Below are 115,343 nucleotides of genomic sequence, written 5' to 3'. Positions count from 1 at the left end.
TCTGAGCGGTTCGTCGTTTGTCATGGGTTATAGATACAGGTCGTGCAATGTCCGCTTCTGGCCGATAACGGAAGCACTACGCGGCTCTCCAAGTTGATTCGAACTCTTGATGGGAGATCGCACTGTACCCTGGCTCCGTTAAATCGAGAGGCTTTTCTGAGATCCCGCCAAATTCGTCGCTCTCATGCTCGGTACTATAGCAAAGCAGCGGACCAGAATCGTACTGTTCAATTTGTCGGGTAACCCAGCCTGCACCATCGACTTCAAAGTACCACCAGGACGTGCCCCATGCATCGTACCTGTCGCCTCTAGTCTCGTCCCAGTGTCTTTTTACGTAACTTTGCATACTTAGATTGAGTGATGAAAGGTAAGTCAGTCGTCCGCTTCTGGCCGCTTGCCGCCCTTGGCTGGTTCTGCCCTGAAGCGTATTGACTCGCTATCGAGCGAAGTGAGGTTTGAACTTAATTCTTTTTTGATGGCCAGATAAAAGCTATTGTTGCGCAAAATATACCGACATAGGCAGCATGCCCCCAATCGAACTCATGAGCCTCACCAAGGAAGCGAGTGTAAAGCAAGGTTCCAGTAGTAACTCCCAAACCAACGCTGATGAACTGTGGAAATGTTTTTTTCATATGTACCCTAAATGAAGCGATCTGAATCGCCACTATTTCAATACACACTGCTGCCGCAGGTGTACTACTCCAAGTGCAAGAATTTGGCAACGACCTCGTTTGGCCGGTAGTGGCTGACTGCGGCAATGAGCATAACGAATTAGTGAGCGAGAAAAGTCACGCATTGTCACGTCAACGCGAGTGGCTGCTCTTGGCCAACAGCTGCCATGCGCAAGCGAATTACCCGGCGACAAAAGTCATGACTCATCACGCTCGGCATCGCGCTCGCGGCAGCTCAGGGACGCATAGTGCGCCTTGGGCACCTTGTTCTTGATCGCCACTTCGCGCAGGTTATGTGCAAAATCAATATGATCGGTCAGTTTGCAGCGGTTGGCGCGGGCGAACTGTTGCAGATTCTTGATGCTGCCATGGACTTTCAGCGTGATCCCGACGCCGGGGCTGGCGCAGCAGCCTATGTATTTGCTGCGGTATTCTTCTTCGATCAGCACCAGTTCGTGGCCCATGAAGGGCACTGGCTTGTCCAGCAGATAGTAATCGGTGTAGTCGAAGCGCTGGCGGGGCGTCTTGCTGACCAGACCGGCGTGCTGGTAGGCGCGGATGGCCCGGCCGGATGTGCCCGTGCGCTCGGTCGTGCCCTTTTTGAGCTGCATGGCATGCAGCAAGCCGCTTTCAAGTGACACGGTATCGGCGGCGAACGCCATGGCGGAGCAGGCGGCAAGCAGCGTGAAGGCGATGGCGCGTTTCATTTCGCCTCCATTGCCAGCATCTGTTTGATCACCGGCAAGATCATCCGCCATGCATTCGACGTGGCCGCGATCTCGTCGTAATGGCTGGCGCCGGGCAAGATCAGCACTTCCGCATGGTCGCCGGCCAGCTTGGCTTTGGCCGCATAGTCGTGCGCGACGCGGGGCGGGGAGATGGTGTCGAGCTCGCCCGTGGCCAGCACGGTGCGGCTGCCGTTGGGCATCAGGTCGGCCGCGTTGGTGTCGCTGTAGATGTCGGGGCGCTCATTGCTGGCGCTGCCTGCCAGTTGCGCGATGTCGCGCTCGCAGCTGCTCTTGATCAAGTCTCGTTCGTGGCGCAGGTCGGCCAGGCCGCCCAGGCTGAGGATATTCTTGATCGGCAGATACTGTTCGCGGTACAGGGGGCTGCTCTTCGGCAGTTTTTCCCGGCCGGCGATCCATTGCACCAGCTGGCCACCGGCGGAGTGGCCGATGGCGACGATGCGCTTCACGTCAAGCTGGTACTGGGGCGCGTGCTGCTGCAGGCTGTCCAGTGCCGCGTGCATGTCTGCATACGTGCCGGGATAGCCGCCGCCCGGCTCGTCGACCCGGCGGTACTCGACATTCCACACGGCAATCCCTTGCGCCACGAGGGCGCCGGCCACGTTGCGCATCTGCTTGATGCCGCCGAAGGCCACCGTCCAGCAGCCGCCATGCACCAGCACGACGACGGGAAACGGTCCGCTGCCTTCGGGCCGGAACAGCTGCGCGTACTGAGACGGCGCAGAGCCGTACGCGAGCTGCGCCGTGGGGGCGGGGCCGCTCAGGGCCAGGTAGTCGTCCAGGTTCATGGGGGCGGCGACGGCGCCGTGGACGCAGGCGAGCAGGGCGGTGGCGAGCAGGGAGGATGGCAGGGACGTGGGCATCGTTGCTTTCGCTTGAGAATAGAACAACACTGTAGCATAGGCTTACTCTGCAGAAAACAGCCCGCTGCCCCAGGCGCGCGCCATGTCCGCCACGATCTGCCGCGTATCGGCATGGCGGGCTTGCGCGTCGCGTTGGCGGCATGCGGCTGCATCCAGGTGTAACAGCGATTGCGCCATCGTTCTCGCCTGTAAGGTGATCTGCCGCGTCTTCGGTTGGCGCCTTGCCGTGTACGCCTGCAGGCGTTCTTCCAGCGGCACATCCATTTGCAGGCACTGCGCCAGCTGCCAGGCGTCTTCCAGCGCCTGGCATGCGCCCTGGCCGGAAGTAGGCAGGGCGGCATGGGCGGCGTCGCCCACCAGCAAGACGTTGCCGCGCTGCCACTGTTCCACGGGATCATGGTCGTGGATGGCGATTTGCCGCAGTGCCTGCGGTTCGCTGTGCCCGATGACGCGGCGCACGGCTTCCGGCCAGCCGTCGAATAGCCGGGCCAGGTGGTCCTGCAAGCCAGCCCGCCGGCTTGACGGCGGCGTGGCCGCCGTTTGCGCGCCCGCCCAATAGCAGGTGTGCGGGGAAACAGGCACGATGCCGAAGCGCAAGCCACAGCCCCAGTAGTCGTGGATGGCCGGCGCATCGAAGAGCGGCGCTTCACCGGGCGGCAACTGCGTGATGCCCACCCAGTTGATAAAACCCTGATAGCGGGGCGTGTTGTCGCCTGTCACGTACTGCCTCGCGGCCAAGCGCATGCGCCCTTCGGCACCCAGGATCAGGTCCGCCTGCAGCACGCGGCCATCGGCCAGGTGCACCCGCCCTTGCTGCTGCGCATCGCCGGACAGCGACATGACCGGTTGTGCGTATTGCACCTGCACGCCCAGTTCCTGCAGCCGGCCCCGCAAGATGGCTTGCAAGTCGCGCCGCAGGATGGCATGGCTGGCGTGGCCCATGGCGGCGTCCAGCTGGCCGATGTCCAGCGCACTCAATAGCTCGCCGTGCTGGTCCAGGCGGCGCATTGCCACGGGCGTGCCGGCGCGGGCCGCCACGGCACCCAGCAGGCCCAGCTGGTCCAGCACGTGGCTGGCGTTCGGCCACAGCACGACGCCGCCGCCCATGGTGTCGGGCGACGGCTGGCGTTCCACGAGGGTGAGGCGATGGCCGTGGCGCTGCAGGGCCAGCGCGCAGGCGGCGCCCGCGATACCGGCGCCCAGGATCAAGATATGCATGGTGGTTCCTTGATGAAAGGCATCCATGCTAGATCATCATCCCGGCTGGTGGAATGGGGCATAATCGGCATGCATCATTGCAAAATAGGGATAATCATGACGAGCAGTATCGATCTGAATCACTTGCGCTACTTTCTTGCCGTCGTCGAGGCGGGCAGTTTTGCGGGCGCGGCACGCAAGCTTGGCTTGCCGACCTCGAATGTCAGCCGGCATATCGCCCAACTGGAGGCACAACTGGGGTCGCGGCTGCTGGAGCGGACGACGCGGCACTTGCGCATGACGGGGCAGGGGCGCCTGCTGCAGGCGCGGGCGCGGCCCCTGATGGACGATTTGCTGCTGCTGGAGGCAGAATTGCAGGACCAGCACGCCACCTTGCGCGGCGTCTTGAAACTGAGCTTGCCGGCCGAATTCGGCGCGCAGCTGCTGGGGCCGATCATCGCGCAATTTGCGGCCCGGCATGGGGCGCTGGACATCGAATGCCAGACCAGCATGGCCGGCGGCGAACCGCTGCGCGACGACGTGGACCTGGCCATCGTCTTCCAGCGCGGCGTGCCGCCCGACAGTTCCATGATCCAGCAGACTTTGCTGTCTCTGCCCAGCATCGTGGTGGCCGCGCCCGCCTTGCTGGCCCGCACGGGGACGCCGCAGACGGTGGCGCAACTGGCGCAGCTGCCCTGCATCGCCACGCGGGCCGCCCTGCATGGCAAGGCCTGGCAATTTGTCGGGGCGGACGGGCGGGCGCAACCCGTGGCCGTGCAGGCGCGTTACCGGGCCGACAGCGGCGAGATGGCGCGCAGTGCGGCCCTGGCCGGCGTCGGTTTTGCGCTGCTGGCGCGTGCCGCCTGCGCGACGCATCTGGCACGGGGGGATCTCGTGCATATCGAACTGGACCTGCAAGCGGTGCCGCTCGATGTGGTGGCGTGCTATCCCAGCCATCGCCACCTGGCCGCCAAGACGCGCGCCTTGCTGGCGCTGCTGCAACAGACGCTGGCACAGGCATAAAACACTGTTCTGTTTTCCTCCTGCAAGAGGGTTGCCCCATGGTATATTTCGGGCATCAGTTTTCCCCATATCGACACGGTGCACGCAAACAACATTCTTTCCTTGCTGGACGCCGAGCATAGTGCGCTGGGCAGTATCGCGGCAGGCGCCGACCTGGCCCATGCATTGGAGCATTTGTTGCTGGCGTTGCAAGACCTGGCCGATGGCGGCGCGCATGCCTGTCTGCTGCTCATCGACGAGGCCGACCGCTTTTGCGGCTTGTCCGCGCCCAGCCTGCCACAAGACCTGTGCCTGGCCTTGCGGCACGGCGGTGAGCAGCCTTCGCCGTTCGGCACGGCGGCTTTTTCCGGCGCGCCCGTGTATTGCGGCGACATCACGCGCGACGTGCACTGGAGCGCGGGCCGCAAGGAAGCCATGCTGCACGGCTACCGCGCCTGCTGGGTCGCCCCCGTGTTCGGCGCCAAAGGGCATATCCTGGGCGTGCTGGGCCTGTTTTTCCCCGCGTCATGCCATCCCACGCAACCCGAAATCGAACTGCTGGCGCTGGCTGCGCGCGTGGCCGCGCATGTCATCGAGCGGGGCCAGCTGGAAAGAGCGCTGCACGACAGCCGCGAACACTTTCATTACGCCATTGAACTGAACACGCAAGTGCTGTGGACGGCCGACATCGACGGCAAGCTCGACTATGTGGCGCAGCGCTGGCGCGAATGGACGGGCGGCAATGGCCTGGGCACCAGCTGGATGGACGCCATCCACCCCGACGATGTGCCCCATTCCCTGGCGGCCTGGAGCGCAGCGATGAGCAGCGGCCAGCCCCTGGACCAGGAAATGCGCGTGCGCCGCCAGGACGGCCGCTACCGCTGGGTGCACTCGCGCGCGTATTGCCGGCTCGACGAGCGGGGCCAGCCCGTGAAATGGTATGGTTCCTGCGAGGATATCGACGAACACTGGCAGGCGCGCAATGCCTTGCTCGACAGCGAGGCACAGTTCCGTTCGCTCGCCTCGACCATGCCCAACCAGGCCTGGCTGGCGCATGGCAGCGGCGCCACCTACTGGGTCAATGAGCAGGTGTGCGAGTACACGGGGCAATCGATGAAGTCGCTGGTCACCAGCGGCTTTCGCCACTGCGTGCATCCGGACGACGTGCAAGCCACGCAGAAGAGCTGGGAGCGGGCTGTCGCCACGGCCAGCGCCTACGAACACGAGTTCCGCATGCGCCGCGCCAGCGACGGCGCCTACCGCTGGTTCCTGGCGCGCGCCTTGCCCCTGTTCGACGAGACAGGCAAGGTGCTGCGCTGGGTGGGCACGAATACGGACGTGCAGGAACATAAAAACGTGCTGGAAAAGATGGCCTATCTGAATTCCTCGCTGGAAGTGGAAATGGCCAACCGCACGGCCGACCGCGACCGCATGTGGCGGCTGTCGACCGACATCATGCTGGTGGCGGACCTGGCCGGCATGATCATCGCCGTCAATCCCGCCTGGAGCAAGATCCTGGACCGCCCTGAAATCGAATCGCTGGGCATGGATTTCATCAGTCTCGTGCATCCTGACGACCGCATGGCGGCCTTGCAGGATTTGTCGCGCCTGGCCCATGGCGCACCCACCTTGCGCATGGAAAACCGCTACCGGCGCCGCGATGGCGGCTACCGCTGGATTTCCTGGACGGCCGTGCCGGCGCAAAAGCTGATCCACGCCATCGGCCGCGACGTCACCGATGAAAAAGAGGCGCGGCTGGCGCTGGTGCGCAGCGAGCAAGCGTTATTGCAGGCGCAAAAGCTGGAATCGATCGGCAAGCTGACGGGCGGCGTGGCCCACGATTTCAATAACGTGCTGCAAATCATTTCCGGCAATTTGCAATTGCTGAAACTGACGGTGGCCGATAATCCGCAGGCGGCCAGACGCCTCGATTCGGCCGCCTCGGCCGTCGAGCGGGGCGCCAAGCTGTCGTCGCAACTGCTGGCCTTTGCGCGGCGTCAACCGTTGAAGCCGCTGGTGACGGACCTGGGCCGCCTGCTGCGCCGCATGCATGAGCTGATCCGCCGCGCCCTGGGCGAGGCGGTCACCGAGGAAACCTTCATCAGCGACGGCTTGTGGCATACCCTAGTCGATCCGAACCAGATGGAAAACGTGCTGCTAAACATGGCCATCAATGCGCGCGACGCGATGGACAAGGGCGGTCGCCTGACGTTCACCTTGAGCAATGTCACGCTAGATGCCGCCTACGCCAGCCTGCATGCCGATGTGCTGGAGGGGCAATATGTGCTGCTGACCATCACCGACACGGGCCATGGCATGGAGCGCGAGGTGATCGACCAGATTTTCGAACCGTTCTTCACCACCAAGCGCGAAGGCGAAGGTACTGGCCTGGGCCTGTCCATGGCCTACGGCTTCATCCGCCAGAGCGCGGGCCACATCAAGGTGCACAGCGCGCCCGGTGCCGGCACGACGTTTAAAATTTACCTGCCCCGTTCGCTGGAAAAGCTGGCCGAACCGCCAGCGGGGCTGACGGGCCCCGTGCTGGGCGGCGGCGAGACCATCCTCGTGGTGGAAGACGATGCGCCCGTGCAGCACACGGTGGTCGACATGCTGCGCGGCCTGGGCTATGACGTGCTGCATGCGGACGATGGCGCCTCGGCGCTGGCCCTGCTGGGCACGGGTGTGGCCATCGACCTGCTGTTTACGGACGTGGTCATGCCTGGCCCCGTCAGCAGCAAGGAGCTGGCGCAGCAAGCCCGGCGGCTGCTGCCGGAGCTGGCCGTGCTGTTTACCTCGGGCTACACGCACAACGCCATCATGCAGGGCGGGCGGCTGGACCCTGGCGTGGAACTGTTGAGCAAACCCTACCAGCGTGAAGACCTGGCGCGGCGCATCCGCCACTTGCTGGCCGACCGCCGCCTGGTGGGTGCGCCCGACCCGTCCGGGCGGCGCATTCTGCTGGTGGAAGACAATGACGATGCGCGCGAAATGACGACGGAAATGCTGAATATGCTGGGACATACCGTGCATGGCGTGGCCAGTGCCGAGGCAGCCTTGCCCTTGCTGGCCATGCCGGGCCTGGACGTGCTGGTGACGGACATCAGCCTGCCCACCATGTCCGGCCTGGAACTGGCGCGCCATGCGCGCGCCCACTGGCCGCAATTGGAGGTGGTGTTTGCTTCCGGACATGACTGGGGCGCCAGCCTGATGCAGGACACCAGCGCGCGCTTCCTGCGCAAACCGTTTGGCCTGGAAGAACTGGCCGGCGCACTGAAGGCGAGCCGGCTCGACGTTTACTAAGCTCTAAGCCGGCGGCAGCAAGGCGTGCTGCAATTGCTCGACGGTAAATGGTTTGACGAGGAAGCGTGCGGCCGGGTCCAGCACGCCGGAATTGGCCGGCGCATGGCCCGTGGAAAACACCACTTCCAGCTGTGGATAGTCGCGCGCCGCCAGTTCGGCCAGCTCGACGCCTGACATCTGCGGCAGGCTGATATCGGTCAGCAGCAGTTCCAGTCCCGGTGTGCCCAGCAGGGGCAAGGCTTCCTCGGCCGTGCCCACGGTCTGCACCGTGTGTCCCAGCATGGCCAGCAGTTCGCTCGTCATGGCGCGCGCATCGGCATTGTCTTCCACCAGGAGGATATGGCGTCCTGCCGGCAGTGCCGGCGCAGGTTGCGGCGCCAGCTGCGCGCGGTACTGCTGCAGGGCCGTCACGTGGCGGCCGTTGGCCAGCAAGTGGCGGATGCGCCGCGCCAGGTCTTCGCGCCGGTAGGGCTTGCTCAACAACTCGACGCCCGGCTCCAGGCGGCCGCCCTGCATGATGGCGTCCTGCGTGTAGCCCGAGGTAAACAGGACGGCCAGATGCGGCAGCAGCAGCCGTGCCTGGCGCGCCAGTTCCGTGCTGGCGACCTTGCCCGGCATCACCACATCCGTAAACAGCAGGTCGATGGGGACGCCGCTGCCGACGATGGCCAGCGCGCTTTCGCCATCGCTGGCGCGCAGCACGCCATAGCCGAGGCCGCGCAGCATGTCCACCACCGTCGTTTGCACCTGCACGTCGTCTTCCACGACGAGAATGGTTTCCTTGCCGCCCAGCACGGGGCCGCCCAATTGCAGCGGCAATTCCGTTTCCGCTTCGAGCGAGCGCGGCAGGTAGATGCGGAAGGTGCTGCCATGGCCGGGCACGCTGTCCACCGTCAGGTGGCCGCCGCTCTGGCGCAGGAAGCCGTACGCCATGGACAGGCCCAGGCCCGTGCCTTCGCCTTCCTTCTTCGTCGTGAAGAATGGTTCGAAAATCTTGTCCAGCAAATCGGCGGGAATGCCCGTGCCTGTATCCGAGACGGTCAGCTGTACGTAATCGCCGGGCGCCACGTCCGCATGGCGCGCCGCATAGTCGCTGTCCAGCACACTGTTGCCCAGTTCGATGGTCAGCTGGCCCTGGCCATCCATCGCGTCGCGCGCGTTGATGGCCAGGTTGAGGATGACGTTTTCCAGCTGGTGCGGGTCGACCAGGGCGCGCCAGCAATCGTCGGCCAGCAGCAAACGCGTCTCGATGCTTTCGCCCGTGGCGCGCCGCAGCAGTTCTTCCGTCGAACGCAGCAGTTGCGCCAGATCCGTCACCAGCGGTTTCAATGGTTGACGCCGCGCAAAAGCCAGCAGCTGGGCCGACAGCTTGGCGCCCCGTTCCACGGCGGCCGAGGCGCTGGCGATGCGCTTGGCGGCCAGCGGGTCGTCGTCCAGGGTCATTTGCAGCAGTTGCAGATTGCCGGAGATAATTTGCAGCACGTTGTTGAAATCATGGGCCACGCCGCCCGTCAGCTTGCCCAGCGCTTCGAGTTTTTGCGATTGCAGCAAGGCCATCTCGCTGTGGCGCAACGATTCCTGCATGCTGCGCAAGGTGCTTTGCGCTTCCTTTTCCAGGGTGACATGGCGTCCGGTGGCAAACACCAGGTCGCCTTCCGGCGCGGCTACCCACGACAGCCAGCGGTGGCCGCCATCGCGGTGCCGGTAGCGGTTTTCAAAGCTGGGCATGGCTTCTTGCGACACGTGCGCCAGCGCCAGGCGCGTGGCGGCGGCATCCTCGGGCAGCACGAAGTCAAACAGGCTGCGGCCCAGCATTTCTTCGGGCAGCCAGCCCAGGATGGCGGACGAGGCCGGGTTGACGGCGGCAAAGCAGCCGTCGGCATCGATGGCCACCATCAGGTCTTGCGCGCTGCGCCACAGCCGCTCGCGCTCGCTGTTGCGCGCGGCCAGGTCCGCTTCCAGCTTCTTTTCCACGGTGATGTCACGCGCGCTGCAATACACCTTCTCGCCCTCGGGCACGGCCACCCACGACAGCCAGTGCCAGCCACCCAGCTTGTGGCGGTAGCGGTTTTCAAAGCGCAGCGCCGGTTGGCCCTGGTTGGCCGCCTCCCAGGCTGCATGGGTGCGCGGCAAATCGTCCGGGTGGACCAGTTCCAGAAAGCGCGTCGTGCGGATTTCTTCCACCGACCAGCCCAGCGTGGCTTGCCAGGCGGGGTTCGAGTGCTCGAAATAGCCATCGAGGTTGAGCACGCCCAGCAAATCGGGGCTGACGTTCCAGGTGCGGCCGAATTCGCGCGTGCGCTCGGCCACCTGCGTTTCCATGCTGGCACTGAGGGCGCGCAAGCGCGATTCCGCCTGGGCCCGCAAGATGGTCGACCACACCCGTTCCGACACTTGCACCGCCAGTTCGATCTCGTCCGCATGCCACAGGCGCGCCGTGCGACTGTGCACGACGAACAGGGCGCCCAGCCGGCCCTCCTTGGCAATGGGAATGTTCAGGAAGGCACGAATGCCCAGGCGTGCAAACGTGGCCAGCGCGGCCGGCGTGGCCGTGCGCGGGTCGCTGGCCACATCGCTGACGGCCAGCGCCTGGCCCGCTGCCAGCGCATCGGCCAGGCGGGCGGCATAATCGCCGAGGAAATATTCGCCGGCGGCACCGGGCGCCAGGCCATCGCTCCACGCATGCTGCAGGGTGGGGCATTGCAGGGTCTGGTCGATATCGAAACAGGCCACTTGCTGGGCACCCAGGCGCTGGCCCAGCAGCTGCGCCGACAGGGAAAGGATCTCGCCCGTGTCTTGCAGCAGGCGCAGCCGGCGTTCCAGTTGCAGCAAAAAGGCCACGCCGCTGGTGCCGGCCTGGCTGCGGGGGGCAGGTGTGCTGCTCATGCCGGCCTCAGCTGCCGGCCAGGGGCAGGGTGACGCTGAACAGGGCGCCATTGCCGGGCTGGCTTTGCAGGGTGATGGCGCCACCATGCGCATCGACCAATTGCTTGGTGATGAACAGGCCCAGACCCAGCCCGCCTGTGCGGTCCTGGTGCATGACGCGCTCGAAAGCGTCGAAGATGCGTTCCTGGTCGCGCGCATTGATGCCGATGCCATGGTCGCGCACTTCGATGACGGCGCTGTTCTGCGTGTGCGCCAGGCTGATTTCCACGGGCTGGCCCTGGCCGTAGCGCACGGCATTGCTGATCAGGTTGACAACGATCTGCTCGATGCGGAAGGCATCCCAGAACCCCTGGATCGGCTCGAAGGCCATCACTTCCAGCACGCTGCCCGTCGTGGCCGCATACGGTGCCAGGTCGTCCGCCACCCGGCGCACCAGGCTGGTCAGGTCGACGGCTTCGCGGCGGATCGACAACTTGCCGCTGGTGATGCGCGACACGTCGAGCATGTCATCGATCAGGCGCACCATGCTGCGGATTTGCCGCCCGTCGCGCGCCACCATCTTGTTCAGCTTGTCCGGCTCGAAGGCGGCCAGGTTGCCCCGTTCGAGGTTGACGGTGCGCATCTGCGTTTCCAGGAACAGCGTGTTCAGGGGCGTGCGCAGTTCGTGCGCCACCATGGACATGAATTCGTCGCGCATGCGCAGCGAGCGCTGCAGCTCAGCCTGCGTGGCACGTAATTCTTTCAATAAGGCTTCCTGCTGCTGGCGGCTGTGTTCCAGCGCCTGCACCTGGCGCCGCGTCTCGCTGCGCTGCTGGTGCAGGGCCACGAAGACGTTGACCTTGCTTTGCACGGCATTGATATCGAGCGGCTTGTGCAGGAAGTCGACGGCGCCGCTTTCATAGCCCTGGAAGGCGAAATTCATTTCCTTGCCGGCCGCCGTGACGAAGACGATGGGGATGTGACGCGTCTTTTCCGTGCCGCGCATCAATTGCGCCAGCTCAAAACCATCCATTTCCGGCATTTGCACGTCGAGGATGGCCAGCGCGAAATCGTGTTCCAGCAGCAGGGCCAGCGCTTCTTCGCCCGAGGAGGCCTGGTAGACGCTGCGGTCGCTCTCGCGGATCAGCGCATTGAGCGCGCGCAAGTTTTCCGGCAAATCGTCGACGATCAGCAGTTTGGTACTTGTTTCATTCATCATGTTTCATTCCTGGCATGACCATGCCGTCCAGCGTAGTGGGAAGCGGCGTGTGACGGCGCACGCTTGCGGTAGAGCTTTTCGGGACCCGGCAATGGCTCGAAGTCGGCGGCAAAGCGGGTGAAGTGCGTGCTTTCCTTGCTGCCCAGGCCCAGGAAACCCCGGTGGCACAGCGAGTCGTGGAACAGGCCCAGGGCCCGTTCCTGCAAGGTTTTATTGAAGTAAATCAGTACGTTACGGCACAAAATCAATTGCGTTTCAATAAAGACGCTGTCCGTGGACAGGCTGTGATCGGTAAAGTTGATCCGGTCGAGCAGGCGCTGCTGGAAATGCGCGGTGGCATGTTCGACCGTGTAGTACTCGGCCAGCTGGCCCAGGCCGCCTGCGGCCAGGTAGTTGTCGCCGTAGTCGGCAATGCGGTGCAGCGGATATACGCCGCGCGCGGCCGTGGCCAGCGCTTGCGGGTTGATGTCGGTGGCGTAAATCGTGCTGCGCTCGAGCAAGCCTTCCTCGTGCAGCACGATGGCCAGCGACAGCGCCTCTTCGCCCGTGCAGCAGCCGGCCACCCATAGCGTCGGCGACGGGTAGGTTTTCAGCACGGGCACCACCTGTTCGCGCAAGGCGCGGAAAAACGCCGGGTCGCGGAACATTTGCGTGACCGGTACAGTCAAAATCTGCAGCAGCTTGCCAAAGGCGGCCGGGTCGTCCAGCACCAGTTGCTGCAAGGCGGGCAAGTCGGCGCAGTGGAAGCGCTCGAGCGCCTGATGCAGGCGGCGGCGCTGCGAGGGCAGGGAGTAGTCGCGAAAATCATAGCTGTAGCGCTGACAGATCGCCTCCATCAGCGCATGCAGCTGCGCGTCCGTGTAGCGCAGGGACATCACATGCGTTCCATCTTCGGCATCCACACGCGCAGCAGCGAATACAAACGGTCCAGGTCGATCGGCTTGGCCAGGTAATCGGACGCACCCGCCTGCAGGCATTCTTCCTGGTCATTTTTCATGGCCTTGGCGGTAATGGCGATGATGGGCAGCTTGTTGTAGCGGCCATCGGCGCGGATCAAGCGCGTCGCTTCCAGGCCATCCATGCCAGGCATCATGACGTCCATCAAGACCAGGTCGATATCGTCCACGCTGTTGAGCTTGCTGATGGCTTCGAAGCCGTTGCGGCCGATTTCCACCACCACGCCTTTCTGTTCCAGCGCATTCGTCAGCGCAAAGATATTGCGCACGTCGTCGTCCACCAGCAAAATCTTGCGGCCTTCAAACACGCGTTCGCGGCTGCGCACCTGCTGCAGCATGCCCTGGCGCTCGCTCGACAGTTCCGACTCCACCTTGTGCAGGAACAAGGTCACTTCGTCGAGCAGGCGCTCGGGCGAGCGGGCGCCCTTGATGATGATGGAGCGCGAATACTTCATCAGGTCCGCTTCTTCCTCGCGGCTCAGGTTGCGACCTGTGTAGACGATGACGGGCGGGAACGAGCACAGTTCTTCATGTTCCATGCGTTCGAGCAATTCGTTGCCCTGGATATCGGGCAGCTTCAAGTCGATGATCATGCAGTCGAAAATCTGCGTCTTCAGCAATTCCAGCGCCTGCTCGCCCAGCGCCACGGCCGTGATTTCCACGTCGTCGTCGCTGATCAGGTGCACCACGCTTTCGCGCTGGCGTTCGTCATCTTCAACCAGCAGGATGCGCTTCATCTTTTGCGTGAATTTCGATTCGAGCTTGCGGAACACTTCTTTCAGCTGCTCGCGCGTGCGCGGCTTGGTGGCATAGCCGATGGCGCCCAGCTGCATGGCTTCCTGCATCTGGTCATTGCCGGAGACGATGTGCACGGGAATGTGGCGCGTCAGCGGGTTTTCCTTCAATTGCTGCAAGACCAGCAAGCCCGGGCGGTCCGGCAAGCCCATGTCGAGCAGGATGGCGTCGGGCAGGAACTCTTGCGCCAGGCGCAAGCCTTCGTCGGCGCCGTGCGCCACCAGGCAGCGGTATTGCATTTCATGCGCGAGGTCGAACAGGATGCCGGCAAACGAGGGCTCATCCTCGATCACCAGCACGGAACGCTGGCCCGTCTTGCCTGGGGGCGCGCTGTTCCGGTCATCCTGGAAGGTGGGTAGCGGCACGGGCTTGGCGACGGGCGTCGCCTTGGGCGCGATGGCGATTTTTGCGGGCGCTTGTGGCGCCGCTGCCGGCACTGTCGCCGTTTCCACGGCGCGTTCCGGCATGACGGCCGGCAGCACCAATGTAAACGTGCTGCCCTGGCCTGGCGTGCTGGCCAGCTCGATGCTACCGCCCAGCAAGGCGGCCAGATCGCGCGAAATCGACAGGCCCAGGCCCGTGCCGCCATAGCGGCGGCTGGTGGTGCCGTCGGCCTGATGGAAGGCGTCGAACACCTTCTGTTGCTGCTCGTCGGCGATGCCGATGCCGGTATCTTGCACCTCGAAGCGCACCTGGCCCGCCGCATCGGTGCTTACGTGCAGGGACACGGTGCCCGTATCGGTGAATTTGATGGCGTTCGACAGCAGATTTTTCAGGATTTGCTCCAGGCGCTGGCGGTCGCTGACGAGCGACGGCGGCGCGTCCGGCGCCACGCTGATATTCAACGCCAGTTTCTTTTGCTGCGCCTGGGCGCCGAACAGCATCTTCATGCCGCTGAGCAGTTCGTCAAAGGGCACGGCTTCCGGCGTCAATTCCAGCTTGCCCGCCTCGACCTTGGAAATGTCGAGGATATCGTTAATGAGGGTCAACAAATCATTGCCGGCCGAATAAATGGTTTGCGCAAACGTCACTTGCTCCGGCGTCAGGTTGCCGCTGCTATTGTCCGACAGCAGCTTGGACAGGATCAGCGAGCTGTTCAGCGGCGTGCGCAGCTCGTGCGACATGTTCGCCAGGAATTCGGATTTGTAGCGGCTGGCCCGCTGCAGTTCTTCCGCGCGGGCTTCCAGCTGGGCGTGCGCCTGGCCGATGGCCATGTTCTTCTGGTCCAGCGCCAACGCCTGCACGGCCAGCCGTTCGTTCGACTGCTCCAGCGCCGCTTTTTGCTCTTCCAGGTGCGCTTGCGACTGTTCCAGCACGCGCGACTGCTCGCCCAGCTCTTCATTGGCCGTGCGCAATTCTTCCTGCTGCACTTCCAGTTCTTCATTCAGTTGCTGGGTTTCTTCCAGCACATTTTGCAGGCGCTGGCGGTACAGGGCCGCTTCCAGCGACGTGCCGACATTCGCCGCAATCAGGTTCAGCCATTCCTTGGTGCGGGCGCTGACGGGATGCGTAAAGCCCAGTTCGATGACGCCGTTGACGACGCCTTCATTGTTGACGGGCGCCAGGACCAGTTCCAGCGGCGCGCCGTGGCCCAGGCTCGAGGTCACGGTCAGATAATTGTCGGGTACTTGCCGCACATGCTTGAGCTTTTTCTCGCGCGCGGTCTCGCCTACCAGGCCTTCGCCCAGCTTGAAGACCTGTTTTTCCTTCACGCCCTGTTCATTGAAGCCGTACACGGCCGTGCGGCGCAGGCTGCCATCCTCGTCGACGACGTACAGGGTGGCGACGGCCACTTCCAGCCGGTGGGCGAGGAAATCGAGCACGTGCCGTCCCAGCTGCGGCAGGCCCAGCTGGCCACTCGTATGGGCCGCCAGCTCCGTCTGCCCCGTGCGCAGCCAGGCTTGCTCCTGCAGCACCTCGTTATCCTTGCCGCGCTGTTCGAGCGCATCGTTGTAGATGTCGGACAGGCGCAGCAGTTCGCGCCGGCCCAGGTAGGCCAGCAAGCCGGACGATCCCAGGCTGAGGATCAGGAACACCACCACGGCCAGCATGGTGCGGCTCTCGGCCGTATCGGCCCGTTCCTGGCGCAGTCGTTGTTCCATGGACAGGAAGGCGAGGAATTCGCGACGGATTTCATCGAATTCCAGCTTGCCTTCACCCTGGCGCACGCGCGCGAGGAATTCCTGGTTGCTGCGGCGCTGCGCGATCACGCCTTCCGCATACTCCATCCACTGGTTTTGCAGCGCGCGGATGCGGCGCAGGCGGTCCGTCTGGATGGGGCTGTCGGACACGAGGTCCAGCAGGGTGGTCATTTCGACGGCGATCTTTGCCTTGCCCGATTTATACGGCGCCAAAAACGTTTCGTCGCCCGTCAGCAGGTAGCCGCGCATGCCCGTTTCCAGATCGACCGACAGCTTCATGACTTCATTCGCATTGCCGATCACCCGTTCTGAATGCTCGACCGAGCGCAGGGCCGAGAGCAGGTAGGCGATCAGGCCGACAAACACGAGGGCGGTGACGACCCCGATGACCAGCGGTAAGGTCACGTTGCGGGCGAGGATGCGGCGAAAGCTGAAGGAATCGATCGGGGTCTTGGTATTCATCATGTCCGTGGTAGGCTGTCGCGAAAAAACAATTTTAATTGAAATGCAAGTTTTCTGGAGCTCAAGCAAAGCGTGCGCTAGCATAACAGCCTTGCGCTCAATTGCCGACTTGCAAGACGCTGCAAAGCGCGATAGCACACAGATAAAATTTAAGGAAAATCAAGCTTTTTACGATTGAGACAGATCAAAGAGATTGGCTGTTCGCATCCTAAGATGCAGGTGGTGGTGGCGTCCTGTAAACGTCGCCATGTGCAAGGCAGCCCATGCAGGAGGGCAAGCAGAATGGCGTGCTGCTGCTGGACTTGCCGAAGAAGGAGGGCACGCGCGGGCGGAAACTGGCGATACAGTGAGTCGGGCCAGGCGTAGGTCAGATTAGCGCAGCGTAATCTGACAATCTTCGTGGCGGCGCCTGTCGGCTTACGCCCTGCGGGCTAAGCCGGCCTACGAAAAAACGCCGGACGGTGCCGGCGTTTTTTCAATGCTGCGCGCGCTGCGCTGTATATATATGTCAGTCGCGGATTTCCAGCGCCCGGTTCAGGCTCAGGGCAGCCAGCGAGGCGACGGCGCCAGACAGCAGGTAGAAGCTGACATAGGCGAGGCCGAAGTTGGCCGACAGGCCCAGCGCCACCAGCGGAGCGAAGCCTGCGCCCACCAGCCAGGCCAGGTCGGACGTCAGGGCCGCGCCCGTGTAGCGGAAGCGGGCAGGGAAGTTGGCCGTCACGGCGCCAGCTGCCTGGCCGTAGGACAGGCCCAGCAGGCTGAAGCCCACGAGGATGAACACGTCCTGGCCCGCATTGCCGCCGCCCATCAAGGTCGGCACGAAGGCGCTGAAGATGGCGATCAGCACGGCCAGCACGCCCAGGGTGGTGCGGCGACCCACTTTATCGGCCAGCAAGCCGGAAATCACCACGCCGACGGCAGCCAGCACGGCGCCCAGCATCTGCACTTGCAGGAAGTCCGAAGCGGAACGCGTCTGGTAGACGGAAATCCAGGACAGCGGGAACACGGTGACCAGGTGGAACAGGGCGTAGCTGGCCAGCGCGGCGAGGGCGCCGATCAGCACGTTGCGACCCTGGCCGCGGCCCATTTCAAATACGCTGACCGGTTGCAGCTCGCGTTCGTCCAGCAGGCGCGCATATTCATTCGTCGACACCAGGCGCAAGCGGGCAAACAGGGCCACCACGTTGATGGCGAAGGCGACATAGAAAGGATAGCGCCAGCCCCAGTCGAGGAACTCTTCATCCGTCAGGCTGGTCAGCATGTACCAGAACAGGCCGGCGGCAAGCAGGAAGCCGAAGGGCGCGCCCAGTTGGCCCAGCATGGCGTACCAGCCGCGCTTGTTTTCCGGCGCGTTCAGGGCCAGCAGCGATGGCAAGCCATCCCACGAACCGCCCAGGGCCACGCCCTGGCCGATGCGCAGCACGGACAGCCAGATGATGGCGGCAAAGCCCAGGTGCGCGTAGGTCGGCAGGAAGGCGATGCCGGCCGTCGACACGCCCAGCAGGAAGAGGGCGATCGTCAGCTTGGCGCTGCGCCCCATGCGGCGCTGGATCTCCATGAAGATCACGGTGCCGAACGGGCGGGCGATGAAGGCAAACGAGAAAATCAGGAAGGCATACAATGTGCCCTCCAGGCGTTCTTCGAACGGGAAGAAGACGCGTGGAAACACCAGCACCGAGGCGATGGCGTAGACAAAGAAGTCAAAGTATTCGGAAGCGCGGCCGATGATCACGCCGACGGCGATCTCACCGGGGTCGATATGCGATTCGACCGTGCCGGCCCCGCTTGCGTCGCGCAGGGAATGGGGGGAAAAGTCGGCGGGTACATCCCCGCTGTGTGTGCGCGTGCTGGACATGATGATCGTCTCCAATATAGTTTCGAGTTCGGCCAACGCGTAACATACTCCGGGTGTCTCACGCCCGGAGTAGGACTATTCATCAGGTAGTCGTAGGAAAACTCCGCGCCTACGCAGTGAAAGTCCGAGCAAGGGGTAGGACAAAACGTCCAATTGCCAACGCGCTCCAGTGAGAATACAGTACCATATCTTCATCCCCTGTACTGGACTTTCCTGTATGTTTTCATTAAAAGTTCGTCGCGGACTGCTACTCTTACCTCTCGCATTGTTGGCTGGTTGCAATACGGTTGTACTGAATGCGTCTGGTGACATCGCAGTTCAGCAAGGCAATCTGATTGTCATCTCGACATTGCTGATGCTGTTGATTATCGTTCCGGTAATCGCCCTGACCCTGCTGTTTGCATGGCGCTATAGAAAAAACAATACCGCGGCCAAATACGAGCCGGACTGGGACCACTCGACTCGCCTCGAGCTGATTATCTGGGGCGCGCCCCTGCTGATCATCATCGTGCTGGGCCTGCTGACCTGGATCAGCACCCACACCCTCGATCCATACCGCCCATTGAGCCGTATCGACGCCAACCGCCCGATTCCTGCCAGCCACAAGCCGATGATCGTCGAAGTCGTGGCGCTGGACTGGAAATGGCTGTTCATCTACCCGGAGCAAGGCATCGCTTCCGTGAATGAACTGTACGCGCCCGTCGATCGTCCGATCCGCTTCAAGATCACCGCCTCGTCCGTCATGAACTCGTTCTTCATCCCCGCACTGGCAGGTCAGATCTACGCCATGCCGGGCATGGAAACGCAGTTGAATGCCGTCATCAACAAGCCTGGTGTCTACAAGGGCTTCTCCGCGAACTACAGCGGTGCCGGTTTCTCGGGCATGCGCTTCAAGTTCCACGGCGTCAATGATGCGGACTTCGACAAATGGGTGGAATCGGCACGTGCCGGTGGCGGCGCGCTGAACCGCGACGACTACCTGTCGCTGGCCCAGCCTAGCGAACGCGACCCGGTGCGCCGCTACAGCGCCGTACCTAGCGATCTGTACAAGGCAATTCTGAACCGCACCATCGTTTCCGACGCCCTGTGCGTGACGCCGGTCGAGCCATACAAATTGACGATGGCAAAAAGCCCGGTAGCGGCCGTAACGGCAGTAGTCGCTAGCGATGCAGTGGTTGAAAAGGGCGTTCAAGCCAAGTAACAACTGCATGAATCCCGCAGCGCATTGCGCTGCAGATACTGGCGCCGCTTGCCTGGCGCCTCCCTTTTTTCTCTGAGAGTAACAATGCTAGACCATATTGATCTGACGAAGCTTATCTTCGGCCGTCTGACTTGGGATGCAATTCCATTTCACGAACCTATCCTGCTGGCGACCTTTGCGATGGTTGCCCTGGGCGGTATCGCACTCGTTGCGGCACTGACGTATTTCCGCGTCTGGGGTACCCTGTGGCGCGACTGGATCACCAGTATCGACCATAAAAAAATCGGTATCATGTACATGATCCTGGGCCTGGTCATGCTGCTGCGCGGCTTTGCCGACGCGCTGATGATGCGTACCCAGCAGGCGATCGCCTTTGGCGACAATGCAGGCTTCCTGCCACCGCATCACTACGACCAGATCTTCACCGCCCACGGCGTGATCATGATCTTCTTCGTCGCGATGCCTTTCGTGACGGGTCTGATGAACTACGTGGTGCCGCTGCAAATCGGCGCGCGCGACGTGGCGTTCCCTTTCCTCAACAACTTCAGCTTCTGGATGACCACCATGGGCGCCGCCCTGGTCATGGCTTCGCTGTTCGTCGGCGAATTCGCCCGCACGGGCTGGCTGGCCTATCCACCGCTGTCGGGCATCGTCGGCAGTCCGGACGTGGGGGTAGACTATTACATCTGGTCCTTGCAGATTGCCGGGGTCGGGACGCTATTGTCCGGTGTCAACCTGATCGCCACCATCGTCAAGATGCGCGCGCCAGGCATGACCTGGATGAAAATGCCCGTCTTCACCTGGACCGCACTGTGCACCAACATCCTGATCGTCGCCGCCTTCCCGGTACTGACGGCTGTGCTGGCCATGCTGTCGCTAGACCGCGTTGCTGGCTTTAACTTCTTCACGACGGAACTGGGCGGCAACGCCATGATGTACGTCAACCTGATCTGGATCTGGGGTCACCCAGAGGTGTACATTCTGATTCTGCCACTGTTCGGCGTGTTCTCGGAAGTCGTCGCCACGTTCAGCAGCAAGCGCCTGTTCGGCTACGCCTCGATGGTGTACGCCACCTGCGTCATCATGATCCTGTCGTACCTGGTATGGCTGCATCACTTCTTCACCATGGGTTCGGGCGCCAGCGTCAACTCTTTCTTCGGCATCACGACGATGATCATCTCGATCCCGACGGGCGCGAAGATCTTCAACTGGCTGTTTACGATGTACCGCGGCCGTATCCGCTTTGAACTGCCCATGCTGTGGACGATCGGCTTCATGGTCACCTTCACCATCGGCGGCATGACCGGCGTGCTGCTGGCCGTACCACCAGCTGACTTCGTGCTGCACAACAGCCTGTTCCTGATTGCCCACTTCCATAACGTGATTATCGGCGGCGTGGTCTTCGGTGTGTTTGCTGCAATCAACTACTGGTACCCGAAAGCCTTCGGCTACAAGCTCGACGCGTTCTGGGGCAAATGCTCGTTCTGGTTCTGGTTCGTCGGCTTCTACCTGGCCTTCATGCCGCTGTACGTGCTGGGCCTGATGGGCGTGACCCGTCGTGTCAACCACTTTGAAGATCCATCCTTGCAAATCTGGACCATCATCGCCTGGTTTGGCGCCGTCTCGATCGCTTTGGGTATCGCTTCCATGCTGATCCAGTTCGTCGTCAGCTACCGCAACCGTCACGCCCTGCGCGACGTCACCGGTGACCCATGGGGTGGCCGTACGCTGGAATGGTCGACGTCGTCGCCTCCGCCAGACTATAATTTCGCCTTCACGCCACAAGTGCACGAACTCGATGCATGGACTGACATGAAGAAACACGGTTACCAGCGTCCGACGTCCGGTTTCACGAAGATCCACATGCCGAAGAACACCTGGGCTGGTTTCGTGATCGCTGCACTGTCCGCACTGGTTGGTTTTGGCCTGATCTGGCAAATGTGGCTCGTCGCCAGCATCGGCTTCGTGATCATGATGATTGCGATCATCGTCCATACCTTTAACTACAAGCGCGATTACTACATTCCTGTGGAAGAAGTGGTCCGTACCGAAGACGCTTACACTAAATTGCTGAGCAGCCATGTCTGATACCATCGCCCATAACACCGGCGCCGCTGGCGCCGCACCAAGCACGCGCAGCTATTTTGTGCGCGAGCACCACCCGGAAAACGGCAGCTTGCTGGGTTTCTGGCTCTACCTGATGAGCGATTGCCTGATCTTCGCCTGTCTGTTCGCCACGTACGCCGTGGTGGGCCGCAACTACGCGGACGGCCCGACGGGCGCCGCGCTGTTCGACCTGCCGCTGGTGGCCGTCAACACGGCCATGCTGCTGCTGTCGTCGATCACCTACGGCTTCGCCATGCTGGCCATGCAGCGCAAGCAATTGCGCAGCACCCTGGTCTGGCTGGGCATCACGGGCCTGTTCGGCCTGGCCTTCCTGTCGCTGGAAATGTATGAATTCATTCATCTGATCCACGAAGGCGCCGGTCCGCAGCGTAGCGCGTTCCTGTCGTCGTTCTTCGCCCTGGTCGGCACCCACGGCTTGCACGTGACGTTCGGCGTGATCTGGCTCGTGACCTTGATGTTCCAGTTGAACAAGCATGGCCTGACCCCGGAAAACGGCCGTCGCATGATGTGCCTGTCGCTGTTCTGGCACTTCCTGGACGTCATCTGGATCGGCGTCTTCACCTTTGTCTACCTGATGGGAGTGCTGCCATGAGCGACCACCACACACACGGCGATAGCCACCACCATGACCAACACGATCATGGCAGCCTGAAAAGCTACACGATCGGCTTCATCCTGTCGGTGATCCTGACGGCCATTCCTTTCTGGCTGGTGATGGCGAAAGTCATCACCAATTCGGGCACCATGGGCCTGGTCCTGCTGGCGTTCGCGGCGGTTCAAGTAGTAGTGCACATGGTGTACTTCCTGCACATGAACACCAAGTCCGAAGGCGGCTGGAACATGATGGCACTGATCTTCACGATCATGATCGTGGGCATTGCCATGGCCGGTTCCCTGTGGGTCATGTACCACATGAACCACAACATGATGCCGGATCTGATGCCTGAGTACATGCATACGAAAACGGCTCCATGATGAGTCAACCGCGCCCAAGCAACACCGGGCGCGCCCCTGGCGCCGCATCGCAAGATGCTGCGCCAGGCCCACGCGGCATGGCTGTGCGTTATGCTCTAGCCATACTCGCGGGGATCGTTTTTGCCGGTTTCTGTGCCTTGGGCACCTGGCAAGTCAAGCGCCTGTTCTGGAAGCTTGACCTGATCGAGCGCGTCGAACAACGCGTACATGCGCCCGCAACGGACGCACCTGGACCCGCAGCCTGGGCCAGCATTACGCCACAAACGGATGAATACCGCCACGTGCGACTCTCCGGTACGTATCTCCCCATTTTCAATACCCTGGTGCAGGCAACGACGGCACTGGGCAGCGGTTACTGGCTGGTGACGCCATTGCGCCTGGCCGATGGCAGTACCGTGCTGGTCAACCGCGGCTTCGTGCCGAAACGCGCCAGCATCGCCGCCAGCACGCCGGCCGGCATCGTCAACGTCGACGGCTTGCTGCGCATCAGCGAGACGGGCGGCGGATTCCTGCGCGAAAACAGTCCTGCCACCCAGCACTGGTATTCGCGCGACGTGGCCGCCATCGGCGCCTCGCACATGCTCACCAATGTGGCGCCATACTTTGTCGATGCGAAGGCCAAATCGGAAACGGCCGTGGATGCACCCGTCGGCGGCCTGACCGTGATCTCGTTCCCCAACAACCACCTGGTGTACGCCTTGACGTGGTTTGCGCTGGCCCTGATGGTGGCCGGCATCAGCTGGTGGATCGTGCGCGAAGACAAGCGCCGCCGCGCCCGTGGCGCCCAGCGCCAGGAAAGCGACCATGCCGGGCAGGATTGAGATCCTGCCCAACCGCGAAGTCTTAGAGCGCGGTGCGGTGGCGGCCGAGATGGAACATCCGGCCGGCCACCAGAACATGAAGCTGCTGATCCAGCTGCGCTGGCTGGCCGTGATCGGCCAGATCAGCACCATCTTCGGCGTGGGCGTGGGACTGGGCATCGCCTTGCCCGTGCCCTACATGCTCGAAGTGCTGTCCTGCCTCATCGCTTTCAACCTGGCCAGCCTGCTGCGCTGGCACGAACGCCAGCCCGTGTCCAACACGGCCCTGTTCCTAGCCTTGCTGGTCGACGTCACCGTGCTGACGGCCCAGCTCTACCTGAGCGGCGGCATCAGCAACCCGTTTGCCTTCCTGTACTTATTGCAAGTCATCCTCAGCGCCGTGCTGCTGGAAGTGTGGTCGACCTGGATCATGGTGGCCATTACCAGCCTGTGCCTGGCGGGCCTGGCCTTGCTGCCCGGCCCCTTGATCCTGCCGATCGACCCCGAGCGGGGCTTTGCCAGCCTGTACGTGCAAGGCTTGCTGATCTGTTTTATCCTGAACGCCGCCTTGCTGGTTGTGTTCATCACGCGCATCAACCGCAACCAGCGCGCCGGCGACGCCAAGGTGGCGGACTTGCGCCAGCGCGCGGCGGAAGAAGAGCACATCATCCGCATGGGCTTGCTGGCCTCGGGCGCGGCGCACGAGCTGGGCACGCCGCTGGCAACGCTGTCCGTCATCCTCGGCGACTGGCGCCGCATGCCGGAATTGAGCAAGAACAGCGAATTGCTGGAAGAAATCACGGAAATGCAGGCGCAGTTGCGGCGCTGCAAGAGCATCGTCAGCGGCATTTTGTTGTCGGCGGGCGAGGCGCGCGGCGAATCGTCCGTGAAGACGACGATCAACACCTTCCTCAACGACCTGGTCGATGAGTGGCGCAGCAGCCGCCCGATCCAGAGTTTCGAGTACGATAACCGCATCGAGCATGACGTGCCCGTCGTCTTCGATTCGACCCTGAAACAAACCATTTGCAATGTGCTCGACAATGCGCTGGAAGCGTCGCCCGACTGGCTGCGCTTCGAAGCCACGCGCGAGGCGGATGCCTTGCACCTGGTGATTACCGATGCCGGGCCCGGTTTCGAGCCGTCGATGCTGACGCACCTGGGCAAACCGTATCAAAGCAGCAAGGGTAAGCCTGGTGGTGGCCTGGGTCTGTTCCTGGTGGTGAATGTTGCGCGGACCCTGGGCGGTACGGTGACTGCGCGCAACCGGGTGCAGGGCGGGGCGGTGGTGCATCTGGCCCTGCCGCTGGCGGCCATCAAACTGGAAAGAGAAAGCGACCACCATGCAGGATGACCGTCTGTTACTGATCATCGAAGACGACGCCGCGTTTGCCCGCACGCTGGGCCGCTCGTTCGAGCGGCGCGGCTACCAGGTCATCCTGGCCACCAATTTCGATGAAGCGAGCGCCTTGCTGGAACAGCATTGCCCCGACTACGCCGTCGTCGATTTGAAACTCAATGGCAATACCTCGGGCCTGGCCTGCGTGCAGATGCTGCACCAGCACGACCCGGAGATGCTGATCGTCGTACTGACGGGCTACGCCAGCATCGGCACGGCCGTCGAAGCGATCAAACTGGGCGCTTGCCAGTACCTGGCGAAACCGTCCAACACCGATGACATCGAAGCGGCCTTCGGCCACGTGGCCGGCAGCGCCGACATCGAACTGAGCAACCGCGCCACCAACATCAAGACCCTGGAATGGGAACGCATCCATGAAATGCTGGCCGAGACGGATTTCAATATTTCGGAAACGGCGAGAAGGCTGGGCATGCACCGGCGCACCCTGGCGAGGAAGCTGGAGAAGCAGCGGGTGAAGTGATAAAGCTTTAACTTTTTGTGCTGACACTTATTAAAGCACCCGCCACTCCATCTTCTGCACCTGGATATGCGGATGGCTTTCCAGCGCTCCCATTCCGGCAAAAAGACAAAGCCCTGCTTAGCCCGCTTCCCGCAAAGTCTTCTGTGCCTGCAGGCAGTTGCTCATGTACGCGCTATCGGCGCCGCGCTTGTTGCCTGCGGCCTTGGTGGCACGCACCACGGCTTCGAGCTCGTCCAGCGACGTGGTAGCGCGCATTTCCTCGATGCTCGGCCCCAAAGCGCAGGCGCAGAGGTTTTTCATCTTGGGCACGATGCTCTGGGTCCATTCCGGCATCTTTTCCAGATGCGCGAGCGTTTGCGCATGATCGGTGAAATTGGCGCCCTGGGTATTGGCCTTGTCCATGTATATCTGGATCGCCGGTTCCGTTTGGGAACGCATGCAACTGTTCATGACCGTTTCGATAAGGCCGGCCCGGAACTCATTAAATGGCAGTGGCTCCTTGGCGGCCACGCCGTGCAATGGCAAGGTGAGCAGTGAAGCGATGGCGATCAAGTGCTTTGGTATCAAACGCATGACTTTATTTCTTTGCATGAAAACCTGCATGATAAGCCACATTTCCTATTGGCAACAGGGGGCAGTTCTGCCATTTGTACAAGACCTCCGCCTTGGCGCGTCTTATGCACAGCAAGTTGCATTTTATAAAATGCATATACAGTTCGACTGACAGTTCTATTGCACTGCATGACCTGAAACTGAAGATTTTTCGTTGCTCTTTCGGTTGCAATAGCCCGTATCACCACTGTTAAGTCTATGTCTTCGAAATAAATAACGTCACGGTATTCAATCGTTTTCCCTGTAGGAACTTCGATTTTCTTAAAGAGCTTATCCAATTGTGCACCGACGGGGCGTTTGAGCATTCGCTCATGGACTTCATCGAAAATTTTCTTCGCGAAGCACGTACCGATGAAGCACATCACCGTACGCGCGACCTCCAGCCCTCCAAGCGCATTTGGCTGAGTGTGTCGATGTCGTGCTGGGATCGACTGGAGAATGCCAGCGCCTGGGCATCGTTTTTCAGGTAGGCGTCCAGAAAGCGGCGCACATACAGCGTGCCGCTGCGGTGGGCCAGCATGACATCGGCGCGCTGGTAGTCGCCAAATGCATCGTCAGCGGAAAAGCGCAGGTGCCACGCGCTGAAGTGCGGATGCGTCATCGGCTGCATGGTGCCGATGTAGACGTCGGAATACTTCATGCTGTTGAGATAGCTGATGCCCAGCTTGTCGTTGAGCTCCAGCTCCTCGGCCGACGGGGCACGGGCGCCCAATGACAGCATGGGCACGGGCGTGCGCGCCGACCGCACATAAGTGGCGGCGCCCCATATCTTTGGGTGAAAGCGCATCGAACCGTCGAGGCTGACCGGGGCCTTGATGCGGCTCGAACGCGCCGCGGCAAAGACCTTGGCCATGCCGCCTCAGCTGAAACCGGCCGCTGCAACCTTGCTGATGTCGGCCTGCGGCAGCGTTTGCGCATAGTTGGCAAGGAAGGCAATATCGGCGGCCTGCGCCTCGACGCCTTCGACGTCCTCCTTCATGACGACATGCGGCTGGCGATGACCACATAGCCGTGGCTGGCCAGGTATTCGCACAAGTCCAGTTTTTCGTGTGCGGGGGCTGCGAAGCTTGGCGCGTAGATCGCCACCGGGTAGATCCCTCCGGAGGGCGGGGCGTCGCGTACGGCGAGGGTGGCACTGCCGTATTGGGCTTTTTGCGGTCCGGATATTCAGGCAGCGCGCTACCTGGCCGCCTCGGCGCCGGAGAATGCGAAGTCCACGTCGGACAGGCTGGCCTCGCGATACTCGGCTACCTGCATGCGGGACCGGCCACCTTCCTGGCCGGATACCAGACGAGCGTCTGGATCGCGCGTCCGCGACTGACGGGGAGGGGCTTGCCAAAGGCATCGAGCTGCACGTCCATCGCGCGGCTGTAGTCATACTGCTGCAAGATGTGCAGGCCGACGGCGTGCGGGCCCGCCTCAGGGGCCAGCGAAAGGGGAGCGGCCGCGGTGTCCAGCGTAGCGGCCGTGCACAGGATCAGGAGGCGAAGTTTTTTCATGTCCGGGTAGCGTTGTGAAGTGAATAGGTCTGCGTGGCTAGTCGTTTTCGAACGTCAGTTCGAGCACGCTGTCGTCGCTCCAGTCCTGCTCCCGTAACGGCGGCGTGAACGACGCGCCACTGAAGGGCACGGGTGCGCTTTTGCCGTTGAAGCTGATTGTTGCATTGGCGATGCGCCGCGGTGCGGAAAAGCTGTAGGTGCCCTTTTGCGACACGAAATTGCACGGCCCTCCCATCGCGCTCATCGCCGTGCGCATGGCGAAATGCAAGGTGTCCTTGTCGATGGCCCAATGGACTTCGCAGGCCAGCCGCAGGTCGCCCAGACGGCGGATGGTGTCGCTGGTCGCCGCACTGCGGATGTAGGGAATCCACCTGACCGACCCCGCCTTGCGGTTCACCGTCAGCTCGGCTTTTTCATACAGAGCACCCAGTCCGACGGGCAAGCTGAAGATATTGCGCTCCCCCAGCGGTATCGCCATGCTCACCTCGTCACTTTCCAGTCTGAGCGCGATGGCGTGCATGTCGACGTCGGCACGGCGCGGCTCCAGGATGAAGCGCAATTCGGCGCCTGGCGCCAGTGCATGTTTTTCCTCGAAGCGTTTGACGCCCTTGAGCATGGCACTGTAGGGCTTCCAGTCCGGGTCCCGGATGCCCTTTACGCTGACCGATGCCGCCTCCTCCTGGCCCGCTTGCTCCGTGGTTTGATCCGTATCAGCGTAAGCCTGCACTGCTGCGCCGTATAAACACAGCAGAAGACCCGCTTTTTTGAGTGCACGCATACCCATCCTTCTATTCATGAATGAAAACGTGAGTGTAGAAAAAAACAGAGGTGGGAGCAGGTCTTTAAGACGGAACGTCAATTGGGATGAATGGAATGCTTGAAATCGCTGTCTTTCTACACTTTGCGCATCGGTCTTTACGTCAATGCCATCAGCAAGCCGGAAGCAATGACTACTGCCGCAAATAGCGCGACGGCAAAGCGATTGTGAGGCAGCCCCCTCGCAGGAGGGTAGTGGCCAAGAGTGAATAGTCGCAGCATTGCCCAGCCCGGCCAATAGAACAGCTTTTCAATGACTGTTCCTAACAGACCATACATCAACAGGCGAACGATCCAGACGATGGCGTCGAAAATCCAATCAAGCACAGGTCATCCTCGGGGGGCGCCAACTGATCGAACTCATGCCGCCGCCAGCCATTCCATCTTCTGCACCTGGATATGTGGATGGCTCTCCAGCGCTTCCCATTCCGGCAGGAATACAAAACCCTGCTTCTGGTAAAAGGCGACCGCGCGCGCATTCTCGGGCGCCACGTCGAGCACCAGCCGAGGATGGCCGTTGCCGACGGCGCATTGTTTCACGGCCTCGACCAGACCTTGCGCCACGGCCAGGCCACGATATTCGGGCTGTACCCACATGGCGATCAGGTGGCACTCGCCATTGCCGGCCACTACTTGCGCGGCGAGGCCGATGGGGTGTTCTCCGTCAAAGGCGAGGAAAAACGTGCGCTGCGGCGTGCTGACGGCGCGCTGCTGCCAGTCTGCATCGGAAAAACGGGCCGCGCTGGCGTGGCTGGCGCCAAAGGCCGTGGGAGCATCGAGCAGGGCAGCCAGGCGGGCGGATTTCAGCGCCGGCCAGTCGGCGGCGCTGGTGGGGCGGATAATAATGTTCTTCAAATCTGTGGGCGTCCTTAACTGGTCGGTGTGGCCGTGGAGGACGAAATCTTTTTGTACGCTTCTGCCAGCATCGTGACGGTCGCCACGTCGTTCACGCTGCGCGCCTCGATGACCGTCTCGCCCGCAGCGATGGTGACATCGCCGTTCGCATAGCTGGCGGGAAAGCGGCGCTCGGTGATCTTGTTGGTGAGCACATTGCGCGTATAGCGCAGCGCCACGAGCCGGTCGCCTTCGTGTTTGATCACGACATAATTGGGCACCGTGGTGCGTTCCAGTTTCCAGGTGCCGATAAAGTCTTCGACAGGGGCGGCGCTGGCGTGCAGGTTACAGCAGGCGGCGAGGGCGCCCAGCAGCAGTTTTTTCATGGTGTTGACAGCCTATGCAAGAGTGGCCTGCGGCGCAGGAAAATACGTCCGTCATGCTTGAATGACATGGCGCTTGTCCATGGGATAGCGCCAGCCATTGAAGTATTTGGCAATATTAACAGGATCACTGCCTTGTTTGTCACCGCTCCCAGCATTTTGCTCACCCCTTGTTGCGGGAACGGGGTGAGAGGGGGGGCGAGGGGCGGGAGAATCGGAAATTGCAGTGGCTCGCGCCGCCAGCCAAGGTTTGAGTTCTTTCCAAATGGATACCACGCGCTGCATAGGCGACGAAATCAAGTCCGCAAATGTTCGGCAAGATTTCCTTGTCGTCGTGGCGCTGCGCGAATTTGCAAAAACCGCATGCCCGGTAATTGATGCCGAATTCAAAGTTATCACCTGGCCCCGGCGCTACGAAATCGTAGATGAAATCTTCCGGAAACGCTATCTGATGGCTTTCTGTCGCGCTTAATATCGCCTGCTCGCGCAGCAAAGCCTGATTCTCCGGCGACATGAACTGGCGCCCCGCCTCGTGACGTTCCGCCTCGGGCATGGTGAGCAATTGCGCCTCGTAGCTTTCCCGCTCGATTTCGCCGATCACGGACACCGGCACCCCATGCCGCCGCAGCACCCGGCTGATGGCCATAAAGCCCATGAGACGCATGAAAAAATCACTCATGCGACTTGCCGCGCCGCCGACATAAGGCATTTGGGCAAGAACGAAGTCGAATTCGGCCATCACCTCCTGCCTGATCCTATCCGTATCGGCCAGAGGCGCGCGCTCGCATAACATCGTTTCAGCAAGGTCGAGGCGATGGAGCATGGCAGCCTCCATTGCAGCGCGATGCGACGCGTAAAAGGGATGGATGATATCAGCCATGCAACGCCTCCTTGATATACAGTCTATTGACAATCCAGCGCCGCCATACGTTGTCTGCCTGCGAAGCGACTCAGTTATACTTTAAATTGTTGCCAAAAAAATCGACCACCGTGATGTTGAAGGTTTGGTGAAACGCCTCCCGATTAAAGTCGGGTTCGCTTTTACAAATGACAGGGGCAATGTTCGCAAGTGCGATGCTGCAAGGTGCCAGGAAGTCAAAATGGCCAGCTTTGAGTGCCACGTGATAGTCGGGCTCTTTCGGAAGAGCCCGCAGAACTGCCTCAGTGTAACGGGGGTGCGGCAGGATGACATCGTTCTCTGCGCGCCAGAGTTGCACTGGTATCTTGACGTTTTTCAGTCCATCCGGCGAAAATGTGAACCCCAAAGCCGGGGCCGCCACAACCGCAGCCTTGATGCGATGATCCTGCGCCAGGCCAGAATCGGGCGGCTCGATACCAGCCGGCCCGGTCTTCGCTATCAACTGGCAAGCAAAATCTTTTGGATGTTCGCGGCACATCGGCTCGACCTTAGCGAAATCGGCGAGCCCACCGACGCTTACCAGCGTTGTAAAGCCGCCCGCAGAAAATCCGAACATCCCGATACGCGCTGAATCGATCGTGGCACGGCCATCCCAGCTTGACAACATATGGTCAATGACTCGGCTAATTTGTTTTGGACGATCCATGATGAATACGCTGCGGCTCTGGTCGGCATAGTTGTCGCCCATGTGAGTGACGGCCGCAACGACATAGCCCGCATCGGCCAAAGCAATGGCCGTATCGTAGTGCCCCAGGAAAGAGCCTCCTGTGCCGTGCGACATTACCACCAGCGGCAATGCGCGTCCGTCTATTGTAGCGTTGAATGCAACTGACATCGTTGTTGGTCCCATGGACATGGGCTTCGGTGTTGCCTGACTCGGATACCAGATACCAATCTCCAGCGGCTTGCCATTGGGATCGGAGGCAAATCCGTGCTGGAATCCAGCCGCATGTACGCAAGTGGTGGCAAGTGTCATGGCCAGCGTCGTCAAAGCGGAAAATACAGTCAATTTCAGGTTTTTCATAGATGGGCTGTAAGGGACGGTGTCTTTCTGATTCGATATTCGGACAGCGCTTTCGCAAGAATTACTCATGTTCTCGTTTCGCATTGCTGGAATCGTTAGTCCGCTTCTGGACGAATGGCGCAAGAGTCCTCTCATTTGATTGAATGGATGGACTGAACGCCGCGCAGCGCATGTCAGGCCGGCGTGGGACAGGCGTCGAGGCGTGCGCGCAATGCGGGCCAGGTTTCAAGAAGAAAGTCTCCCTGCTGCGCCATCTGCCCGTCGGCCTGCGCCTGTCGCAACAGGGCTTCGATGGCGGCCACATGCTGTGCCGTCTGCTGTTGCAGCGACAGGTCGAACAGGATCAGGGCCGCTTCGAAGTTGCCGGGCGGACGCTGATCGTCTGGTGGCGTGGCGGGGAAGGGCAGCGCCGCAAACGCCGCACCATGCCAGATGGCCAGGGTTTGCAGGATTTTCTTGCCCAGTTGCCGGGCGGCGCCATCGGCGCCCTCGCTGTACAGCTCGGCCAGGGGCAGGGCCACGTCGAGCGCGGGGCTATCGTCGCGGCGGCACAGGGACAGCAGCAAGGTACCGTTATGTGGCAGTGACACTTCGATCTTGGGCATGCTCATGACAAGCTTTATTTTTTGGTATCAAAAACAGCATACTATGCCCCATTGGCCTGCTTTGCAACGGCAGCGATAGATTATGCGTTAGGGGGGAATGGATATTGCCTTGGGCAAGTCCCATTGTTGTCGCGCATGTCCGGCCTTCCGAGGTTACAGCAAAAGGGGCGTGCAATCTAATTTCCACATGGAAACAATGTAAAAAAATTTCAAATGTGCACGGATACATCGAACTTTGGAAATGCCATTAATTACGATAGCGCTTGCGGACGTTTCTCCGTATTCTTGCTCCAGCACTGACGACCATACTCCCGTCGTTCAGCACTAAGTAATCCTCAGGAAATTATTGTGAATTTATGACGAACAGAACCGGATGCTATGTAAGGCGCCCACTGCGACGCAGTGCGAGCACTGCTAGCAGCGGGCAAGCCTCGTCGGCCACCTTGCAGAGCGCCGGTTATGGAAGTCAGAAATCACAATAATTTATTGGGGGTTACTTAGATCCGCATTGCCGTTCACGAAATTGCACGGTCTGCCATTTGGATTTTCACCGAATGCTGATCGACGCGATTCTCGCCTCACTCCTCGCACCGACTCCGTTTATATAACAAGTCAAATGGCTGTGTTATCTCATGATTTAAGGAAGTTGGCCGTATAGCGTAAAACCTTCTTTCTCGCATATTATTTATTAAAAAACAATGTGTGAAAAAGCGACTAAGTTGCATTTTAATTTCAATATCTCTTGTGTATAAGATTTCTACGCGTATTCTCAATGAATCCACGACAATTTTATAGTGGAAACCAAGCTCTACATTTAGCGGGAGGTCGCATGCGGAAATTCCTCTATTTAATGAAAACGCCCCTGTTTTCAAGTTTCCGAAAGAAAACTAAATAGCTCGCCTAAATCCCGCACGCCGCCATGATCGGCTGGCGGCACCTCACCACCCCTGTTGATGATTTTCATTGTCAAGGAAGTCACTCGCATCAGAAGGGATTCAATTCATGCTGCCACCTCGCTCGCCGCTGTACATCCTGTCAGTTTTGTCGATCTCCGTTTCATCCGCTTTCGCGCAAACCGTTCCGGACGCGGGTTCGCTATTGCAGCAAATTGAAAAAGGGCGATTGGCGCCGCCGGCAAGCAAGCCGGGGCCGCTTCTGGCGCCGCCGCCGCAGCCCATGAAGGAATTGTCGGGAATGTCGGTCACGGTGTCGCGTTTTCAATTCGCCGGCAGTACCTTGCTCACGCAAGCGCAACTGGCGCCTGCCGTAGCAAGTTTCGTGAATCGGCCACTCTCGTTCAATGACCTGCAAAACGCCGCCGCCGCAGTGGCCGAAACCTACCGCAAGGCCGGCTGGATCGTGCGCGTCTATCTGCCACTGCAGGAGATCAAGGACGGCGTCGTGACGCTGCAGGTCGTCGAAGCGGTGTTCGGACAAGTGCGCATGGAAGGCACGGCGCCGACCCGCGTGCCATTCGACAGGCTGGTGCCGATCGTGGGCGCCGCCCAGCCACATGGCGCCGCGCTGAAAGCGCAGGCGATGGACCGCGCCCTGCTGCTGCTCGATGACATGCCTGGCATCAGCACGGCCGGCAGCCTGGCGCCCGGGGAGCAGGCGAATGAAGTCGACCTGGTCTTGAAGATCGAGGATGAAAAACTCATCAACGGGCAGGTCGGCGTCGACAATGCCAGCGCCCGTTCCACCGGCAGCGCGCGCCTGACCGCAGACCTGTACATCAATAGTCCCCTGCGCCTTGGCGACCAGGCGGTCGTCAATCTGATGCATACGGAAGGCAGCGATTATGCCCGCCTGGCCTACACCGTGCCGCTGGGCGCGGCCGGCTGGCGCGTCGGCGCCAACGCGTCACATTTGCGCTACCGGCTGGTGGACGATGCGCTGGCCGCGCTCGACGCATCCGGAACGTCGACCACGAGCGGGGTCGAGGCGACCTACCCGCTGATCCGCGCCCGCCTGAAAAATCTTTACCTGGCCCTCAATTACGACAACAAGCGCTTCGACAATCGGGCGGCGGCCACCACCATCACCAATTACAAGATCGATACCTTCACCGTCGGCTTGAACGGCAATGTGCTGGATCAATACGCTGGCGGCGGCAGTACCAGCGCCAGTCTCGCGCTGGTGCACGGCAAGGTTGACCTGGACGGCTCGCCCAACGCCCGCGCCGATGCCCTGACCACGCGCACCGGCGGCAGTTTCACCAAACTGCGCTATGCCGCCAGCCGCCAGCAGGTACTCACCGAGGCGCTGGCCCTGTACGCCGCGTTCTCGGGTCAGACTGCAGGAAAGAACCTCGATTCGGCCGAGAAATTCTATCTCGGCGGCGCGTATGGCGTGCGCGCCTATCCATCCAATGAAGGTGGTGGTTCGGAAGGGCAGCTGTTCAACCTGGAACTGCGCGCGCGCCTGCCCAACAACGTGAACCTCACCGGCTTCTATGACTGGGGCCACGTGAAGGTCAACCACGACAATCATTTCCCCGGCGCGCCCGCGCTGGGCAGCTATAGCCTCAAGGGCGCGGGACTGTCCGTCGCCTGGCTGGCCAGCTTCGGCCTGAATCTCAAAGCGACCTGGGCCAGGCGCATTGGGAACAATCCGAACCCGACCCTGACGGGAACGGACCAGGATGGTTCCTTCAGAAAGAATCGCTTCTGGCTCCAGGCCAGCATGCCGTTCTAGCTTTCCAGATTTCGCCGTATGCCCCCATTTCGTTTTCCTCTGCTTTGAAGGAGTACCACCATGCACGCGTCCATGAACCGTATTTACCGCTTGATCTGGAGCGAGATTCTTGGCGCCTGGGTCGCCGTGGCGGAAAACGCCAGGGGCAAAGGCAAGCGCAGCGGCCGCACCTTGCTCGCTCCGGCATGCGCGGCGCTCGGTCTTGGCGCCAGCATGGCCGCCTTCGCGGCGCCGCCCGCACCGACCGAGTTGCCGGCCGGCGCGAAGGTCGTTGGCGGCCAGGTCGTGGTCACGCAGAATGGCGCGGCGATGAACATCCAGCAGAGCACGGCGCGCGGGGTGATCGACTGGCAGACGTTCAATCTCGGCGCCAAGGCCAGCGTCAATTTCGCCCAGCCTTCGGCCAGCGCCGTCACCTTGAACCGGGTACTCGATGCGCAACCGAGCCAGATTTTCGGCCGCATCACCTCGAACGGCCAGGTATTCCTGAGCAACCCGAATGGCGTCTATTTCAGCCCCTCCGCGTCGGTCGATGTGGGCGGACTGGTGGCCACTACCCACAATATGTCGAGCGCCGATTTCATGGCGGGCATGAACACGTTTTCACGCGCGGGTGCGACGGGCAGCGTCATCAATGAGGGGAGCTTGCACGCGACGCTGGGCGGCTATATCGCCTTGCTGGCGCCGGAAGTGCGCAACTATGGCCTGATCATGGCCCGCGCCGGTACCGTCGCGCTGGCATCGGGCGAACAGATCAAGCTGCAGTTCGGCGACAGCAATACCCTGGCCGGCGTGGTCGTCACGCCATCCGCGATCGCCGCCCTGATCGAGAACCGGCAGGCGGTGCTGGCTCCCGGCGGCACCATTATCATGTCGGCCCAGGCGGCCAATCGCCTGATGGGCGGCGTGATCAACAACAGCGGCGCGCTGGAGGCCAACGGCTTGACCAACGATGGCGGGCGCATCATGCTCGCTGCATCCGACCAGATCAGCGCCGGCGGCACCATCAGCGCCAACGCGGCGCCCGGCAGCACGGGGCGGGGCGGCACGGTGACCGTGATCGCGGACCTCGCCAATCCGGCCAGCCGCACCGATGTCAGCGGCAGCTTCAGTGCGCGCGGCGGCGACAGCGGCGGCGACGGCGGCTTCATCGAAACCTCCGCCAGCCACCTGACCATCCGCGACGCCACCCGCGTCGACGCGCGCGCCGCGCATGGCAAGTCGGGACAGTGGTTGCTCGATCCGGACGGCTTTACGATTGCCGCCAGCGGCGGTGATATCAGCGGCGCGACCCTGAGCAGCAACCTGGCGACCGCCGATGTCGCCATCGCCAGCACCAACGGCGGCGGCAGCGACGGCAATGTCACCGTCAATGATGTCGTCACCTGGAGCGCCAACAAGCTGACCCTGACGGCCACCAATGACGTCAATATCAATGCGGTGATGACGGCGAGCGGAACGGCCAGCCTCGATCTTGAGCCGACGGCAGGCAAGGTCAATACATCATTTGGCGCCGGCAACACCTTCAAAGGCAAAGTCAATTTCGCCGGCAGCGGTACCTTGACGATCAAGAATCAGGTGTATACGGTCATCAACAGCCTGGGCGCCGACCGCAACGATATGACGCCGGGCACCTTGCAGGGCGTGCAAGCAAGCCAGAACGCCTTCTACGCGCTGGGCAGCGACATCGACGCCACGTCGACCGCCGCCTGGAATGCCAGTGGCGCCATCGGCATGCAGCAGTTTTCCATCTCCTGGGGTGCATTCGATGGGCTCGGTCACGTCATCATCGCGCCTACGATCAACAACCAGTCATCCCTGTTCGCCAGCCTGTATGGCGACAATACGGTTCAGCTGCGCAATCTTGGCATCGTCGGCGGCACGGTCAACGGGGCGCAATACGCGTCTGGCATGGTAGGCCGGAGCTGGGGCAGCATCAGCAACAGTTTCTCGACCATGAACGTTACCGGATTCAATAACACGGGCGGCCTGGTCGGCGAGAGCCAGGCCGGGATCATTAGCAACAGCTATGCCGGCGGCACTATTTCGGGTACCACGAACGTGGGTGGACTGGTGGGGAGAATGTTTGGTGGGCGAACGACAAACAGCTACGCCAGCGGCAATGTCACGGGCACTACGGCGTTCATCGGCGGGCTGGCCGGCGTCAATTACTTCGGCACCATCAGCACCAGCTACGCCAGCGGCAACGTCACTGGCAGTCAGACCGTCGGTGGCCTGGTCGGCCTGAACCAGGCGGCGGGCGGCAGCGGCAGCAACATCATCAATACCTATGCCACGGGGGCGGTCAACGGCAACACCAATGTCGGCGGCCTGGTGGGCGAGAACGGTTCGAACATCAGCAACAGCTATGCCGTGGGCGCCGTGACTATCAACAATGGCAACACCAGTGTGGGTGGCCTGGTCGGCACGCTGTCGGTCGATGGCGAGAACTCGCCGTCGGTCATTAGCAACAGCTTCTGGGATACCCAGACCAGCGGCCAGGCGGCCAGCCGTGGCGGCACCGGCAAGACCAGCGCCGAAATGAAAGCCATGGGCACCTTCACCGGCGCCGGCTGGAATTTCTCTTCGGCGCCCGTGTGGCAGATCAAGGCCAGCGTCAACAACGGTTACCCCTGCCTGACGGCGTTCGCCAACTGCACGATTGCCAAGCAGCTGAGCGTGCATGTGAATAGCAGCCAGAGCAGCAACATCTACGGCGACCTCGTTGGTACATTTACCTATAGCCTGTTCAATGGCGCCACACTGCTGGACGCGAATGGCATGGCGGCCCTTGGGTTGGACGTCAGCGGCAGCGCCTTGTTTGGCGGCGCGCCCAGCGTCGGATCGAATGCGGGGCACTATCAGATTATCTACAACTCGGGTCTGCTCCTGGGCGGCGCCAACGCGGGCGATTACGTCTTCCTCGCCGATGCAGGGCTGAGCTACACGGTGTTCAAACGGCCGCTGGGCCTGGTCGCCACGCGTGTTTACAACAGCGGCAGCGTGATGGGCAATAACGTGATGCAGGCCACCAATCTGGTCGGTTCAGATTGCAGTGGCGGCCTGAGCGCATGCGGCTTGACGGGCAGCGCCTCGGTCGCGAGCAAGAATGTCAGTGCGGGAGCTCAGGCGCTTGGGCTGGGAGGGCTGACCCTGACCGGCAGCAGTGCGATCGATACCAACTACACGCTCACGGGCGCCAGCGGCACAGGCAGCATCACGCCGCGCTCCCTGGCCGTCTTTGCCAGCGGCACCAATCGTGTCTACAACGGCGGCACGGCCGATGTTGCCAACCTGACCCCGGACGACAGCGTCGTGTTCGGCGACGCGCTGACGTATTCGTATACGTCGGCCAACTTCCTCGACAAGAACGTGGGCAATGGCAAGACCGTCAATGTGGCCGGCATCAGCATCGGCGGCCTGGATGCCGGCAACTATGCGCTGGCGAGCGCGACTGCCACCACGAAAGCCAACATCACCCAGCGCGCGCTCGACGTGTTCGCCAGCGGGACCAACCGCGTGTACAACGGCGGCACCAGCGATGCCGTGACCTTGACGCCGGACGACAGCGTCGTGTCCGGCGACCAGCTGATTTATTCTTACGGCGCCGCCAACTTCCTGAATAAAAATGTCGGCACCGGCAAGACCGTCAACGTGACGGGAATCAGCCTGGGTGGCGCCGATGCGGGCAACTACGCCATCGGCAGCACGAGCGCAACGACGCAGGCGAATATCACGGCGCGGCCGCTGAGCGTGTTCGCCAATGCCGGCAACCGTGTTTACAACGGCGGCACCACCGCGCTGGCCACCCTGACGTCCGATGACAGCGTGGTCGGCGGCGATGTACTCAGCTATTCCTACGGCGCCGCCAATTTCCTCGACAAGAACGTTGGCAATGGCAAAATCGTCAACGTGAGCGGCATCAGTATCGGCGGCGCGGATGCGGGCAATTACAGTCTCGACAGCTCCACGGCGACGGCCCACGCCAACATCACGCCGCGCTCCCTGGCGGTGTTCGCCAACGGCAGCAATCGCGTGTATGACGGCAGTACCGTGGATGTGGCGCTCCTGACGCCCGACGACAGCGTCGTGTTCGGCGACGCGCTGACGTATTCGTATACGTCAGCCAACTTCCTCGACAAGAACGTGGGCAATGGCAAGACCGTCAATGTGACCGGCATCAGCATCGGCGGCCTGGATGCCGGCAACTATGCGCTGGCCAGCACGACTGCCACCACGAAAGCCAACATCACCCAGCGCGCGCTCGACGTGTTCGCCAGCGGGACCAACCGCGTGTATGACGGCGGCACCAGCGATGCCGTGACCTTGACGCCGGACGACAGCGTGGTTGCGGGGGACCAGCTCGCTTATGCCTACGCCAGCGCGAATTTCCTCGACAAGAACGTGGGCAGCAACAAGACGGTCAACGTCACCGGCATCGGCATCTCCGGCCTTGATGCGGGCAATTACAGTCTGGCCGGCACCACGGCGACCACGCATGCCAATATCACGGCGCGGCCGTTGTCCGTCTTCGCCAATGCCGGCAACCGTGTTTACAACGGCACCACTACCGCGCTGGCCACCTTGACGCCGGACGACAGCGTCGTGTTCGGCGACCAGCTGACTTATTCTTACAGCACCGCCAATTTCCTGAATAAAAATGTCGGCACCGGCAAAACCGTCAACGTGGGCGGCATCAGTATCGGCGGCGCGGATGCGGGCAATTACAGTCTCGACAGCTCCACGGCGACGACCCAGGCCAACATCACGCCGCGCTCCCTGGCGGTGTTCGCCAACGGGACCAATCGCGTCTACAACGGTGGCACGGCCGATATTGCCAACCTGACGCCCGACGACAGCGTCGTGTTCGGCGACGCGCTGACGTATTCATATACGTCGGCCAACTTCCTCGACAAGAACGTGGGCAATGGCAAGACCGTCAATGTCGCCGGCATCAGCATCGGTGGCCTGGATGCCGGCAACTATAGCCTGGCGAGCACGACTGCCGCCACGACCGCCAACATCACGCCGCGCCCACTGGCCGTCTTTGCCAGCGGGACCAATCGCGTCTACAACGGCGGCACGGTCGATATTGCCAACCTGACCCCGGACGACAGCGTCGTGTTCGGCGACGCGTTGACGTATTCGTATACGTCAGCCAACTTCCTCGACAAGAACGTGGGCACGGGCAAGACCGTCAACGTGACTGGAATCAGCCTGGGTGGTGCCGACGCGGGCAACTACGCCATCGGCAGCACGAGCGCAACGACGCAGGCGAATATCACGGCGCGGCCGTTGTCCGTCTTCGCCAATGCCGGCAACCGTGTTTACAACGGCACCACTACCGCGCTGGCCACCTTGACGCCGGACGACAGCATCGTGTTCGGCGACCAGCTGACTTATTCTTACAGCACCGCCAATTTCCTGAATAAAAATGTCGGCACCGGCAAGACCGTCAACGTGAGCGGCATCAGTATCGGCGGCGCCGATGCGGGCAATTACAGCCTCGACAGCTCCACGGTGACGACCCACGCCAACATCACGCCGCGCTCCCTGGCCGTCTTTGCCAGCGGGACCAATCGCGTGTATGACGGCAGTACCGTGGATGTGGCGCTGCTGACGCCGGACGACAGCGTCGTCACCGGTGACGTGCTGAGCTTTAGCTATGCATCGGCCAATTTCCTGGACAAGAATGTCGGCGTCGGCAAAACGGTCAATGTGAGCGGCATCAGCATGGGCGGTAGCGACGGCGGAAATTACTCTCTGGAAAATACCACGGCTCTTACGCATGCCGATATCACGCCGCGCATGCTCAAGGTCAGTGCCAGCGGCGCCAATCGCGTGTATGACGGCAGCCGCAATGCGACGGTCACCCTGGCCGATGACCGGCTTGCCGGCGATGTGCTGAGCGTCACCGACGAAGCGGCGATATTTTCCGACAAGAACGTCGGCACAGCAAAGGCCGTCAGCGTGACGGGCATCGAGGTCGCCGGCACCGACGCGGCCAACTATGCCTACAACACCTCGGCCACGACGACGGCCGACATCACGGCGCGGGCCTTGGCCGTCAGCGCAAGTGGCGTAAATCGTATCTACAACGGCGGCACGGACGGCAGCGCGATACTGGCGGACAACCGGGTGGCGGGGGATCTGTTGACGCTGACCGGCAATGCCAGTTTCGCGGACAAGAACGCTGGTGTGGGCAAGACTATGAGCGTCAGCAATATCGCGGCCAGCGGCGCCGATGCCGCCAACTATGTCCTGGGCAGCACGGGGCTCGCCACAACGGCCAATATCACGCCGCGCGCGCTCACCGTGGGCGCCACGGGGATCGACCGGCAGTTCGATGGAACCGTCGCCGCGATGGTCGTGCTGGCTGACAACCGCATTGCCGGCGATGCACTGACGCTGGCCGATGGCGGGGCCAGCTTCGCCAGTGCCGATGTGGGCAGCAATAAGCCCGTCACGGTCACGGGGATCAGTATCGCGGGGAGCGATGCCGCCAACTACAGCTTGCAAAACAGCGTCGCCAGCACCAGCGCCAGCATCCTGGCCGCAGGCGTCGAGCCGACCCTGGTGCCGCAACTGCCAGTCACCGTGCCTGTCGTTCCGGCGCCGACCACAGCGGCATCGCCGTTGACGCTGCAAGCGCCGGTGCCGGGTGGCCGGATCGCCGATGGTCAGCGCGATAGCGCTATCACGGTGTCGCTGGTGCGTCCGTTGTCGGATGGCCAGCCGGGCATGGTGAGCGTGTCGATTCCCAAAGAGATGGTGAGCAAGGGTGACGCTTTCAGCTTTGCTTTGCCGGCGCCATTGACGGCGGCCCTGTCAGACCCGCGCGCGTCGGTGCGCATCAGCAGGACCGATGATGCGCCTCTGCCGGCATGGTTGCGTTACGTTGCGCAGACGCACAGTTTTGATGTCTCGGCCGCACCTGCCGGCGCGCTGCCGTTCGAAGTGAAAATCATGATCAATGGGAAACGCTGGATCCTGGTCCTGGCGGAGGGCACGGATAAATAGCGCCTGAGCGCTGCCGGCCGACTCAGGTTTTCCGCTCAGGACTGGTCCCACACCTCGACCGTCAATACCTGCCCGGGTGTGCAAGCGGCGATGCGCTCCCGGTGCAGCGTGATGCTGCCGGGCCAGCCGGCGGGGCTGTCTTCCTGAAAAACGCCTTCCTGCGCCTCGGCGATGCCGCTGGCCAGGAGGGGCGTCAGGTCCGACGCCCGTACCGTGTAGCGGTTCGGAAAGCCGTTGCAGCTCAGCTGGGTCGCCTTGCCTTGTTCACACAGTTGCGTGATCCAGCCCAGGCCGCCCAAGCCCGCATCCCAGTTGGCCAGGATGGCGTCCTTGTTGACCTTGGCCAGGTCGGCCATCTGTTCCGGTGTTTCTGTCGAGATAATGGTCCACCAGCCTGACATGGGTATTCCTTGTAAAAAGTGAAAAATCAGCGGGTCATGGCACGGCGCAGCACATAGCTGAGGCCATCGACGGCGGCCACCATCAGCAGCATGGCGACGATGACGGTGGCGGCATTCTGCATCTGGAACAGCGACAGATGGTATTTCAGCATCTGCCCCAGGCCGCCCGCACCGACCACGCCGAGGATGGCGGCGGCGCGGATATTGTTTTCCCAGCGGTACAGCGTATACGACATCATCTGCGGCCCGCATTGCGGCAAGGTCGCGTACAAAAAGGCTACGGCCGGCCGGGCGCCGTTGATGCGCAAGGTGGCGGCGGGCAGGGGCAGGCAATTTTCAAACGCATCGGCAAACAGACGGCCCAGCACGCCTACCGTATGCAGGGCCAGCGCCAGGGTGCCCGCAAACGGGCCAAGGCCGGCGGCGATCAGCAAAATCGAGGCCCACACCAGCTCGGGGATCGAGCGCAGCACGTTCAGGATAGCGCGCGTGGCGTTGCGCGCCAGCTTGCCGAAACGGCCGCTGGCGGGCAGGGCCAGCAACGCACCCAGGAAAGCGGCGATCACCGTGCCGATGGCCGACATGGCCAAGGTTTCAAAGGTGGCGATGCCGACCTTGGTGAGAAACGCGGGCGCCAGTTCCGGCGGGGCAAAACCGTGCAGGAAATCGGCGCTGGTGCGCACGGCGTCGGCGCTGAAGAACTCGCCCCATTTCAAGGGCAGGGTGGCGAAGCTGGCGATGACCAGCAGCAGCAAGCTGGCCAGCAAGACCCAGGTGGACCAGCGCACGGGAGGGGAAACCGGCAGCATGGAGGTGTCGCCCTTCATGCCAGCCTCCGGCGCAGCATGGCCGAGACCGCATCGGCGCCCGCCACCAGCAGCACGAACACCATCAGCATGGTGGCCAGTTCATTGCCGGCCATCATCTTCATCGATTCATCCATGCGCTGGCCCAGGCCGCCCGCACCGACAAAACCCATGACGACGGAGCCACGGATTGCGCACTCCCAGCGGTAAATCGTATATGACACCAGCTCGGCAGCCGATTCGGGCAAGGCGCCGTACAGCAATGCTTTCAAGCGGCCGCTGCCATTATTCAATAAGGCGTTACAGGCGGACGCATCCGACGATTCGAGGATTTCCGCATACACCTTGCCCAGCATGCCGCAATAGGTCAGGGCGATGGCGATCACGCCGGCCGTCGGTCCCAGGCCGACTATGCGCACCAATAACAAGGCCCACACCAGTTCCGGCACGCTGCGCAGCAGCACCAGCAGCGCGCGCACGGCGTGGCGCACGGCGGCAGCCAGCGGCGACACCTGGCCAGAACCGATGCGCGAAATCGACAAACGCTCCGTCACCAATAAAGTCAGCGGTATGGCCCCCAGCATGGCCAGCGCCATGCCGGCCGTGGCCATGGCGATGGTTTCCCAGCTGGAAATGGCCACCAGTTGCAGAAATTCCAGCGAGTGGGCGGGCGGCACGAAGCTGGCAAGGAATTGCCAGGTGGCGGCCAGGCTTTGTGCATCGAATAAAATCCATGGCTTGAATTCGGCCTGCACCAGCATCGGCCACAGCACCAGCAGCACGATGGCAGCGCCGGTCAGGCGGCCGCGCCAGGCGGGGTCGCGCGGCAGGGCGGAGACCTTCAGCAACGGGGCCTCGCCGCGTTGAGATCGATGGCCACCGGCGCGAATTCTGGCGCCGGATCGGCCTTGTTGCGGTACAGCTGCTCTATCATGGCGTCGCTGACCTCGGCACCAGGCAAGTCGAAGACGATCTTGCCATCGCGCAAGGCGACGATGCGCGTAAAGCAGGCGCGCGCGATTTCCACCTGATGCAGGCTGCAGATCAGGGTGGCGTTGCGCGCCGTCGCTTCCGCTTGCAGCACATGGATCGTCTGCAAAGCGAGTGTGGGGTCGAGCGCGGACAGCGGTTCGTCGACGAGGAACGCTTGCGCATTCGATACCAGTGCGCGCGCCATGCCGCAGCGCTGGCGTTCGCCGCCGGACAGGCGGTCGACGCGCGCATACAGTTTGTCCTGCAGGTTGAATTTACCCAGGGCTTCCCACGCGGCGCGCGGGTCGACGGGTGCCAGCAGGGAACGCATCGCCGTCCACAAGCTCCATTGCGGCAAGCGGCCCGCCAGCACGGCGTTGACGACGCGCTGGCGAGGCGGCAGCGGCGGCGTTTGCGGCGCCAGGAACAGGCGCGCGCGCAAGGCGTGGCGTTCGGCGCTGCCGAGCTGCCACGGCGAAGTGCCGAGGACGCTGAATGTGCCCGATTCCGGGCGCAGGGCGCAGGCCAGCGTATGCAGCAGGCTGGTCTTGCCGGCGCCGGAAGGGCCGATCAGGGCGATCTGTTCACCTTGCGCCACGTCCAGGTCCAGTTCGCGCAGGGCCAGCGCATTGCCGGCGGCGCCCGCGTGGTGGACGCTGACCTTGTGAAGTTGGAATGTCATGCGATGTTTCGGTTTTTTTGGGGTGGTGTCGGATTACGCCATGCAAGGGCAACGTAGGTCGGATTAGGCCGGAGGCCGTAATCCGACAACATTGTTGGATACATTGGCTGTGTCGGATTACGCGGCTTTGCCGCTAATCCGACCTACGGTGAAGCGCGTCGGCGTAAATTACTTCAACAGCTTCGCATCGCGCGCAGCCGCTTCGATATCCTTGTAGTTCTCGGCCTTGGTCGGGATGAACTTCGTGGCGCGCTGCAGGTCGAGGATTTCCTTGCCTTCCGGTGTGGAAGGGTCCAGCGCCAGGAAGGCGTCCGTCAGCTTCTTGCGCACGACGGGGTTCATGTCGGCGCGCACGCTCCAGTTGTAATCATAGTAGCCAGGCGTCGTGTAGAACACGCGCACCTTGCTGGGATCGACCTTTTTCGCTTCCACCAGTTTTTCCCACACGGAGATATTCAAGGTGCCCGCATCGACCTTGCCGCCGGCCACTGCCGCCACGGTGGCGTCATGTGCGCCGGAAAACGCGATGCGCTTCATGTCCGTGTCAGGATTGATCTTGGCAGCCAGCAAGTAGTAGCGTGGCATCAAGTGGCCGGAGGTCGACGATTCCGAACCGAACGTGAAATTCTTGCCCTTCAGGTCGGACAATTGATTGATGTCCTTGCTGGTGGTGACGAACACGGAGCGGAACTTCGTGTCTTCCTCGCGCTGCACCAGCGGCACGATCTTGCCGCCGCTGCGCACATTGGCTTGCACGAAGGTAAAACCGCCGAACCAGACCATGTCGAGCTTGTTATTGATCAAGCCTTCCACGGACGCCGCGTAGTCGGTGACGGGCGTAAATTCCACCTTCATGCCCAGCTTCTTTTCCAGGTAACTGCCCAGCGGTTTGAATTTGCGCTGCAATTCCGTCGGCGCTTCGTCCGGGATGGCGGACACGCGCAACACTTGCTGTGCCTGCGCCAGGCCGCTGTGGATGGCCAGGGTGGCGGCGACGGTGGCCAGGATGGCGGGGAATTTGTTGGAGAACGTGATCATGGGAGTGCCTTTGAAAAAATTGTTCATTAATATACGGAAACCCCGGTACTGCCATCCTGCATCTCGCCGATGACGACGGCGTCGCCAAAGCCTTCGGCGCGGAAAATCGCCAGCACCTGCTCGACGGCTTCCGGCGCGCAGGCCACCAGCAGGGGGCCGGCCGTTTGCGGGTCCGTCAAAATCGCCTTGTCGATGGCGCTCAGGCTGTCTGCCAGCGCCACTTGCGCGCCATATCCCTGCCAGTTGCGGCCGGAAGCACCCGTGATGTTGCCGTTTTGCGCCAGTTGCTGCACTTGCGGCAGCAGCGGCACGTCAGCCATATTGATGCGCGCCTGCAACTTGGCGCCGCGCGCCAGTTCCAGGGTGTGGCCCAGCAAGCCGAAGCCCGTCACGTCCGTCAGCGCATGCACGCCATCGAGCAGGGCCAGTTTCTTGCCCGGGGTATTCAATTTGGTGGTGTTATCGATCAGGGACGCGTAGCCATCCGCGTCCAGTGCATTCTTTTTCAGCGCGGCCGACAGGATGCCCACGCCGATCGGTTTGCCCAATACCAATTTGTCGCCGGCGCGTGCGCCCGCGTTGCGTTTCACTTGCGAAGGGTGCACCAGGCCCAGCACCACCAGGCCATAGATCGGTTCGACGGAATCGATGGTGTGGCCGCCCGCGATGGGGATGCCGGCCTGGGCGCAAATGGTTTCGCCGCCTTTCAAGATGAGGCCGATGGTTTCCACCGGCAGCTTGTTGATCGGCATGCCCACCAGGGCCAGCGCCATGATGGGCGTGCCGCCCATGGCGTACACGTCGGAAATGGCGTTGGTGGCGGCGATGCGGCCAAAATCGAACGGGTCGTCGACGATGGGCATGAAGAAATCCGTGGTGGCGATCAGCGCCTGCTCGTCGTTGAGCTGGTAGACGGCCGCGTCATCCGAGGTTTCTATGCCGACCAGCAATTCTTTGGGCAAGGGAAAGCCGCCGCTGCCCTTTAAAATGTCGGCCAGCACGCCGGGCGCAATTTTGCAGCCGCAGCCGCCGCCATGGGCAAATTCGGTCAATCGGATGGGGGTATTTGGTGTTACTGCGCTATCTGACATGGGAGTTCCTGCTGATGTTGTGTACTGCTATGATCATTTTTACCCCAGACGCAAAATCTGGGGTCGGACCCTCAGGGTCCGACCCCGGTATTCTGTCTTTGGGTTCATTGCTTTCCGTCTCCGACGATAGCACATAATGCGCGCGCGGCTTGCTCAAAGGCATGTTCTGAAATATCGGGCAAGACCAGCGGCGTCGCCTGGGCGTAGCGGCTGAAGTTGCGGGCGATCGATTGCCGGTAGACGGGGTCGTAATGCTGCACCAGCAACTCTTCCACCAGCTCGGCCATGTGGCCCGAGGTCGCCAGTTGCTGCCAGTGGGCAATTTTCTCCTTGCCATGCAGCTGCGTCAACAGGGCCAGCTGCACGTTCAGGCGCGCCGGGTCGCCGACGAAATGCGCATAGTCTTGCATCAGCAATTGCACGCGCTCCCCAATGGCCAGCCGCACGTCCGTGCAGGCGGCCGCGCGCATCTTTTCCATCAGCGCGTCGGGCACGCGCAGCCGGCCCACTTTCTTGCTTTCGGACTCGATGAAGACGGGCAGTTGCGGGTCGAAATGGCGCAACTGCTGCCACAGCGCGCTTTCAAACGCCTTTTGCGAGGGCTGGTGCGCGTCCGGCAAGCCGCCCAGCACGGAGCCGCGGTGGGCCGCCAGGTCTTCCAGGTCGATCACTTGCGCGCCTTGGCGGTCCAGCACTTGCAGCAGGCGGCTCTTGCCGCTGCCCGTGGGGCCGCACAGCACGTTGATGAAGTCGAAGCGTTCGGGCAGGGTGGCCAGCTCGGCATTCACATGGCGCCGGTATTCCTTGTAGCCGCCATTGAGCTGCACTACAGGCCAGCCGATGCGCGCCAGGATGTGCACCATGGCGCCGCTGCGGTTGCCGCCGCGCCAGCAGTAAACGAGGGGCTTCCAATCGTGCGGGTGAGCGAGGAAACCCTCTTCGATATGCCGCGCGATATTTTTCGCGATCAGTGCCGCGCCCAGTTTTTTTGCCTCGAAGGCGCTGGTCTGCTTGTACAGGGTACCCACGCGCACGCGCTGCTCGTCGTCCAGCACGGGCAGGTTGATGGCGCCCGGCAAGTGGTCTTCCGCGAACTCGGACGGGCTGCGCACGTCGATGATGGCATCGAACTCGCTCAAGCGGGGCAGGATGTCGCTGAAAGGCAGGACTGCAGGGTATTTCATCGTGGCGCTGCTGCTTGAAATGGGGAAAGACGTATTATCCCCGATATACGCCGCCGGTGTGGCGGTTTAGCCCAGTAGATGCCCCAGCAGCGGCGCCAGCAGGACTGTCACGATGCCCGAAAAAATCATCGTCAGGCTGGCCACGGCGCCTTCTTCCGTGCCGACCCGGCGCGCCACGGACAAGCCGAAGCCGTGCGCGGCCGCGCCATACGGGGCGCCACGGGCGATGCGCATGCGCAAGGGCAGCAGTTTTAATAACGGTTTGCCCAGCATCAAGCCGAACAGGCCCGTCATCACCACAAAAATCCCCGTCAGCTGGGCCGAGCCGCCCATGTGGCGCGACGCTTCCAGCGCGAACGGCGTCGAGACGGACCGCGCCAGCAGGCTGCGCGCCATGTCGCCGTGCACGCCAAATACCCGGTCCAGCAGCAGGGTGGCGGCCACGGAGGCGACGATGCCGGCGCAGCTGCCCAGCGACAAGGCCAGCCAGTGCTTGCGGATCAGCTTGCGCTCCTGGAAGATGGGCAGCGCGAAGGCGATGGTGGCCGGCCCCAGCAGCCACGGCAGCCAGCGCGTTTCGCCGAAATACGTGGCGAACGGCGTCGAGGTGGCCTGCACGATGATGATCAATATCGCCGAGGTGCAGATGGCGGGCGTCAACAAAAAATGCGGATGGCGGCGGTGCAGCGCCTGGTTGGCATAGAACAGCACCAGGGTCAGCAGCAAAAACAGCAACGACAGGACCAGGGTGCTCATGCTTGCGCCCTGGCTGCGCGCTGGCGCAGCAGCTTATTCAGACGCAACTTGCGTTCATAACGGCACACCCATTCCACCGTCAACGCCGTGGCCAGCATCACGCTGGCAAAACCGAGGCCGATATTGACGAACAGCATCAGACCTTGCGATTTCAATAGTTGTGTAAATTGCACCACGGACACCACCAGCGGAATGAAGAACAGCAGCATGTTGGCCAGCAGCCAGTTCGCGCCCAATTCGATGGCGGCGGGACGCATCCAGCCCGACAGCAGCAGGGCCACCAGCACGAACAGGCCCACGACGCCGCCGGAAAACGGCAAGTGCAGGGCGGAAGCGGCCTCGTCGGCCAGCCACCAGGCGGCAATCAGGATGCCTACTTGCCATGCGGTCTGCGCGGGCTGGCGCCAGACGGGGATGGAGGGCAGGGCGGCGGTGGAACAGTGCAAGGCTTTCACGGCAGGCTTTCAAACGGCTGGGGGAAGGTTTCATTGTAGTGACCCCACATCAAAAGATAAAATGACTTAAACTCATGATTATCATTCGATATTGGAATGTATTATGGATATCCGCTCCCTGCGCTACTTCGTCGAAGTGGTCGAGCAAGCCAGCTTTACGCGCGCCGCCGCCAGGCTGCACGTGACGCAGCCCACCGTCAGCAAGATGATCCAGCAATTGGAACAGTCGCTGGACCTGGCCTTGCTGGACCGCGCCGGCAAGCGTTTTACTTTGACGGACGCGGGCAAGGTGGTGCTGTCGCGCGCGCATGAGCTGCTGGCCCTGCACGCGGAACTGAAGGTGGAGTTGCGCGACCTGCAACACCTTGAGCGGGGAGAACTGCGCGTCGGCGTGTCGCCGCAGACGCATTCCACGCTGGCGCCGTGGCTGGCCGAATACCACCAGCGCTATCCGGGTATCGAACTGAAAATGTATGAAAGCGGCACGCAGGCGATCGAACGGGACTTGCGCACCGGCACGGTGGAACTGGGCACCATGCTCGACTACCCGGGCAATGCGGCCACCTGGCAGGATTTCGAGGCCTTGCCCCTCGTGCGCTCTCCACTGTGCCTGCTGGCCGCGCCCGGCTCGCCATGGCAGGGGCGCGCTTCCGTGGCCCTGGCCGAGCTGGCCGACAGTCCCTTTATCTTCTATGGCGCCGCGTTTGCCCTCAACGACATTGTGCAGGATGCCTGCCAGCGGGCCGGTTTCGCGCCGCGCATCACAGGCCGCAGCGGCCAGTGGGATTTCATCGCCTCACTGGTGCGGCTGGGCGTGGGCATCTGCCTGCTGCCAAAGATGTATTGCGACACGCTGGATCAAGCGCAGTTTGCCGTGATTCCCCTCGATGGTCCTCCCGTGGAATGGAATCTGATGCTGGCCTGGCGCCGTGGCGGGCGGCTGTCGTTCGCTGCGCGCGCCTGGCTGGACCTCGTCAGGGCGCACATGGCGGACGCGGCACGTTTACAATAGGCGCTCGTCAACCACCGCCAAGCATATGAAGAACACAGGTAAAACCAGACTGAAACGCACCGCCGGCTCGCTGCTGCTGGGATTGCTATGCACCGTGGGCCTGATGAGCGAAATGGGCTATGCCCAGGCCGCCATTCCCGTGTATGGCTATTTCGTCAAGAATACCTATCCGCACGATCCCCAGGCTTTCACCCAGGGCTTGCTGTTCAAGGATGGCCACCTGTATGAAAGCACGGGCCAGAATGGCCAGTCCTCCTTGCGCAAGGTGGAATTGACGACGGGCAAGGTGCTGCAGAAAAGCATGCTCGACAAAAAAGTGTTCGGCGAAGGCATCACGGACGTGGGCGATGAGATCCTTGGCCTGACGTGGATGGCGCAGACCGGTTATGTGTTCGACCAGAAAACCTTCAAATTGAAACGCACCTTCAGTTACCAGGGTGAAGGCTGGGGCCTGGCCAGCGATGCTAAATTTGTCTACATGAGCGACGGCACTTCTGCCATCCGCGTGCTCAATCCGAAAACCCTGGCCGAGGTGCGCCGCTTCGAGGTGAAGGCGGAAGGCCGCCCCATCGACCGCCTGAATGAACTGGAAATGGTCAACGGCGAGCTGTTCGCCAATGTGTGGGGCGCGGACGCGATCGCCCGCATTGACCCGGCCAGCGGCAAGGTCGTGGGCTGGATCGACCTGACGGGCTTGCTGCCGCCGGAACAGCGGGGCACGGCCAATCCCGATGCCGTGCTCAACGGCATTGCATGGGATGCGCGGGGCAAGCGCTTGTTTGTCACGGGCAAGCTGTGGCCCAAGCTGTTCGAGATCGAACTGATCGAAATCCAGCGCCGTTGATGTTGGCTATCGGACAGTGTTGCTAGCGGGGAATCGTCTATGATATGCCTCCTTCGCACCTTGCGACCTTTACAGGATGCCATGCTGTCCCTATCTTTACGCCGCCTGGCGGCCGCCGCCAGCGTGTTTGCCGCCATCTGGCCTGCCGCGCAGGCGCAAACACCCTACGTGCCGGTGATGCAGCAATACGGCGACTTTGTCGTCACGCGTGACCGCCACGACCCGCTCGTTACCTTGACTTTTCGCAAGCATGGCTATTGGCCTGGCGGCGCGCGCGAAGTGGTGGAAGTGCGGCCCCTCAAAGCCACGCGCGAGGGCCAGCCCATGCTGCTGGCGTTTACCAAGGGCTATACGGGGCAGGGTACCATCCTCATCGGCGTGCAAAATGGCGAACCGCTGATGCGCCCCATCAGTCCCATGCAGCGCGACAGCATGGTGCGCACGGAACGCGACCCCGAATGGGGCGTGCCGCAGCCGGGCCGCAGTGAGGTGCTGCTGTTTCCCCGCGACGGCCGCGCGCTCGATACGGGCACGGGCGAGCTGCTGTGGTTTGACATGCCGGACACCGTCACGGGCGATTACGCGCCCGCCATGCTGGTCTCCGTCTCGCCCGACGGGCGGCGCGGCGCCTATCTCGCCAGGAAACTGACCAAGTTGCAGGTCATCGTCGCCACGCGCGACGACGGCGTGGCCGGGGTCCTGGCCTTGCCGCCCGATACCTATCAACGGTGGCTGAAACCGTTGTCGGAGGCCGCTTCCGAACAGGCGGGCGCCGCCATCAAGGCGCGCCAGGGCCGCACGGATTCGAACCGTATCCGGCGCGAGTTGGAACTGGCCTGGTTCGGCCAGCAATTTCAATGGAAACAAGGCAAGAATGGCTTGCAAGTGACGGGGCTGGGCCTCAGTTCAACGCCGCCAGAGGGAAAACAGCCATGACACTACCCAAACTCCTCGCCGGCTGCTGCGCCGCATCCCTGCTGGCCGGTTGCGTGCACGGCGAAATGTTCCCCAAGGATTATCTGGCACAGGATATCGACAAGCAACAAGCGTTGCTGGAACTGGATGTGGTCTTCGGGCAAGTGCCCGATGACAAGCTGACGTCGCGCGTGACGGCACGCAATACCGTGGAATACGCGGGCGCACCGCACATCGTCGTGCCGTTCTACCAGAAGGGCCTCGGTTTCGACCAGGGTTTTGCCGGCACCTACATGTTTGCCGTGGTGTATCCGGTCGCCAAGGTCGAGACGGCCACGGCCAGCAGCCGCGTCTTCGGCCAGAAACTTGAAGGCCAGCAGCCGGGCAACCCGCGCTACCGCTTCCGCGTGCCGGGCAAGGCGCAATGGAACAGCAATGAAACCTTCATGCTGAGCTTTGAGCGCAAGGGCCGCCGCGAAGAGATCACTTTCCGCTTCAGCAACGAGCAAAGCTGCCCGTCCGCCTTCCTGGCCAGTACGCCCAAATATGGCTTCCCCATCAAGGTCGTCGCCACCTTCAAGGATAACAAGGGCTGCCTGAAAGTGTGCGACAGCCGCGACCAGTGGCCCGGTTTTTGCGCCTACCAGCCGCCGCCGGCCGCTGGATCGGCAGGCTGAGCAATATCTGCAGACGTAAAAAAGGCCGATGAATATCGGCCTCGATGACAGCTGTAGGCGTTACTTAGCGGTAAAATGCCTCGACTTTGCCCTTCAGCTTGATCTGCAGCGGACGGCCGCGGCGATCCAGCGACTTGGTGGAAGCAACCTTGATCCAGCGTTCGCTGATGCAATATTCTTCCACGTCAAGGCGTTCCTTGTCGTTGAAGCGGATGCCGACGTCGTTCTCGAACACGGCTGCAACGTGGTAAGGGCTGCTAGGGTCGATCGACAGGCGATCGGGCAATGGGGGTAAGGTGGTGGTATCGTTCATGGGCGTAATTATCGCCCAGAATGCCGATCCAGACAACGGGGAGCGCATGCTTATCTGGCCGCCCGCGACATGGTGCCCCCCGTATCTCCTTTCCCTGCCGTCCTTCTTGCCTTACAGATGCCGCGTTTCCTGCGGCGGCGTGTCCCACGCGTCATGCCAGCCATCGACAAAGGTGACGGGCACCTGGGCCAGCTCGGCCACCGACGCATCGTCGAGGCAATTCACGCCGATGCCGACAAACGGCCCGCTGCGCGCAGAATCGCCGCGACCAAATGGGCGCACGCCGCAATGGCGGCAAAAATAATGGCGCTCGCGGCCGGCGCCGAAACGATACTCGCTCAAGTCCGTTTCACCGGCCAGCAGGCGGAAAGCCGTGGGCGGCACCAGGCTGGCCCAGCAGCGGATTTTCAGGCAATAGGAACAATTGCAGCGCAGGCTGGGCGCCGCCAGGTCGATCTCGGCCGCGAAGCGCACGGCGCCGCAGTGGCAACTGCCATGGTAGGTTTTTTTCATCGTGGCCCACTTTACAGGGTTGCCGTACTGTCATGCAACTGCCGGCATGGCGAGGCGCACTATAATGGCGCCTGTTCAAGAGAGAGGAGTCGCAGCATGGAAATGCGCATGACCGACAGCCTGCGGCAACAGGCCTATGCACAGGCGGCGGCCTTCGTGCACACGCTCGACCTGCGCGATCCGCTTGCGCTGCAACGCGACTGGTCGCTGTCGCCGGGCGTGGCCGACGAGATCATCGAAATGCTCGACAGCTATTTTGCGACGAACCAGGCGCTGTCCCTGGCGCCGCTGGCCGAGGCCTTTGTGGCGGGCAAGGGTGGCCGTCCCGCCGTCGATGTGTATGCCACCGATTGCGGGCCGCTGGGTCTGGAATGCCTGTTGCTGGCCGATGGCAAGCCGGGCGAAGCGATCTTGCACCTGGCAATGTCCGGCCACGATGGCGCGCTGCGCCTGCATTATCAATACATCGGATCCTGAGGACAGCATGACCGTACCGATCAGCAAAACACAGCAGCGCATCTGCGACAAATTTGGCTTGCCGGCGCAGGCGCCCGAGCCCATGGTGGCCCTGGCCATCGGCAGCCTGGACCAATCGCCCATCTACGGCACGCGCATCGTGCTGCCGGAAAATGGCAGCATCAGCTGGTTCATCCACTGCGGCGAACACGACGATGCCAGCGGCTTTTACCAACCACTGCATGCGGACCACCTGCATGACATGCTGCCGCAAGTGGTCGATTACCTGGCCTTGCCCAGCGGCGCCAAATTCATTCTCGACCGCGAAGGCTATGAAGACGTGTGGCTGGAAGAGTAATTTTCTAACCGGCAAGATTGTCATTGACGTTGATAAATAGGTATGGGATGCTGCGATTCCGTTTTCAACTGTTGAAAGCCGCATAGTGAATCCACGCCTTCCGTCCGTCCTGCTCGTCATGGCGCTAGCCGCCTTCCCGGCTGGTGTGATAGCCGCCACTGCCAGCCCATCGCAGGCATCGCGCGCGGCACAGGAGATTGCCGCCTTTGTGCGCAGTGAAATGCAGGAGCGCCAGATTCCGGGGCTACAACTGGCGGTGATCCAAGGGGGCAAGGTCGTGCTGAAGCGCAATTTCGGTCTGGCCAGCCTGCAATACCAGGTACCCGTGACGGACGCCAGCCTGTTTTCCATCAATTCGGCGACGAAAGCGTTTACAGGCGTGGCCGTGATGCAACTGGTGCAACAGGGCAAGATCGATCTGGCGACGCCCATCGGCCAGTACCTGGTGGGGCTGCCATCGGCATGGCAAGCCGTGACGGTGACGCAATTGCTCAACCATACCTCGGGCCTGCCCGATGTGCTGGACCAGCGCAGCGGCAAGCTGGTGGGGTCGCAGCCGGACGACGCCGATGCGGCGTGGACGGCCGTGCAGGCGCTGCCGGTGGAGGCAAAACTAGGTGAACGCTTCCGCTACAACCAGACCAATTACGTGTTGCTGGCGCAATTGATCGAACGGCAAAGTAGTCAGCCCTTTGTTTCCTTCATCCAGCGCCGGCAGTTTGACGTGGCCGGCATGCCGCACAGCGGCTTTGGCGACGCGAAGGACGTGGTCGCCAATAAGGCCAGTTCCTACGTGCTGGACCGGGGCGGCAACGGTTACCGCAACGTGATCGAAGACTTTCCCGTGTTCATGCGCGCGGGCGCCGGCATCAACAGCAATGCGGGTGAACTGGCGAACTGGCTCATCGCGCTGCAGTCGGGGCGCTTGCTGGCGCCCGCCAGCCTGGCACGGCTGTGGCAGCCGACCAGCTTGAATGACGGCAAGCCGGCACCGTGGGCGCTAGGCTGGCCCAGCATCGGCCGCGCTGGCCATCGCGCCGTGGCCGGCATCGGCGGCGCCCGCTCGGCCTTTTATGTGTATCCGGACGATGGCCTGGCCGTCATTATCCTCAGCAACCTGGCCGGCGGCCAACCGGAACAGCTGATCGATACCGTCGCCGGCTTCTACATTCCCGCCCTGCGCCAGCAGCGCGGCGGCGCGTATGCCGCGCACCTGCTGCGCCAGCAGGCGGCCAGCGCTGGTTTCGACGGGCTGGACAAGAAATTGGCGGCCATCCGGCGCCAGCACGGGCTGTCTGCGCCCACCGAAGACGACTTGAATGCCTGGGGCTACCGCCTGCTGGGCCGGCAGCAGCCGAAACAGGCGCTCGCCGTCTTCCAGCTAGGCGTGCAACTGTACCCGCAAGGGGCGAACGGCCACGACAGCCTGGCCGAAGCGTACGAGGCCGATGGCGCCACGGCGCTGGCCGTCACGCATTACCGCCGTTCGCTGGAGCTGGACCCGGGCAACACGCACGCCGTGGCGCGCTTGCGCGTGCTGGCCGCCGATTAGGCCGGCGGGGCCGGCAGGGCCAGCACGGCTTCGATCAGTTCGCGTTCATCATACGGGCTGTCCGGCAGCACGATGTCCGGTTGCAGCAAGTAGGGGCTGGCCGCGCCGGATGGGCGCTGGAAGAGCAGGCGCGGCACGCCCAGTTCCAGGCCACTGTTGGGCAGCACGAAACGCTGCGTGCCGCCACTCTGGCGCGTGCGTGCCTGGCCCGCCGCTCCCACCACCTTGCCAAAGCCAAAGTCCTGCATGACATTGCTCAGAAGTACAGAGGAAGAATACGTGCGGCCGCCCACCAGCAAATAGGTGGCGCCCGAGAAGTGCAGCGGATTGTCCAGTTGGGGCTGCTGCCAGGAAGTGATCTCCCCATCGATGACGTCGCCCAGCTTTTCACTCGCGCTCTCGCGTCCCTTGATGACTTTTTTGCGGTAGGTCGAGGCCCAGCGGTAAGGTTGGTCGGCGATATAGCGCAGCACGCCATCGATCCACATGTCGTCGTTGCCGCCGCCATTCTCCCGCACGTCGATCAGCAGCGTGCGCACGCCCGCCTCTTGCACCTGGCGGAAAGCGTCGGCCGTGAACGCCGTGAATTGCGCCTTGTCTGGCCAGGCAAAGGTATTGATGGTCAGCAATGCAGCCTTGCGGGGCAGCAATTCGAAACGGAATTGCTGTGCGAAACTACCATTGCCGGCCAGATAGGCGGGCAGGGCGCTGGATCCTGGTACGGTCAATTGCTGACCTTTTTCAAACTGTAAGGCATAGTTGTCCGGCGCGCCCAGTACTTTCCAGTACAGGAAAGGCCAGCGCAGCGACAGCAGGCTGGTGCGGAACGCGGCCGTTTCACCGTGGCAGCGGATCAGCAAGTCGGCAACGATCTGCTCAGCCGGCACGCCATTGATGCTGGTGATGCGCATGCCTTGCAGCGGCGACGGCGCACCGCCCAGCTGCGCGCGGATGCGCAGGGCGCCGCTGGCATCCAGGCTCACTTCATAGGGAAAGAACCTGCCGCCCGCGTCGAGGAAGGCCTGGCTTTGCGCCAGCGGTGTGGCCGGCGTGATGGCCAGGTGGCCGTCGGCGTAGAGGGGATTGAGCATGGCAAGCAGGCGCCAGGCCTGGTCCGGCGACATCGGCGCCTGCATTTGCTCTGCAATGTATTTGTAGGCTTGCTGCACGGCGGCGGGATCGGCGGAAAAGCTCGGCTGCGGGTGCGTGGCGGCGATCGACTGCTGGATGAAGCGCAGGTCGGCGCGCAACTGCTCCGGTGTCAACAGGGGTGAGGGCTGGGCCAGCGCCAGGGGCGTCCAGCACAACAGGACCAGGCAGGCTGGCAGGTATTTCAGGCGTCGCATCGCATCCTTCCGGGGGGGCAGATAAGGGATGCACTTTAATCAAGTTGAGCCGATTCTGCCACCCCTTTGCGACGGGCGGCAGAACTTGCGTGCCAAGGAGCGAGATCAGGCGACGGGAGGCTTGCCGTGCTCGGCCCCATGCATGGCCAGATAAGCCGTCAGGTTTTCATCGGCGATGCCCAGGGCGCGCAAGACTTCCTTTGTGAAGGTGACGGGCGCCGTGCCCGGTGCAGTGACGACGCGCTGGTCGGCCACGGCCCACGGCACGTCCTGGTACAGGGCCGCGCCCGCATAGCCCGTTTGCAACAGGTTGTCCGCACTGTTGGACGTATGGCGCACGGTGTCGAGCACGCCTGCCTGCGCCAGCACGCGGGTGCCGTCGCAAATTCCGGCCAGCACAATATTTTTGTCGCGGGCGGCGCGCAGCAAGGGCCCCAGGTCGGGCGCCTTGCCGCTTTGCCAGTGGCTGCCGCCGCACACCATCAGCAAATCGAGTTCATCGAGATTGACCTCTTCCAGCGCCAGTTGCGGCGTGACCAGCATGCCTCCGGACGAGGTGACGGGCAGGCCGCCCGGCGTGGCGAACTGCGTGTAAAAGCCGTAATACAGGCGCGCCGTGGAATTGATCAGGGCGGTTTCCCAATCGGCAAAGTTCTCGGTCAGTATGGTGATGGCACGTGTCATGAAAGGTCCTGTCGCAGGTGGAGATATCAATCTTAATACAGGCTGGCTGGCCTGCTGGTGCCGAAAGCATAATAGAAAGTACTGACAATTTCTGTCAGGAGCGCACATGAATTGATTGTGCAGGTGGCAAGGGACTACGCTACAATCGCTGGCCCGTTCGCGCGGGCTTGCCCCTGTTCAATACTTACTCCCTGTCGCCTCCATGCTGATTCTGTTTTGCCGTGTCCTGTTCAGCATTGCTGGCCTGCTGCTGTTCTTTCTCTTCGATCAGTTAAGTGCGAACGAATGCCTGAAATTGTGCGTCTTGCTGGCGGCCTTCCTGCTGGGTGTGGGCGGCGTGCTGCACGCGTGGCGTGGCAGTTCCAGCGCCAGCGCCAGCGCGGTCACCGTGCTGCTGCGCATCGTGGTGCCCGTGTTTTACCTCGACGCCGCCATCAAGGGCTTCTTGCGTGGCTATTTTGGCATGCGGCCCAATCCCAATGCCGTTTTGCAGGCTATGTTTGCGACAGATCAAGCGGAAACGGGCGAGTTTTTCCTGCACAACAGCGTCGCCCTGGCGCAAGCGGCGGGCTGGTTCGTTCTCGTGACGGCGGCGGTGTTGCTGGCCGACCGCCAGTTGCTGCGCCGGCAAGCGGCGCGCGCCAGTAGCGCACCGGGCCTGGCGCAAAAATGCTTTGCCGCCAGCATGGCCATCTTTCTCGTGCTGCTGCACGTCAATACCACCATGCGGCGTGAAAATCCGGCCCTGTTCTGGCCGCTGCGCTACCAGCAGTACAGCGCGCAGCTGGAAGCGATGAAATCCATGCAGCAGGCGCTGACGGCGGCCATGGCCGCGCCGGGCGACTGGCATGTGCGCTATGCGGGCGAGGATGCGCGCACCGTCATCCTGGTGATCGGCGAGAGCACCAATCGCGCCTCGATGTCGCTGTATGGCTACCCGCGCGCCACCACGCCCCGGCTCGATGCCATGCGTGCGAAGCTGCTGGTGTTCAATGATGTGATTTCGCCCGCGTCCAGCACGGTGGAATCGATGATGACGATGCTCACGCCGGCCGATATCGGCAGCCCCGATGCGTGGATGGCCAAGCCAAATTTGCTGATGCTGGCCGAGGCGGCCGGCTACAAGACGTTTTGGGTCTCTAACCAGACGCGCAACGACGGCTGGATCGGTCTGCTGGCGGGCCAGGCCGATGAAAGCGACTTCATCAACTACGGTACTGGCCGTGGCGAAAACAATTTTGATGGCAACCTGTTCCAGCCGTTCGCCCACGCACTGGCCGATAGCGCGCCGAAAAAGCTGATCGTGGTGCACTTGCTGGGCGCCCATCCCAGCTATGACATGCGCTATCCCAGCCACTTTGCGCATTTCGACCAGGCGCGGGACGCCGTCAGCGCGCAGATGGCCAGCCAGGGCAGATCCAGCTGGATACGCCACCAGCGCGATGAGTACGATAACGCCATCCGCTATGGCGATTATGTGCTGGGCACCCTGATCGGCATGGCCGACACAGCCAAGGCCGGGCGCGCCGCCTCGCTGCTGTTCGTCTCCGACCATGGACAGGAAGTGGGTTACAGCCGCAATCACGCGGGCCATTCCGCCTCCGACAAGAGCGGTTATGAAATTCCCATGTTGATCTGGAACAACCAGCAAGCGCCGCAATCGGGGGCCGCGCGCGCCGCGCTGGAAAGCCGGCCGTATCAGACGGACAAGCTCGATGCGACCGTGCTGGGCTTGCTGAAGATCGAGACGCGCTATTACGCGGCGCATGACGATATCCTCAGCGGCGCCTTTCAGCCCGTGCAGCGCTTCATGAATGGCTTGCAATACCAGCGCGGCACGCCGGCGCTGGTGCGCTGAGCCGCCAATGAAAAAGGCCCGGTCCCGCCGCAAGCTGCGGCGGGACCGGGCCCCTGGAGAACACGGTGGATTACTTCTCGGCGAACGCGCGCTCGACAACGAAGTCGCCAGGCGTCGAGGTATTGCCTTCCTTGAAGCCACGCGCTTCCAGCATTTCCTTCAGGTCACGCAGCATGTCCGAGCTGCCGCAGATCATGACGCGGTCTTCGGCCGGGTTCAGCGCCGGCAAGCCCAGGTCTTCGGCCAGTTTGCCGTTCTCGATCAGTGCCGTGATGCGGCCCATGTTGCGGAAATCTTCGCGCGTCACGGTCGGGTAATAGCGCAGCTTGTCGCTGACCATTTCGCCCAGGAATTCATGCTTCGGCAGGTGCTCTTCCAGCAGCTCGCGGTAGGCCAGTTCATCGACCTGGCGCACGCCGTGCACAAGGATCAGCTGGTCGAAGCGCTCGTAGATGTCCGGATCGCGCACGATGCTGAGGAAAGGCGCCAGGCCCGTGCCCGTCGACAGCATGTACAGGCGCTTGCCTGGCAGCAGGTAGTCGGACACCAGGGTGCCCGTCGGCTTGCGGCCGACGATGACGGTGTCGCCCACTTGCAAATGTTGCAAACGCGACGTCAATGGACCGCCCGGCACCTTGATGCTGAAAAATTCCAGGTGCTCTTCGTAATTGGCGCTGGCGATACTGTAGGCGCGCAGCAATGGCTTGCCATCGACGCGCAGGCCGATCATGGTGAAATGGCCATTCGAGAAACGCAGCGACGGGTCGCGCGTGGTGGTAAAGGAGAACAGGGTATCCGTCCAGTGGTGCACGCTTAAAACGCGCTCTTCATTCATCGAACTCATAGTGTTTGTTGGCTGGTCAAAAAAATGGTTAGTTGCTGGCAACTGCTGGCAAAAGTGAAACCCTGTGTAGGCCCAGACGCTATTGTACTGGCGTCCACACGAAATTGTTACCGTCTATCGCCGCCAATGCTGCCGCACACGGTGCCGACATTATAGTGCGAATGGCAAGGCGGGGCTGAAATTCGCCCGGAAACGGGCGGTGGGCATGCGCTCTCTTGACCTGGCTCACTTTTTCAAGGTGCCGCTCCAGGGCTGCCGCCCGCGCGTGCAGGCGCGGGCGCGGCGGCGCCCAGGAAGCGCCGGCGCAGGGCGGCATTCGCCGGATCGGACACATAGCGGGCCACGAGGGCGGCCGCCAGCGCCGTCGCGGCCAGGAACAGCGCCAGCCACGGCAGGCGCTCCGCGTAGCCCAGGCCCGCCTTGTCGACCACGTTACGCATGGCAGCGAGCACGATGATATGGAACAAGTACAGCTCGTAGCTGTGGCGTCCCAGCCATTGCAGCGGTCCGGGGCGGCCCTGGCTGGCCGCCTGGCCCGCCGTGGCGCCCACGATGAAGGCGGCGCTGGCCAGCGCGATCGCGCTGAAGCCGAAGGCTTCATGGCCGGCGATGCCGCGCACGTACACGGCCGCCAGGGCCAGGCCCGCCGCCCAGCGCAACAGTTGCCCAGCCCGCGCACCCGGCTGCCAGTGTTGCGTCAGCAGGGCCGTCAGGCAGCCGATGGCGATGGCGTCGAAACAGGCAAGGTAGCCGTACATGAAATAGATTTCGTTGTCCGCGTGCAAGCTGCGGTACACGGGGCCGGCCACGATGGCCGCGCTGCACAGCAGCATGATCGCATGGCGCCGGCGCAGCAGGCGGCACGACAGCGGCAACAGCAGGTAAAACATTTCCTCGACGGACAGCGACCAGTACACGTTCAGGCAGTAATTGAAATACCCGGCGCTTTGCATCAGCACGTTGTGCCAGAAGGTCAGCACGGAAGCGATGGCGATGACGAAATAGCTGGCTGGCAAATCCTTGCCGCCGTCGGAATTGGCAAAGAAGGGCACGTCCAGCACGCCCAGCAGCACGATCAGGGACAGGGCCAGCAGCAGAGACGGCAGCAGGCGGGCGATGCGGTAGGCATAAAACACGGCCAGGTCGATGCGCGCCAGGTCGCCCCAGCGGCGCAGCGAGGTCGAGGTGATCAAATAGCCGGAAATGACGAAGAACATGGTCACGCCGTAATTGCCCTGGTAGGCGGCTTTCAATAGCCAAGTCGGCAGAACGACGAGCGGGCTGTTCTTCAAGCCATAGGCCAGCGCGAAGTGCAGCAGCAGCACGCACAGGATGGCCGCGCCGCGCAGGGCGTCGATATGATGGTTGCGGGTATTATTCACTGTGGTTCCTTTTCATCATGTCTTGTGACTTATGGGAGCATGATGCGACATGTGTCGCTTGCCGGTCAACGATTATGCAGATAATCGGCGTCGAAAGCGGCAACGGGGCGAGGACAGGGAAGTCTTGCGTGTATGATATTGCCGAACAGAATTGTTGGGCATCTATCATCTTGCGGGCGCGGTTTTTCGTGCCTGCCAGCCCATGAATCTGCGTGCACGATTCCGGCCGCCAGGATGCCTGACCCACAGCGAAAGGTAATAAAGATGTATAAAACAGTGCGCGACATGTTCCTGCATTTCAAGGAAGCCGTCCCATTCCGCCTCGTCCCCGCCCTGATTTGCACGGCCTTGCTGGTGAGCATGCTATTGCTGCCGGCGCCCGACGGCTTGACGCCGAAGGCCTGGGGCCTGGTGGCGATCTTCCTCACCACGATTTTGGCGATCATATTAAAAGTCATGCCGATCGGCGTGATGGCCATGATGGCCATCGTCATCGTTTCCTTGTCGCAAGTGACGTCGACCTCGTCCAAGGGCGCCATCACGGATGCGCTCAGCAGTTTTTCAAATCCCTTGATCTGGCTGATCGTAGTGGCGATTTTGATATCGCGCGGCCTGAAAAAGACGGGGCTGGGCAGCCGCATCGGCCTGCTGTTCATCTCGCTGCTGGGCAAGCGCACCATGGGCATCGGCTATGGCCTGGCGATTTGCGAACTGGTGCTGGCGCCATTTACGCCGAGTAACACCGCGCGCGGTGGCGGCATCGTCCACCCCGTCATGAAATCGATTGCCAACGCCTTCGATTCGGACCCGGCCAAGGGCACGGAAGGTAAAGTGGGCACGTATCTGGCCCTCGTCAACTACCACGCCAACCCGATTACGTCGGCCATGTTCCTCACGGCCACGGCGCCCAATCCGCTGGTGGTCGATTTCGTGGCCAAGGCCAGCGGCCAGAGTTTCCACCTGACGTGGACCACCTGGGCCCTGTGCATGCTGCTGCCGGGCCTGGTCTGCCTGCTGGTGATGCCCCTGATTATCTACTGGCTGTCGCCGCCGGAACTGAAAGCCACGCCGGACGCCGTCACCTACGCCAAGGCGGAACTGAAAAGCATGGGCCCGCTGTCGCCGTCGGAAAAAGTCATGCTGGGCACCTTCGCCCTGCTGCTGTTACTGTGGGCCAACGTGCCCGCCATGCTGTTCGGCCCCGCGTTTTCGCTCGATGCGACGGTCGTCGCCTTCGTCGGCTTGTTCGTGCTGATCATTACCGGCACCATCGACTGGGACGACGTGTTGTCCGAGAAGAGTGCCTGGGATACCCTGGTGTGGTTCGGCGCGCTGGTCATGATGGCCGAGCAGTTGAACAAGACGGGCGTGATCGCCTGGTTCTCGGCCGGCATGAAGGCGGCCATCGTCGCCAGCGGCATGGACTGGCTGCCGATCGCCGGCGTCCTGGTGCTGGTGTTCGTCTTCTCGCATTATTTCTTTGCCAGCACGACGGCCCACATCAGCGCCATGCTGCTGGCCTTCCTGACGGTGGGCCTGCACCTGATTCCCGCCGAATACCATGTGCCGTTCATGCTGATGATGACGGCCGGCTCGGCCATCATGATGACCTTGACCCACTATGCGACAGGCACCTCGCCCATCATCTTCGGCAGCGGCTTCGTGACGATGGGTAACTGGTGGCGGGTCGGCTTCATCATGTGCGTGGTGGAACTGCTGATCTTTGCCGTCGTCGGCACGACGTGGTGGAAGGTGCTTGGTTACTGGTAAGGTGGTACGCCGAGCGGCCCCTCAAGGCAGCTCGCCGCGCACGACCTGCAGCAGATAGGCGCGCGCCGCGCCCCGGTCCATGCCTTTTTCTTGTAATAGCGGCAATAACTGCTCGAATAGCTGGCGCCGCTGCAGAGAGGCCTCGGACGTGTCGCGCCGGTTTGAAAAGAAATCCATCAGGGTCGAGCCGCACAGGCAATTGCGGTAGACCTCGACGATGGCGACGTTGTTGTCATCGAAACTCTGCTTCAGCCCGGAGACATTCTGGCGCATCGCTTGTGTCTGCTGTATGAACTCGTCGGCCGTGGCGAAGACGCGCCCACAGCAGGCGCAATGCTTGGGAAAGGCGGCTTCGGCCAGGGCGCGCAAGCCTTCGAAGAACAGTTGTTCCTGCATGATGGCTCCTGGTGGCGTGCCTAGGCGGCACGGTTGCGGATCTCGACGGTACGGGGACCCTGCGGCGGCCGCTGTATGCCCGATTCGAAGCGCAGGAAGGCTTCGCGCAAATGCTCTTTCAGCAAGGTTTCATCCCAGGGTTTGGTGATGAACTTGTACACCGAGCCTTCGTTGATGGCCGCCGTGACCGAATGCAATTCAGGATAGCCGGACAACATCACGCGCACGATCTCGGGATAGATGCCCTTGATGCGGCGCAAGAGTTCGTTGCCAGACATGCCAGGCATGCGTGCATCCGTGAGTATCACGCCCACGGCATGGGTGGCCACCAGTTCCAGCGCTTCCTGCGGCATGGTGGTGCTGAGTATCTGGTAGCCTTCCTTGCGCAGCGAGCGGCGCAGGGAGGACAGGATATGCTCCTCGTCGTCCACCAGCAGCAGCACGCGCTGCGGCGCGTCGGCATGGCAGTTGTCTGGCGGCAAATGGGTGCCGGCATGCAATAACTGGTCCATCTCGGCGCCGGGCAGTGGGCGGCTGAAGTAATAGCCTTGCATGGCGTCGCAGTGGTTGGTATTGAGAAACCCCAGCTGGCCTTCCGTTTCCACGCCCTCGGCCACCGTGGTCATGTGCAGCGACTTGGCCATGGCGATGATGGAGCGGGTCAGCGAAGCGCCATCCACGCTGTCGGTCACGTCGCGGATGAACGATTGATCGATCTTGACCACGTCGATGGGGAATTGCTTGAGATAGGACAAGCTGGAATAGCCGGTGCCGAAATCGTCCAACGACAAGGTGACGCCGATTTCCTTCAACTGTTCCAGTGCCCGCACCACCAGGTCCCGGTTCTGCATCAGCACGCTCTCCGTCAGCTCCAGTTCCAGGCAATCGGCCGGCACGCCACTTTCCGCCAGCACTTCGCGTACCAGTTCCGGCATGTCGACCTGGCGGAACTGGCGCGCCGACACGTTGACCGCCATCGTCAGGTGCGCAAAGCCGTAGGCATGCCAGACGCCCAGTTGCGCGCAGGCCGTGCGCAGCACCCATTCGCCGATGGGAATGATCATGCCCGTTTCCTCGGCCAGGGGAATGAAGCGGTCCGGCGGCACCAGGCCGATGCCGGGCCGGCGCCAGCGCAGCAGCGCTTCCATGCCATAGATTTTCCCGCTGCTGAGGTCGACCTTGGGCTGGTAGTGCAATTCCAGTTCGTCCAGCGCCAGCGCCTGATGCAGGGCATGTTCGATTTCAGCCCGCTCTTCTACCAGCACGCCCATCTTGTGGTTGTAAAACTGGAAACCGTTGCGGCCCTTGTCCTTGGCGCTGTAGAGGGCCGCATCGGCCGTCTTCAGCAGTATGTCGCCGCTGTCGCCGTCGGAGGGAAACACGCTGGCGCCGATACTGGTGCTGACGTGCAGGGTGTGTTCGCCCAGCAGGAAGGGCTCGGCGAACACCGCCAGCACTTTCTTCACGATCTGTTCAGTCGTCTCGAGGTCGGGCAGGTCCGTCAGCAGGATGACGAATTCGTCGCCGCCCTGGCGGGCCACGGTGTCGCCTTCGCGCACCGCCCCCTTCAGCCTGCGGGCCACTTCCCGCAGCAGCGCATCGCCCACCGGGTGGCCATAGCTGTCGTTGACGAACTTGAAACGATCGAGGTCCATCATCATGGTAGCCAGATGCAGTTTGGTGCGGCGGGCGTGGACGATGGCCTGGCCGATGCGGTCGTTCAGCAACTGACGGTTGGGCAAGTCCGTCAGCGCATCGTGGTTGGCCAGGTACTCGATGCGCAATTCCTGCTGCTTGCGTTCCGTGATGTCCTGCACGGTACCGCGCATCAGCAGCATTTCGCGGCCTTCGCGCACGGCCTCGGCCTGGTGGAAGACGATACGCTCGCCTCCGTCCGGCTGCAGCACCCGGTGTTCCAGGCTGTAGCCGGTGCCGCTGGCATGCAGTTCCATGAAGGCCTCGAGCAGCAGGGGCCGCTGATCCTCTGGCAGGCATTGCAACAGGCGCTCGAAGCTGGTGGGGCCGGAATCGGCGTCCAGGCCCAGGATGCGCAACAGTTCCGGCGACCAGTAGCCGTCGCCATCGGCAAGCCGGTATTCCCAGTTGCCCAGGCGGGCCAGCGCCTGCGCGTGGCTGAGGCTTGCCTGGATACGGCTCAACTCGGTTAGCGCGCTGCTGGCGCGCAGCAGGTAGCGCAGCCGGTGCGCCAGCAAACGCCATTGCATCGGCTTGGAGATGAAATCGCTGGCGCCCGCTTCCAGCGCCTGCTTGATGGAGTCATCGTCATCGTTGCCGGTGAGCACGACGATGGGCACGTGCGCGCCGCCGGGCAGCCGGCGCAGCTGTGCGCAGCATTCGAAGCCGCTCATGCCGGGCATGGCGACGTCGAGCAGGATCAGGTCGGGCACGCCGCGCTGGAAGGCGGCCAGCGCTTCCAGGCCGCTGGCCGCTTCCACGATGCGGAAGCCTTCCGGCTCCAGTGCTTCCGTCACCAGGAAGCGCGTCATGGTGTCGTCATCGACCACCAGGACCAGTGCTTGCGGGGGGAGTGCGGTATTCATATTGCTTCCTTTTCAATGGCCAGGGCGGCGAGGACACGGTCGAGTTCTTGCTGGATGCCGCGGATATGCTGCAGCGCGCTGCCGACGTCATTGCTGCGCGCGTATTGTTCGATTTCACGGCAGGTGGCCGACAAGCCCAGCGCGCCCACGTTGGCGCAGCTGGACTTGAGCGTATGCGCCGCCAGCTGCAGCGCCGCGGCGTCGCTGGCCCCGGCCGCCACTTCCAGCTGGCCCAGCAGGCGCGGGGCGTCGCTGTAGAACAGGTCGATGATGCGGCCCAGCACATCGGGACGGCCGGGACGGCGCATGGCGCGCAGGTTTTGCAGGGCGGCCGCGTCGAGGATGGCCGCCGGTTCGGCCGGCGCCTCCTGGACAGCCTGCGCCGTCACTGCCGGCGTCTGCGCTGCCTTTGGTGCGGTGGACGCCGGACGCCAGCGGGCCAGCACGGCCAGCAGGGCGGCGCGCGTATATGGTTTGGCGAGGTAATCGTCCATGCCCGCATCCAGGCACAGTTCGCGGTCGCCCAGGATGGCATTGGCCGTCAGGGCGATGATGGGCGTGCGGTCACGGCCCTGCTGGGCTTCCATGCGGCGCAGGCGCCGGGTCGCTTCGAAGCCGTCCATTTCCGGCATCTGGCAATCCATCAGGATCACATCGAACGGGTAGCGCTCCCACAGGGCCAGCGCGCGCCGCCCGTTGTCGGCCGGCGTGGCGTCGTAGCCGGTATCTTCCAGCATGGCCAGGGCGATTTCCTGGTTGATCGCATTGTCTTCCACCAGCAGCATGCGCAGCGGCGCCTGGCCCGGGTCTGCGTCAACGGTATCCGGTGCGGCGGGCAGGGCCGGCATGACAGGCACGGTTGGCGCCAGGGTGCCGAAGCCGCCCACGGCTTCGATGCAGTGACGCAATTCCAGCGCCCGCACGGGCTTGGTCAGGCAATATTCCACGCCCAGCGCCGTCACCTGGCGCAGCTCGGCCGAGGCGTCCAGTGAACTGAGCATGATGATTTTCAGCGCCGCCATGCCGGCGTCGGCCTTGATCTTCCGCACCAGTTCGGCGCCATCCATGACAGGCATCCGCATGTCGATGATGGCCAGGTCGAACGGACGCCCGCCGCGCAGCGCGCCTTGCAGCAGGCCCAGCGCCTCGGCGCCGTCGGCGGCGCTGGACGCGGCCATCTGCCACTCGATCGCGTGCTGCAGCAGGATATTGCGGTTGGTGGCATTGTCGTCCACGATCAGCACGTGCAAGGCGCCCAGCGACACGCGCGGCGCCGGCGCCGGTGGCGCATCCGCGGGCGCCACCTTGCCCACGACGACGGTCACGGCGAAGCTGGAACCCAGGCCTGCTACGGATTTGAGGGCAATGTTGCCGCCCATCATCTCCACCAACTGCTTGATGATGGCCAGGCCCAGTCCCGTGCCGCCGTATTTGCGTGAGGTGGTGCTGTCGGCCTGGCGGAACGGCTGGAAGACGGCCGCGGCCGCTTCCGGCGCCATGCCGATGCCCGTGTCGCTCACTTCCAGGCGCAGCTGGCCGGTGGCGGGGCAGCTGACATCGACGGAAATTTCGCCCCGTTCGGTGAATTTGGTGGCGTTATTGAGCAGGTTGGTGAGGATCTGACGCAGGCGCACGGGGTCGCCGCGCACATGCTGCGGCACGTCGGGAGCGATGCGGCAGGTAAATTCGATGGCCTTGCGCTGGATGCCGTTGGCAAACAGTGCCACCACGTCGTCGATCATCTGGCGCAGGTCGAAGGGGATGTGTTCGAGCACCAGTTTGCCCGCCTCGATCTTGGAAAAGTCGAGGATGTCGTCGATGATGCTCAGCAAGCTTTCGCCCGAGCGGTGCACCGTGTGCACGAAACGCTGCTGTTTGGGACTCAGTTCAGTGCGCTGCAGCAATTCCGTCATGCCCAGCACGCCATTCATCGGCGTGCGGATTTCGTGGCTCATCTTGGCCAGGAATTCCGATTTGGCGCGATTGGCGGCGTCGGCCTCGGCCTTGGCCTGCGTGAGCGCCAGGTCGCGCTGTTCCACGTGTTCGAGCATGCCGTTGAAGCCCGTGATCAGCTGCCCCAGCTCATCGCTGCCGTGCTGCGCCACGCGCACCGACAGCGCCTTGCCGTCGCGGATATGCGCAATCGCGTAGGACAGGCGCGCCAGCGGCCTGGCGATGGACGCGCTGATCAGGCCTGTGATGGCCACGCAGGCCAGCAGCAGCACCAGCGCGATGCCGAGGATCAGCGCGAAGGCATGCCGCACGCCATCGCGCACCTTGGCCACCGCATCCTGCTGCTGGTGCGTGATGTGCGCCACCTGCTGCGCGGAATAGGCGGCCTGTTCGCGCTCGAAGGCGCGCACATGGCTGATGACCTCGTCGAGCGCCGCCTGGCTGTCCAGTACGCTGCCTTTGGCTTGCACCAGCCGCTGTCCCGAACGTTCCACCGCGTCCAGATGGGTGTTGACGGCCCTGATTTCGGCCAGCAAGCCCAGCTGGCCTATGCTTTGCAGCAAAGTCTGCATGGTGGCCATGTCGCGGTGCAGGGCGCTGATGCGGCGGGCGATATCGTGGCCCAGGCGCGTGACGTCGCCGGCGGCCGTGGCCAGCATGACTTCGCCCACGTCGATGCTGATGGCGTCGACGGCAAGGTTGATTTCGCCGCTGGCATCCTCGATGCGGGCCGAGGTGTGCATGTAGCGGCTGGCCTGCTCCAGCCGGTCGCGCCCTATCGCCAGTTGCAATTCGATGGGATCGAGTTCCTCGGCCAGGCGCAGGTGGGCGCTGGCCAGGGCGGCGCTGATTTGTTCCTTGATAGTAAGATAGCCAGCCTGCTGCGCCGCGCTGGCGCCGCCCTCGGCCAGCAGTCCCGCGCGCAAAGCCAGCAAGCCGGCGGCAGGATCGAGCAGCTGGTGCGCCGTGGCCAGCAGTTTCGCCCGCAGGGCCAGCTGCGACGGGCTGATGTCGCGCTCGCTGGTGCCCGCCAGGTGCGCCACGGCCGCGGCCAGGCGCTCGCGCAAGGGGGCGATGCGGAAACGGCTCTTCACGGCCTCCGTTTCGGCCAGCGCAATCTGCATGTCGTGGATGCTCTGGCGCAAATCCGTCAGGTAGCGGGCGTTCTGGTTCAGGCGCTGACTTTGCAGCTGCACCTCGGCGGCCGTGGCCTGGGCCTGGCTGTCGACCAGGCGGATCTTGCTGCGCGCCCCCTTGGCTGCGGCCTTGATCTGCGCCAGCACTTGCCGCATCTCCGTTGCCTGCGCCTTGTAGTAGGCCTCGTTTTCCAGGCGTTTGCGCACGGCGAGGCGCATGCGCTGGAATTCCCGTTCGAAGGCCGCGTGGTAGCGGGGCGCCTGTAATTCGCCATGGCGCCGCAAATCGTCGCTGATGCTCTCGGCGGTCTGGATATTGGCGACGATCTTGTTCGACACCTGCTCCAGCTGCGCCAGGTCTTGCGCCTTGCCCAACTCGAAAAAGTCCGAGGCCATATCCTGCACGGTATAACGCAGGTGTAACACGTCCGTGTACAGCGGTACCGTCTCGTCGGTCAAATCGTGCACATGGGTTTCGATGCCCTTCACCAGCAGCAGGCCGGTCGCCGCCATGGCTGCCACGCCCGCCAGCAGGACGGTGCTACTGACGATCAGCTTGGTCCTGATTTTCATGCCAGGCTCCAGGAGAGGGGAACACGCATCACTTCGCGCCAGGCGCCGGGTCGGCCGGGACGATCCTGCCATCGGCGATGCGGGTCAGGAAAACGGCCGTTGATGCCTGGTGGTCGTCTGGTCGCAGCGTCACCTGCAAGCCGCCGAGATCGAGCCGCTCGAAGGTTTCGAAACTCCGGATCAGGCGTTCGCGCGTGAGGTCCGCGCCCGTGCGGCGCAGCGCCGCCACCATCAGCGTGGCCGAGATGCAGCCCTCGAAACTCACAAACGACAGCCTGGCCGCCGGCACATGCCGGGCCAGCAGGTCGGCGCATTCGGCGGCGATGGGCAGCGTGCGGTCCTCGGGCAGGGGCACCACCTGCGAGATCAGGATGTTGTTGCCTTCCGTGCCCAGCAGTTGCAGCAGGCTGTCCGTGCCGACAAAGGACACCGTGGCCAGGGCCGCCTTCAGCTTGGCCTGGCTTGCCTCGCGCACGAACGCTGCCACCGGGGTGTAGGGACCGGCCATGATGACCACTTGCAAGTCGTGACCGATCAGGGCCGCCAGTCCCGCCTTGACGGCCGTGGTGCCGCGCTGGAAGGCGCCCTTGGCGACGAGTTCCATGCCGCGCCGCTGCAGGGCGCGCACGGTGCCGTCGAGCACGGCATTGCCGAAGCCGTCGTCCTGGTACAGGACACCGAAGCGCTTGATGCCCCGGCTGACGAAATACTGCACCAGGGCATCGGACTCATCGTCATAACTGGCACGAAAGTTGATGATTTCATGCACCACGGGGCGGCGCAAGGTCATGGCGCCCGTAAACGCGCCCACCAGCGGCACCTTCATTTCCTGGACGATCGGTATGACGGCGTTGGTGGTGGGCGTCCCCACGTTGCCGAACAGGGCGAATACCTGCTTTTCCTCGACCAGCCTGAGCGTTTCGCTGATGGCCCGGTCCGGGTCGTAGCCATCGTCGGCGACTACCAGCTCGATGCTGCGGCCGTGGATGCCGCCGCGCTGGTTTGCTTCCTGGAAAACGGCCGTCGCCCCATCGAGCATGGCCCGTCCCAGCCCGGAGGCTGCCCCGGTCTGGGCATTGACCATGCCGAGCCGGATGTGCGTATCGGTCACGCCGGGTTCGGCGGCATGGACCATGCCGGCCGCGACGATGATAGCGAAGCAGCAACATTCCGGGAAAAAGCGCGGAAAAAAGCGCGGAAAAAAGCGCATGAGCTACCTTTATTGAGGTTGACCGGTATCAACAGGTACGGGCTTGACAACGAGTATGGAGGAAATTGCCAACGCAAAACTCACACATAGTCACAGTTCCAAAGGCGACTCAGGAAACGGGCATCCGCACCACCACCTTGCCCCGTGCGCGGCCCTGCGCCAGGTAGGCCAGCGCCTGTTTCGCCTCAAGAAAAGGAAACACCCGGTCGATGACGGGGCGGATGCTTCCCGCTTCGACCAAAGCGGCGATCTGCGCCAGCTGGCCGCCGTCGGGACGCACGAAATGGAAGGCATAGCTGGCGCCGCGCCGCCGCGCCAGGCCGATGATCTTGCGGCTGAGCAAACCGAACACCAGTTTCAGCACCACGTGCATGCCGCGTGCGCGGGCGAAGGCGAGGTCCGGCGGGCCGATCAGCGAGACGACGCGGCTGCCGGGCTTGACGATGCACAAGGCCTTTTCCAGACCGTCGCCGCGCAGCGTGCCCAGCACGGCGTCGTAGTCGCGCAGCACCTGCTCGAAGGGCTGCCGCTTGTAGTCGACCACTTCGTCGGCGCCCAGGCCGCGTACCAGTTCGACATTCGGCGTGCTGGTGGTGGTGCCCACGCGGGCGCCCAAGTGCTTGGCCAGCTGGATGGCAAACGTGCCGATACCGCCGGAACCGGCCGGGATGAACACTTTCTGGCCAGGCTGTAACTGCATGCGCTCATGCATGGCTTGCCACGCCGTCAAGCCCACCATGGGTATCGACGCCGCCTGCACGAAATCGAGGTTCGCCGGTTTCAGCGCGGCCGCCTGCTCGGGCACGACGGCAAACTCGGCCAGACTGCCGTATGGCGTGTCGAAAATACTCGCGTACACGGCGTCGCCCACCTTGAAACGCGTGACGGCGCTGCCGACTTCCACCACCACGCCGGCCAAGTCGCTGCCCAGGGTGGCCGGCAAGCGCAGTTTCAATATCGGCTTGAAGTCGCCCTTGGGAATCAGGTTGTCGATGGGATTGAGTCCCACGGCATGCACCCGCACCAGCAGTTCGCCGGGGCCGGGTGCGGGGCGGGGCAGTTCGGCAAACGCCACGTGATCGAGGCCACCGTATTGTTTGAGTTGCAATGCTTGCATGATGTTCTCTCTGGATGCTGGAAAAAGTGCTGGCGTTCAAGCCAGGCGCAGGTCCTTGCGCAAGCCGGCGTCCAGCAGCGCGGCGGGCAGAAAACGGCGCATCAGGCGCAAGCGTGCCGCCAGCGGCCCGGCCGTGTAGCGCAATTTCGGCTGGCGCGCCTGCGCCGCCGCCAATACCGTGTCGGCCACGATGGCCGGGTCTTCGGCGCTGGCCATCAGCGTTTGCAGCCGGCTTGTGACGGCCGCGCGCACTTGCCCGTAGGCGGACAGCGGGCTATCTGGCGCCAGCAGGTTGGCTTCGAACGTGGTTTTCGTATAGGCGGGCTCGATGACGCTGGCGCGGATGCCCCAGCCGCGCACTTCATGGTCGAGCGATTCAGTGTAGCCCTCGATGGCGTGCTTGGTGGCGCAATACAGCGCGCCATAAGGCATGGGCAAAAAGCCGACGACGGAACCGATATTGAGGATGCGCCCGCCGCCCTGGGCCCGCATGTGCGGCAGCACGGCCAGGGTCATGCGCAGCACGCCATAAAAATTCGTGTCGAAGATGGCGCGCGCCTGCGCCATGCTGCTTTCCTCGGCGCCCGCCGGGGCCACGCCGAAACCGGCGTTGTTCACCAGCAGGTCGATGCGGCCTTCGTGCTGCATCACCTCGGCCACGGCGGCAGCGACAGACGCATCGCTGGTGACGTCGAGGGCCAGCATCGCATAAGCGGGTGCGCCCGCCTGGCTACCGCGGCGGCTGGTGCCGTACACCGTGTAGCCCGCTTGCGCCAGGCGCTGGGCCGTGGCCGCGCCGATGCCGGACGAGGCGCCGGTGACCAGGGCAATCTTGTTGTTCTTCATGGCAGTCCTTCAGTGGTTGACAGTATAAAATATGACGGTCGTCATATTGTTGTTTGAAAAAAAACCCGGGACGGTTCAAGGCCTCGGGCGGTGCGGCTAGTTTGCGTCTTGAAACTGCGCCAAGGTGGCCGCACACAGGGCGTCCGACAGGGCCGGCTCGTCGACGGCGCGCGCCAGGATGGTGGCGCCGATCATGGCGCACACCGTCGCCATGGCTTGCGCGTGCGCTTCCGGCTGGCCCCAGTTGGGCATCTGGCGCGCGAACAGGTCGATCATTTCCTTGATGTGGATGGTGGCGGCGCGCCGCACCTCGGGCGCCTGGCGCGGCATTTCCGATCCCAGCGCCGAGACGGGGCAGCCCACCTCGATGGCGGCGATGTGGGCGGGCGCCAGGTAGGCCGCCAGCATGGCCTGCAGCGCCTGGCCCGGCGGGGCGGCAGCCGCCACCCTGGCCGCCAGCGCCACCGATTCGGCGCCCGCGCGGTCGCCCGCTTCGGCCAGCAGCGCGTCGCGCGAGGCGAAGTGCGCGTAGAAGCCGCCGTGCGTCAGGCCCGCTTCCTTCATGATGTCGGCCACGCCCGTGCCCGCATAGCCGCTGCGGCGGATGGCGCGCGTGGCCACCTCGATGATGCGTTCGTGGGTGGCTTCCTTGCGGCTTTGCGCCGATGGTTTCTTGGTAGATGTGTTGTTGGATGAGTTCTGCATGATGATCATCATATAGTATTTTCAAAAACCGCGCAGAACCTGTGCCGACGCGTTGTTCTCTTCCTGGAACGGCGCTACGATGCACTCTATCGACCATCGACCAGGAGCGAAAAATGGCCACTATTCCAGCGGCAGCGACAGAGCATCTGTTTTCCTATGGCACCTTGCAGCAGCCCGAGGTGCAACTGGCCACCTTCGGGCGCCTGCTCGACAGCCGGCCCGACCAGTTGCCCGGCTACCGCCTGGCACTGCTGGCCATCGACGATGCGCAGGTGGTGGCGACCAGCGGCAAGACGCACCATCCGATCGCCTCGTGCAGCGGCACGCCGACCGATTGCGTGCCGGGCGCCGTGCTGGCCGTCTCGGCGGATGAATTGCGGCAGGCTGACGGCTACGAGGTGGCCGCCTACCGGCGCGAGCGCGTCACCCTGGCGTCAGGCATGCAGGCCTGGGCGTACGTAGATGCGCGCGATGCGGCGCCGTGACCGCTGGTTTCGGCGTCGCTTGAATTGGAAAAAGAAGGCTCTGTCACCGGTAAGTAGGGTAAATGCCGGAATCTTCCGTTGACAGTGCTGTCTGACTCTGCATACTCACCTGACAGGGAGCAGATCATGCAGGCAGCCGAATGGATCAGCTTTATCGCCCAGTTTGCGCAGTTGAACCGACGCCAGCGGCAGGCTGGAATGGCCCTGCTGCGTGGCAAGGCCCCACACGACGCGACCGTCGCGCTGCTGGAAAGTGTGGCGCAGCCACGATTGGCCTGTCCCGCCTGCCACTCGCCTCAGCTGCACCGGCATGGCCATGCGCACGGCTTGCAACGCTACCGCTGCGGGCCGTGCGGGCGTACCTTCAATGCCTTGACGGGCACGCCGCTGGCACGCTTCCGCCACAAATCGCTATGGAGGAGCATTTCCACATCTGACGGTGACATAGCCAAAAAGAACGGCTAGTTTTTCAGGCTGCAGAAGGAAGTATAGTGGTCCTGCGTATAGTAGCGTTCCACCAACTTGCGTTTGCCAGCCGGCGTTTGCACAAGCAGTACCGCACGATGCGAACCTGCCCCGCCGTCGCCGCCAATACCCAAATAGTATTCATAATAAACTTCGTCCTTGCCGGCGGCGGGGAGGCGCTTTTCATTATTATTGAATACGACATTGCCCGGACCACCCGCCACCGCGCTCGTCTTTGCGTTGCGGTAGGCGTCATATTCGCTATTTTGCGGGGTAGGCAGGGTTTTGCTCGGTTCCCTTTTGCCGCAGTCGGGGATTTTCGCCGCATAGGCATGGGACGACAACAGGGCGCCTGCCACAATAAGACCCAGCGACCAGGTTGTTGCGCGTTGAGTTTTCATCAATCAGCTTTCGTTGGTGGTGCGTTCAATGGATAGGCTTCTTTTGATACGGCCGGTGTTCGGGCGACCGGAGTAATCTCTGCAATACTGAATATAGTTAAATATTTGAAAATATAACTATCCAATTGTCACCTTCCGATAAATAGTTTTATGTCTTCTTCAGAGAAATGGGAGGGAGTGACAAAATGGTCAATAAATAGATGGCGAAATGCTGCGGGAAATCAATGCAGAGAAAGGCGTTCAGCGTAGTCAGATAGTCATGCACATTAACGTGACAATGTTAGAGTTTTTTTGATTGGCAATTCGTTATGCTAAGTAATCCTCGGGAAATGAGCTTGAATTTATGACGAACAGAACCGGATGCTATGCAAGGCGCCCGCTGCAGAGCGCCGGGTATGGAAGTCAGAAATCACAATAATTTATTGGGGGTTACTTTGGTAGCAGTTATTGGAAACAAGCGAGCCAGTTTATGCATATCGCTTTCCCGATATTTTGTTGTTGAGCATATCAAACCCTGAATGATGAATGTATTCATCGTCAATCATTAACTTCTGATAGGAATCTGCATGAGCCATGACCATCTCGGTTGCGCCTGCTGCAACCTGCCTCATCTGCCTGCGCTGACTACCGGCCTGCTGACGGAAACCGCGCTTGGCGGTGAACTGGATGCGGCGTTTCAACAAGCCTATGCCCGGCACGCCCGGACACTGGGGCCGCAAGCCGTGATCTTCCATAGCGGTGTCATCCATACCCTGGCCGCCGGTGGCAGCGAGCGGGTGGAGGCACTGGGCATGGCCGGCGGCAGCATCATTGCCACGGGCACGCTGCACGAGGTGCGCCAGGCCATGCAAGCGCACCAGCCGGATGAGACGGACCTGCATGGCCGCACCTTGCTGCCCGGCTTCGTCGAACCCCATATGCACGTCCTGCCCAGTGCGCTGTACAAGAGCTGGCTGCCGCTCACGCCCTTCCAGCAGGCACCCCGGCAACAGGAGTTGAATCTGGAATACAGTTTCCAAAGCATCAGCCAACAGATTCGCACCGCGCTGGCGCAGCCGGACAAGCTGCCGAAAGACAAACAAGGCAACCCTTGGGTGCTGGGCTTCGGCGTCGATCCCTCGCTGATGCAGCCTTGGGAAGACATCACCGCCAGCCGGCTGGACCCGCTGAGCAGCACGGTGCCTATCCTGCTGATGAACTCTTCCGGCCACCTTGCCTATCTCAATACCGCTGCGCTGCAGGCGGCCAAGCTCGAGGACACGCCTTCCGGCGTGCTCACCGAGATCAGTATCGCCGAGGCGCTGAAGGTCGCGCCGCAGCCCAGGCTGCCGGAATTTGTCGCCTGCCTGAAGCAGGTGCTGGAGCATGCCTCCGCCATGGGCTTTACCAGCGTATTCGACGCCGGTCTCGGCGCCACCGAGCAGCCGCAGCTGGAAATCGGCTTGCTCAAACTGGCGGCGCACCTGGGACCCGTGCGCATCGGCGCGGCACTGTTCACCAAACCCGAAGAACCGGCGCTGGACAAGTGGCTGCAGCGCTACACGCCGGACCTGGACAGCCACGGCGACCAGCGTTTCAGCATCAGGGCGATCAAGCTGATCGCGGATGGCTCCAACCAGGGCTTGACGGGCTACCAGAGCGAGCCCTATGCCTGTTCGCATGAACACGCCGTCCCTGATGTGCCGGACACCGGCTTGAACAATTACCAGGACACGTCCGTGTTCACCCGCATGCTGGACAAGGCGGTGGGGCAGGGCTGGCCGGTGCTGGTGCACGCCAACGGCGACAAGGCGGTGGAATATGTGCTGGAGAGCTACGCGCGAGTACTTACGCCACGGCCAGGCATACTCAGCGAAGAGGAGGCGCTCAAGCGGCGTCAGCTGCGCCTGCGGGTCGAGCACGCATCGCTGCTGAATGACGATGCCATCGCTAACATGGCGGCACTGCAATTGAACCCCAGTTTCCTCATCGGCCACGTCGGCTATTGGGGGCACACGTTCCAGCGCACCATTTTTGGCCAGGAGCGGGCACAGTTGCTGGACCGCTGCCAGTCGGCACTGCAAGCGGGGATGCACGTCAGCTTGCACTCGGACCATTTCGTCTCGCCACTGGGCGCCTTGCGCATGATGGAACAGGCGGTATTTCGCAGCATGGAGGGTGCGCCAGACAATGAAGTGCTGAACCAGGACGAGTGCCTGAGCCGCATGGCGGCCTTGCGTGCCGTCACGCTCGATGCCGCCTGGCATTGCCACCTCGACCACCTGGTCGGCTCGCTGGAAGCTGGCAAACGGGCCGACCTGGTGATTCTTGCGCAAGACCCGCTGGACGAGAGCGTGCGCAAGCTGCGCGACATCGTGGTGGAGGAGACCTGGCTGGCGGGGGTTAAAGTGCACAGCCACAGCAAGTCGCCAGGCGACATGGCGCGCTGAGCCGCCGCAATGCAACAGCCCCCGATAGCTTTCTGCTGCTACCGGGGGCTGGCGGAAACGCCCGTGCTGGCGCGTTTCAAGGATGGCACTTCAAGCTCAAGCGGGCTTGTGCTTGCCTGCCGAGTAACGGTTCCAGCCATAGCCGGCGACGATGATGGCCAGGATGGCGGCCTGCGCCAGCAGGGTTTCCGCCGTCGGCAGGATGCCCAGCAGGTCGACACGCATGAAATCGACGGGGCTGACGCCGACCCAGCCCGCTTCCTGCAGCGCGGCCACGCCTTTGCCCATCAAAATCACGGCCAGCACGGCCACGAAGGCGGACGTCCACGAGAAGAACTTGCCAATCGGCATGCGGGCACTGGTGCGCAGCAAGGCCCAGGCGATCACGACCAGCAGCACGATGGCCACCAGGAAGCCGCCCAGCAGGGCGCCGCCATTACCGTCCGCCGCCAGGGCGGAATAGAACAGCACGGTTTCAAACACTTCGCGGTAGACGGCGATGAAGGCCAGGGCGAACAGGCCCCAGGCGGAGCGGCGCGTCATGGCCGCCGTGAGTTTCTCGTGCAGATATTCCTGCCAGCGCCCGGCGCTGCTCTTCTGGTGCATCCACAAGCCCACGCTGAGCAGGACCAGGGCCGCGAACACGGAACCGAGCCCTTCGCTCACTTCCCGGCTGGCGCCGCTGATGGTCACCAAATACGTTGCCGCCACCCATGTCAGGCCGCCCGCCACCAGCGCGCTGATCCAGCCGCCATGCACGTAGGGCATGACATCGTTGCGCTTGGCCTTGCGCAGGAAGGCGATGATGCCGATCACGATCAGCAGCGCTTCCACGCCTTCGCGCAGCAAGATCGTCAGGGCGCCGATAAAGGTCGTCATCGGCTCGGCCTTGGCGTCGCCCAGTTCCGCTTCCACGTGGGTAAATAGTTGCTGTAGCTTGTCGCCCGCCGCTTCGGCGTCGGCTACCGTGCCCTTGGCAACGGCGGAACGGTAGGCCAGCATGGCGTTTTCCACGGCCAGCAGCAGGGATTTGTTGCGCGCGCCGACCATCGGCTCGATCGGCTCGAAACCGTCCAGGTAGGCCGACAGGCCCAGGCGCGTGGCGGCCGCGCGGTCGCCCACGCGCACGGCGGCCAGGCTTTCTTCCAGGCGCAGGCGCGACAGGGCCAGGCCGGCAGGCTTGTGCGCCTCGGCCTTGCCAGGGGCGCTGCGCAAGTACGCCGTCAAGGCTTGCGCCTCGTCTGCGCCCAGCTTGGCGGCCGCCGCTTCCTGCGTCAAGGTCGTCACGGCGGCCAGGTCCGCGTACAGTGTCTTGGCCCGTGGATCGTCCTGCCACAGCTTTTCGCCGTGCGCGCGCGCCGCCGCATCGTGCGACATGCCGCCGACAAAAAAGGCCAGGTCCCAGCGCTCGTTTTCGGACAGCTGGCCGAAACTGGCCATCGAAGTGCCCGCCACGCCTTGCGAAATGACCTGGTACAGCGCCATCAGGCTGCGCGACTGTGCCCGTTCGCCATCCGTGAAGGCGATCGGTTTCGGTTCCAAACTGGCCGCCAGCGGACCGTCGCCACCACCGGCCACGCCGTGGCAAGAAGCGCACTGGGCCGCATACAGGGCCGCGCCGCGCATCAGGTTGGGCAGCACTTTCGGCGCCACGGGAATCGGATACGCGGCGATCAGCAAGCCGTTCGCGTGGTGTGCCAGGCGCTTGACTTCCACGCCGTCGGCCTTGGCCACGACGGCTTTGCGCAGGTCGGCGATGGCGGCGGCGATGGCTGCCTGCGAAGCGTGGGCGGGCAGGGCGGCGATCTGCGTCGTCGCGTTGTCGGTAAAATCGAGCATTTCCGCGTATTCCGCTTCGCTGACCACCTTGCCGTGCTCGACGGCGCCGCTGTAATCGACGGCCACATAATCAATCAATTGCCACAATTGCTTGGCGCCGGCGCCAGGATCGGCTACTTGCGCCTGCGCGCCACCGGCCAGTAACAGGCTGAGGCTGGCAGCGACGAGCGGATAGCAGACGAGCCATTTCTTGATAGAACTGAACATGATTCTCATTCTCATTTGTCGTTAACCCGGCGACTATAGGACAGACGGTGCAGGGTGTCAACGGCGCACAGGCATGCGCGAGCGCAAATAGCGGAGTATCTCAGCATGCAGTCTCGTTCTTCTTGAGAACGAGGGTTTTCGACAGGTGGCCTGCTCATCTAGTGCAACACGCGAAGTCAGGGCTCTCGACAATAGCTCTTGAGATGTCATTCTTGATTGCTTATCATATCAATGAGTTTTGAGAATATTGGAGCCTTATGTTCATTGTCCTTTTGCATTACGTTCAACCGCTGGCAGCTATCGAGGCTCACCTTGAGGAGCATCGGAGTTTTCTGGATCGCCACTATGCTGCGGGTCGTTTTTTAGCTTCCGGTGCCCAGATGCCGCGAACAGGAGGTGTCATCCTCGTGAAAAGCCTGAGCCGTGAGGAGTTGGATGGCGTGCTTGCAGAGGATCCCTTCTATCGGGAGCAGATCGCAACTTATCAAGTTATTCAATTTAATCCGAACAAGTTTGGTGTTGGTGTCGAGGCCATTCTTGGCTGAGCGACATCAAAATTGAGTCTGCAGCGTGTCTTGGTCGATATGCTGACCAAGTGCGGAGAGGCTGTAGAAAGGAACGGGGGAACCAGGGCTACTGCCCGGACGCCTGCTTCGCGTACAGGCCCCTGGCCAGGCTGCTGTCCGCATCGTCCACTTGCAGGCCGCCCTTGACGACGCGCAAGGCCAGCTTCTGGAATGCCTGGCCTCTCAGCCATTGCGGGTCGGTGACGGCGAAGGCGGCGAGGCGTTGCTGCGCTCGCTCGGGCGGCACGGCCAGCCATTGATAGTCGGCTTTCGAGCCCTGGCGGCGCAAGCCGGCGCGCACCCAGCGCTCCGACGCCGGCATGCGCACGATGGCGTCGCCGTTCGCCACGCTGACGGCCGTGGCCGACTTGCCGCTTTGCGCTTCGAATTTTACCTCCACGCCGGGCATCGGCCCCACTTGGGGAAAGCCGACGATGGCCACCCACACGCCCGCCTCGGCGGGTTTCTGGATGCGCATTTCCGTTTCCTCAAACACGCGAAACTGCGGCTCCTTGCCGCCGTTGCCCGCCACCAGGGTCACCGTGTCGCCGGCAACGCGCCACTCGCCGCTGGCTTGCTCGTCGGTATTGCCATAACTGAGCATCCATTCGAACGTGCCATCCTTTTTCAGCAGCAGTTCGGAGCCCGTTTCCATGACGCCTTGCAGGTAATAGTGCCCGGGCAAGGCGGACCCAGCCGGCTCGGCCGCGCTGGCGGGAGCGGAGCAGGCGAGGGCGGCGCATGCCAGCAAGCAAGCAAGAGAAATTTTCATCGGTGTGTCCTTTATGGTATGCAATTATGGCAACAAAAATGGAATTGCCGTCGCACGACACACCGGCGCAGTTGGCGCTCTGCTCAGCCGTAACTCAATTGCCGCTGAAATCGAGCACCACGCGCGAGGCCACCTTGCCATGCTCGAGGCGGCTGAAGATCTCATTGATGGCCGACAGCGGCTGCAATTCGATCCCGGCCTTGACCTTGCCGGTCGCGGCAAAGGCAAGCGCCTCGGCCATGTCCTGGCGCGTGCCCACAAAAGAACCGCGTATCGTCACGCAATTGGCGACGACGTCGAACAGCGGCGTCGGGAAGTCGCCCGGCGGCAAGCCCACCAGCACGCAGGTGCCGCGCTTGCGCGTCATCGCCACGCCTTGTTGAAAGGCATCGATCGAAGGCGCCGTGATCAGCACGCCGTGCGCACCGCCACCTGTCGCTTCACGCAGTGCCGCCACGGGGTCGCCCTGGCGCGCGTTGATGGTCACTTCGGCACCGAGGGCACGCGCGTGTTCCAGCTTGCCTTCATCGATGTCGACGGCCGCCACGCGCAAGCCCATGGCCACCGCATATTCGATGGCCAGGTGGCCCAGGCCGCCGATGCCGGACACTGCCAGCCACTGGCCCGGCCGCGCCCCCGTTTCCTTGATGCCCTTGTAGCTGGTCACGCCGGCGCAGATGATGGGTGCTGCCTGCACGGCGGAAAGACCCGTCGGAATATGCGCGACGTAGCGCGGGTCGGCCAGGATGTACTCGGCAAAGCCGCCATTTTTGGTGTAGCCGCCAAACTGCGCCTCGGCGCACACGGTTTCCCAGGCTGCCAGGCAATGTTCGCAATGACCGCAAGCCGAGTAGAGCCAGGGCACGCCGACCCGGTCGCCCAGCTGCACTTCGGTCACGCCCGTGCCCATGGCGACCACCAGGCCGATGCCTTCGTGGCCGGGAATGAACGGCGGTGTAGGCTTGACGGGCCAGTCGCCGCGCGCCGCATGCAAGTCCGTGTGGCACACGCCGCAAGCTTCCGTCTTGACGAGGATCTGGCCGGGACCGGGCACCGGCACGGGGACGTCGCGCAGCACCAGGGGCTGGCCCAGTTGTTCGACAACGGCGGCTTTCATGGTAGTGGGGATCATGTTATTCCTTATGAAGTTGGAGTGGCGTCAGTCACGCGCCCTGCCATGGGCTGGTCAACAGACACTTGCGAATGATCATATTCTGCTGCATGCGATTCGAAAATTGATTGATCTACATCAATGTGTGAGCGCACGGTGCCTAATACTTCAAGAGCGGTGACGTGCGTGCGAAAATCGCCAGCCAGACCGGTGTTGATATCCCGATCCGTAGCGTGCATGCATTCGGAGATGGCTTCGCAGGCGATATGGCAAGATAATATGGCAAGATACTATGGCAAGATACATGGACGAGCATGGACATCTGCCATGTCATCGAGCTACAGGCTGCCCGCCTACGCCACCTCGCTCACCACATAGCGGTACTTGCCCGACGCCTCGGCCGCGATCTCGTCGACTTCCTCGATGGCGATGTCTACTTGCGCGCCCAGCCTGGCCTGGAATCCGGTGACGATGGCGCTGCGCGTGGCGTCATCCAGGCGCGCCACGCAGACCAGCAGCACGCGCGTGCGCAGCAGGCTTTCCTGGATGATTTTAAAACTGCGCACTTGCGGCAGTTCGCGCACGATGTAGACGAGGGCCAGGCCGTGCATGACGGTGCCATCGACGGCCGTGAGGAAATCCGTGCTGCGCCCTTCGATCTTTTGCAGCAGGGGCAAACCGCGTCCGCAGGCGCAAGGCTGCGTGCCCAGCGCGCCCACGTCGCCCGTGGCGTAGCGGATGAACGGATAGTCCCGCGTGGCCAGGTGGGTGACGACGATTTCGCCCGTGGCCCCTGGCGGCAGCGGCTGGCCATTGCCATCCAGGATTTCCACGATGATGTCTTCGGCCGTGATGTGCATGCCGCCTTCCGGGCATTCGTGGGCGATGAAACCCGCGTCGCGCCCGCCGTAGCCATTGGCCACGGGGCAGCCGAAGGCGGCGGCGATCTGCGCGCGCTGCTCGTCGTACAGGCGCTCGGCCGTGACGAACGCCACTTTGACGCCCAGGCCGTCGAGCGGCAGGTCGCGCGCGCCGGCGTGGTTGGCGATGCGGCACAGGGCCGACGGGTAGCCGAACAGCATGCGTGGACGCCAGCGGCGCAATTGCTGCACGTAGCCATCGAGGCGCGCGGGCGACATGGCAAACGCGGGCAGCAGGGTGGTGCGCAGCAGCGCATCGCGCAGGCGGCGCAGGCGGTCTTGCGCCTGCAGCTCGATGGGCGAGCCCCACAACACGGCTTCGCGATCGCCGATATCGACGCCCCACCAGCGCGTGGCGCGCCACTTGGCGGCGATGTCGTGGCTGATCCTGCGCCGTCCGAGGAAAAACTGCAGCGGCTCGCCGCTGGAGCCGCCCGTGGCGAACGGGCGCAAGCCCACGGCGCGGGCGGACTTGAAGCTGTCGCGCGCGCCAGCGATATCAGCCTTGCGCAGCAGCGGCAGGCGCGCTAAATCGGCCAGTTGCCGCACCTGTTCCGGGTCGAAGCCGCAGCTGGAAAACAGCGCGCGGTAGTAGGGCACGTGCGCGCTCGCGTGGCGCAGCAGCGCGCGCAGGCGCGCCAGCTGCCACTCTTTCAGTTGCTGGGCGCTCCACCACTGCGAGCGTTCCAGGCGGCGCAGCAGGCGTACGCTGTGGTGGCCCTTGAGCCATTCATGCAGGGGAAACAGCCAGCGGGCCACACAGCGCGTGTAGGCGCCGGGGCGCGGCGCGGCGCGGATGCGGCGGTAATGCGCGGCCAGGCCGGGCGCGATGCCGGACCAGCCGAAAGTGGCGGCGTGCGCCAGGCCCGCGTCTGCCAGCGTTTGCGCGCGGCTCGGGTCGCGCAGCAGCGCCAGGATGGCCTGCGCCATGGCGGCCGGATCGCCGGGCGGTACCAGCAGCGCCGTCACGCCATCTTGCAGCAGGGCGGGGATGCCGCCCACGTTGGTGCTGACGACGGGCACGCCGCAGGCCAGCGCTTCGAGCACGGAAATGGGCATGTTGTCGGCCAGGCTCGGGTTGAGGACGATGTCGCTGGCCTGGTACAGGGCCGGCATGGCGGCATTGTCGACGGGGCCGGCGAAGCGCACGGAGGCAAGAACGCCGAGCGACCTGGCCAGGCGTGCCAGCGCCGCGCGCTGCTGTCCGCCACCGGCCAGCACCAGGCGCGCCGTTGGAAAGGCCAGCCGCACGAGGGCAAAGGCGCGCACGGCGCTGGTATTGTCGTACAGCGGTTCCAGGTGGCGCGCCACGAGGATGCACGGGCCAGCATCGCGTGGCGCACGCGGCGCAGCCCTTGTAAAACGCTGCAAGTCCACCACGTTCGGCACGATGTGGGCCGTATGGCCATATTGCTCGAAAATGCCGGCCAGGTAGGCCGAGGGCACGACGATGGCGCTGGCGCGCCGCAGGCTGAATGCCACCAGGCGCGGCGAACGGGCGAAAAAGGCGGCCGCTTCGCCGCCCCGGTAGTTGAGCAGGGCCGGTTTGCCTTTCAGGCTGGCGATCCACAATGCCGGCGCCGCGTGCAGATGCCAGGACCAGCCAGAATTGGCCATGATGTGGAACAGGTCCACCGTATTGGCCGTACGCCACAGGCGCCACAAGTGCACGGGCAGGCGCAGCGCAGCGCGCAGGTAGCGGATGCGCGCCAGCCAGGGCGGCAGCACGGGGCCGTTGACGGCCAGCAGCTGCACTTGCGCGCCGTCCTCGCGCAGCTTGCGCGCCAGTTGCGCCGTCTGGTTCGCCATGCCGCCGGCCGGCGGCGGCAGCGGGCCGACCAGGGCGATGCGCAAGCCCGAGAAGATCATGGCGCCACTCCCGCCACCCTGCGCGCCGCGGCCAGGCGCGCATACACGGGCGCATAGCGGCCCACGCTGGCGCTCCAGCTGCGCTCCGTCTCGACGAAGGTGCGCGCCTGGCGCCGCAGCGCCGGCCAGCTGGCGGGCGCCAGCAGCAGGTGCAATACCGCCTGCGCCAGCGCTTCGGCATCGCCGGCGCGAAACAGCATGCCCGTCTTGCCATGTTCGACCAGTTCGCGGTGGCCGCCCACGTCGGACGCCACCACAAGGCGGCCCTGCGCCATCGCCTCTAACGGTTTCAGGGGCGTCACCAGTTCCGTCAGACGCATCGGCAGGCGCGGATACACGCAGATGTCGACCAACTGATAATACGCGGGCACCTGCGCATGCGGCACTCTGCCCGCGAAGACCACGGCGTGCTCCAGGCCCAGCTGCGCCGCCAGCGCGCGCAGCGCCGCTTCCTGCGGCCCGCCGCCGGCCAGCAGCAGCCGCAATGCCGGCTGCGCCGCCAGCAGGCGCGGCATGGCGCGCAGCAGCAGGGCCAGACCTTCGTAGGCATAGAACGAGCCGATGAAGCCGATAACCAGGTGGCCATGCAGGCCCAGTTTATGCGCCAGCCAGTGGTCTTCGGGCGCGGTGGTGCTGAAGGCGAGCGCATCGACGGCGTTCGGAATGACGGTGATTTTATGCGCGGGCACGCCGCGCGCGCACAGCTCGCGCCGCAAACCGTCGCAGATGGTGGTGACGGCGTCGGCGCGGCGCAGCGCATAGGTTTCCAGCGCCCGCGTGAGCCGGTAGCGCAGGCCGCCGGGCCGGCTGCTGCCATGGTCGGCGGCCGCGTCTTCCCAGAAGGCGCGCACTTCATATACGACGGGGATGCCCAGCGCGCGGCCCGCGTTGAGGGCAGCGATGGCGTTCAGGGCGGGCGAATGCGCATGCAGGATGTCCGGCCTGGCTTGCCGCGCCAGCTGGCGCAGGCGCACGGCCAGGCCGATGATGACGGCCACTTGCCGCAGCACGGGCAGGCGCCCCCACCAGCGCGCATTCGGCGCCGTGCGGTAGAAATGCCAGCCGTCGACCAGCTGCTGCGCGCTGTCGGACGGCCCCTGCTTGGCACTGGTGAGCTGCATGGTGAACCAGCCCAGCGCGCGCTGCTGCCGCAGGATGGCCAGGGTGCGAAACGTGTAGCCGCTGTGCAGGGGCAGCGAGTGGTCGAGGATGTGCAGGATGCGCATGGATTTACTCCATTGCCATGGCTGGTGCGGGCACCGGCGCCTGGCGGCCGTCGACGGGCAGCACCTGGCGCAAAAAGGCCTCGAACATCAGCAGCGCCCACAGGGGCGCGCTGTAGTCGCGCCGGCCGCTCGCGTGCTGATCGAGCAGCAGGCGCACGTAGTCCATGTCGAACAGGCCGCATTGCGCCAGGGTGGGGCCCAGCAGGCGCTGTCGCAGGCGCTGGCGCAGCGGGCCGCGCAGCCAGTCGGCCAGCGGCACCGAAAAGCCCATCTTCTGGCGGTACAGCAGGGTGTCGGGCAGCAGCGGACGCAGGGCTTTTTTCAGCAGGTATTTGCCTTCGCCACGCCGCAGCTTGAATTGCGGTGGCAGGCCGGACATCCACGCCACCAGTTCATGGTCGAGCAGCGGCGAGCGCACTTCCAGCGCATGCGCCATGCTGGCCCGGTCCATCTTGGTCAGGATGTCGCCGGGCAGATAGGTTTTCAGGTCCAGGTACTGCACCTGCGACAGCGGATCTTGCGCGGGGCTGGCCAGCGCGTGGCGGCGCAGCACTTCGACGGCGCGGTAGCCTTGCAGGCTGCGCCGCAGTTCGGGGCTGAACAGGCGCGCGCGCATGGCGTCGCCCAGCAGGCTGACGCCGTGAAAATATGCATCCGTCGTGTCGCGCGCCAGGCCTTCGAAGGTGGTCTTGGCGCGCAGGAAGCGGGGCGCCCAGTCGGCCTTCGGGTACAGCCGCCCCAGGGTGCCGAACAGCGACTGGCGCAGGCCGGCCGGCAGCAACGGGTCCATCGCCTTGCGCACTCTTTCTTCGCGCGTGTGCAGGCGGTAGCGCCGGTAGCCGGCCAGGCTTTCATCGCCGCCGTCGCCCGACAGGGCCACTGTGACGCGCTGGCGCGCCAGCTGGCAGACTCTGTACGTGGGAATGGCGGAACTGTCGGCGAACGGTTCGTCGTACAGGTTCGCCAGCAGGTCGATCAGCTCGAAGTCGTCCTGCTCCACCTGGCGCGCGTGGTGCGCCGTGGCGTAGCGGCGCGCCACCAGGTCGGCGTAGCGCGCTTCGTTGTACGCGGGGTCGCCGAACGAGATGGAGCAGGTATTGACGGGCGTGGCGCTGGCGCCGGCCATCAGCGCCACGACGGCGCTGGAGTCGACGCCGCCCGACAAAAAGGCGCCCAGCGGCACTTCGGCCACCATGCGGATGCGCACCGCTTCGCGCAGGCGCGCCAGCAGTTCGTCGGCCGCCTGCGCTTCGCTGGCGGGCGGATTCGGCGTGAATGGAATATCCCAGTACGCTTGCGGCGCGGGCAGCGGCTGGCCGGCGCGAATCGACAAGGTATGCCCGGGCGGCAGCTTGCGCGCGTGCTGGAAGATGCTGCGCGGCTCGGGCACGTAGCCGTAGGCGAAATACTCTTCCACGGCCAGCGGGTCGAGCACGCGCGGCATGGCCGGATGCGCGAGCAGGGCTTTGAGTTCGGAGCCGAACAGCAGGGTGCCATCCTGCGCCTCGCCGTAGTACAGGGGTTTCACGCCCAGGCGGTCGCGCGCCAGGAACAGCAGGTGGCGCCGGCGGTCCCACAGGGCGAAGGCGAACATGCCGCGCAGGCGCTGCACGCATTGTTCTCCCCACTGTTCCCAGGCGTGGACGATGACTTCCGTGTCGCTGCTGGTGCGGAAGCGATGGCCGAACTGGCGCAGTTCGGCCATCAGGCTGCGGTAATTGTAGATTTCGCCATTGAAGACGATGGCGATGCTGCGGTCGGCGTTGAACAGCGGCTGCTGGCCGCTGGCCAGGTCGATCACGGACAGGCGCCGGTGCGCCAGGCCCAGTCCCGGCTCGCGGTGCAGTCCCCCTTCGTCCGGTCCCCGATGGCGCAGGCTGTTGTTCATGCGCGCCAGCAGCAGCACGTCGATGTCGCGCTGGCCCTGCAAATCAAAGATGCCGCTGATGCCGCACATGGGAGGCCTTTCAGGGATAAGTGGACAGGGGAGAGGGCTGGCGCGCGCCCGTCAGGCGGTCGTACACGGCCAGGTAGGCGCCGGCCATGGCGGGCAGGCTGTGCTCGGCCAGCACCTGGCGCCGCCCGCGCGCGCCGTGGCGCGGGCCCAGTTCGGGCATGCTGTAGTAGTCGAGCATGGCGTCGGCCAGCATGTCGGGAGAACCGGCTGGCACCAGGGTGCCGCTCCAGCCCGACTGCACCAGTTCCGCATTGCCGCCCACCTGCGTGGCGACGATGGGCAGCCCCGTCGCCATCGCTTCGAGGATGGTGTTCGAGCTGCCTTCGGCCAGCGAGGGCAGCACGAACAGGTCCATGGCGCGCAGCAGCTGTGCCACGTCGTCGCGCGCGCCGGGCAGCCAGGCCAGATGGGCCACGCCGGCCTGCTGCAGCAACTCCAGGCAGGCCTGGCGGCACGGCCCGTCACCCACGATGAGCAGGCGCAGGCGCGCGCGGGCACCCGGCTGCGCCAGCAACAGCAGAAACGCCTGCACCAGCGAGGCGTGATCCTTGACGGCGGCCATGCGGCCCACGCTGCCGATGACGAAGGCGCCGTTGCACAGGAAGCCGGGCGGCCCGACGGCGGCTGGCGGCCCCAGGCGCGGATGGAATTGCACGCTGTCGACGCCATTGCCGATGTGCGATACTTGTGCGGGCGCCGCGCCGATGCTGTCCACCAGCCATTGCCCCAGGTCGGCGCTGACGGCAATGAAGTGCTGCACCAGGGGCAGCATGCATTTGCGCAGTAGCCGGTATTTGCGGCGCGTGCCGTGCAAGTCGCTCATGTCGCGCCCGTGTTCGCCATGCACGCGCAGGCGTACGCCGGCCAGGCAGGCCAGCAGTTGCGCTTCGAGGCAGCCCAAGTTGCGCGTGTGCACGAGTGCCGGGCGCAGCTGTTTCAGCACGCGGTACAGGCGCAGGTAATGGCGCCAGTCCTTGCCTTCGCGTTTGTCCAGGCTGATGACATCGACACCTGGCGTGGTCAGGCGCTGGCGAAACGCGGTGGCGTTCTTCAGGCAGACGATGGCGTGCCGGTAGCGTTCGGGCGGCAGATGGTTGATCAGGTTGACCAGGCCGTTTTCCAGCCCGCCCACGTCGAGCTGGTGGATCACGTGCACGATCAGCGGGGCGCTGTTGGCCGCTACAGCAGCCTCGCGTGTGTGGCCAGCATCGGTGTCAAGGGCCATGCGGCAGCTCCTGCAGGCGTTGTTCGATGACGGGCAGCGCCGCCTGCAGGAAGGCGTGCAGGCGCGTGCGCGGCGGCGGCGCCAGCTCGTCGTAGGCGGCAAAGACGAGGATGTCGGCGCCATCCTGGCGCCTGCCCAGCAGCTTGGCTTGCGCCAGCAGCAGTTTTACCAGCACGGGTCGGGCCGTGATGATGCCGCCCTGGCGGTAGACGCGCCACACCAGCAGGCGTTCGCCACCGTGCCCCAGCACGCTTTCGCGCACGGCCAGGGCGCTGCCGGCCAGGGTGATGTCTTGCACGCGCTGGGCTAGCGCCATCCAGCGCGCGCCGTATGGCGAGGACTGGTGCGTCAGCAGTTCGGCGTCGCGCGCCTGGCGCGCATACCAGTGCAGTTGCAAGCCCACCGGCGCGCCGTCGCCGTCGCCGCGCGCATACGTGGCGGCAAACCGCGCGGGCGTGCCCGCATACGGCGCCTGCCACGCGGGTGCCGCATCGTGCAGGCGCTGCCAGGCGGGCGGATCGGGCAAGGCCAGCACGGTCGCCGGCATCGCGGCGCCGTCGTCGCGGTGGCTGGCCAGCGCCAGCGCCGGCCACAGCGCCGCCAGCAGCAGGCAAGCCACGCTGGCGCGCACGACTGCGTGCGGGCTGGCGCCGCGCCCGGCTGCGGATGGCACGGCGCGCGCCAGCGGCAATTCGCGCCAGCGCGCGGCCAGCCAGAACAGCAGCAGTACCACCAGGCCGAAGAACAGCCAGCCATAGATCAGGTGGTCGACGCCCACGGCCAGGCGCATGTTGCTCAGGTGGCCCAGCATCACGATCAGGTAGGCGCGCACGCCATTGGCGAGGATGGGCACGATCAGGGCGGCGGCCATGACGGCCAGGCGCCGCCGCGTGCTGTGGAAATTCACATGGGCGAACAGGGCGCCCAGGGCCAGCGCGGCGACCAGGTAGCGCAAGCCGCTGCACGCCTCCACCACCGACCAGTTACCGGTAGGCAGCGAAAAATTGTTGCCATCGCGAAACACGGGCACGCCCGTCCATTGCAGCGCGGTGACGGTGAAGGCAGCCGTGAAGTCGATCAGGGGATCGAGGAAAACTTCGCCAAACGGCACGGCCAGGAACAGATACGCGAGGGGAAAGGCCAGCAGGCGCACGGCTGGCCAGCCAAGGATGGCCAGCACGCAGGCGGGCAGCATGGCCGTGGCCGCATATTGTTCTACCACGGGCACGTTGGCGGCGTCAGCCAACAGCCAGGCCAGGCCCAGCGCGCCCAGCAACAGCAAGCCTAGCCACGACGGCTGGGGTGCCAGCGCGGCCAGGCGGGCGCGCTGGCGCCACGCCAGCCAGCAGCTGATGGGCACGATCAAGAAGCCGTGCGCGAAGGTTTGCGAGCGCGACCACAATTCCAGCATCGACCAGAAGGTGGCGTGGTACAGCAGCACGATGGCGGCCAGGGCCAGCAGCAGGAGCAGCATGGCTTGCTGCTGGTCATGTCTGTGCGGCCAGACGGGCGCATCCGGCAAGCGGGCGACCTGGTCGAGCTGCAAGCTCATGTGGATGGCTCCCGCACGGGCAGTGGCGGCATGCCGGCAGTGCTGGCTCCCGCATCGGCCTCGGTACCGGCCTCGGCAGGCAGGCCCAGCATGGCGCCCAGGCCGCGCAGGTTGCGTTCCCAGTCATAATCCTGCAACACCAGCTGGCGCGCCGCCACGCCGATGGCCGCGCCGCTGCCTTCGGCTGCCCCGCCGCAGGCGTTGCGCAGCACGCGCGCCGCATGGTGGATGAATTCGGCGTCGTCGCGCGCCAGCAGCAGTTCCAGGCCCGGCTGGGCGGCGATGCCTTCCAGCGCCTGCGGCGTGGCCAGCACGATTTTGCCCATCGCCATCGCTTCGAGCACCTTGTTTTGCACGCCGCGGGCGATGCGCAGGGGCGCCACGGCCAGCGCCGCGCCAGCCAGGTAGGGCCGGATGTCGGGCACCTTGCCCGTCACCACCACGCCGGCAACCTTGGCCAGCGCCGTCACGGCGGGCACAGGGGCGCTGCCGACGATATAAAACTGCAACTGGGGAAACTGGCGCCGCAGCGCGGGCCAGACATGGCGCACGAACCATTGCACGGCATCGATGTTCGGCCAGTAATCCATGGCGCCCGTAAATACCAGCGCCTGCACGCCGGGCGGATAGATTGCGCTCTGGGCCGGCATGGGCGTGAAATACGCCGTGTCGACGCCGTTGTTGACATGCCCCGTCTTGCGCCGCGCCATCGGCGCGCACTGGCGGAACAGGGCCGCTTCTGCCGGCGAGACGAAGCTGGCGGCCGTGAACTGCTGGGCGATATGGCGCTCGTACTGCAGCAGCAGCTGCGCTTCGCGCCGGTACAGCAGCGACATGGGCCACGGCTTGCTGTCGCCGTACTGGCGCCATTTGTCGGAATCGACGTCGACGAAATCGATCACGCGGTGCAGGGCGCGGCCCGCGCTGCCGTCGATGTATTGCGCCATGGGCCCGGAAAAGGCCAGCGCATGGCGCACCTTGCCGCTAGATAGTAAGCCATCGACCCATTGCAGCAGGCGCGCATCGCGGTAGTACTGCACGCTCATGGCTTGCCGCGACAGCAGCGCCTGCAGGGCGCGCCAGCGGGCCGTGCCGCGCCGCAGTTCAATGAAGCGCGTGCTGGCACACAGGGCGGCCACGGTTTTCGTATGCTGCCAGTCGTCGTCATCGTCGATGAAACAGCCCAGGTGCACGCGGAAATGCCGGCTCAGGTACTGCAGCATGTGCCACGAGCGTATCTTGTCGCCCTTGTTGGGCGGATACGGCAGGCGGTGGGTGAGGAAGAGCAGTTCGCGCATGGCGTGTCCCCTTGCTTAGCCCAGTTGCCGCACGATGTGCGGCCCCAGCAGGTTGGCCAGCGGCAGCGGCAGGCGGCGCCAGGCGCGGATGAACAGCGCGTATTTGGGATTCAGTGGGTTGACTTCCGGCAAGGCCTTGGCGCGCACGAGCTGGTAGGCATATGGCAGCGGCTGCGGCGTAAAACCCCAGTTTTTCTTGAAGTCCCAGGCCCCAGTACCGAGCTTGCTGCGGCCGAAATCGAACAGGCGGTAGCCGCGTTCGCAGGCGCGGCGCATCGTTTCCCAGTACATGAAGTCGTTGGCGCCCGTGCGGCGCGCCAGCGGCGTGCCGCCGCCGTAGTACGGCAGCACTTCATCGCGGAAATAGAACAGCAGCACGCTGGCCTGCGCCTGCTGGCCGTGATACACGGTGAGGATCTCGCAATCGGTGCCGAAGACCGTGCGCAGCAGGGCAAAATGGCGGCGCGCGAAGACGGGCGTGCCCAGCCGGTGCACGCTGGCCGCGTAGATCGGGTAGAAATGGCTGAGGTCATAATCGATGGCGCTGTGCAGCCCGGCCGCCATGGCCTTGCGCACGACGGCGCGCTGCTTGCGGGGAATGGCCAGCAGGTTCTGTTCGGCATCCGGGAGCAGGGCGCGGCGGAAGGTCGCGTACAGGGGTTTGTGCAGCCAGGTTGGGTGCGGGTTTTCTTGCGCATTTTCGACCACCTCGCGCCAGCGGTATTCCAGGTACCCCACGCCGAGGCGCCGCGCCAGCGCCAGCGCCGCTTTGTCGAGGGCCAGTCGCACGGCCGGGCTGCCGCCGGCGATGCCGCCGTACACGCAAAACGGCAGCGAGACGAGGGACGAGCCGAACAATCGGCTGCGCACATGCGCCAGCGGCAGCACGGCGGCGATGCGCCCGTCCTGTTCCGCGTACAGGAAATGGCTGTCGTGGTGGAAACCTTGCTGCATGATGGTGTGCCAGCCGGCGCGGTGAAAGAAGGTGGCTTCGGGACAGGCCTCGACAAAGGCATCCCAGCGTGCGTGTTCGTGCGCCTGCAGGGACCGCACGGCAATGGCGGCGCTGAACGGCGCCGGGTCGGCAGGAAGGCTGGCCTCGTGCATTATGTGCTTTCCAGAAAAATACGGTCCATGCGGTCCCAGGTGAAGTCGCGCGTCAGGCGCGCCAGCCGCGCTTCCATGCGCCCCAGGTTCAGGTAGTGGCGAAAGCGCGTTTTCGCGCTCAGGCCCGGCGGGCGCGGCTGACCGGGATCGAGTTCCCAAGGATGAAAATAGAATATGCCAGCTTGCCCGTCGCGCGAATTGATGCGTCGCAAAAGCCAGCGCGACAGTGCATACGGCATCAGGCGAAAATAGCCGCCGCCGCCGGCCGGCAAGTTGCGCCCGCGCAGGCGCACGGTGCTGACGGGCAGCTCCAGCACACCGTGGGGACCCTGCGGACGCCAGGCGAAGCGGGGAGCATCCGGCATGCCGTAATGGTCGTGGCGGATCGGGTAGATGCTGGAACTGTAGCGGTAGCCCGCTTCCTGCAACACGTCGAAGGCCCACAGATTGGCTGCGCCGATGGAAAAACTGGGCGCCCGGTAGCCGTGCACGGGCAGCCCCGTCAATTGCTCCAGGATGGTCTTGCTGCGGCGCACATCGTCGGCGAACTGGGCGGCCGACTGGTCGCAGGCGCGCAGGTGCGCATAGCCGTGGCTGGCCACCTCGTGCCCCGCGCCGGTCACGCGGCGCAGCATGGCCGGATAGCGCTCGGCGATCCAGCCCAATGTGAAAAAGGTGGCGTGGATGCGCCGGCTTTCCAGCAGCAGCAGGATGCGCTCGATGTTCGCCTCGACCCGGCATTCCAGGCGGGGCCAGTCGGCGCGCGCGATGTGCGGCGCGAAGGCGGACACCTGGAAATAGTCTTCCACGTCGATGGTCAGGGCGTTGCGCAGTATCGCCGGCGGCGTCATGGCGTGCCCCGGAGCGCCGCCAGCCAGGGCGCGATGACGGCGGCGATGCGCTCGGCTGCGTGGCCATCCCACAGGGGCGGAATGCGGCCCCGCTTGCCTCCCGTCTCGAGGATGGCGCGCGCCAGCGCGAGAATGGTTGCCGGCTGTGTGCCGGCCAGGGTATTCGTGCCGGCGCTGACGGTGACGGGGCGCTCCGTATTGGCGCGCAGGGTCAGACAAGGCACGCCCAGGGCCGTGCTTTCTTCCTGGATGCCGCCGGAATCGGTCAGCACCAGGCGCGCGTCCTGCATCAGGCCCAGCATTTCCAGGTAGCCCAGCGGCGGCAGGCAGACGATGGCCTGCTGCGCCAGCCATCCTTCCAGGCCGGTCAGGTGCAAGCCGGCCAGGGTGCGCGGGTGAATGGGAAACAGCAGCGGCAGCTGGCATGACAATTGCCCGAGCGCCTGCAGCAGCGCTGCGAGCTGCGCCGCATCATCGACGTTCGACGGCCGGTGCAGTGTCAACAGGCCATACGCGGGCGGACAGGCGTGGCCGTGGGCGCGCAGGGTGGTCTCGGGCTTGACTGCGCGCGGCAGTTGCTGCCGCAGGCTGTCGATCATGACGTTGCCCGTGAAGTGGATGCGTTCGGGGGCGATGCCCTCGCGCAGCAGGTTGGCGCGCGCGCTCTCCTCGCTGGTCAGCAGCAGATCGGACAATTGATCCGTCAGCACGCGGTTGATTTCCTCGGGCATGCGCCGGTCGCCGCTGCGCAGGCCTGCCTCGACGTGGATCACGGGAATGTTCCGCTTGGCCGCCACCAGCGCGCACGCCAGGGTGGAATTGACGTCGCCCACCACCAGCACGGCATCGGGCGCCAGCGGCGGATGCGTGTCGAGCACGGCATCGAAGCGGCGCATGATCTCGGCCGTCTGCTGCGCGTGGTTGCCGGAGCCGACGTCGAGGCTGATGTCGGGCGCGCGCAGATCCAGATCCGTAAACAGCTGGCCGTTCATGGCCGCATCGTAGTGTTGGCCGGTATGCAATAGCGTCACGCGCACGGCGGGCGTCTGGCGCGCCAGGGCGGCCAGGATGGGCGCCATTTTCATCAGGTTGGGGCGCGCGGCCACCACGCACAGCAGGTGCGCGGGCGCTGCGGACGCAAGAGAGGGGTCGGACATTGCAGCCTCCTTAGAATTGCATGGTGAGCGTGGCGCTGACGCCGTTTTCGCGGTAGTTGCCGCCCCGGTTGCTGGCGTGGCGCATGTGCCGCACATCGATGCTGGCCGTCATGTTCGGCTGCAGGATGCGGCTGTAGCCGGCCGTCACGGTGATGTTGTTGTCGCGCCGGGGCACGCTCAGCGAGCGCACGCTGGCGTAGCCGGCATTGACATTCACGCTGGTGCGCGAACTGGCTTGCCAGTTCCAGCCCACGTTGGCGCCGAACTGGCGCGTGCGGTCTTCGCTGCCGAACTCCATGCCGGGCAGCAGGGCGCTGTCGATGCCGCTGGCCGTTTGCGCCGTACGGTCGACGGCCGTGACGCCGGCGACCAGCGTGCTTTTGGCCGTGGCGCGCGCCATCGTCAGCTTCAGCTGCTTTTGCAGGAAATAGCGGTGGCTGAAGTAATTGATGGCGCCCCGTTCCGGCCCCAGGCTGTTGGCGTAGCGCAGGAAGGCATTGATGCGCAAGCGTCTGTCGCGTGCGTTGGGAAAGATGCCGCGCCATAATTGATCGAGCAGCTGACCCGCGTCGCGGTCGCCCAGGCGCGCAAACTGCGTGGGCATGGTGGTGATGTCTTCGCTGTAGCTCAGTTGCCAGTTAGTATGGCGCTGCAGGAAGTTGGCATCGAGGCTGTAGGTGGTGCCAAAAAAGCGCTTGCCCGTGCTGAAAGCCAGGCTGGTGCGCGGCGACGGCGTCCACACGCCGCCCAGCGACCAGAAGCGGCCTTCCGGCGCCTTGCCGTTGCTCGATATATAGCCTTCCTTTTCCATGCCGCCGCTGGCCGTGGCCGCCCATTTTCTGCTGAACGGATAGCGCAGGCCCACGCTGCTGCGCTGCATGCGCACGGGCGCCAGCTTGCTGTCCTGCGTGCGGCGCACATCGTGGCTGGCGTTCCAGGACCAGCCGCTGCCGCGCGGTTCGCCGCTGAGCAGCAATTCGAGCTCGTCGCTATGTACCGACAGCAATTCGCCGCCGCTGGCTACCGTATTGCGCGTGTAGCGCAGCTCGGCCGTGGCCAGGCCGCGGAAGCGGTGGCGCAGGTAGGGGCTGATGCTGGTGGTGCGCACCGTGCTGGTATTGTCCGTGTCGGGCAGCTCATCGATCAATTGCGGGCCGAACGGCGAGATGTTGCGCCGGCTTACGCTGGCGTTGGCATCGATGAAGAACCAGTCCTGCACCACCTCGGCGTCGGCTGCGGCGTGCAAGTCGTGGTTGTCGCTATTGCCGCGCTGCCCCGAGAGGTATTTGTGCCAGCTGTAATCGAGGTTCACGCGCAGGCGCGGGCCCGTGCCGATGAGGGCGATGGCGGGCGCGATTTCCGTGATGAAGTCCGATTGCGCCTTGCCGGGCGGCGCGCGCAGCGCATTGTCCGTATAGCTTTCGCGCAGGCGCAGCGACGGTTTCACCAACCAATCGACTGCGCCGGCAGGCAGGGGCAGCAGCAGAGATAGCAAAGGCAGCAACGGCGGCAGCGCCAGCGGTAGCGAAACCCGGCGGCTAGTCGTAATAGCCATAGCCGTAGTAGTCGTTGCCGGGGAACGATTTGGTCTTGTTGTAGATCAAATGTATGTGTTCGCACGAGTCGATCTGGCGCAGCGCTTCCTTGACGGCGTGCTGGGTCGTCGTTTCCGCCTCGACCACCATCACCACTTGGCCCATCTGCCCCACCAGCGCGTGCGCTTCGCTGGTAATGAGCAGGGGCGGCGAATCGAAGACGACGATGCGGTCGCTATAGCGGCTGGCGATTTCGGCCAGCAGTCGGCTCATGGCCCGGCTGGCCAGCAATTCCGTCGCGTGCTTGTTGCTGCGTCCGGCGGGCAGGATGCGCAGGTTGGCCACGTTGGTTTTCAGGATCACGTCCCCCATCGCCAGTTGCGGGTCGAGCAGCACGTCCATCAGCCCAGGCTCGGGCGGCAGGCCCAGCACTTTCAGCACGGACGGACGCGCTACGTCGGCATCGACCAGCAGCACCGTGATATCCATTTCCATGGCGATGCTCATGGCCAGGTTGACGGCGCAATACGTTTTGCCTTCGCCGGGCATGGCGCTGGTGACGACGATCAGGTTGCCGTGGCGGATGGCCTCGGCGCCGCTGGCGCGCGCCTGGCGCAGCAGCGGGCGCTTGATGATGCGGAAGTCTTCGGCCACCGAACTGCGCCCGCCTTCCTGCGTGAGCATGCCTTGCTCCGCCAGGCGGGCCAGGTTCAGGGTGCGGTACTGGGGGGCGGCGGCCGCCGCCGCGCCATCCGCGCCATCCGCACCATCCGCAATATCTGGACCATAAGCCACGCTGGCCTCGGCCACGCCCAGGATCGTGGGTTCCTGCTTGCCGTTGTCCTTGCTGCTCATCGTCACTCCCTTGGTGGCTCTAGAATTTCAGCAGCGCGGCCGTCATGACCCCGCCGTACAGCAGGAACAAGCTACCCAGGCAGCCGGCAAAGGCGTAGCGGGCGCGGCGGCGGCGCACCTGCTGCAGCGGCGTCCAGTTCATCGATACCGTGCCCAGCACATTCAAGCCTGTGGCGTCGCGCAGTTCGGCGGGGCTGAGGAAGGTAGGGCGCACCTGGCTGATCAAGAGGGCCGTGGCGATGCCGGCCACCAGGGCCGCGCCCAGCGCCGCGGAAAACAGCAGCGGACGGTTCGGGCCGACGGGCGCATATTGCACCGTGGGCGGGTCGATGATCTTGAAGGCCATCATCTCGGTGGTGGAACTGAGTTCGCCCGACAGCTTGGCCGCTTCGCGCCGGCCGATCAGCTTTTCATAGTTTTCCTTGTTGATGATGTAGTCGCGGTTCAGTTGCGCCAGCTGCGATTCCACCTCGGGTACGGCATTGCTTTGCGCCAGCAGGCGCTCATTGCGCGCGTTGTATTCCTGCACGCGGGCGCGGATGGCGGCCACCTTGGCGTCCGCGTCCGTCAGCGCCACCTTCAACTGCTGCAACATGGGGCTGTAGTTCTTGCCCGGATCGCCGGACGCCGTTTTCAGCTTGCTTTCCTCGATCTTGCGCTCTTCCAGCTGGGCAATGAGGCGCTTCGAGGCGATGATGTCGGGATGCAACTCCGTAAATTGCATGCGCAGGCTGTCCAGATTCTTGTTGAGCGAGGCGATACGCTCATCGAGTTCCGGGTTGGTGATGGCCGCCGCGTTTGGCTCCAGGTCGAGCACCGGTTCGTCGCCTTCGATCTGGCTCAGGATGGCCTTGCGGGCCTGCTCCGCCTCGACCAGTTCCAGCTTGGCATTGTTCAGGCTATCGGATGACATCAGCAGCTGGCTGCCATAGTCGATGCCCTGGCGCGGCAGCAGCAGGTTGTTGCGGATCTTGAATTCCTTCACCAGATTTTCCGCCGCGCTCAGCTTGTCCTCGTAATTCTTGATTTGCTCGTCGATGAATTGCACGGCCTTCTGCGAATCGCCCTTTTTTCCCTGGAAACTGCCTTCGACAAAGATGGTCAGCAGGCTTTGCACCACGTCGCGCACCAGCTTCGGGTCGCGCCCGCTGTAGCTGATGGTGTAGATGTCGTAGGCGCTGGTGCCGCTGATCTTGATGCGGCTCATCAGCTCGTCGAGCCGGGCTTCGTGTTCGCGCACGGTCTTCGAACCGAGGTCGAGGTCGACCATGCGCATGACGCGCTCCACGTTGGGGCGGCTGAGCAGGGTGCGGCTCATGATGGCCACTTGCTGTTCCGTGTTCGGCACGCTGGTCATGCCAGCCAACAGCGGCTTGAGGATGGTTTGCGTATCGACAAACACGCGCGCCGACGTCTGGAAGTCGTCGGGTAGCGTAATGACCTTGATGAAGCCACCGATCGCCACCAGCCACGCTACCAGCACAGCATGCCAGCGGTACTTCCAGATGCCTTTCAGGCTGGAAAGCAGTTGCTGTATCAATTCCTCCATGTCGCTTCCTTCATGTGACGGTGCTGCACGGTCGATGGCTGGGCGGCGCGGACAACGGCGTCTTGCAAGAAATGCTTGCCTGTTGAGTAAGCAAAGTATAGGGCGCCTGTGGAGCAAGATTTCCCAAGATGATTGCTTCTTGATACGCCTCAAGGTTCACTTGCCGGGTTTTAATAATCATAGGAAGTTCGCGGCCCAGGCTGGTTCTGCGCGGCCTGCCATGGACGCGCCATCGACTCGAAGAGGCCCCGCATGAATCCGTTTCGCCGTGCTTTTGTATGCCACACGCTGCTCCTGGCGTGTAGTGCCAGCTTGCTGGGGGGCTGCCGCACACGCTATCCGCTGGCACCCGCCGACGACAGCGCCCCCATGCACGACTATCTGATCGGCCCGGGCGACTCCGTCAACATCATCGTCTGGCGCAATCCGGAAGTGTCGCTGACGGTGGCCGTGCGGCCTGATGGCAAGATCACCACGCCGCTGGTGGAGGATTTGGCCGCCAGCGGCAAGACCTCGACCCAGCTGGCGCGCGATATCGAGCAAGCCTTGGGCAAGTTTATCCAGCAACCGGTGGTGACGGTCATCGTCACCAATTTCTCGGGCCCGTATGGCGAGCAGATCCGCGTCATCGGCGAGGCGGCCAAGCCGCAGGCGCTGCCGTACCGCCTGGGCATGTCGCTGATGGACGTGCTCATCGCCGTGGGCGGCATCACTGACTTTGCCGCCGGCAACAAGGCCAGTATCATCCGCATGCGCGACGGCAGCCAGCAGCAGCTGCGTGTGCGTCTGGACGATCTGCTCAAGAGTGGCGATATTTCCGCCAACGTCATGATGCGGCCGGGCGACGTGCTGTTGATACCGGAGAGCTTTTTTTAGTAGCGACCCCAGCAATATTAAAACAGCAATTATATTTGTCTTTTTGTACTTTTCAGCAAATTTAAGCGTGCAATTTTGCTATGGAATAGCATATTTCTTCTGTTTTTTTGCCTGGCGCGGGAACTTCTCTGCTTTTTATCTTGTCACAAGGCATTGGCTTCAGTCCGTCTCGACGGCTGCCGATGAACGTGAGGACAAGATGAGCTTTCAAGATGAACCTATTATTTCCTTCGACACGCCCGGTACTTTCAGTGACCTGGTGGTGGGCGAGGGCCAGATCGACCCGGCGATGGAGCACGAGCTAGACCTGCAGCGCTTTCATATCCGCATGGCCAATTCGCGTGGCCGGCGCGAGGCGGCCAGTTTGCTGATCCGCAAAATGTACGGCTGGCGCGGCTATGCCGTCGATCCCGGCATCGCGCATGCGCTGAATAAAATCACCCTGTTTGCGGAAACCGCAGGCTCCACCGTCGGCACCATGACCCTGTGCCTGGACAATGACGAGACGGGCTTGCCCGCCGATGAAAACTTTCGCGACAAGCTCGACGTGCTGCGCGAGCAGGGCCGGCGCCTGTGCGAACCGTCGCGCCTGGCCATCGACAAGGGCGTGAGCAAGCGCGTGTTTGCGGCACTGATTCATATTTCTTATATCTATGCCCACAATATTCACGGCTTTACGGATTACGTGATCGAAGTCAATCCACGCCACGTGGTGTTTTACAAGCGCATGCTGGGTTTCAAGGATTTTGGCGGCGAGCGAGAGTGCACGCGCGTGGGCGCGCCGGCCGTACTGCTGCGCCTGGACCTCGACTACATGGGGGCCCAGATCCGCAAATACGGCGGCATGATGGAACAGCATGGGGGGGAACGGTCGTTTTACCCCTTTTTTTTCCCGACATGGGATGAACCAGGCATCACCGACCGGCTGCGGCAGGGGCGCAACTGACTCATTTATTTTTCAACAAGATCGCCTGCATGTGGCTGCCCGGAATCGCGTAGGTGATGCCGCTGGGCGCGGTGATGGCCGCCTCTTTCAAACCCTTGACATACACCATGTTGACGATGCCATAGACGAGACCGGTCTCGGGATCGAACAGGGGGCTGCCGCTGCTGCCCGGATACGCCGTCGCGTCCAGCTGGAATACCGTGTACGGCGCTTTTTGCAGTTGCGCCAGGCGCCGGGTGTCGAGGCGCTGCGCGGTTGCGCTGGGCCTGACCACCGGCGTCAGCGACGATACGGTGGCGCGGTGCGTCACGTGGTGCAGACCCAGCAAGGTACCCAGCGGGAAGCCGGTAAAGGCCATGGCCTGGCCTTCGCGCACCGTGCCCGCGTCGCCCAGCGCCAGGGCCGGCAGGGGCGCGCCAGCCAGGCGCAACAAGGCCAGGTCGTGCTCCGTGTCCAGCGCCTGGATTTTGGCGGGGCGAAATTGCGCCGCCTCGCCTTGGCCTGTGAGTATGCCGATCACTTCGGTGGGATTGGCATCGAGCAGTTTTTGGATCACATGGGCGCAGGTCAGCACACTCAAGCCGTCGCCCGCCACGAAACCCGTGCCGAGGAAATTCATGGGCGGCGTGCGCGTCGCTTGCAGGCTACCGACGCCGACGATGGACGGTTTCACGCGCGCAATGACTTGCGCCAGGGCTTGGTCGGCACGGCAGGGCGCGCTGGCCACAGCCAGGACCAGGCAGGACAGCAGGGCAGAGGAGAATGTCAACGGCAGGGCTTTCATGGCGGCGCACTTTCAGAGGGAGGCGGTTGCGGGGGCTGCAGCAATGCGCACAGCAGCATCAGATAGCACAGCAGGGCGATACGCGGCACGTCGAGCAGGCTGTCGAACAGCCCGACGACGAGAAAACCCAGCAGGGCGGCGGCGCAGGCCAGCGCGCACGGGTTGCCCCCCGTGGCCTGGCGCAGCAGGCGCAGGCCTGCCAGGGAAAGCAGAGCCAGCAGCGTCAGTGCGCCGCACCAGCCCGTTTCCACCAGCACATGCAGCGCCAGGCTCTTGATATGCCACGGCAAGTGATGGTGGTCGCTGCTGAAAAACCAGTAATTGTTGGCCTGCGTAAAGCGCCCATTGGCGATCAATTCCTCGCCGCCGGGCGCGCGCAGGCTCAGATTATCGACGTCGATCACGGACGAGGTGGCCGTGCCGCTGGCCGCCAGTTCCAGCTGCACGGGCGGGCGCAGCAGCCAGGCGCCCGCGCCCAGCCATTTGCTGTCGAACGGCACTTCATAGTGCTGCCAGGCCGGCACGGGACTGCCAGGCGGGGGCGCCTGCAGGCGCAGGGGGATAGGCACGCAAGCTTGTGCGTACAGCAATTGTCTCTGGCACAGACGCACCAGCAGCACGGGCATGGGGCCGCTTCGGCGCACGTCCAGCGCCAGGGTGTAGTGCGTGGCCGGCTGCAGCGGCAGGCGTTGCAGCAGCCGCAGCAGTTCGCCATAGCCGGCGCTGTAGCCGGGACTGGCCAGGCGCACATAGGTGTTGCCGGAATTGCCAGGCTCGCCGCCTTCCTCCGCATAGGCGATGCTGGCCGGCACTTCGCGCCCCGGATTGTGCCAGTAGTACGTGGCGGGAAAGCTGCCCATGCCCATGCCGAACAGCTGATCGCCCCAGTCGGACGGCTGCATGGCCAGCACTTGCTGCCAGTGGCGCAAGCGGCCTTGCATGTCGAAGGCCGTGGTGGCGAAACGTTCGGTGGCGTAATAGCTGGCCGAGACGGGGATGGCCAGCAGCAGCAGGATGCCGGCCGCGCCCGCGATGCTCAGGCTGGCCCGGTCCAGCCGCCATAGTGGCGCGCGCAAGCGTCCATTGCACAGCATCAGCATGGCCAGCAACACGACCAGCCCGGCCGGCGCCAGGGCGGGCGCACCGGCCCAGTGCCAGCCTATCCAGACCAGATTGCACGCCAGCATGCTCCACGCCATCATCGCCAGGACCAGCCTGGCCGGGCCTTTGCCGGCAGCGCCACCCGGCCACAGGGTGCCGGGCAGCAGCGCGCCCGCCAGCAGCACGGTGGCCAGCAGGAACAGGAAATACGGGCCTTTCAGCCAGCCGGCAGCCTGCTTGCCGGCCCCTTCCGGCCACCAGCTGACAAGCAGCCCCTGCAGGCACAGCGCGCACAGCAGGCTTGCCGGCGCCAGGCGCCACGGCAAGGGCCGCGCGGCCAGTACGAAGCTGGCCGTGAGCAGGATGACGGCGGCGAGCAAGCCCCGGTAGCCGGCCACGCTGAACATGGTCACGAGCAGGACGGTGCCCAGGCCGGCCAGCAGCAGCATCAGCAAGGGTTTCCGCATGGTTCGCCGGCCCGTCGGACGCTGCGCCGCGCCGGGAGCTGTGCGCAAGGTCTGCCACATGGCCAGCAGCACGGCCAGCAGCACTGCCGCCGCCAGGGCCGCGTACAGGCCCCGTGAAAAGGTGGTACATGCCGCGTGCAGGGCCAATGCCAGCAGCAGCAAGGCCAGCGCCGCTTGCCAGCGGCTGCGCGCGCGCGCCAGCCACAGTCCCGCAAATGGCAGGCTCAGGGCCAGATAGCCATCCAGCGCGGCGCCGCCCGTGTGCATGGCGGAAAACGGCGCCGTGATGCGGTAGTCGCTGGACAGGTTCGTCAAACCGGGAAACACGGCCCGTTCCCACAGCGCGAACAGGGACACCATGGCCAGCCCGGCCAGCATGCCCGGCAGCGCGTAGCGGCGCAGGGCGGACGGCTCTCCGTCGCGCAGCAGCAGCGGCAGCAGCAGCATGCTCCAGGCCCAGGCCTTGCCCAGTCGCAAGCTGTTGTAGGGGCTCAGGTAATTATCCCAGGCATACACATCGAGGGGCGGCAGCGGCAGCACGCCCCGCAGCAGCGCTGCCAGCCAGGCCAGGCTGCACAGCAGCAGGCAGGCGCGGGCGGCGGACGGGAGCCGCGCCGCGGCGCTGCGGGCCGGTCCGCCCAGGCGCCAATAGCCGCAGGCTACCGTCAGCAACAGCAGCACGTCGATTTCTTCGAGGAAGAACCAGCCCGTCCACGGCGCCAGGTCCAGCACGGGCAGCAGGGCGGGCACGCAGAACAGCCAGCAGGCGGGACGCCAGCACAGCAGCAGGAAATAGGCGGGCAGCAGGGCGGCAAACAGCAGGCCGGGCCAGCCGTGGCCCAGCGGATAATGGCGCAGGGCCAGCATGCAGGCCGCGCCCGCCAGCAAGGCCAGCAGCCGTGCTGCCAGGCCAGGCAAGGCCGCGTGCGCCGCCATGGCCTAGAGCTGGGTCAGCAAGGCCTGCGCCTCGGCCCGCTGCGGGAACTCCTTGTTGGCGGCAAGCAGCTGTTCCAGTTGCTTGCGCGCCCCCGGCTTGTCGCCCGATTTCGCCAGCGCCGCACCCAGGTGGTACTGGATTTCAGGCAACTTCGGCGCCAGGCCGGCCGCCTTGCGCAGCAGGGAGGTCGCGCGCTTGACGTCGCCCTGTTCCAGCACGATCCAGCCCAGAGTATCGAGCACGATGGGGTTGTCCGGTACCAGCTTGAGCGCCTGCTCGGCCGTCGCCTGCGCGCGCGGATCTTTTTCCTGCTGGTACGCCCACGCCAGGTCGTTCAGCGCCGCCACATTGGCCGTGTCCTTGGCAACGATGTACTGCAGCTGTTCGATGGCCGCGCCGTATTGCTTTGCCGCCAGCTTGGCACCGGCCAGGTAGCTGCGCACGCCCAGGTCGTCGGGCTTGTCTTTCAGCCAGGCCGCCATGCGCGCATCGGCCTCGCGCACCTGGCCCGCGGCCAGCAAGGCGCGGTGCAGCTGTACCTGCATGGGGCCAATATTGCTGATCTGCAGGGCGTGTTGGTACAGCTTGACGGCTTCCTGCGGCAGTTTCTGCGCCATCAGCACGTCGCCTTCGAGCTTGTAGCCGGCCGCCAGCTTCGGCTGCTGTTGCTGCACCTGGCGCGCTACGGCCAGTGCATCGCGCTGGCGGTTCAGGCCCAGCAGCAGTGTCACTTCGACCACGCGCGCTTCGAGCAGGGCCGGGTCAAGCGCTTGCGCCCGCTTGACGGCTTGCAGCGCATTCTGGCCGTCGCCCAGTGCCAGGCGCAAGCTGGCGATGCGCATCTGCAGCGGTGCCGACGTCGTCTGCAGGCTGGCCAGCTTGTTGTAGCTGTCGAGCGCCGCCTGCATCTGGCCGGCGCCGTATTCGACCTGCGCCCGCAGGGCCAGCGCATCGGCGTCGTCCGGGTGGCCCGACTGCAGGGTGCGTGCCAGTTCCAGCGCCTTGTCGGGCGCGCCCGTCTGCAGGTAAAAGTTACTCAGCAGCAGGGCCGGCGCGACGGCGTCGGGATTGTCGCGGTGGGCCCGCTCCAGCCAGCGCCGCGCCTCGTCCGTCTTGCCTTGCGAGGCGGCCAGCTTGGCCAGCGCCGCGCACAGGTCGGCATTTTTCGGCGCTTTCGCCAGCGCCCGCTCGAAGCGCTGTTTCGCTTGTTCCGGCTTTTTCCCGGCCAGGTCGAGTTGCGCCAGGTTATTCAGGGCGGGGAGATAGACAGGGTCCATCCCCAGCGCCTGCTCGAAACTGGCGCGCGCGGCGGGTACGTCGCGCAAGGCCATATAGACGCCGCCTTTCAGGTTCAGCAGCAGGGGATTCGTGCCTTTCTGCTGCTGTTCCAGCATCTTGACGGTGGCCAGGGCCTTGTCGTTCTGTTTGTTGCGCAGCAAGGTCAGCACCAGCATGGTGCCCACCTGCGGCGTGCTCTTGTCGAGCATGCTGGCGCGTTCCAGTTCGTCGATGGCACGGCTGTTCTCGCCCATGCCCAGGCGGGTGATGCCCAGCGCCGCATGCAGCCTGGCCGTGTCCGGCGCCAGGGTATTGGCCTTTTCGAAATACGCTGCGGCCTTGTCGTAGCGGCGCGCGCGCAAATGCGCCTCGCCCGCCAGCGACAGCAGTTCCACGTCGTCGGGAACGGTGGCCAGCGCGGGTAGCAGCAGGTCGAGGGCGGCATCGGTCTTGCCACGCATCAGTTCGATCGACGCCATCATCTTGAGCGCGTACAGATGTTTGGGATAGACGGCCAGGAAGCGCTGCAGATAGCTTTCCGCCAGTTGCGGCGAGCCCAGCTTCAGCTGCACGGCGCCGGCCAGCAGGATGGACGGCATGTGCTCGGGCGCCACCTTGAGCACCAGTTGCAACGATTGCAGGGCCGCCTTGTTCTTGCCCTGGCGGAAATCGAGCAGCGCCTGGGCCTGCAGCAATCCCAGGCTGTTGGGCGCCGTCTTGCGCGCCGTGGCCAGCTGGGCCGCCGCTTCCAGGTAGCGGTTTTCCAGGAGATCGAGGTTGGCCAGGTCGATATGCGCCTGGGTATTGTCCGGCTTGAGCTTGAGAATCTGCATGTAGGCGAGGCGCGCCGCGCCGTTCTTGCCCTGCAGGCGCTGCAGGTCGCCCTGCAGGCGCAAGGCGTCGAGGTTGGCGGGCGCGCTTTTCAGCGCCTGGGCCAGCAGCAGCTCGGCCGCCGGCACCTTCTGCTCCAGCGCCACCAGCCGCGCCAGGCCCAGCAAGGCCTCGACCTGGCCAGGATGGGCTTCGAGCATGCGCGCAAACACGGCGCGCGCCTCGTCCTGGCGGCCCAGGGCCAGCAAAGCATCGCCGCGCAGGGCCAGCACGGCTGGCGGCTGCGCCGCATCGTCGGTGATCTCGGCCAGTACCTTGTCGAACTGGCCCAGCATCAGCCAGGCCTTGCCCAGCAATGGCATCACTTGCTGCGCCGCCAGGCCCAGCGACTTTGCTCTGCGCAATTCTTTCTCGGCCGACAGCGCTTCGCCCGTGTCGATATAGATGCTGCCCAGCAGCAAGCGCGCCGCCGCATTGTCCGGCTCCTTTTGCAGCAGGTTCTTCAGCTGGATGATGGCGGCGCGCGCCTCGCCCTTCTGGCGGTACTGCTGCGCCTCGGCCAGCAGGGATGCGCTGCTCTGCGTGCCGTGGCACCCCGTCAGCAAGGGCAGCAGCAGGGTGCAGCACAGCGCGGCGGCCGGCAAGCCGGGGAAAGGGCGGGGCAGGGTACGGGCCATGGAAGTCTCCGGTAGCGGCGTGCGTGAAGGATGGGCATGGCCTAGCTTAAAAAGATGGGCGCCGCTCTCCTTGATTGCGCTCAACAAGCCGCCGATTCTCCGCGCGCCTGCCTGCCGCCGCTCCGTATTTCTTGTTCCTGCTCAAGAATGGCCGGGCCGGCGACCGTAGAATTTCCCGGACGGCGATGCTCAGGCCGCAACCATTGGGAGCACATGCATATGGACAGCAAGGTGGATGGCACGGCGGACGTGGTGGCCGTGGTGGGGCTCGGTTATGTCGGCTTGCAGCTGGCCGTGGCGTTCGGCATGCGCCAGCGCACCATCGGCTTTGACCTATCGGCACGCAAGGTAGAAAGTTACCGCAAGCATGTCGACCCCACGGGCGAAGTGAGTACGGAACAGCTGCGCGCGGCGCAGTGGCTGAGCGTGGGTTGCGATCCAGCCGAGCTGCAGCTGGCCGATTTCATCGTCGTGGCCGTACCCACGCCCGTCGACAGCGCGCACAATCCCGATTTCTCCGCCCTGGCCGGCGCCAGCGCGGCCGTCGGGCGCCACATGCGGCGCGGCGCCACCGTCATCTACGAGTCCACCGTGTATCCGGGCGCCACCGAGGAAATCTGTATCCCCATCCTCGAGCGGCATTCGGGCCTACGCTGGAAGGAAGATTTTCATGTGGGCTTTTCGCCCGAGCGCATCAACCCCGGCGACAAGGACCACACCCTGCACAGCATCCGCAAGGTAGTTTCGGGCGACGACGACGCCACTCTGGACAAGGTGGCCGCCCTGTACGAAGGCGTGGTCGCGGCCGGCGTGCACCGGGCGTCGAGCATCCGCGTGGCCGAAGCGGCCAAGGTGATCGAAAACACGCAGCGCGACCTGAACATCGCGCTGATGAACGAACTGGCCATCATCTTCGACCGCATCGGCATCGATACCCTGGAAGTGCTGCAGGCGGCGGGCACCAAATGGAATTTCCTGCCGTTCCGTCCCGGCCTGGTGGGCGGCCACTGCATCGGCGTCGACCCGTATTATTTGACGCACAAGGCGGAAATGCTGGGCTACCATCCGCATGTGATCCTGGCCGGGCGCCGCATCAACGACGGCATGGCCAAATTCGTGGCAGAAAAGACCATCAAGGAAATGGTGCGCGCCGGTTTCAAATTGAAAGGTTCGCACGTCAACGTGCTGGGCCTGACCTTCAAGGAAAATTGTCCGGACTTGCGCAACTCGAAAGTGGTCGACATGATCCACGAACTGCAATCGTACGGCGTGCAGGTGCATGTGCACGACCCCGTCGCTGATGGCCGCGAAGCGCTGGAAGAGTACGGTTTGACCCTGGAAAGCTGGGAACAGCTGCCGCGGGCCGAGGCCATCATCAGCGCCGTCTCGCACCAGGCCTTGCTGGCCCGTCCGCTGGCCGACTTCCAGGCCAAGGTGCTGGAAAACGGCTGCTTCATCGACATCAAGTCGCATTTCGACCCTCGTCCGCTGGCGGACGGCGGCCTGCACGTGTGGCGGCTGTGATGGCGGCCGACGCTTTCAATGCCGCAGCAGACACGGCGCAGGAGTCAGTCGGTGGCGTGGCGGGCCCGGCTGCCGGCGCCTACGCGCAAGCGTGTGCGCAACTGGCCAGCGAACCGCGCCGCTGGCTGGTGACGGGCGTGGCCGGCTTCATCGGCTCGCACCTGCTGGAAACCTTGCTGCAACTGGGCCAGGAAGTGCGCGGCCTGGACAACTTTATGACGGGCCACCGGCATAACCTGGAGCAAGTGCGCGCCAGCGTGGGCGAAGCGGCGTGGCGGCGCTTCACCTTCATCGAAGGCGATATCCGCGACCCGCAAGCGTGCGCGCGCGCGTGCGGCGTGCCGGCGCCGGCCGCCGGCAGTGGCGACGGTACGGCAGATGGCGGCGGCACTTTGAGCGAGCACGGCCGTGCCGATCCAGGCGGCCCCGTCGCCGTCGATTTTGTGCTGCACCAGGCGGCGCTCGGTTCCGTCTCGCGTTCGCTGGAAGACCCGCTGCTGTGCCATGCCGTCAATGTCAGCGGCTTCCTGAACATGCTGGCCGCCGCGCGCGAGGCGGGCGTGCAGCGCTTCGTGTATGCCGCGTCCAGCGCCACCTATGGCGACCATCCGGCCTTGCCGAAAGTGGAAGAGCACATCGGCGCGCCCCTGTCGCCGTATGCCTTGAGTAAATATGTCAATGAATTGTACGCGCAGGTGTACGCGCGCTGCTACGCCACGCAGATGGTGGGGCTGCGCTATTTCAATGTCTTCGGCCCCAGGCAAGACCCGCTGGGCGCCTACGCGGCCGTCATTCCCCGCTGGATCGCCGCCATGCTGGACGGCCAGGCCGTGCACATCCATGGCGACGGCGCCACCAGCCGCGATTTCTGCTTTGTGCACAATGCCGTGCAAGCCAATATCCTGGCCGCCACCGGTACCGACCCGGCAGCCGTCAACCAGGTCTACAACGTGGCCGTCAACGCCCGCACCAGTCTGACGCAGCTGCACGCCAGCATGCAGCAGATGTTGCTGGCCACCCTCCCGCAGCACGTGCCGCTGGCACCCGAATATGGCGAATTTCGCGCCGGCGACGTGCGCCATTCGCAGGCGGACATCGCCAAGGCGACCCGCTTGCTCGGCTACGTGCCCACGCACGATCTGGCGCAAGGCTTGCGGCACACCATCGCCTGGTATGTGGAGCAGGCGGGCCTGGCATGAGGTACGAGCTGGCCGCACCTGACGTGTGCGCGCAGGCGGCCCGCATTGTGGCCCGCTTACTATACGTCCAATACAATGCCACACCCGCGCGATTGCCAGCCCCCTAGTGTTGCACGGGCGTAGCTGCCGGTGCTGCCGGTGTTGGCGGCTTGGGCGGCTCGGGCACGCCGTCGGTCTTGCTGTGCAGGACGCGGGGCGTGCCGCGGAAATCGGCCGTATGCAGGGTGACGGGGCGGCGCCAGATGCGGGCGATATACGCCAGCACCTGTTCCGCCCGCTCCAGATCGAGGCCGCGCCCATCGCGCTCGTGATCGTGGCGCAGCACCAGGCTGCCGTCGTCGTTGAGCAGGGTGACGGCGATGCACGGCGCGCCATAATTATATTTGGGTGCCAGGATGGCTTCGCGGATGGCCCGCAAGTCGCGGCTGGCCAGGCGCGTTTCGCCGTCGCGGCGGCTTTCATGCACGAACAGGCCCAGGCGGTCAGCCAGTTCCCCGTCCAGGTAGTTGCGGATGAAACTGCAGTCATCGTCGTCGCGGCAAATCTGGCGCGCCCGCGCCAGTCCTTCGCGCTCAATGATGTGTTCCCACATGCAAAAGCCCAGGTGATAGGGATTGACGGCCAGCGCCTGCTGGTGCTCGCCCGCGTAAGGGCGCACCACGTCCGAATGCGACTTGATGGCGGACAGATACAATGCGGGGGGCAGGAAGTCGGCTTCGCGCAGCAGCCGCGCATGCCAGTACGAGGCCCAGCCTTCGTTCATGATCTGGCAGGCGTACACGGGATAGAAGTAAAACGACTCTTCGCGCACGGCCAAAAAAATGTCGCGTTCCCAGTCGGCCAGCTCCGGCCCATGCTGTGCGATGAACCATAATAAATCGTACTCGGCTTGCGGCGGCAGGAGCGGGCGCTGCGCCAGCCGCGCCCTGGCCGCCTCGCGTGCCGCCAGCGTGGCTGCCTCACCGGGCAAGCGCCGGTAGCGCCGGTCAAACGGGTCGTCTGCGGCGGCTTTGCCTGGCGTGCCCGCGACGCCGGCTGGCCCCGATGCCGCGGCATAGGGTGGGCGGTGCAGCTCGGCATGGATGTCCACATGCTGTTCCAGCGCCAGTGCCGCGTCGAGCACGGCTTCCACCTGCTCCTGCCCGTGCCGTTGTAGCGCCATTTCCAGACGCTGCGCCCGCGCCGCGCTTTGTTGCAGGATGTGCTGGCCCGCCATGGCGCCGAAGCGCAGGAACAGGGCATTGCGGCTGGCAAAATCAGCGTGACCGAGCACATGCGCTGTGACGAGGGTGTTTTCGGCCACGGAATTGTGTTCCGCCATGTAGGCATGGCAAGGGTCGCCGGGAAACATGACTTCGAAAATATGCGAATTGCCCATCTTCTGATGCACGAGCTGGTGAATGTAGCGCACGCCGAACGACCAGTGACGCATGCGCACGGGCAAGCCATAGATGGCGATCTCGGCCATGAAACTGTCCGGCACCAGCTCGAACTCGACGGGCGCAAATGCCAGGCCCAGCTCGCGCGCCAGTGCTTCGATGCGCGCCGCGTAGCCGTCCAGGCCCATGGTGTCGACTCTGTCGGCCTTGTCGGCCTGGTCTGGCGCGTCGCCGTGGTTCCGGGCGTCAGGCCGTGTCATGACGCTTCCTCCGTGTCGGCCGCCTCGTGCTGGAAAAAGGTGCGGATGGCCGCCCACACATCGTCAGGCTTGCTGAGGATGCTGCTGTGCAAGGGCAAGCCCTGCCGTTCCTGCTCGGCGCACAGGCTGTGCATTTCCGTTTCCAGGCTGCGCGGCACGCCGGGCAAGGTTTCCACATAGCCCATATAGCTGAGCAAGGCGGCCAGTTCGCGCAAGGCCAGGCCGGCTGCGCCCCGGTCTTCGCTGAAATTTTCGCCATCGGAGGCATAGAACAGATAGGCGTTATAGCGCCCCGGTGCGTAGTGTTCCTGCAGCAGTTCGCGGCTCAGGCGAAAGGCGGTGGACGCCATGGTGCCGCCCATCCCATTGACCTGGAAGAATTCGGCTTCGGAAAATTCCCAGGCCCGCGTCGTATGGGCGATGAAGCGCGTTTCCACGCGCGCATACCTGCGTCGCAAGCCCTGCAAGGCAAAGAAAAAGAAGGATTTGGCCAACTTGCGTTCGGCTTGCGCCATGCTGGCCGACACGTCCAGCACGAAAAACACGACGGCATTCGTGCTGGGCCGGGGCTGTGCCAGCACCTGGCGGTAGCGCAAGTCATCATTGGTGAAGGGCACAGGCTGCGCTTGCAGGGCGCGCCGCTTGATCGCTTCCTTGACGGTGCGGCGCCGGTCCAGGCGCGAGCGGGCGCCATGCCGGTCCAGGCCACTACGTACCAGCCGCACGTCGTCGATCGCGCCCAGGTGGCGCGGTTTCAGGTGCGGTAGCTCGAAGGCTTCCCATAGCCAGTCGAAGATATCGTCGATGGGAAACTCCAGCAACAGGCGCACCGTCCCCTCGCCATCGCCGCCTGGCGCACCAGCCTCGCCTGTGGCGGCAGGGCGTGCCGCGCGCAGGAGATCGCCGGGCTGGCCTTCACCCTGGCCCGCGCCCACGCTGTTGCGCGCGGGCGCCAGGCGGAAATGCGCATGTTCGAGCAGGCGCATGGGCACTTGTACCGTGCGCTGCTGCGGTCCGCCGATCAAGTCAGGCGTGGCGATCAGCTCGGGCAAGTGCGCCTGCACGGCTTCGCGTACTTTCTGGTTGTGGCGCAGCCAGTCGCGCGCGCCGCGCGAGAACAAGCCGTACCAGGGCCGGGCCAGGGCAGGGGAGGTGGAAACTGGCGAAGTCGTGGCGGACATGGCTATTCCTGCGCCAGCAAGGTGGTCACGTAGTTGAGTGCTTCGCGCGCGCTATGGGCGTCATAGCCGTATTCGTCCACCAGGCGCTGCTCGACGGCAGAGATCCTGGCCCGCACGTCATCGTCTGGGCGCTTGGCCGAACCGACCAGGCGCAGCACGTCGCGCCGCTGCTCGAACAGATATTGCTGGATGGCATCGTGCAATTGCGCGTGGCTGCCCAGGCCAAAGGGCTCGCCCCGCTTGAAGGCGCCCATGGCCTTGCGCACCACTTCTTGTCGGAACGACTGCTTGCCCGAGTCGCTGATATGGATTTTTTCTTCCACGGCGCGCAGGAAGCGCTCGTCGGGGCGGCGCTCTTCGCTGGTCATGGGGTCGCGGATCTGGCGGTTGTCGAGCATGGCTTCGACTTCATCGAGATACTTGCTCAGCAAGTCCTGCGCTTCTTGCTCGAACGACACGAACAGGGCCTTGTGCACGTCGGCCTTGACCCAGCGGTTATAGAAATCCTTGCGCGTGAGCACCAGGTAATCGACCCACTGGCGCTTGCGCCGCGGTTCGATGCGCGCATCGCTTTCGATGCCATCCTTCAGGGCCAGCAGCACATCCATGGTGGAGAGGCTGTTGCGCTGAGCGGAAATGATGGCGTGCGACAGGGCATTGATGACGAAACGGGGCGACACGCCCGACAAGCCTTCGTCGGGCGCCTTGTCGCGCTCGCGCAAGCGGCGGATGTCGGCATGCTGCAAGTCGTCGACGTCTTCGTCCGCATACACGCGCAGTTTCTTGACCAGCTCGGCTTCCTTGGCCTCGCCTTCTGGCAGGCGGCTGAGGATGGCGAACACGGCCGCCGCATGCAGCACGTGCGGATCGAGGTGCACGTCGCGGAAGGCAGGCGCGGCCGCCAGGATCAGCTTGCGGTAAATGCGCGCTTCTTCGCGGTAATTGAGCGTATACGGCACTTGCACGATGACCATGCGGTCGAGCAGCGCCTCGTTTTCGCTTTCTTGCAGGAATTTGCGAAATTCGGCCAGGTTCGTGTGTGCGAGGATGGTTTCGTCGAGGTAAATCAGGGGAAAGCGCGACACCTTGACATTCTTTTCCTGCGTCAGGGTGAGTAGTAAATAGAGGAATTCCCTCTTGACCTTGAGGATTTCGATCATTTCCAGCATGCCGCGGCTGGCCGCATACACGGCGCCGGACCACGACCAGGCGCGCGGATCGCCTTCGTCGCCGTACTGCGCCACTTTCGACAGGTCGACGGAACCGACCAGGTCGGCCAGGTCGGCCGTGGTAGGGTCGTGCGGCGCATACGTGCCGATGCCGCAGCGCCCCGCCTCGGACAGGTGGATGCGTTCGACGGGCATGCGCAGGAAGTCGCCCGCGTACTGTTCTTCCAGGCGGGCGCGGCAATGGGGACACAGTTCGCCATGCAGCTCGGCATCATAGCTGGCGCGAAAGTCGGCGCGCATGCTGTGCGGCACCAGGTGCAGCGGTGATTCGTGCACGGGGCAGCCGGCGATGCCGTACAGCGCGCCTTCGCTGCTGTGGCTGTATTCTTCCAGCCCCCGTTTGAGCAGGATCACCAGGGTCGACTTGCCGCCCGACGGCGGGCCCAGCAGCAGCAGCATGCGCCGGCCCACTTCGGAGCCGGCGGCAGCCGCCTTGAAGTAGGCGGCTACGCGGTCGATCGCCTCGTCGATGCCGAACAACTCGTCGTCGAACAGGCGGCAGCGGAAGCGCCCGCTCTCATCGGTCTGGCCGTTCCAGCGCATCATGTCCCACAAGTACTGGTGCGCGCTGCGCGTCAGCAGGGCCGCGCGGCCGGGCAGGATTTGCTCGATAAAGTCGGCAAAACTGCCGCGCCAGGGGCTGATGCGGTGTTTTTCCGCCCAGGCCGCCATGCCTTGCACAAAACCGGCATGCTGGCCTGCTTGCTCGCCCGCAGGCGCATCGTCGTGGCGTGTCGTACCAGGGCTCGTCATTGTTTCCCCATCCATGCCGTTGCTGGCGTTGCTGTTGTTGCTAACCTTGCTGCCGTGGAGCAGGCCCGGTTCCAGCCTGTTGGCCCAGTATACGGCGGCGCCTCTGCCCGCACGCCTGATCTCGCTCAACCTTGACGAGGGAACTATTTTTGCCCGCTTGGCCCCGTTGGCGCAGGGCGGTCACGCGCCTGCGCAATTCAATCCAGATCAATACCGGCCGGCGCGGCCCGTCCACACTGGATATCCAGAGCAACCCACGAGGAGAACATGATGATCGGCAATGATAGCGGTTTCAGCGCCCCACCCGGCAGCAGTGGCCAGGGGCAAAGCGCGGACGATGAAGAGGCCATCGGCCAATTTTCCACCCCCGGCGAGGACGACAATACGATCGAGAGCGCGTCCGTCTCGGACGTGCCCGACGCCCTGAGCGGCGTCAGCATGGAATTGCTGGAAATCAAGCGCAGTATCGAAGACGGCATGCGCCAGTCCATTTCCCAGGCGGGCGGCGTGCGTGCCGCCGACGCCTTCAGCGACGGCGGCAATATCCAGGGCGTGTCCATCGGCCTGGGCGAGGGCGCCAGCGACAGCTCGTCCGGCGAACCGGGCTTGCCGGCCCTGACCCTGTACGTGGCCGAACCGACGTCCGTCGACCGTGCCAAGGCCGCCATCGTGGGG

93 protein-coding genes and 1 pseudogene (2 of these 94 cut by a window edge) are annotated in these 115,343 nt (G+C 63.7%); 29 read left to right on the top strand and 65 right to left on the bottom strand.

Annotated features, from left to right (window positions below; all coding sequences use genetic code 11):
* From ACP7EG_RS25930 to ACP7EG_RS25910, 5 genes are all read right to left on the bottom strand, one after another.
* On the bottom strand, positions 1 to 24 hold the 5' portion of the coding sequence (locus ACP7EG_RS25930; RefSeq protein WP_139144514.1) for a hypothetical protein. Its footprint begins 336 nt before the window's first position; the window shows 24 of its 360 coding nt (coding positions 1-24); it begins with the start codon at positions 22 to 24; its stop codon lies beyond the left edge, outside the window.
* 437 nt (positions 25 to 461) lie between these two features.
* Entirely contained in the window at positions 462 to 632 is a 171-nt protein-coding gene (locus ACP7EG_RS25925) for a hypothetical protein (protein WP_426089980.1), read from the bottom strand.
* A 236-nt stretch (positions 633 to 868) separates the two neighbouring features.
* A complete protein-coding gene (locus tag ACP7EG_RS25920; protein ID WP_426089979.1) occupies positions 869 to 1,378 on the bottom strand; it encodes a hypothetical protein in 510 nt (169 codons plus the stop codon).
* Complete coding sequence (locus ACP7EG_RS25915) at positions 1,375 to 2,280, bottom strand: alpha/beta hydrolase (RefSeq protein WP_426089978.1); 906 nt, start codon at positions 2,278 to 2,280, stop codon at positions 1,375 to 1,377. The genes ACP7EG_RS25920 and ACP7EG_RS25915 overlap by 4 nt, the downstream gene beginning before the upstream one ends.
* Positions 2,281 to 2,322: 42 nt before the next feature.
* Positions 2,323 to 3,498, bottom strand: coding sequence for an FAD-dependent oxidoreductase (locus tag ACP7EG_RS25910; RefSeq protein ID WP_426089977.1), 1,176 nt, complete (start codon positions 3,496 to 3,498; stop codon positions 2,323 to 2,325).
* A 96-nt stretch (positions 3,499 to 3,594) separates the two neighbouring features.
* Here ACP7EG_RS25910 and ACP7EG_RS25905 point away from each other — a divergent pair, with 96 nt between their 5' ends.
* Together ACP7EG_RS25905 and ACP7EG_RS25900 are read left to right on the top strand one after the other, a co-directional pair.
* Positions 3,595 to 4,500: a LysR family transcriptional regulator gene (locus ACP7EG_RS25905; RefSeq protein ID WP_426089976.1), complete on the top strand. Its 906-nt coding sequence runs from the start codon at positions 3,595 to 3,597 to the stop codon at positions 4,498 to 4,500.
* Positions 4,501 to 4,578: 78 nt separating this feature from the next.
* Entirely contained in the window at positions 4,579 to 7,779 is a 3,201-nt protein-coding gene (locus ACP7EG_RS25900) for a PAS domain-containing protein (RefSeq protein ID WP_426089975.1), read from the top strand.
* Between the two features lie 3 nt (positions 7,780 to 7,782).
* On the opposite strand, the gene ACP7EG_RS25895 is transcribed toward ACP7EG_RS25900, so the two are convergent.
* The 5 genes from ACP7EG_RS25895 to ACP7EG_RS25875 form a co-directional block, all read right to left on the bottom strand.
* Positions 7,783 to 10,665, bottom strand: a complete 2,883-nt coding sequence (locus ACP7EG_RS25895) for a PAS domain-containing protein (RefSeq protein WP_426089974.1) — start codon at positions 10,663 to 10,665, stop codon at positions 7,783 to 7,785.
* A gap of 7 nt (positions 10,666 to 10,672) precedes the next feature.
* On the bottom strand, positions 10,673 to 11,863 hold the full coding sequence (locus ACP7EG_RS25890; RefSeq protein WP_426089973.1) for a hybrid sensor histidine kinase/response regulator: 1,191 nt from the start codon (positions 11,861 to 11,863) through the stop codon (positions 10,673 to 10,675).
* Positions 11,860 to 12,738 (bottom strand): CheR family methyltransferase, encoded by an 879-nt coding sequence (locus ACP7EG_RS25885; protein ID WP_426089972.1) that lies wholly within the window; start codon positions 12,736 to 12,738, stop codon positions 11,860 to 11,862. Before ACP7EG_RS25885 ends, ACP7EG_RS25890 begins: the two co-directional genes overlap by 4 nt.
* Positions 12,738 to 16,217 carry a response regulator gene (locus tag ACP7EG_RS25880; protein WP_426089984.1) on the bottom strand — a complete coding sequence of 1,160 codons (3,480 nt, stop codon included), beginning with the start codon at positions 16,215 to 16,217 and terminating at the stop codon, positions 12,738 to 12,740. Before ACP7EG_RS25880 ends, ACP7EG_RS25885 begins: the two co-directional genes overlap by 1 nt.
* Before the next feature lie 508 nt (positions 16,218 to 16,725).
* On the bottom strand, positions 16,726 to 18,072 hold the full coding sequence (locus ACP7EG_RS25875; RefSeq protein WP_116744484.1) for an MFS transporter: 1,347 nt from the start codon (positions 18,070 to 18,072) through the stop codon (positions 16,726 to 16,728).
* Between the two features lie 217 nt (positions 18,073 to 18,289).
* Between ACP7EG_RS25875 and cyoA the strand changes: the two genes are divergently transcribed.
* The 7 genes from cyoA (at position 18,290) to ACP7EG_RS25840 (ending at position 25,055) form a co-directional block, all read left to right on the top strand.
* Entirely contained in the window at positions 18,290 to 19,273 is a 984-nt protein-coding gene (gene cyoA, locus ACP7EG_RS25870) for a ubiquinol oxidase subunit II (RefSeq protein WP_258194603.1), read from the top strand.
* 84 nt (positions 19,274 to 19,357) lie between these two features.
* Positions 19,358 to 21,361 (top strand): cytochrome o ubiquinol oxidase subunit I, encoded by a 2,004-nt coding sequence (gene cyoB, locus ACP7EG_RS25865; RefSeq protein WP_071077268.1) that lies wholly within the window; start codon positions 19,358 to 19,360, stop codon positions 21,359 to 21,361.
* Positions 21,354 to 21,992, top strand: a complete 639-nt coding sequence (gene cyoC / locus ACP7EG_RS25860) for a cytochrome o ubiquinol oxidase subunit III (protein WP_071077269.1) — start codon at positions 21,354 to 21,356, stop codon at positions 21,990 to 21,992. The genes cyoB and cyoC overlap by 8 nt, the downstream gene beginning before the upstream one ends.
* The gene (cyoD, locus tag ACP7EG_RS25855; protein ID WP_071077270.1) at positions 21,989 to 22,375 is read left to right on the top strand and encodes a cytochrome o ubiquinol oxidase subunit IV; all 387 of its coding nucleotides are present in this window, start codon (positions 21,989 to 21,991) and stop codon (positions 22,373 to 22,375) included. The genes cyoC and cyoD overlap by 4 nt, the downstream gene beginning before the upstream one ends.
* Positions 22,372 to 23,196 (top strand): SURF1 family protein, encoded by an 825-nt coding sequence (locus ACP7EG_RS25850; RefSeq protein WP_426089971.1) that lies wholly within the window; start codon positions 22,372 to 22,374, stop codon positions 23,194 to 23,196. Before cyoD ends, ACP7EG_RS25850 begins: the two co-directional genes overlap by 4 nt.
* Complete coding sequence (locus ACP7EG_RS25845; protein ID WP_100873101.1) at positions 23,180 to 24,529, top strand: ATP-binding protein; 1,350 nt, start codon at positions 23,180 to 23,182, stop codon at positions 24,527 to 24,529. The genes ACP7EG_RS25850 and ACP7EG_RS25845 overlap by 17 nt, the downstream gene beginning before the upstream one ends.
* The gene (locus tag ACP7EG_RS25840; RefSeq protein ID WP_096235507.1) at positions 24,519 to 25,055 is read left to right on the top strand and encodes a response regulator transcription factor; all 537 of its coding nucleotides are present in this window, start codon (positions 24,519 to 24,521) and stop codon (positions 25,053 to 25,055) included. The genes ACP7EG_RS25845 and ACP7EG_RS25840 overlap by 11 nt, the downstream gene beginning before the upstream one ends.
* A gap of 117 nt (positions 25,056 to 25,172) precedes the next feature.
* Here ACP7EG_RS25840 and ACP7EG_RS25835 read toward each other — a convergent pair whose 3' ends face one another.
* The 11 genes from ACP7EG_RS25835 to ACP7EG_RS25785 all read right to left on the bottom strand — a co-directional run bounded on the left by ACP7EG_RS25835 (position 25,173) and on the right by ACP7EG_RS25785 (position 31,753).
* Positions 25,173 to 25,607: a hypothetical protein gene (locus ACP7EG_RS25835; protein ID WP_426089970.1), complete on the bottom strand. Its 435-nt coding sequence runs from the start codon at positions 25,605 to 25,607 to the stop codon at positions 25,173 to 25,175.
* An 11-nt stretch (positions 25,608 to 25,618) separates the two neighbouring features.
* Complete coding sequence (locus tag ACP7EG_RS25830; RefSeq protein WP_426089969.1) at positions 25,619 to 25,972, bottom strand: hypothetical protein; 354 nt, start codon at positions 25,970 to 25,972, stop codon at positions 25,619 to 25,621.
* A gap of 56 nt (positions 25,973 to 26,028) precedes the next feature.
* The gene (locus tag ACP7EG_RS25825; RefSeq protein WP_426089968.1) at positions 26,029 to 26,520 is read right to left on the bottom strand and encodes a hypothetical protein; all 492 of its coding nucleotides are present in this window, start codon (positions 26,518 to 26,520) and stop codon (positions 26,029 to 26,031) included.
* Between the two features lie 394 nt (positions 26,521 to 26,914).
* Positions 26,915 to 27,166 (bottom strand): hypothetical protein, encoded by a 252-nt coding sequence (locus ACP7EG_RS25820; RefSeq protein WP_426089967.1) that lies wholly within the window; start codon positions 27,164 to 27,166, stop codon positions 26,915 to 26,917.
* 37 nt (positions 27,167 to 27,203) lie between these two features.
* Entirely contained in the window at positions 27,204 to 27,893 is a 690-nt protein-coding gene (locus tag ACP7EG_RS25815) for a hypothetical protein (protein WP_426089966.1), read from the bottom strand.
* A 188-nt stretch (positions 27,894 to 28,081) separates the two neighbouring features.
* Complete coding sequence (locus ACP7EG_RS25810) at positions 28,082 to 28,309, bottom strand: hypothetical protein (RefSeq protein ID WP_426089965.1); 228 nt, start codon at positions 28,307 to 28,309, stop codon at positions 28,082 to 28,084.
* Positions 28,310 to 28,342: 33 nt separating this feature from the next.
* On the bottom strand, positions 28,343 to 28,837 hold the full coding sequence (locus ACP7EG_RS25805; protein ID WP_426089964.1) for a GNAT family N-acetyltransferase: 495 nt from the start codon (positions 28,835 to 28,837) through the stop codon (positions 28,343 to 28,345).
* Positions 28,838 to 28,851: 14 nt separating this feature from the next.
* The gene (locus ACP7EG_RS25800) at positions 28,852 to 29,202 is read right to left on the bottom strand and encodes a hypothetical protein (protein ID WP_426089963.1); all 351 of its coding nucleotides are present in this window, start codon (positions 29,200 to 29,202) and stop codon (positions 28,852 to 28,854) included.
* Between the two features lie 160 nt (positions 29,203 to 29,362).
* Positions 29,363 to 30,079 (bottom strand): L-2-amino-thiazoline-4-carboxylic acid hydrolase, encoded by a 717-nt coding sequence (locus tag ACP7EG_RS25795; RefSeq protein ID WP_426089962.1) that lies wholly within the window; start codon positions 30,077 to 30,079, stop codon positions 29,363 to 29,365.
* 70 nt (positions 30,080 to 30,149) lie between these two features.
* Positions 30,150 to 31,142, bottom strand: a complete 993-nt coding sequence (locus ACP7EG_RS25790) for an alpha/beta hydrolase family protein (protein ID WP_426089961.1) — start codon at positions 31,140 to 31,142, stop codon at positions 30,150 to 30,152.
* A 173-nt stretch (positions 31,143 to 31,315) separates the two neighbouring features.
* Positions 31,316 to 31,753 carry a hypothetical protein gene (locus ACP7EG_RS25785; protein WP_426089960.1) on the bottom strand — a complete coding sequence of 146 codons (438 nt, stop codon included), beginning with the start codon at positions 31,751 to 31,753 and terminating at the stop codon, positions 31,316 to 31,318.
* A 996-nt stretch (positions 31,754 to 32,749) separates the two neighbouring features.
* On the opposite strand from ACP7EG_RS25785, the gene ACP7EG_RS25780 reads away from it, so the two are divergent.
* Positions 32,750 to 34,444 (top strand): ShlB/FhaC/HecB family hemolysin secretion/activation protein, encoded by a 1,695-nt coding sequence (locus ACP7EG_RS25780; protein WP_426089959.1) that lies wholly within the window; start codon positions 32,750 to 32,752, stop codon positions 34,442 to 34,444.
* Positions 34,445 to 34,504: 60 nt separating this feature from the next.
* Positions 34,505 to 41,464 (top strand): YDG domain-containing protein, encoded by a 6,960-nt coding sequence (locus ACP7EG_RS25775; protein WP_426089958.1) that lies wholly within the window; start codon positions 34,505 to 34,507, stop codon positions 41,462 to 41,464.
* A gap of 35 nt (positions 41,465 to 41,499) precedes the next feature.
* Here the strand turns inward: ACP7EG_RS25775 and ACP7EG_RS25770 are convergent, their stop codons facing one another.
* The 9 genes from ACP7EG_RS25770 to ACP7EG_RS25730 all read right to left on the bottom strand — a co-directional run bounded on the left by ACP7EG_RS25770 (position 41,500) and on the right by ACP7EG_RS25730 (position 48,849).
* Entirely contained in the window at positions 41,500 to 41,865 is a 366-nt protein-coding gene (locus ACP7EG_RS25770; protein WP_426089957.1) for a hypothetical protein, read from the bottom strand.
* Between the two features lie 26 nt (positions 41,866 to 41,891).
* Positions 41,892 to 42,692 carry a phosphonate ABC transporter, permease protein PhnE gene (gene phnE / locus ACP7EG_RS25765; protein ID WP_426089956.1) on the bottom strand — a complete coding sequence of 267 codons (801 nt, stop codon included), beginning with the start codon at positions 42,690 to 42,692 and terminating at the stop codon, positions 41,892 to 41,894.
* A complete protein-coding gene (locus ACP7EG_RS25760) occupies positions 42,689 to 43,519 on the bottom strand; it encodes a PhnE/PtxC family ABC transporter permease (protein ID WP_426089955.1) in 831 nt (276 codons plus the stop codon). Before ACP7EG_RS25760 ends, phnE begins: the two co-directional genes overlap by 4 nt.
* Positions 43,513 to 44,325, bottom strand: a complete 813-nt coding sequence (locus ACP7EG_RS25755) for a phosphonate ABC transporter ATP-binding protein (RefSeq protein WP_426089954.1) — start codon at positions 44,323 to 44,325, stop codon at positions 43,513 to 43,515. The genes ACP7EG_RS25760 and ACP7EG_RS25755 overlap by 7 nt, the downstream gene beginning before the upstream one ends.
* A 168-nt stretch (positions 44,326 to 44,493) precedes the next feature.
* Positions 44,494 to 45,363: a putative selenate ABC transporter substrate-binding protein gene (locus tag ACP7EG_RS25750; protein WP_099764586.1), complete on the bottom strand. Its 870-nt coding sequence runs from the start codon at positions 45,361 to 45,363 to the stop codon at positions 44,494 to 44,496.
* Between the two features lie 26 nt (positions 45,364 to 45,389).
* Complete coding sequence (gene selD, locus ACP7EG_RS25745; protein WP_426089953.1) at positions 45,390 to 46,454, bottom strand: selenide, water dikinase SelD; 1,065 nt, start codon at positions 46,452 to 46,454, stop codon at positions 45,390 to 45,392.
* Between the two features lie 104 nt (positions 46,455 to 46,558).
* The gene (gene mnmH, locus ACP7EG_RS25740) at positions 46,559 to 47,638 is read right to left on the bottom strand and encodes a tRNA 2-selenouridine(34) synthase MnmH (RefSeq protein ID WP_426089952.1); all 1,080 of its coding nucleotides are present in this window, start codon (positions 47,636 to 47,638) and stop codon (positions 46,559 to 46,561) included.
* 66 nt (positions 47,639 to 47,704) lie between these two features.
* On the bottom strand, positions 47,705 to 48,394 hold the full coding sequence (locus ACP7EG_RS25735; RefSeq protein ID WP_096235499.1) for an LrgB family protein: 690 nt from the start codon (positions 48,392 to 48,394) through the stop codon (positions 47,705 to 47,707).
* Positions 48,391 to 48,849 carry a CidA/LrgA family protein gene (locus ACP7EG_RS25730; RefSeq protein WP_426089951.1) on the bottom strand — a complete coding sequence of 153 codons (459 nt, stop codon included), beginning with the start codon at positions 48,847 to 48,849 and terminating at the stop codon, positions 48,391 to 48,393. The genes ACP7EG_RS25735 and ACP7EG_RS25730 overlap by 4 nt, the downstream gene beginning before the upstream one ends.
* A 103-nt stretch (positions 48,850 to 48,952) precedes the next feature.
* Here ACP7EG_RS25730 and ACP7EG_RS25725 point away from each other — a divergent pair, with 103 nt between their 5' ends.
* The 4 genes from ACP7EG_RS25725 (at position 48,953) to ACP7EG_RS25710 (ending at position 52,297) form a co-directional block, all read left to right on the top strand.
* Positions 48,953 to 49,861 carry a LysR substrate-binding domain-containing protein gene (locus ACP7EG_RS25725; protein ID WP_426089950.1) on the top strand — a complete coding sequence of 303 codons (909 nt, stop codon included), beginning with the start codon at positions 48,953 to 48,955 and terminating at the stop codon, positions 49,859 to 49,861.
* 25 nt (positions 49,862 to 49,886) lie between these two features.
* Entirely contained in the window at positions 49,887 to 50,705 is an 819-nt protein-coding gene (locus ACP7EG_RS25720) for a glutaminyl-peptide cyclotransferase (protein WP_426089949.1), read from the top strand.
* Between the two features lie 81 nt (positions 50,706 to 50,786).
* A complete protein-coding gene (locus ACP7EG_RS25715) occupies positions 50,787 to 51,641 on the top strand; it encodes a hypothetical protein (protein ID WP_426089948.1) in 855 nt (284 codons plus the stop codon).
* On the top strand, positions 51,638 to 52,297 hold the full coding sequence (locus ACP7EG_RS25710) for a hypothetical protein (protein WP_426089947.1): 660 nt from the start codon (positions 51,638 to 51,640) through the stop codon (positions 52,295 to 52,297). Before ACP7EG_RS25715 ends, ACP7EG_RS25710 begins: the two co-directional genes overlap by 4 nt.
* A 64-nt stretch (positions 52,298 to 52,361) precedes the next feature.
* On the opposite strand, the gene ACP7EG_RS25705 is transcribed toward ACP7EG_RS25710, so the two are convergent.
* Positions 52,362 to 52,610, bottom strand: coding sequence for a DUF3297 family protein (locus ACP7EG_RS25705; RefSeq protein WP_010398340.1), 249 nt, complete (start codon positions 52,608 to 52,610; stop codon positions 52,362 to 52,364).
* Positions 52,611 to 52,721: 111 nt separating this feature from the next.
* A complete protein-coding gene (locus tag ACP7EG_RS25700) occupies positions 52,722 to 53,123 on the bottom strand; it encodes a GFA family protein (protein ID WP_426089946.1) in 402 nt (133 codons plus the stop codon).
* A gap of 96 nt (positions 53,124 to 53,219) precedes the next feature.
* Here ACP7EG_RS25700 and ACP7EG_RS25695 point away from each other — a divergent pair, with 96 nt between their 5' ends.
* From ACP7EG_RS25695 to ACP7EG_RS25685, 3 genes are all read left to right on the top strand, one after another.
* Positions 53,220 to 53,600 carry a hypothetical protein gene (locus ACP7EG_RS25695; RefSeq protein ID WP_426089945.1) on the top strand — a complete coding sequence of 127 codons (381 nt, stop codon included), beginning with the start codon at positions 53,220 to 53,222 and terminating at the stop codon, positions 53,598 to 53,600.
* A gap of 7 nt (positions 53,601 to 53,607) precedes the next feature.
* The gene (locus tag ACP7EG_RS25690) at positions 53,608 to 53,937 is read left to right on the top strand and encodes an immunity protein Imm33 domain-containing protein (RefSeq protein WP_426089944.1); all 330 of its coding nucleotides are present in this window, start codon (positions 53,608 to 53,610) and stop codon (positions 53,935 to 53,937) included.
* An 85-nt stretch (positions 53,938 to 54,022) separates the two neighbouring features.
* Positions 54,023 to 55,489, top strand: coding sequence for a serine hydrolase (locus tag ACP7EG_RS25685; protein WP_426089943.1), 1,467 nt, complete (start codon positions 54,023 to 54,025; stop codon positions 55,487 to 55,489).
* On the opposite strand, the gene ACP7EG_RS25680 is transcribed toward ACP7EG_RS25685, so the two are convergent.
* Together ACP7EG_RS25680 and ACP7EG_RS25675 are read right to left on the bottom strand one after the other, a co-directional pair.
* Positions 55,486 to 56,835, bottom strand: coding sequence for a S41 family peptidase (locus ACP7EG_RS25680; protein ID WP_426089942.1), 1,350 nt, complete (start codon positions 56,833 to 56,835; stop codon positions 55,486 to 55,488). The genes ACP7EG_RS25685 and ACP7EG_RS25680 overlap by 4 nt on opposite strands.
* Positions 56,836 to 56,940: 105 nt before the next feature.
* Positions 56,941 to 57,519: a type 1 glutamine amidotransferase family protein gene (locus ACP7EG_RS25675; protein WP_426089941.1), complete on the bottom strand. Its 579-nt coding sequence runs from the start codon at positions 57,517 to 57,519 to the stop codon at positions 56,941 to 56,943.
* Positions 57,520 to 57,721: 202 nt separating this feature from the next.
* On the opposite strand from ACP7EG_RS25675, the gene ACP7EG_RS25670 reads away from it, so the two are divergent.
* On the top strand, positions 57,722 to 59,377 hold the full coding sequence (locus tag ACP7EG_RS25670; RefSeq protein ID WP_426089940.1) for a phosphoethanolamine transferase: 1,656 nt from the start codon (positions 57,722 to 57,724) through the stop codon (positions 59,375 to 59,377).
* A gap of 70 nt (positions 59,378 to 59,447) precedes the next feature.
* On the opposite strand, the gene ACP7EG_RS25665 is transcribed toward ACP7EG_RS25670, so the two are convergent.
* Both ACP7EG_RS25665 and ACP7EG_RS25660 read right to left on the bottom strand, forming a co-directional pair.
* Positions 59,448 to 60,221, bottom strand: a complete 774-nt coding sequence (locus ACP7EG_RS25665; RefSeq protein WP_100873082.1) for a ferredoxin--NADP reductase — start codon at positions 60,219 to 60,221, stop codon at positions 59,448 to 59,450.
* Between the two features lie 233 nt (positions 60,222 to 60,454).
* Entirely contained in the window at positions 60,455 to 61,603 is a 1,149-nt protein-coding gene (locus ACP7EG_RS25660) for an acyltransferase family protein (RefSeq protein ID WP_426089939.1), read from the bottom strand.
* A 264-nt stretch (positions 61,604 to 61,867) separates the two neighbouring features.
* On the opposite strand from ACP7EG_RS25660, the gene ACP7EG_RS25655 reads away from it, so the two are divergent.
* A complete protein-coding gene (locus ACP7EG_RS25655) occupies positions 61,868 to 63,373 on the top strand; it encodes an anion permease (protein WP_096235476.1) in 1,506 nt (501 codons plus the stop codon).
* Positions 63,374 to 63,394: 21 nt separating this feature from the next.
* Here the strand turns inward: ACP7EG_RS25655 and ACP7EG_RS25650 are convergent, their stop codons facing one another.
* The 7 genes from ACP7EG_RS25650 to ACP7EG_RS25620 form a co-directional block, all read right to left on the bottom strand.
* On the bottom strand, positions 63,395 to 63,769 hold the full coding sequence (locus ACP7EG_RS25650) for a hypothetical protein (protein ID WP_426089938.1): 375 nt from the start codon (positions 63,767 to 63,769) through the stop codon (positions 63,395 to 63,397).
* A gap of 20 nt (positions 63,770 to 63,789) precedes the next feature.
* On the bottom strand, positions 63,790 to 66,330 hold the full coding sequence (locus ACP7EG_RS25645; RefSeq protein ID WP_426089937.1) for an EAL domain-containing protein: 2,541 nt from the start codon (positions 66,328 to 66,330) through the stop codon (positions 63,790 to 63,792).
* Entirely contained in the window at positions 66,327 to 69,992 is a 3,666-nt protein-coding gene (locus tag ACP7EG_RS25640) for a response regulator (RefSeq protein WP_426089936.1), read from the bottom strand. Before ACP7EG_RS25640 ends, ACP7EG_RS25645 begins: the two co-directional genes overlap by 4 nt.
* Before the next feature lie 28 nt (positions 69,993 to 70,020).
* Complete coding sequence (locus tag ACP7EG_RS25635; RefSeq protein WP_426089935.1) at positions 70,021 to 71,127, bottom strand: ABC transporter substrate-binding protein; 1,107 nt, start codon at positions 71,125 to 71,127, stop codon at positions 70,021 to 70,023.
* Positions 71,128 to 71,311: 184 nt separating this feature from the next.
* A complete protein-coding gene (locus tag ACP7EG_RS25630; protein ID WP_426089934.1) occupies positions 71,312 to 72,319 on the bottom strand; it encodes an NADP-dependent oxidoreductase in 1,008 nt (335 codons plus the stop codon).
* A gap of 36 nt (positions 72,320 to 72,355) precedes the next feature.
* On the bottom strand, positions 72,356 to 73,165 hold the full coding sequence (locus ACP7EG_RS25625; RefSeq protein ID WP_426089933.1) for an oxidoreductase: 810 nt from the start codon (positions 73,163 to 73,165) through the stop codon (positions 72,356 to 72,358).
* Positions 73,166 to 73,261: 96 nt separating this feature from the next.
* Complete coding sequence (locus ACP7EG_RS25620) at positions 73,262 to 73,882, bottom strand: TetR/AcrR family transcriptional regulator (protein WP_426089932.1); 621 nt, start codon at positions 73,880 to 73,882, stop codon at positions 73,262 to 73,264.
* A 101-nt stretch (positions 73,883 to 73,983) separates the two neighbouring features.
* Between ACP7EG_RS25620 and ACP7EG_RS25615 the strand changes: the two genes are divergently transcribed.
* Positions 73,984 to 74,355, top strand: coding sequence for a gamma-glutamylcyclotransferase family protein (locus ACP7EG_RS25615; RefSeq protein WP_426089931.1), 372 nt, complete (start codon positions 73,984 to 73,986; stop codon positions 74,353 to 74,355).
* A gap of 126 nt (positions 74,356 to 74,481) precedes the next feature.
* Positions 74,482 to 74,772, top strand: a pseudogene (locus ACP7EG_RS25610) (transposase); the annotation flags it as partial.
* A 44-nt stretch (positions 74,773 to 74,816) separates the two neighbouring features.
* Here the strand turns inward: ACP7EG_RS25610 and ACP7EG_RS25605 are convergent.
* Complete coding sequence (locus ACP7EG_RS25605; RefSeq protein WP_426089930.1) at positions 74,817 to 75,221, bottom strand: ribonuclease domain-containing protein; 405 nt, start codon at positions 75,219 to 75,221, stop codon at positions 74,817 to 74,819.
* A 566-nt stretch (positions 75,222 to 75,787) separates the two neighbouring features.
* Between ACP7EG_RS25605 and ACP7EG_RS25600 the strand changes: the two genes are divergently transcribed.
* Positions 75,788 to 77,650, top strand: a complete 1,863-nt coding sequence (locus ACP7EG_RS25600; RefSeq protein ID WP_426089929.1) for an amidohydrolase — start codon at positions 75,788 to 75,790, stop codon at positions 77,648 to 77,650.
* A 96-nt stretch (positions 77,651 to 77,746) separates the two neighbouring features.
* On the opposite strand, the gene ACP7EG_RS25595 is transcribed toward ACP7EG_RS25600, so the two are convergent.
* On the bottom strand, positions 77,747 to 79,696 hold the full coding sequence (locus tag ACP7EG_RS25595) for an FTR1 family protein (protein ID WP_426089928.1): 1,950 nt from the start codon (positions 79,694 to 79,696) through the stop codon (positions 77,747 to 77,749).
* Between the two features lie 257 nt (positions 79,697 to 79,953).
* Between ACP7EG_RS25595 and ACP7EG_RS25590 the strand changes: the two genes are divergently transcribed.
* Positions 79,954 to 80,241 carry a YciI family protein gene (locus ACP7EG_RS25590; RefSeq protein ID WP_426089927.1) on the top strand — a complete coding sequence of 96 codons (288 nt, stop codon included), beginning with the start codon at positions 79,954 to 79,956 and terminating at the stop codon, positions 80,239 to 80,241.
* An 88-nt stretch (positions 80,242 to 80,329) separates the two neighbouring features.
* Here ACP7EG_RS25590 and ACP7EG_RS25585 read toward each other — a convergent pair whose 3' ends face one another.
* The 14 genes from ACP7EG_RS25585 to ACP7EG_RS25520 all read right to left on the bottom strand — a co-directional run bounded on the left by ACP7EG_RS25585 (position 80,330) and on the right by ACP7EG_RS25520 (position 99,246).
* Entirely contained in the window at positions 80,330 to 81,034 is a 705-nt protein-coding gene (locus ACP7EG_RS25585; RefSeq protein WP_426089926.1) for a hypothetical protein, read from the bottom strand.
* A 94-nt stretch (positions 81,035 to 81,128) separates the two neighbouring features.
* Positions 81,129 to 82,163, bottom strand: a complete 1,035-nt coding sequence (locus tag ACP7EG_RS25580) for a zinc-dependent alcohol dehydrogenase (protein WP_426089983.1) — start codon at positions 82,161 to 82,163, stop codon at positions 81,129 to 81,131.
* Positions 82,164 to 82,498: 335 nt separating this feature from the next.
* Positions 82,499 to 84,934, bottom strand: a complete 2,436-nt coding sequence (locus ACP7EG_RS25575) for a glycosyltransferase (protein ID WP_426089925.1) — start codon at positions 84,932 to 84,934, stop codon at positions 82,499 to 82,501.
* Positions 84,931 to 86,160: a TIGR04063 family PEP-CTERM/XrtA system glycosyltransferase gene (locus ACP7EG_RS25570; RefSeq protein ID WP_426089924.1), complete on the bottom strand. Its 1,230-nt coding sequence runs from the start codon at positions 86,158 to 86,160 to the stop codon at positions 84,931 to 84,933. Before ACP7EG_RS25570 ends, ACP7EG_RS25575 begins: the two co-directional genes overlap by 4 nt.
* Before the next feature lie 4 nt (positions 86,161 to 86,164).
* Positions 86,165 to 88,117, bottom strand: a complete 1,953-nt coding sequence (locus ACP7EG_RS25565) for an XrtA/PEP-CTERM system amidotransferase (protein ID WP_426089923.1) — start codon at positions 88,115 to 88,117, stop codon at positions 86,165 to 86,167.
* Positions 88,118 to 88,127: 10 nt separating this feature from the next.
* Complete coding sequence (locus ACP7EG_RS25560) at positions 88,128 to 89,342, bottom strand: TIGR03088 family PEP-CTERM/XrtA system glycosyltransferase (RefSeq protein ID WP_426089922.1); 1,215 nt, start codon at positions 89,340 to 89,342, stop codon at positions 88,128 to 88,130.
* The gene (xrtA, locus tag ACP7EG_RS25555; RefSeq protein WP_426089921.1) at positions 89,332 to 90,894 is read right to left on the bottom strand and encodes an exosortase A; all 1,563 of its coding nucleotides are present in this window, start codon (positions 90,892 to 90,894) and stop codon (positions 89,332 to 89,334) included. Before xrtA ends, ACP7EG_RS25560 begins: the two co-directional genes overlap by 11 nt.
* Positions 90,891 to 92,192, bottom strand: a complete 1,302-nt coding sequence (locus ACP7EG_RS25550; RefSeq protein WP_426089920.1) for a TIGR03087 family PEP-CTERM/XrtA system glycosyltransferase — start codon at positions 92,190 to 92,192, stop codon at positions 90,891 to 90,893. Before ACP7EG_RS25550 ends, xrtA begins: the two co-directional genes overlap by 4 nt.
* A 15-nt stretch (positions 92,193 to 92,207) precedes the next feature.
* A complete protein-coding gene (locus ACP7EG_RS25545) occupies positions 92,208 to 93,299 on the bottom strand; it encodes a FemAB family XrtA/PEP-CTERM system-associated protein (RefSeq protein ID WP_426089919.1) in 1,092 nt (363 codons plus the stop codon).
* On the bottom strand, positions 93,299 to 94,150 hold the full coding sequence (locus ACP7EG_RS25540) for an XrtA system polysaccharide deacetylase (RefSeq protein ID WP_426089918.1): 852 nt from the start codon (positions 94,148 to 94,150) through the stop codon (positions 93,299 to 93,301). Before ACP7EG_RS25540 ends, ACP7EG_RS25545 begins: the two co-directional genes overlap by 1 nt.
* Entirely contained in the window at positions 94,147 to 95,307 is a 1,161-nt protein-coding gene (gene wecB, locus ACP7EG_RS25535; RefSeq protein ID WP_426089917.1) for a non-hydrolyzing UDP-N-acetylglucosamine 2-epimerase, read from the bottom strand. Before wecB ends, ACP7EG_RS25540 begins: the two co-directional genes overlap by 4 nt.
* 10 nt (positions 95,308 to 95,317) lie before the next feature.
* On the bottom strand, positions 95,318 to 96,862 hold the full coding sequence (locus ACP7EG_RS25530; protein ID WP_426089916.1) for a TIGR03016 family PEP-CTERM system-associated outer membrane protein: 1,545 nt from the start codon (positions 96,860 to 96,862) through the stop codon (positions 95,318 to 95,320).
* A complete protein-coding gene (locus tag ACP7EG_RS25525; RefSeq protein ID WP_426089915.1) occupies positions 96,846 to 97,697 on the bottom strand; it encodes an XrtA-associated tyrosine autokinase in 852 nt (283 codons plus the stop codon). Before ACP7EG_RS25525 ends, ACP7EG_RS25530 begins: the two co-directional genes overlap by 17 nt.
* 19 nt (positions 97,698 to 97,716) lie before the next feature.
* On the bottom strand, positions 97,717 to 99,246 hold the full coding sequence (locus ACP7EG_RS25520; RefSeq protein ID WP_426089914.1) for an XrtA system polysaccharide chain length determinant: 1,530 nt from the start codon (positions 99,244 to 99,246) through the stop codon (positions 97,717 to 97,719).
* A gap of 252 nt (positions 99,247 to 99,498) precedes the next feature.
* Here ACP7EG_RS25520 and ACP7EG_RS25515 point away from each other — a divergent pair, with 252 nt between their 5' ends.
* Positions 99,499 to 100,122 (top strand): XrtA/PEP-CTERM system exopolysaccharide export protein, encoded by a 624-nt coding sequence (locus ACP7EG_RS25515; RefSeq protein ID WP_116744442.1) that lies wholly within the window; start codon positions 99,499 to 99,501, stop codon positions 100,120 to 100,122.
* 199 nt (positions 100,123 to 100,321) lie between these two features.
* Positions 100,322 to 101,068 carry an N-acyl amino acid synthase FeeM domain-containing protein gene (locus ACP7EG_RS25510; RefSeq protein WP_426089913.1) on the top strand — a complete coding sequence of 249 codons (747 nt, stop codon included), beginning with the start codon at positions 100,322 to 100,324 and terminating at the stop codon, positions 101,066 to 101,068.
* A 1-nt stretch (position 101,069) separates the two neighbouring features.
* On the opposite strand, the gene ACP7EG_RS25505 is transcribed toward ACP7EG_RS25510, so the two are convergent.
* The 3 genes from ACP7EG_RS25505 to prsT are packed head-to-tail and all read right to left on the bottom strand — an operon-like array spanning position 101,070 to position 107,143.
* Positions 101,070 to 101,852, bottom strand: coding sequence for a S1 family peptidase (locus ACP7EG_RS25505; RefSeq protein WP_096235453.1), 783 nt, complete (start codon positions 101,850 to 101,852; stop codon positions 101,070 to 101,072).
* A complete protein-coding gene (locus ACP7EG_RS25500) occupies positions 101,849 to 104,356 on the bottom strand; it encodes a hypothetical protein (RefSeq protein ID WP_426089912.1) in 2,508 nt (835 codons plus the stop codon). The genes ACP7EG_RS25505 and ACP7EG_RS25500 overlap by 4 nt, the downstream gene beginning before the upstream one ends.
* Before the next feature lie 3 nt (positions 104,357 to 104,359).
* Entirely contained in the window at positions 104,360 to 107,143 is a 2,784-nt protein-coding gene (prsT, locus tag ACP7EG_RS25495; protein ID WP_426089910.1) for an XrtA/PEP-CTERM system TPR-repeat protein PrsT, read from the bottom strand.
* Between the two features lie 219 nt (positions 107,144 to 107,362).
* On the opposite strand from prsT, the gene ACP7EG_RS25490 reads away from it, so the two are divergent.
* Together ACP7EG_RS25490 and ACP7EG_RS25485 are read left to right on the top strand one after the other, a co-directional pair.
* Complete coding sequence (locus tag ACP7EG_RS25490; RefSeq protein ID WP_426089982.1) at positions 107,363 to 108,667, top strand: nucleotide sugar dehydrogenase; 1,305 nt, start codon at positions 107,363 to 107,365, stop codon at positions 108,665 to 108,667.
* Positions 108,667 to 109,866 carry an SDR family oxidoreductase gene (locus ACP7EG_RS25485; protein WP_426089908.1) on the top strand — a complete coding sequence of 400 codons (1,200 nt, stop codon included), beginning with the start codon at positions 108,667 to 108,669 and terminating at the stop codon, positions 109,864 to 109,866. The genes ACP7EG_RS25490 and ACP7EG_RS25485 overlap by 1 nt, the downstream gene beginning before the upstream one ends.
* Before the next feature lie 103 nt (positions 109,867 to 109,969).
* On the opposite strand, the gene ACP7EG_RS25480 is transcribed toward ACP7EG_RS25485, so the two are convergent.
* The 3 genes from ACP7EG_RS25480 to ACP7EG_RS25470 are packed head-to-tail and all read right to left on the bottom strand — an operon-like array spanning position 109,970 to position 114,668.
* The gene (locus ACP7EG_RS25480) at positions 109,970 to 111,505 is read right to left on the bottom strand and encodes a SpoVR family protein (RefSeq protein ID WP_426089906.1); all 1,536 of its coding nucleotides are present in this window, start codon (positions 111,503 to 111,505) and stop codon (positions 109,970 to 109,972) included.
* A complete protein-coding gene (locus ACP7EG_RS25475; protein WP_426089904.1) occupies positions 111,502 to 112,686 on the bottom strand; it encodes a DUF444 family protein in 1,185 nt (394 codons plus the stop codon). Before ACP7EG_RS25475 ends, ACP7EG_RS25480 begins: the two co-directional genes overlap by 4 nt.
* A 2-nt stretch (positions 112,687 to 112,688) precedes the next feature.
* Positions 112,689 to 114,668 carry a serine protein kinase gene (locus ACP7EG_RS25470; protein WP_426089902.1) on the bottom strand — a complete coding sequence of 660 codons (1,980 nt, stop codon included), beginning with the start codon at positions 114,666 to 114,668 and terminating at the stop codon, positions 112,689 to 112,691.
* A 267-nt stretch (positions 114,669 to 114,935) separates the two neighbouring features.
* On the opposite strand from ACP7EG_RS25470, the gene ACP7EG_RS25465 reads away from it, so the two are divergent.
* Positions 114,936 to 115,343: the beginning of a hypothetical protein gene (locus tag ACP7EG_RS25465; RefSeq protein ID WP_426089900.1), read on the top strand. It continues 774 nt past the right edge of the window; only the first 408 of its 1,182 coding nucleotides appear in the window; the start codon lies at positions 114,936 to 114,938; its stop codon lies beyond the right edge, outside the window.

It is taken from the genome of Janthinobacterium sp. PSPC1-1 (assembly GCF_049897625.1).
GTDB lineage: Bacteria > Pseudomonadota > Gammaproteobacteria > Burkholderiales > Burkholderiaceae_D > Janthinobacterium > Janthinobacterium tructae.
This window is presented reverse-complemented; position numbering and strand designations above follow the sequence as displayed.

Bases quoted from the DNA above. Each gene is read 5' to 3' on its own strand.
- ACP7EG_RS25925 (WP_426089980.1), bottom strand. From the start codon at position 632: ATGAAAAAAACATTTCCACAGTTCATCAGCGTTGGTTTGGGAGTTACT.
- ACP7EG_RS25920 (WP_426089979.1), bottom strand. From the start codon at position 1,378: ATGAAACGCGCCATCGCCTTCACGCTGCTTGCCGCCTGCTCCGCCATG.
- ACP7EG_RS25915 (WP_426089978.1), bottom strand. From the start codon at position 2,280: ATGCCCACGTCCCTGCCATCCTCCCTGCTCGCCACCGCCCTGCTCGCC.
- ACP7EG_RS25910 (WP_426089977.1), bottom strand. From the start codon at position 3,498: ATGCATATCTTGATCCTGGGCGCCGGTATCGCGGGCGCCGCCTGCGCG.
- ACP7EG_RS25905 (WP_426089976.1), top strand. From the start codon at position 3,595: ATGACGAGCAGTATCGATCTGAATCACTTGCGCTACTTTCTTGCCGTC.
- ACP7EG_RS25895 (WP_426089974.1), bottom strand. From the start codon at position 10,665: ATGAGCAGCACACCTGCCCCCCGCAGCCAGGCCGGCACCAGCGGCGTG.
- ACP7EG_RS25890 (WP_426089973.1), bottom strand. From the start codon at position 11,863: ATGATGAATGAAACAAGTACCAAACTGCTGATCGTCGACGATTTGCCG.
- ACP7EG_RS25885 (WP_426089972.1), bottom strand. From the start codon at position 12,738: ATGTCCCTGCGCTACACGGACGCGCAGCTGCATGCGCTGATGGAGGCG.
- ACP7EG_RS25880 (WP_426089984.1), bottom strand. From the start codon at position 16,217: ATGAATACCAAGACCCCGATCGATTCCTTCAGCTTTCGCCGCATCCTC.
- ACP7EG_RS25875 (WP_116744484.1), bottom strand. From the start codon at position 18,072: ATGTCCAGCACGCGCACACACAGCGGGGATGTACCCGCCGACTTTTCC.
- cyoA (WP_258194603.1), top strand. From the start codon at position 18,290: ATGTTTTCATTAAAAGTTCGTCGCGGACTGCTACTCTTACCTCTCGCA.
- cyoB (WP_071077268.1), top strand. From the start codon at position 19,358: ATGCTAGACCATATTGATCTGACGAAGCTTATCTTCGGCCGTCTGACT.
- cyoC (WP_071077269.1), top strand. From the start codon at position 21,354: ATGTCTGATACCATCGCCCATAACACCGGCGCCGCTGGCGCCGCACCA.
- cyoD (WP_071077270.1), top strand. From the start codon at position 21,989: ATGAGCGACCACCACACACACGGCGATAGCCACCACCATGACCAACAC.
- ACP7EG_RS25850 (WP_426089971.1), top strand. From the start codon at position 22,372: ATGATGAGTCAACCGCGCCCAAGCAACACCGGGCGCGCCCCTGGCGCC.
- ACP7EG_RS25845 (WP_100873101.1), top strand. From the start codon at position 23,180: ATGCCGGGCAGGATTGAGATCCTGCCCAACCGCGAAGTCTTAGAGCGC.
- ACP7EG_RS25840 (WP_096235507.1), top strand. From the start codon at position 24,519: ATGCAGGATGACCGTCTGTTACTGATCATCGAAGACGACGCCGCGTTT.
- ACP7EG_RS25830 (WP_426089969.1), bottom strand. From the start codon at position 25,972: ATGCTCAAACGCCCCGTCGGTGCACAATTGGATAAGCTCTTTAAGAAA.
- ACP7EG_RS25825 (WP_426089968.1), bottom strand. From the start codon at position 26,520: ATGGCCAAGGTCTTTGCCGCGGCGCGTTCGAGCCGCATCAAGGCCCCG.
- ACP7EG_RS25820 (WP_426089967.1), bottom strand. From the start codon at position 27,166: ATGAAAAAACTTCGCCTCCTGATCCTGTGCACGGCCGCTACGCTGGAC.
- ACP7EG_RS25800 (WP_426089963.1), bottom strand. From the start codon at position 29,202: ATGAAAAAACTGCTGCTGGGCGCCCTCGCCGCCTGCTGTAACCTGCAC.
- ACP7EG_RS25795 (WP_426089962.1), bottom strand. From the start codon at position 30,079: ATGGCTGATATCATCCATCCCTTTTACGCGTCGCATCGCGCTGCAATG.
- ACP7EG_RS25790 (WP_426089961.1), bottom strand. From the start codon at position 31,142: ATGAAAAACCTGAAATTGACTGTATTTTCCGCTTTGACGACGCTGGCC.
- ACP7EG_RS25785 (WP_426089960.1), bottom strand. From the start codon at position 31,753: ATGAGCATGCCCAAGATCGAAGTGTCACTGCCACATAACGGTACCTTG.
- ACP7EG_RS25780 (WP_426089959.1), top strand. From the start codon at position 32,750: ATGCTGCCACCTCGCTCGCCGCTGTACATCCTGTCAGTTTTGTCGATC.
- ACP7EG_RS25775 (WP_426089958.1), top strand. From the start codon at position 34,505: ATGCACGCGTCCATGAACCGTATTTACCGCTTGATCTGGAGCGAGATT.
- ACP7EG_RS25770 (WP_426089957.1), bottom strand. From the start codon at position 41,865: ATGTCAGGCTGGTGGACCATTATCTCGACAGAAACACCGGAACAGATG.
- phnE (WP_426089956.1), bottom strand. From the start codon at position 42,692: ATGAAGGGCGACACCTCCATGCTGCCGGTTTCCCCTCCCGTGCGCTGG.
- ACP7EG_RS25755 (WP_426089954.1), bottom strand. From the start codon at position 44,325: ATGACATTCCAACTTCACAAGGTCAGCGTCCACCACGCGGGCGCCGCC.
- ACP7EG_RS25750 (WP_099764586.1), bottom strand. From the start codon at position 45,363: ATGATCACGTTCTCCAACAAATTCCCCGCCATCCTGGCCACCGTCGCC.
- selD (WP_426089953.1), bottom strand. From the start codon at position 46,454: ATGTCAGATAGCGCAGTAACACCAAATACCCCCATCCGATTGACCGAA.
- mnmH (WP_426089952.1), bottom strand. From the start codon at position 47,638: ATGAAATACCCTGCAGTCCTGCCTTTCAGCGACATCCTGCCCCGCTTG.
- ACP7EG_RS25735 (WP_096235499.1), bottom strand. From the start codon at position 48,394: ATGAGCACCCTGGTCCTGTCGTTGCTGTTTTTGCTGCTGACCCTGGTG.
- ACP7EG_RS25725 (WP_426089950.1), top strand. From the start codon at position 48,953: ATGGATATCCGCTCCCTGCGCTACTTCGTCGAAGTGGTCGAGCAAGCC.
- ACP7EG_RS25720 (WP_426089949.1), top strand. From the start codon at position 49,887: ATGAAGAACACAGGTAAAACCAGACTGAAACGCACCGCCGGCTCGCTG.
- ACP7EG_RS25715 (WP_426089948.1), top strand. From the start codon at position 50,787: ATGCTGTCCCTATCTTTACGCCGCCTGGCGGCCGCCGCCAGCGTGTTT.
- ACP7EG_RS25710 (WP_426089947.1), top strand. From the start codon at position 51,638: ATGACACTACCCAAACTCCTCGCCGGCTGCTGCGCCGCATCCCTGCTG.
- ACP7EG_RS25705 (WP_010398340.1), bottom strand. From the start codon at position 52,610: ATGAACGATACCACCACCTTACCCCCATTGCCCGATCGCCTGTCGATC.
- ACP7EG_RS25700 (WP_426089946.1), bottom strand. From the start codon at position 53,123: ATGAAAAAAACCTACCATGGCAGTTGCCACTGCGGCGCCGTGCGCTTC.
- ACP7EG_RS25695 (WP_426089945.1), top strand. From the start codon at position 53,220: ATGGAAATGCGCATGACCGACAGCCTGCGGCAACAGGCCTATGCACAG.
- ACP7EG_RS25690 (WP_426089944.1), top strand. From the start codon at position 53,608: ATGACCGTACCGATCAGCAAAACACAGCAGCGCATCTGCGACAAATTT.
- ACP7EG_RS25680 (WP_426089942.1), bottom strand. From the start codon at position 56,835: ATGCGACGCCTGAAATACCTGCCAGCCTGCCTGGTCCTGTTGTGCTGG.
- ACP7EG_RS25675 (WP_426089941.1), bottom strand. From the start codon at position 57,519: ATGACACGTGCCATCACCATACTGACCGAGAACTTTGCCGATTGGGAA.
- ACP7EG_RS25670 (WP_426089940.1), top strand. From the start codon at position 57,722: ATGCTGATTCTGTTTTGCCGTGTCCTGTTCAGCATTGCTGGCCTGCTG.
- ACP7EG_RS25665 (WP_100873082.1), bottom strand. From the start codon at position 60,221: ATGAGTTCGATGAATGAAGAGCGCGTTTTAAGCGTGCACCACTGGACG.
- ACP7EG_RS25655 (WP_096235476.1), top strand. From the start codon at position 61,868: ATGTATAAAACAGTGCGCGACATGTTCCTGCATTTCAAGGAAGCCGTC.
- ACP7EG_RS25650 (WP_426089938.1), bottom strand. From the start codon at position 63,769: ATGCAGGAACAACTGTTCTTCGAAGGCTTGCGCGCCCTGGCCGAAGCC.
- ACP7EG_RS25645 (WP_426089937.1), bottom strand. From the start codon at position 66,330: ATGAATACCGCACTCCCCCCGCAAGCACTGGTCCTGGTGGTCGATGAC.
- ACP7EG_RS25640 (WP_426089936.1), bottom strand. From the start codon at position 69,992: ATGAAAATCAGGACCAAGCTGATCGTCAGTAGCACCGTCCTGCTGGCG.
- ACP7EG_RS25635 (WP_426089935.1), bottom strand. From the start codon at position 71,127: ATGGTCCATGCCGCCGAACCCGGCGTGACCGATACGCACATCCGGCTC.
- ACP7EG_RS25630 (WP_426089934.1), bottom strand. From the start codon at position 72,319: ATGCAAGCATTGCAACTCAAACAATACGGTGGCCTCGATCACGTGGCG.
- ACP7EG_RS25625 (WP_426089933.1), bottom strand. From the start codon at position 73,165: ATGAAGAACAACAAGATTGCCCTGGTCACCGGCGCCTCGTCCGGCATC.
- ACP7EG_RS25620 (WP_426089932.1), bottom strand. From the start codon at position 73,882: ATGATGATCATCATGCAGAACTCATCCAACAACACATCTACCAAGAAA.
- ACP7EG_RS25615 (WP_426089931.1), top strand. From the start codon at position 73,984: ATGGCCACTATTCCAGCGGCAGCGACAGAGCATCTGTTTTCCTATGGC.
- ACP7EG_RS25605 (WP_426089930.1), bottom strand. From the start codon at position 75,221: ATGAAAACTCAACGCGCAACAACCTGGTCGCTGGGTCTTATTGTGGCA.
- ACP7EG_RS25600 (WP_426089929.1), top strand. From the start codon at position 75,788: ATGAGCCATGACCATCTCGGTTGCGCCTGCTGCAACCTGCCTCATCTG.
- ACP7EG_RS25595 (WP_426089928.1), bottom strand. From the start codon at position 79,696: ATGTTCAGTTCTATCAAGAAATGGCTCGTCTGCTATCCGCTCGTCGCT.
- ACP7EG_RS25590 (WP_426089927.1), top strand. From the start codon at position 79,954: ATGTTCATTGTCCTTTTGCATTACGTTCAACCGCTGGCAGCTATCGAG.
- ACP7EG_RS25585 (WP_426089926.1), bottom strand. From the start codon at position 81,034: ATGAAAATTTCTCTTGCTTGCTTGCTGGCATGCGCCGCCCTCGCCTGC.
- ACP7EG_RS25575 (WP_426089925.1), bottom strand. From the start codon at position 84,934: ATGATCTTCTCGGGCTTGCGCATCGCCCTGGTCGGCCCGCTGCCGCCG.
- ACP7EG_RS25570 (WP_426089924.1), bottom strand. From the start codon at position 86,160: ATGCGCATCCTGCACATCCTCGACCACTCGCTGCCCCTGCACAGCGGC.
- ACP7EG_RS25565 (WP_426089923.1), bottom strand. From the start codon at position 88,117: ATGTGCGGCATCAGCGGCATCTTTGATTTGCAGGGCCAGCGCGACATC.
- ACP7EG_RS25560 (WP_426089922.1), bottom strand. From the start codon at position 89,342: ATGGCCCTTGACACCGATGCTGGCCACACACGCGAGGCTGCTGTAGCG.
- xrtA (WP_426089921.1), bottom strand. From the start codon at position 90,894: ATGAGCTTGCAGCTCGACCAGGTCGCCCGCTTGCCGGATGCGCCCGTC.
- ACP7EG_RS25550 (WP_426089920.1), bottom strand. From the start codon at position 92,192: ATGCGCGAACTGCTCTTCCTCACCCACCGCCTGCCGTATCCGCCCAAC.
- ACP7EG_RS25545 (WP_426089919.1), bottom strand. From the start codon at position 93,299: ATGCACGAGGCCAGCCTTCCTGCCGACCCGGCGCCGTTCAGCGCCGCC.
- ACP7EG_RS25540 (WP_426089918.1), bottom strand. From the start codon at position 94,150: ATGACGCCGCCGGCGATACTGCGCAACGCCCTGACCATCGACGTGGAA.
- wecB (WP_426089917.1), bottom strand. From the start codon at position 95,307: ATGTCCGACCCCTCTCTTGCGTCCGCAGCGCCCGCGCACCTGCTGTGC.
- ACP7EG_RS25530 (WP_426089916.1), bottom strand. From the start codon at position 96,862: ATGGCTATTACGACTAGCCGCCGGGTTTCGCTACCGCTGGCGCTGCCG.
- ACP7EG_RS25525 (WP_426089915.1), bottom strand. From the start codon at position 97,697: ATGAGCAGCAAGGACAACGGCAAGCAGGAACCCACGATCCTGGGCGTG.
- ACP7EG_RS25520 (WP_426089914.1), bottom strand. From the start codon at position 99,246: ATGGAGGAATTGATACAGCAACTGCTTTCCAGCCTGAAAGGCATCTGG.
- ACP7EG_RS25515 (WP_116744442.1), top strand. From the start codon at position 99,499: ATGAATCCGTTTCGCCGTGCTTTTGTATGCCACACGCTGCTCCTGGCG.
- ACP7EG_RS25510 (WP_426089913.1), top strand. From the start codon at position 100,322: ATGAGCTTTCAAGATGAACCTATTATTTCCTTCGACACGCCCGGTACT.
- ACP7EG_RS25505 (WP_096235453.1), bottom strand. From the start codon at position 101,852: ATGAAAGCCCTGCCGTTGACATTCTCCTCTGCCCTGCTGTCCTGCCTG.
- ACP7EG_RS25500 (WP_426089912.1), bottom strand. From the start codon at position 104,356: ATGGCGGCGCACGCGGCCTTGCCTGGCCTGGCAGCACGGCTGCTGGCC.
- prsT (WP_426089910.1), bottom strand. From the start codon at position 107,143: ATGGCCCGTACCCTGCCCCGCCCTTTCCCCGGCTTGCCGGCCGCCGCG.
- ACP7EG_RS25490 (WP_426089982.1), top strand. From the start codon at position 107,363: ATGGACAGCAAGGTGGATGGCACGGCGGACGTGGTGGCCGTGGTGGGG.
- ACP7EG_RS25485 (WP_426089908.1), top strand. From the start codon at position 108,667: ATGGCGGCCGACGCTTTCAATGCCGCAGCAGACACGGCGCAGGAGTCA.
- ACP7EG_RS25480 (WP_426089906.1), bottom strand. From the start codon at position 111,505: ATGACACGGCCTGACGCCCGGAACCACGGCGACGCGCCAGACCAGGCC.
- ACP7EG_RS25475 (WP_426089904.1), bottom strand. From the start codon at position 112,686: ATGTCCGCCACGACTTCGCCAGTTTCCACCTCCCCTGCCCTGGCCCGG.
- ACP7EG_RS25470 (WP_426089902.1), bottom strand. From the start codon at position 114,668: ATGACGAGCCCTGGTACGACACGCCACGACGATGCGCCTGCGGGCGAG.